Origin of the sequence: Nonomuraea sp. NPDC000554 (assembly GCF_040300065.1) — a bacterium.
In the GTDB taxonomy this organism is placed as follows: Bacteria; Actinomycetota; Actinomycetes; order Streptosporangiales; family Streptosporangiaceae; genus Nonomuraea.
Genome location: NZ_JBEPDC010000004.1, coordinates 56,950 through 171,027, shown reverse-complemented (window position 1 = coordinate 171,027; position 114,078 = coordinate 56,950). Strand labels below are relative to the sequence as shown.

Below are 114,078 nucleotides of genomic sequence, written 5' to 3'. Positions count from 1 at the left end.
AACGGCCCGTCAGCCGGCCGGGCTCGCGGCCGATCTGGCTGACCGACCTCGGCCGGTCCAGGCTCCCCGACCTGGCGGGGCTGGTGGGCCTGCGCAACAGGGCGGTGGCCGAGCTGGCCACGGCCGCGGCCGAGTCGGGGCTGCAGCACTTCGAGGGCCGGTCCTTCCAGGGCTGGCACCACCATGTCACGCTGGTGTCCGTCGCGCACGCCTACCGGCTGCTGCGCAGGATGGACGGGGAGAGCGCGGAGGAACTGTGCCTGCGCCGTCATGGGTGATCAGCCGTCTGTGCGGCATCGAGCTGTTCTCCGACCTCTCCCGCGAACAGCTCGACTGGCTGACCCAGGTCGGCCGGTTCCGCGAGCTCGCGGACGGCGACCCGCTCTTCCGCGAGGGCGAGCGGGCCGACGCCTTCTACGTCCTGCTGGACGGCGAGATCGTGATCTCCAAGTTGCTCCACGGCCGGCACCAGGTCCTCGCCAGGCACTTCGGCAACCGCCTCGACCAGCCGTTCACCGGCGAGCTGCCGCTGCTGGCCGGGAGTGAGTACCTGGCCAGCGCGGTGGCCGTCGGCCGGGCGCAGGTCATGGTCTACGACCGGGCCACCTTCTTCGACATGCTGGTGCGCTGCCCCCAGGTGTGCAGGGTGCTGCTGCCGGTGCTGGCCGAGCGCATCACCGCCATGGAACGCCAGGCCGGGCGCAGCCGCATGCTGCAGGGGCTGGGCCTGCTGGCGGCGGGGCTCGCGCACGAGCTGAACAACCCGGCCGCCGCGTCGGTGCGGGCGACGAGCGAGTTGCGCGCCATCCTGCCGGACCTCACGGCGGCCACGCTGCGCTGGGGACGCGCCTGCGACGAGCCGGAACGGCTGCTCGTCGACCAGGTCCGGGAGCGGCTCGCCCCGAGGCTGCCGCAGGACCCGCTCGACGCCGCGGACGCCGTCGACGCCGTCACCGACTGGCTGGACGAGCACGGCCTCGACCAGGCCGACGACCTCGGCGAGGTGCTCGCGGAACACGGCGCGGACCCCGCCCTGCTCGACGAGCTGGCCGCCGGGCTGCGCCAGGACACGCTGGCCCCGGCGGTGGACTACCTGGTCAGAGCGCTGCGCGCCGGAGCGCTGGCCGAGGACGCCGCCGAGGCGGGCAAGCGCGTCGTCGAGCTGGTCAAGCACACCTCCGCCTACACCAACCTGGACCGCGCCCCCGAACGCGACGTGGACCTGCGCGACGGGCTGGAAGCCACGCTCACCCTGATGGCGCCCAGGCTGCGCGGCGTCAGGGTGCGCCGCGACTACGCCGTCCTGCCGCCGGTCAAGGCGTTCCCGGGCGAGCTCAACCAGGTCTGGACGAACCTGATCGGCAACGCCGCCGACGCCATGGGCGGCGTGGGAGAGCTGGCGATCAGCACCAGGCGCGAGGGCGACCACGCGGTGGTGGAGTTCCGCGACAACGGCCCCGGCATCCCCGCCGACGTGCTGCCGATGGTGTTTCAGCCGTTCTTCACCACCAAGGACGTCGGCAAGGGCACCGGCCTCGGGCTGCACATCAGCATGGACATCGTGGCCGACAGGCACGGCGGCACCATGGAGGTGACGTCCGAGCCCGGCGACACCCGCTTCGTCGTCAGGCTGCCGCTCGCTCAGCTCTCCGAGCGGTAGCGGTGGATCATCGTGACCGCCATCGCGCCCTCGCCGACGCTGGAGGCGAGCCGTTTCACCGAGCCGGCCCGCGCGTCGCCGGCGGCGAACACGCCCGGCAGGCTGGTCTCCAGCAGCAGCGGCTCGCGCGGCAGGTCCCATGCGGGCAGGTCGGCGGCCGGGCCGAGGTCGGGGCCTGTCAGCAGGAAGCCGTTGCCGTCGCGGCGCACCACGCCGTCGAGCCACTCCGTGCGCGGCTCCGCGCCGATGAAGGTGAAGACGTGCTCGGCGTCCTCGGTGGTGAGCCTGCCGGTCGTGGCGTCGTGCAGGGTGATGCGCTTCAGCCGGTCGGAGCCGTCGGCGCCGACCAGCGTCGTGTACGGCCTGACAGTGATGTTCGGGGCGGCGGCGATCTCGTCCACCAGGTAGCCCGACATGCTCCGCGCCAGGCCGTCGGCGCGTACCAGCATGGTCACGTGGCTGGCGTGCCGGGAGAAGTGCAGCGCCGCCTGGCCGGCCGAGTTGGCGCCGCCGACGATCCACACGTGCCGGCCGACGCACGACTCGGTCTCGCCGATGGTCGCGCCGTAGTAGATGCCCGCGCCCTCGAAACGCTCGGCGCCCTCGGCGTCCAGGCTGCGGTAGGACAGGCCGGTCGAGAGCAGCACGGTGGCCGCGGTGATCTCCCTGCCGTCGGACAGGGCGAGCACGCACGCCCGGCCCGCCCGGCGCAGGCCGAGCGCCTCGACCGGGGCGAGCAGGTCGGCGCCGAACCTGCGGGCCTGGGTCACCGCCCTGCCGGTCAGGTCGACGCCGGAGATGCCGGACGGAAAGCCCAGGTAGTTCTCGATCCTGCTGGTGGTGCCCGCCTGCCCGCCCGGCACGTACGCCTCGACCAGCAGCGTGCTCATCCCCTCGGACGACGCGTAGACGGCGGCGGCCAGCCCGGACGGCCCGCCGCCGACGATCGCCACGTCGTAGTGCGGGTGGCTGATCTGCACGCTCAGGCCCAGCGCGTCGACCAGCTCCCCGTGGCTCGGACGCACCAGCCGGTGCCCCTCGGGCAGCAGCACCACGGGCAGCTCGCTCTCGCCCGCCTCCGCCTCCTGGAACCGGAACGGCAGCCGGTGGCGGGTGAGCAGGTCGCGCAGCCGGTGCGTGGCCGGCGCGAACGGATGCCCGATGACGCGGATGCCCTGGTAGGGCGGCTCGTAGCCGGACTCCCAGTCGGCGAGCAGCTCGTCGAGCACCGGGTAGAGCCGTTCCTCGGGCGGCTCCCACGGCTTGACCAGGTAGTGGTCCAGCCGGACGTCGTTGATCGCGGCGATGGCGACGCTGGTGTCGGCGTAGGCCGTCAGCAGCACCCGCCGGGCCGTGGGGAAGCGCTGGGAGACGCCGGCCAGGAACTCGATCCCGGTCAGCTCCGGCATCCGCTGGTCGGACAGGACCAGCGCGACCTCCTCCTCGCGTTCCACCAGCGAGTCGAGCAGGCGCGTGGCCTCGACCGGGGATCCCGACGCGAGCACCCGGTAGCGATCGCGGTAGTGGCGCGTGAGGTCGCGCCTGATCGCGCGCAGCACATGGTCGTCGTCGTCCACGGCCAGCAGGACCGGGCGGTGCGGCTCGGACATCGCGACCCTCTCAGATCGGCGCTGAATGGCGTGGCTGCTCCTTATTCTGGCGCGCATTTCCAGAACCGTGACCCGGCACCTGACGAAGTGCCGGACGATTTCACCGACTTGACGGAATGGGATCGGCGGCCTTGTCGGCGGACGACGGCACTTGTTTGAATCCTGACGTGTCTATCGACGGGAGAGCCCGATGGCGCGGAACATTCTCATTATTCTTTCGGAGTTCGGATATTGGGGCGAGGAACTCCTGGGGCCGTTGACGGCTTTCGACAGGCAGGGCTACCGGAGCGTCATCGCCACTCCGACCGGCAAGCGGCCGCAGGCGCTGCCGCCCAGCCTCGACCCCGGCTACGTCGACCCGCCGCTCGGCCGCTCGGTGACCACGCCCGAGGTCGCGGTCGCGGCCCGGCAGGTGGACGAGTCCGACCGGCTGGACCACCCGCTCAGCCTGGCCGACTGGATTCCGGAACGCCCCTACAACAGCGCCGACGGCTACCTCAGGAAGGTCGAGGCCTACTACCGGGAGCTCGGCCGGCTCGACGGCGACATCGCCACGTACGACGCCCTGGTCATCGTGGGCGGCAGCGGCCCGATCGTGGACCTCGCCAACAACGGCAGGGTGCACGACCTGATCCTCGCGTTCGTCCGCGCGGACAAGCCCGTCCTCGCCGAGTGCTACGGCATCGCCTGCCTGGCCTTCGCCCGCGACTGGGAGGACCGCGCCAGCATCATCTGGGGCAAGCACGTGACGGGCCACTGCAAGGAGTACGACTACAAGGACGGCACCGGCTTCGTCGGAGTGGACTTCAACATGGGGCCGCCGCCGTACCCGCTGGAGTACATCCTGCGCGACGCCACCGGGCCCGACGGCCGCTACCACGGCAACGTCGGCAAGGAGACCTCGGTGATCGTCGACTACCCGTTCGTCACCGGCCGCTCCACGCCCGACTCCTTCCTGTCGGGCGAGAAGCTGGTCGAGGTGCTCGAATCCGGCCTGCGGCGCTACGGCTGGTGACCATGTCCGCGCGCCCCGCCAAGAACGCGATCTTCGAGCAGTTCGCGGCCGACGGCATCTCGCTCATGTTCGGCAACCCCGGCACCGTGGAGCAGGGCTTCCTGGACGTCCTGGAGGACCAGCCGGGCTTCCGCTACGTCCTCGCCCTCCAGGAGGCCGTCGCGGTCGGCCTGGCGGACGGCTACGCCAGGGCGACCGGCGGCCCCGGGCTGGTCCAGCTGCACAGCGGCGTCGGCCTGGGCAACGGGATCGGCATGCTCTACCAGGCCAGGCGCGGCCACTCGCCGCTCGTGGTGATCGCGGGCGAGGCCGGCGTCCGCTACGACGCGATGGACGCCCAGATGGCCGCCGACCTGGTCGCGATGGCCCGCCCGGTGACCAAGTACGCGACCAGGGTGACCCACCCGGGCTCGGTGCTGCGGGTGCTGCGCCGCGCGGTCAAGACCGCGATGACGCCGCCGCGCGGGCCGGTGTTCGTGGCGCTGCCCATGGACGTCCTGGACGAGGAGACGTCCGAGCCGGCGGTGCCCAGCACGCTCCCCAGCCGGGCGACGCTGCCCGTGGCGGCGGACCTCGACCGCGCCGCGGCGGCGCTGCGCGGCGCGAAGCGGCCCGTCGTGCTGATGGGCGACGGCGTGTCGGTGTCGGGCGCGCAGGCGGAGCTGGCCAGGGTGGCCGAGGCGCTCGGCGCCCCCGTGTGGGGAGTCGACTCGTCCGAGCTGAACCTCGACACCACCCACCCGCTCTACCGCGGGCAGCTCGGCCACATGTTCGGCGAGCACAGCGCCGCCCAGCTCAAGGACGCCGACGCCGTGCTGATCGTCGGGACGTACGTCTTCCCCGAGGTGTTTCCGCTGCTGGACAGCCCCTTCCCGGCCGGCGCCCCGGTCATCCACATCGACCTGGACGACTACGAGATCGCCAAGAACTTCCCCGTGGACGTCGCCCTCGTCGCCGACCCCAAGCCGACCCTCGCCGCGCTGGCCGACCGGCTCGGCCCGGCGAAGCCCCTCCCGGAGCGTCCGCCGGGCGAGGCGTACGGCGACTCGATGATGGACCTGTTCGCGGCCGAGCTCGCCCGGCGCGCGCCGGACGGGCTGGTCGTCTTCGACGAGGCGCTGACCTCGTCACCCGCCCTGGTCAGGCAGCTCCCCCCGCGGCTGCCCGGCAGCTACTTCCTGACCAGGGGCGGCTCGCTCGGCGTCGGCATCCCCGGCGCGATCGGCATCAAGCTCGCCCGCCCGGAGGCAGAGGTGGTGGCCTTCACCGGCGACGGCGGGAGCATGTACACCTTCCAGGCGCTGTGGACCGCCGTCAGGTACGGGGTGGCCGCCCGGTTCGTGATCTGTGACAACCGCCGCTACCAACTGCTCGACGACAACCTCGAGCAGTACTGGCGGGAGCGCGGCATCGCCTCCCACCCACACCCGGAAGGCTTCGACCTGTCGCACCCCGAGATCGACTTCGTCAGGTTGGCCAGGGGACTCGGGGTCCCCGCCGTCAAGGTCGCCAAGCCCTCCCAGGTGGAGGCCGCGGTCCGGCGCATGCTGGCCGAGCCGGGGCCGTTCCTTGTCGATCTCGTGACGACGTGAGAGGTGCACCGTGAGTGAGAAGCGACTGGCCGGCCGTACGGTCGCCATCCTGATGGAGAGCGACTTCGTCGAGCCGGAGCTGCACTACTACCAGCGGCGCTTCACCGAGGAGGGGGCGCGGGTGGAGTTCCTCACCCGCCTCTGGGGGCAGGACTCGCTCACCTTCCACGGCCACGAGTTCCAGCAGCCGTTCACCGTGACCGGCGACCTGGAGAACGTGGACCTCGACCGGATCGACGTGCTGATCGTGCCGTCCGGCATGGTGTCGGACCGGCTGCGTTACACCGAGGACGTGCAGGAACCGGCCCCCGCGGTGCGGCTGCTGAAGGACGCCTTCGCCGACCCGCGCATCATCAAGGGCATCATCTGCCACGGCCTGTGGCTGGCCTCCCCGATCGCCGAGGTCGTCAAGGGACGCCGGGTGACCTGCCACAACAACCTGATCGGGGACGTGCGCAACATGGGCGCCGTCTACACCGACCAGGACGTCGTGGTGGACCGCGACCTGGTGACGGGACGCACCGCCGACCACTGCCACGAGTTCGCCCGGATGATCATCGACCTGCTGGCGGCGGGCACGCCCAACGCCGGCGCGCGGCCCGACTTCACCTTCTCCGACCTGGTGGCCGGCTACGTCACCGGGTTCGAGGCCGGGGTGATCGGCCTGCGGACCAACGACGGCCGGTCCGTCCAGGTGCGGCTCACCTCGACCACGTCCGCCGAGTTCGTGCGCAACCTGGCGGAGCCGTACATCGACGCGTCCGGGCACCTGGACCAGCTCCTCACGCCCGGCAGCTACCTGTTCGCGCACGGGATCTTCTATCCGGAGAACGGCGCGTACACCTTCGAGGCCAAGGCGCTGACCTTCCTCGGCAAGGCGCCCGGGGAGTACACCTTCGAGCAGCCCGACTGGTGGGTGCGGCAGATCCGCGAACTGGGCAGGTTCTACCGCAAGGCGCAGTTCGGGCAGGACGGCCCGATCGACTACGCGTCCTACCGGACCATGCTGCGGCTCGGCGGCGAGAAGAGCGACCAGCAGGTGCAGGAGACCGACACCATCTCCCGGATGGTGTACGGCATGTCCTCGGCCTACATGCTCACCGGAGAGGAGGACTTCCTGGAGGTGGCCCAGCAGGGCGCCGCCTACCTGCGCGAGCACATGCGCTTCGTCGACCGCGACGAGGACGTCGTCTACTGGTACCACGGCATCGAGGTGCGCGACGGGGCCGAGCGGAAGCTGTTCACGTCCGAGTTCGGCGACGACTACGACGCCATCCCGATGTACGAGCAGATCTACGCGCTGGCCGGGCCCACCCAGCTCTACCGGCTGACCGGCGACCCGCGCATCGCCGCCGACATCGACGGCACGCTGCGGCTGTTCCAGAGGTTCTTCCGCGACCCCGAGCTGGGCGGGTACTACTCGCACATCGACCCGATCCTGCTCAGCCCGCACCACGAGTCGCTGGGCCCCAACAGGTCGAGGAAGAACTGGAACTCGGTCGGCGACCACGCGCCCGCGTACCTCATCAACCTGTTCCTGGCCACCGGCGACGAGCGGCACGCCGCCATGCTGGAGGAGACGTTCGACCTGATCGTCAAGCACATGCCCAGGAACGACAGCCCGTACGTGCAGGAACGCTTCCACGCCGACTGGACGCCCGACACCTCCTGGCACTGGCAGCAGAACAGGGCCGTCGTCGGGCACAACCTGAAGATCGCCTGGAACCTGATGCGGATGATGTCCATCCGTCCCAAGGACCGCTACCGGGGGCTCGCCACCGAGATCGGCGAGAAGATGCCCGCCCTCGGCAGCGACCCGCAGCGCGGCGGCTGGTACGACGTGGTGGAGCGCACGCTCGCCCCCGGCCAGAGCATCCACCGCTTCGTCTGGCACGACAGGAAGGCGTGGTGGCAGCAGGAGCAGGCGATCCTCGCCTACCAGATCCTGGCCGGGCTCACCGGGGAGAACGAGTTCCTGCGCAGGGCCAGGGAGTCGGCCGCGTTCTACAACGCGTTCTTCCTGGACCACGACGAGGGCGGCGTCTACTTCAACGTGCTCGCCGACGGCCACCCGTACCTGCTCGGCACCGAGCGGTTCAAGGGCAGCCACTCGATGAGCATGTGCCACGCGGCCGAGCTGTGCTTCCTCGCCACCGTCTACCAGCGGCTGCTGATCGACAAGGAGCCGCTGACGCTGTGGTTCAAGCCCCGCCCCGACGGCTTCGTCGACCGGGTGCTGCGCGTCGCCCCCGACGCGCTGCCGCCCGGCCGGGTCCGGCTGGAGTGGGTGGAGGTGGACGGCTCGCCGTACCAGCTCTTCGACGCGGCCGCGATGACCGTGAAGCTGCCCGACTCCGCGGCACCGCTCACGGTGCGCGCGCACCTCGCGCCGGTGGAGGAATGAGGACATGGAAGTACGTAGAAGCGTCCGTGGCGGTGTCACCGTCATCGCCATGGGCGGCCGGCTGGACAGCGAGACCGCGCCGCGCGTCCAGCAGGAGCTGGAGGCGCTGTTCCCCGACGAGGGCCTGGTCGTGCTGGACCTCAGCGAGACCACCTACATGTCGAGCGCCGGGCTGCGGGTGCTGCTGCTGATCTACCGGCAGGCGCAACGCAGCGCGGCCCGCCTCGCGCTGACCGGGCTGCCGCCCGACGTGCGCGAGATCATGGACGCGACCGGCTTCCTCGGCTTCTTCACCGTGGTCGAGTCGGTCGAGGAAGCGGTGGAGGCGTTGACCGTATGAAGGCGCTGGAGCCGATCGACGCCTACCCCACCCAGCGGATCGCCGGGTTCCCGGTACGGGTGGGGCGGTCGCTGCCGTTCGGAGCCACCCAGGTGCCCGGCGGCGGCGTCAACTTCTCCGTCTACTCCAACCACGCCACCTCGATGACGCTCGTCCTCTACCAGACGGGCGAGCCCGAGCCGATGGTCGAGCTGCCGTTCCCCGAGTCGTTCAGGGTCGGCGGCGTCTACGCGATGACCGTGTTCGGCCTCGACGCCGAGGGCATCGAGTACGGCTACCGCGCCGACGGCCCCCACCAGCCCCGGCACGGGCACCGCTTCGACCGCTCCAAGGTCCTCGCCGACCCGTACGCCAGGCTGGTCACCGGCGTCGGCCCGTACCGTCACAGGTCGCGGGTCGCGCTCGACGACTTCGACTGGGAGGACGACCGCTCGCCGCGCGTCCCTCACGAGGACCTGGTGATCTACGAGGTGCACGTGCGGGGCTTCACCCGGCACCCCTCGTCGGGCGTGGCGGCCCCCGGCACCTACGCGGGGCTCGTGGAGAAGATCCCCTACCTGCGGGAGCTGGGCGTGAACTGCGTCGAGCTGATGCCGGTGTTCGAGTTCGACGAGACCGACAACACCTTCACGGGAGTCAACTACTGGGGCTACAACCCGACCGGGTTCTTCGCCCCCAAGGCGTCCTATGCCGCCACCGGCCGCCACCACATGCAGGTCGACGAGTTCAAGCACCTCGTCAAGGAGATGCACAGGGCGGGCATCGAGGTGCTGCTCGACGTGGTGTTCAACCACACGGGAGAAGGCGACGAGCGCGGGCCCTCGATCAGCTTCAAGGGCCTCGACAACGCCACCTACTACATGCTCACGCCCGACGGCCACTACTACAACTTCAGCGGCACCGGGAACACGCTGAACTGCAACCATCCGGTGGTGCGCGGGTTCGTCCTCGACTGCCTGCGCTACTGGGCCTCGGAGTTCCACGTCGACGGGTTCCGGTTCGACCTGGCGGCGATCCTCGGCAGGGGCGCCGACGGGGAGCTGCTGCACAACCCGCCGCTGCTCGAGTCACTCGCCTACGACCCGGTGCTGCGCGACTGCAAACTGATCGCGGAAGCCTGGGACGCCGCCGGCCTCTACCAGGTCGGCGCCTTCCCCGACTACTGCAGGTGGTCGGAGTGGAACGGCCGCTACCGCGACACCGTCCGCAGGTTCATCAAGGGGGACCTCGGCGTCACCGGCGACATGGCCACCCGCCTCGTCGGCTCGCCCGACATGTACAGCCACCGGGGCACCTCCGCCACGGTCAACTTCGTGACCTGCCATGACGGGTTCACGCTGCGCGACCTGGTCTCGTACGACCACAAGCACAACGACGCCAACGGCGAGCACAACAGGGACGGCGACGACAACAACCACTCCTGGAACTGCGGGCACGAGGGCGAGACGGACGACCCCGGCGTCCTGGCGACCCGCGACCGCCAGACCCGTAACGCGCTGCTCATCCTGCTGGCCAGCAGGGGAGTGCCGATGCTGCTGGCCGGCGACGAGGTCGGCCGCACCCAGTTCGGCAACAACAACGCCTACTGCCACGACAGCCCGTTGACCTGGTTCGACTGGGGGCTGCTCGACGAGAACGCGGACCTGTTCCGCTTCGTCAGCCGGGCGGTCGCGTTCAGGCAGGCGCACCCGGTGCTCAGGCGGGGCGGCCCCGGCGTCGTCAGCTGGCACGGCGTGCGCGCCTGGGAGCCCGACTGGTCGCCGCACTGCCGGCTGCTCGCCGCGATGTTCGACGGCGACGGCGACGACTGCGTCTACGTCGCCGCCAACTCCCACTGGGAGGGGCACCAGCTGGACCTGCCGGAGCCGCCGCGCGGCCTGACCTGGCACCGGTTCGCCGACACCGCCGCCGCGCCCCCCATGGACGCCCACGAACCGGGAGCCGAACCGTCGCTGGACGACCAGTCGCAGGCGTGGATCGGCCCGCGAAGCGTGCTGATCCTGGTCACCCACAGGAGGAAAGAGCGATGAGTTTCAAGGTGAAGATGAACGTCGAAGGGGACACCGCGACCATCAGGCTGGCGGGAGAGCTCGACGGGCGCTCGGCGCCCGAACTCAACGAGCTGGTCGGCGAGGCCGTCGAGCGCCGGGTGGACAAGCTGGTCCTGCTGCTGGACGAGCTGACCTACATGTCGTCCGCAGGGGTGCGCTGCCTGGTGTTCGCCCACCAGAAAATGCCGCGAGGCTCGGAGATCACCCTGGTGGGCACCCAGCCCGAGGTGGCGGAGACGATCCGGCTCACCGGTTTCGACCGCAGCATCGTGATGCAGTGATGCTCGCCTGCCGGCTACGCCTTGACGGTTCGCAGACGTCCCTGCCGGGTGTGGTGGCCGACTTCGTCGCGGCGCTGGCCGACGAAGCGGGCCTGACGTCCCGGCAGGCGTACTGGCTGCGACTCGCAACGGACGAGATCACCACGAACATCGCGCACCACGGCTACCGCGGTGGCGAGGGCGTCGTGGACATCGCGGGCGAGATCGAGTGCGACCGGCTGCGCGTCTGGATCGAGGACGACGCGCCGCCGTTCGACCCGACCGGCTACGACCCCGCGCCGCGGTTGTCCGTGCCGCCCTGCCAGCGCGAGGTGGGCGGCTACGGCCTGCTGCTGGCGCTGGGCAAGGTCGACGAGTTCAGTTACGAGTTCGTCGGCGGACGCAACCGCAACACGTTGATCATGTGGTTGCTGGGAAGTGATGGAGACGTCGATGCCGAATGCCCTGGTGGTCGCTGAGCCCAGCGGCGTGTCCGAAGCGGTGGTCGAGCTGGACGGGGCGCTGCGACAGGAGGGCTTCGACGTCCGGCACGCCGCCCCGGCCGACCTGGCCAGGCGGCCGGACGCGTGGCCGTACCCCGACCTGCTGCTGGTGTCGGCGTCGCTCGGCCTGCAACGGATGGCGCTGTTCACCCAGCGGTTCCTGATCGACGGGCGGACCCCCACGATCGTGGCGTTCCCCGACGACGACCTGGGCGCGCTGGAGGAGTGCGTGCGCGGCGGGTTCGACTACGTCACCAGGCCGTTCCTGCCCAGCCTGCTGCGGAGCAGGGTGAACTCCTGCTGGGAGCGGTGGCAGCTCAGCACCACCGTCGAGGAGATGGCGGCGCTGGCCAGCCTGCGCGAGTACGAGCGGGAGCTGAGCATCGCCCGCGAGATCCAGGCCGGGTTCCTGCCCGAGTCGATGCCCATCATGGAGGGGTGGGAGATCGCGGCCAGCTTCCGGCCCGCCAGGCAGGTGGCGGGCGACTTCTACGACATCTTCACCATCGTCAACGGGCGCAGGCTGGCGTTCGTCGTGGCCGACGTGTGCGACAAGGGCGTCGGGGCCGCGCTGTTCATGGCGCTGATCAGGACGCTGCTGCGGCACACGGCCGAGCACACCGGGTTCGCGCAGGTCGTCAGCGACGACCTGGCGGTCTCGGTGAACGGCAGGTCGAGCGAGATGGCGCTGCCGCTGCTGTCGCTGGGGGCGGGGCCGCTCATCCAGGCGGTCGTCGGCACCAACCAGTACATGGCGCGCAACCACCTCAAACAGGGGTACTTCGCGACGATGTTCTTCGGCGTGCTGGACCCGCAATCCGGGGACGTGCTCTACATCAACGGCGGCCACAACCCGCCCGTCGTCCTGCGGGCCGACGGCCGGCAGACGCTGCTACCGCCCACCGGCCCCGCCGTGGGGATCCTCGCCGACAGCTCCTACACGCTCGGGCACGTCCAGCTCGCCCCCGGCGACGCGCTGTTCGCGTACACCGACGGGGTGGTGGAGGCGAGGAACGGAGAGCACCGCCTGTACGGGACGCCCCGGCTCATGGAGATCCTGGCCCAACCGGGCGCGGGGGCGGACGTCCTGCTCAGCGCGGTCGACGTCGACGTCCGGCACTTCGTCGGCACCGCCGAGCAGTCGGACGACATCACCACCCTCGCCCTCCGCAGAACCCTCACTCCCTGACCCCGCCCGCCCCCAACCCGTCCCACGCCCTGAGAGCGTTGGGGCGGGCTGGGGGAAGCAAAGTCCTTCCGGGGATCAGGCGGCTTCCGGGGTTCTGGCGACCATGGAGACCGCGACCGCGACGTCCCAGCCCGAGGACGGTTCACCGCCGTGGAAGCCGGCCGCGAGCAGCGTGGCCTCGCCCGTACGGCCCGTCAGCAGCAGCGCGTCGATCAGGCACGCCGTCAGGTGCGGCGAGAGCCACGGCGGGCCGGGGTCCATGCCGCCGGCGATGAGGGCGAGCGCCCGCCGCAGGTGGAAGACCGCCTCGTCGGGACGGACCCGCAGCGTGGTCATCGCCTGCGCGGCGTGCACGAACAGCGCGGTCTCCCGGTCCTCCCGGTCGATCATGCCGAGGCCCTCGGCGGCACGGCCGGTCAGGGCCATGATCCAGGCGCGGTAGGCGAGGTAGCGCGGCTGCGGCCGAGCCCCGCCGAGCAGCGCGGCGTGCAGCAGGAACTCGGCCGCCGCGCCCGGCCTGCCCAGCCCGCAGGCCAGGTTGATCGCCTTGGCCAGCGCCAGGTGCGGGGTGGTCTCGACGACGCTCTCGGGCAGCGAGTCCAGGAAGCGCATGCTGTCGTGCGGACGTCCGCGCAGGAGCAGCAGGTGCGCGAGCGGCGCCGCCACCAGCTCGCCCTTCCCGCACCACGCGGCGGCCTTGCACAGCTCGTAGGCCCGGTCGAAGGCGAGGCCGGACCACGCCTCGTGGGTCGCGTCCACCAGGTGGCGCAGCGACGCGGCCTGCCCGCTCCGGGGCCGCCACTCGGTGACCGCCGCGAACTCCCACCCGGTCGCACCGCGCACCAGCCGGTCGGCCAGCCCGCGCGCCACCAGGAAGTCGTGCAACAGGGCGGCGTTGCCCCTGGACGCCGAGTGCAGGGCGAGGGCCGTCGCCTGGCGGACGTGCCCGCCGGCGAGCCGGGCCAGCAGCGCGGCCACCTCCGCGACCGTGAACGGCGGGAGGGTCAGGCTGCGCGCGTCCGGTTCGAAGCGCAGGCAGTCGGTCGGGTCGGGGCGCCGCGCCGACTCCCCGGTCAGGGTGGTGACCAGCACCGTGCCGAGCTTCCTGCGGCCCAGCTCGCGCAGACTGAGCAGGCTCGCGTGATCGCTCAGGTGCGCGTCGTCCACGACCAGGAGCAGATCCCTGCCGCCCCCGGCCGGTTGGACGCGGTCCGTGATGTCGCCCGTGATGTCGGCGGCGCGCAGGCGGACGACCTCGTACGGCGCCGCCTCCTGGCTCTCCAGGACCTGCTCGACCAGGGCGCTGCGTCCGGCGCCCGGTTCCCCCGCGATGACGATCGGCCCCGCGCAGGTGTCCCGCAGCGCGGCGCGAATCGTTTCAAGTTGCTGGCTCCGCCCCACGAAATGCCACTCCATCGAATCCCCCCTGTTGTTATGGAAGGGCGAATTCATGCTTTGGGACGGTTGACCCGCCGGTCAATCCCGAGATGACGGAATCAGGACACATTTCTCGGTGACAATCGTGTGCCGGGCTTCTAGACTCGGGGGATGACTTTGCACAGCACATGATGCGGTGGGGGTAATCAGGGGGCTCTGTGTCAGGCGACGACTGGAGCCGGCAGGAACTCGCCCGCTTCTTGCGAAGCCGCCGGGCGAGGGTGATGCCGGATCAGGTGGGGCTTCCGGCGGGCAACCGCAGGCGGACGAAGGGGCTGCGCAGGGAGGAGGTCGCGGTTCTCGCCGGTCTGAGCCCGACCTGGTACACCTACCTGGAGCAGGGGCGTGACATCCGTCCGTCGGTGCAGGTGCTCGACAGCCTGGCGCGGGTGCTCGACCTCAGCGAGGACGAGCGCCGTTACATGCACACCCTGGCGCACGGCCAGGTCGCCAACCCGCATCCGCTCGACGCGGAGGTGACCCCGGGCGGCGTGATGAAGGGCCTGGTAGGTCTGATGGGGCAGACCGCCTACCCGGTCTACGCGACGGACGTCTACTGCGACCTGATCGCGTGGAACGCCGCCGCCGCCGAGTGGTACGACGACTGGGCCGCGTGCCCGCCCGAAGAGCGCAACATCCTGCGCTGGATCCTGCTCTCACCGGTGGCCAGGCAACGCCTGCCCGACTGGGAGAGCGACACCCGCGACATCGTCGCCCGATGGCGGTCGGAGGTGGCCAAGTGGCCCAACGACGATCGGATGAACAAGCAGATCGCCGAGTTCTCCGGGCTGAGCCCGGTGTTCGCCCGGCTGTGGCGCGACCACGACGTGCAGGAGCACCGCAACGGCCTGCGCCGCTTCCGCCACCCACGGCTCGGCCTGCAGACGCTGCGGATCGCCATGATGCTCACCCCTGACGAGCCGATGGTCGGGCTCGTGATCCATTTTCCGTTGAACGTGTCAGATGTCTGACCGCGAAACAATTCGAAACACGGAGTTCGCATCCGGAATTTGATCGTCCTGGCGACGATCGGTATTTCGTCATCTGCTAATTGACAGCCGGGCCCGCCGCCCGAACCTTAGGTGATGTCGTGAACCATCATTACCGTTGCGCGGGCCGCCACGATTTCCCGGTGGCCCGCGCGCAGATGGGAATGGAAGTATGCACGTCAACCATGGGCGGGATCCCATCGCCATCGTCGGCGCCTCCTGCCGCCTGCCGGGCGCGCGGAACCTGACGGAGTTCTGGGATGTGCTCAGCCACGGGCGGGACGCGATCGGCACCATCCCGCGTGAGAGGTTCGACGTCGTGACCGAGCACGGCAGGCGCCCGGACGTCCTGACGGGCGCGGGGGGTTACCTGGACGACATCGCCGGCTTCGACGCCCGGTTCTTCGGGGTCTCGCCGTTCGAGGCGGTGCGGATGGACCCGCAGCAGCGCGTCCTGCTCGAGGTCACCTGGGAGGCGCTCGACGACGCGGGCATACCGGGGGAGAGCCTGGCGGGCAGCGACACCGGCGTCTACACGAGCCTGCTGTCGTCCGGCTACTGGGACGTGCTGCGCCGCGCGGGGATGTACGACATGCACGCCGCGCTCGGCGCGGCCGTGAACGGCATCTTCCCCGGACGGATCTCGACCCTGCTCGACCTGCGCGGGCCCAGCATGGGCGTGGAGGCGGCGTGCGCCACCTCGCTGCTCGCCGTGCACGTGGCCTGCCGGGCGCTGTGGTCGGGCGAGATCGGCCTGGCCATCGTCGGCGGCGCCAACCTGCAGATCGTCCCCGACCTGTACTTCGCGCTCGCCGACGCCGGCGTCCTGTCCAGCTCGGGCCGGTGCCTGTTCGGGGACGTCGCCGGCGACGGCTACGTGCGCAGCGAGGGCGTCGTCAGCATGGTGCTCAAGCCGCTGTCGCGCGCGCTGGACGACGGCGACCGCGTCTACGCCACGATCCTCGGCAGCTCCGTCACCCACGACGGCCGCACCGGCGGCTCGCTCGTCGCGCCCGGGCTGGAGGGGCACGAGACGATGCTGCGCAGCGCCTACCGCGACGCGGGCGTCTCGCCGTGCGACGTCGACTACGTCGAGGCGCACGGGCCCGGCACCCGCGTCGGCGACCCGACCGAGCTGGCGGCGCTCGACCTGGTCCTGCGGGAGGGGCGGCCCGCCGACCGGCCGTGCCTCATCGGGTCCGTCAAGTCCAACATCGGCCACACCGAGTTCGTGGCCGGGCTGGCGGGGCTGCTGAAGACCGCCCTCGCCGTCCGGAACCGCACCGTGCCGGCGACGCTGCACGTCACGGAGCCGCACGCGGTCCTGCGCGCCCAGGACCCGGCTGTGCAGCTCGCGCTGTGCACCCAGGACTGGCCGTCGCGCGGCACGCCCGCCCTGGCGGGCGTCAGCTCCTTCGGCATGTCGGGCACCAACATCCACCTCGTCCTCTCCGAGGCCCCCCGCCCGACCCCTCATACGGTCTCCCGCCTCGCCCCCGACACAGCCACCCGTCTCGCCCCTGACACGGCCACCCGCCCGGCCCCTGCTGCGGCCTTCCCCTCGACCCTCGGCCCGCTCTCCGACGCGGCTCCTGTCTCCCCCGTCGCCGCAGGTGTCCTCCCGTCGCCCTCTCTTCCCCTCCAAAGGAGGTCAGCGCACGTCGGAGGGGTGTTAGGGGTCGGTGGCGCGCACGGGGCGGAGAAGCCCGACGCCGAGGAGGCGCACGGGGCGGGGAAGCCCGACGCCAAGCCCGTCTACGTGTTGCCGGTGTCGGCTCGGGACCCGCAGGCGCTGCGGGAGCTGGCGGTCGCGTACGCCGACCGGCTCGACGCCGGGACCGACGTGGACGACCTGTGCTTCAGCGCCGGGGCCCGCACGTCGCAGCGCGACCGCAGGCTGGCGGCGATCGGCGCCGACGCCGCGTCCCTGGCAGCCGCGCTGCGCGCGTTCGGCGAGAGCGGACGGGACGACGGCCGGACCCTGGTCGCGGGGGAGCACCGCGTGACCAGGAAGCCGCGGGTGGTGTTCGTCTTCCCCGGCCAGGGCGCCCAGTGGGAGGGCATGGGCAGGGACCTGCTCGCCCGCGACCCCGCCTTCGCCCGCCGGCTGCGCGCCTGCGCGCGGGCGGTGAAGGCCGAACTGGGCTGGTCCCCGCTGGACGTCCTGCTCGGCAGGCGGAAGATGTCCCGGGTGGACGAGATCCAGCCGACCCTGTGGGCGATGCAGGTCGCCCTGGCCGCGGCCTGGCGCGAGCGGGGAATCGAACCCGACCTGCTCATCGGCCACAGCATGGGCGAGATCGCCGCCGCCGTCACGGCGGGCGCGCTGAGCGTCGAGGACGGCGCGGCGGTCGTCTGCAGGAGGAGCACCCTGCTCTGGGAGCCGCGGACGTCCGGCGCCATGTGGGCGGTCGGGCTCGGCGAGGACGACGCCCAGGAGGCCATCGGCGAGCACGCGGGCAGCGTCTGCGTGGGCGTGGTCAACAGCCGGCACGCCACCGTGCTCTCCGGCGACCCCGCGGCTTTGGGGCAGGTCGTCGAGCGGCTGCGGCTGCGCGGGGTGTTCTGCCGCCAGGTGAACGTGGACTACGCCTCGCACTCCCCGCAGGTGGAGCCGCTGCGTACGGCGCTGCTCGACGAGCTGCCCGAGCTGCGGCCCACGGCCGGCGACATCCCCATGCACTCCAGCGCGCTGGACCGGATCGTCGACGGCGGCGAGCTGGACGCCGGGTACTGGTTCGACAACCTGCGGCTGCCGGTCCGGTTCGCCGCCGCCGCGCAGGCCGCCCTCGCCGACGGTCCCGCCGTGTTCGTCGAGATCAGCCCGCACCCGCTGCTGCAGTCCGCGCTGGAGGACGAGATCGAGGCGAGCGGCGTGCGGGGCGCGGTCGTGCCGTCGCTCCAGCGCGACGAGCCGGAGGCCGAGGCCCTGGCCGCGGCCCTGGCCAGGGCCTACGTCCTGGGCTGCCGTCCCGGCTGGGAGCGGATGCACCCGGACGGCCGGTACGTCCCGCTGCCCGCCTACCCGTGGCAGCACAGGCGGTTCTGGCCGGACGCCGGGAAGAGCGTGCTGTCCGTCCAGGGTGTGCTCGGCGGGGAAGCCCCCGTCCCCGAGCCGGCGACCGGCGTGGCGCGTCTCGACCTGGCGAGCCTGTCCGAGACGGAGCTGGCCGGGTTCGTGGCGGGCATGGCGGCTCAGGTCCTGGCCGTCCCGGGCCACGAGATCGGCATCGACGTGCCGCTCACGCTGCTCGGCCTGGACTCCGTGCTGGCCACCAGGTTCAGGGACAGGATGCGCCGGGACATGGGCGTCGACGTGCCCATCCGCGACCTGCTCGGCCCGAGCACGCTCCTCGACCTCGCCACCGGCCTCCGCTCGGCCGCCGCCGTCTAGCGCCGGCCGTCCCCGGACGGGACTCTCACCGAGGGAGCCCGTCCCACGCGCCGGACGGGCCCTGTCAACCGGGCCCGTCCGGCGGGTCCGGCCACGCGTGCGCGGGTGGAAGTCGGACTACTAGCATCAACTGGCTCTTGGGCGGACGGGCAAGGCGCCGCAACATGGGCGCATGGTGCTTGCCGTGGTGAAAGCGGTGGCGGGCGGCACGATCGTGGTCGCGGTCTGGCTGAGCGTGCTGCTCACCGTCTTCACGCCGAGAGGCAGGCCGTCGCGGCTCGTTCGCGGCACGTTACGCGTGTTCGCCTACTCGATCCTGCCGATCGCCGGGCGGCTCAGGCACCGCGTCCGGGAGCCGCTCGCCGACCTGTGCGCCCCGCTGACCCTCTTCACGGTGGCGGCCGTCTGGCTCGGCGCGTCCTGGGCCGGGTTCGCGCTGCTCGCCGAGACCCCGTTGCGGGAGGCGGAGTGGGCGTCCAGGTTGCTGCTCCTCGCGGTGGTCACGACGTACCTGCTGCGTTTCGTGGACGCCTACGGCAGGCGGGAACGGCTGGTCGCCAGGCTGGCGGGCAGCGTCTGCAAGCCGCGCGACGCCGACGGCCTGCTCGCGGTGTTCCTCAGGACCGGCTCGCGGGACCACCTCGACACCCTGTTCGCCGAGTGGACGGGCTGGATGACCGAGGTGGAGAGCTCGCACGTGGCCCATCCGACGCTCACCTTCCGCAGACCGGCGGGCGACCTGGACTGGCTGAAGGCCGCCGTCATCGTCCTGGACGTGGCGGCGCTGACCGAGGCGCTGGCGCCGAGCTGGGCGCCCGCGCACACCCGCGCCCTGCTCGACACCGGGACGCGCTGCATGCAGCGGCTGACCGCCGGGCTGTGCATCCGCCTGCCGCCGATCACGGTCAGCCTCCAGGGACGGGAGGAGCGCAACTTCTCCGACACGCTGCGCCTCGCCAACGACGCGGGCCTGCCGGTCGAGCGCGACCAGCAGGCGGCCTGGGCCGTCTTCCAGGGGCTGCGCACCGGCTACGCGCCGCACGCGTACGCCATCGAGACGCGTCTGCACTACGAGCGCGACGAGGTGCCAGATGACTGACCTCCGGTTTTCCGCCGCCTGCTTCGTTAAGTACGGCTGCCCCGGGCGCGGAGGCCGAACCTATCGTGGGCATCCGAACCGCTGGCGAAGGAGGACAACGTGCGCGCAGCCGTGATCACGCGACTGAATTCACCATGGGAGTTCCAGGAGCTCGCCGATCCGGTGGCGGGGCCGGGGCAGGTCGTCGTCCGCATCCGCGCGTGCGGCATGTGCTTCAGCGACGTGCTGGTGCACCGCGGCCACTGGCCCGTCCAGCTCCCGATCGTGCCCGGCCACGAGCCGGTCGGCGAGGTCGTACAGCTCGGCCCCGGCGTCACCACCCTGCGGGTGGGCGACCGGGTGGGCGTCTCGTGGATGCAACGCGGCGAGGGACGCTGCGTCCAGTGCCAGAGCGGCAGGCCGGTGCGCTGCGAGCACACCCAGACCTGGATGGACCTCGGCGGCGGGTACGCCGACCTGATGCTGGCCTGGGAGACGGGCTGCTTCCTGCTGCCGGAGGGCCTGGCCTACTCCGACGCGGCCGTCGCGTTCTGCGCCGGCTACACGTCCATGAGCGGACTGCGCAACGCCGACCCGAAGCCGGGAGAGCGCGTGTGCGTGCTCGGGGTCGGCGGGCTCGGCCACATGGCGGTGCAGCTCGCCGCCGCGATCGGCCTGGAGACGGTGGTGCTCACCACCTCGCCCGACAAGGCCGAGTACGCCGAGGAACTGGGCGCGGTGCGGGGCATCGTGACCGGCGACGACCCGGGCAAGGCGCTGGCCGACGCGGGCGGCGCGGACATCGTCCTGGCGACGACCACGTCCGCGGAGCTGGTCTCGAAGGTGGTGTCGGGGCTGCGGCACTCGGGGCGGCTGGTCACCATGGGCGTCACCGGGCCGCTGCAGATCGACGACATGATGACGCTGCTGTTCAAGCAGTGCTCCATCAAGGGCAGCACCCACAACAACCGCGCGGACCTCGTCGAGGTGCTGCAGCTGATGGCGGCGGGCAAGGTCAAGCCGCGCGTCGAGCTGTTCCCGCGCGCCGAGATCAACGATGTCCTGAAGCGGGTCGAGGCAGGTCAGGTGCGCTACCGCGCCGTGCTCCAGGACGACTCAGCCTGACGAACGGGAGGATCATCCACATGGCCGAGCCCAGGATCGTGGTGGCGAACCGGGAACACCTGTGGTGGCTGCTCAACGAGGCCGCCCAGCTCGAGCACATGATCTTGTGCCAGTACCTCTTCGCGGAGTTCAGCCTGAAGGACGGTACGGACGAGGGACTGACCCACGAGCAGGCGGAGGCGATCAGCTCCTGGCGCAAGGTCCTGCACGACATCGCCGTCGAGGAGATGCTGCACATGGCGCTGGTCGCCAACCTCACGGCGGCCATCGGCGCGGCGCCGATCTTCGGCAGGCCCAACTTCCCGCAACGGTCCGGATACTTCCCCGCCGGGTTCCAGATGGACCTGGTGCCGTTCGGCGAGCAGGCGCTGAGGCACTTCCTCTACCTCGAACGCCCTGAGGGGATGGAGTTGCAGGACGCCGGCGAGTTCGTCCCGGGCGTGCCCGGCCGCGAACGGCTCGACCCTGAGGAGCTGATGCCCCGAGGGCAGGAGTACGGCACGATCGGGCACCTGTACCGCGGCCTGGAGGAGGGGCTGCGCGAGCTGTCCGCGCGGCTGGGCGAGCAGGCGGTGTTCGTCGGGTCGCCGCGCGCCCAGGCCACGCCCGAGCTGTTCCGCTGGCCGCAGCTGATCGCGGTCACCGACCTGGACTCGGCGCTCGCCGCCATCTCCATGATCATCGAGCAGGGTGAGGGGTCGCGCGGCGACTGGCAGAAAGCGCACTACGGGCGCTTCCTGGCGATCTGGCAGGAGTACGGCGAGCTGCGGCAGCGCGACCCCTCGTTCGAGCCCGCGCGGCCGACGATCGCGGGCTTCCTGCGGCAGCCGTACGACATCGCGGCCCCGCAGCCGGTACTCGGCGACCCCGTCGCCCGCCGGGTGGCCGAACTGGCGGTGCTGGCCTACGAGCTGGTCCTGCACCTGCTCACCCGGTTCTTCACGCACACCGACGAGAGCGAGCAGCAGCTCGGCCTGCTCGTCGGCATGGCGATCCGGCTGATGGCGGACGTGCTGCGGCCGCTGGCCACGTCCCTGACCAGGTTGCCTGCCGGGCCCGAGCATCCGGGCCGCACGGCGGGCTTCGCGTTCGAGATGTACTACGCCATGAGCAACTTCGTGCCCTGGCGCGAGCCCTCGTGGGCGTTGCTCCACGAGCGGATGCTGATGCTGGCGGAGCGCTGCGGAGAGGCGGAACGGGCGGGCGGGGCGCCCGCCGAGGTGACGGCGGCCGGGCAGCAGGCGGCCCGCTTCGCCGAGCAGCTCCGCGGGCACGTGCCCCCGGCGCTGCTGCCGCCCCGCTGACGGCCGGGCAACCGGCCCGCGTCGCGCAGGCGTCCTGACCGCCGACCCGGCAGGGCGCCCGCCACGCCTTCCATCGGCATGCCCTCGAATATCTCCGTCCGGCGACTTGCCAATGTACGTACCGGTGTTTTGACGCGGGCCGCGCGAGTCGTCAAGCATTTCACTTATGCGCCGGTTTCTCGACCAGGAGGCATTATGAGTGTCGGCACCGCCGATCCGGCCGTCAACGCGAATTTCACGGTCGGCGAACTCTCCGGCAGATGGCGCAGCCCGGTCGCCGCCGAAGTATTCCCCGGGATATTCGGCATCGATGACTTCTGGCTGCACAGCCCGTTCTGGGCCATTCATTTCAACTCGTACCAGGACCCGGACTGCGAGGGCAGGCTGTTCGAGCTGATCATCACCGGCATGTTCGAACTGCTCGACCCGAACCCGTCCGTCGAGGGGGCGCGCAACGCGGACTTCTCGCGCACCAAGGTCTGCCTGCGCCTGTTCGAAACCGGGCTGGTCGCGGCGGCCGACGAGGTCCGCGCCGGCAACGGCCACTGGCAGCCCGGCGAGTGGCAGGACGTCTCCCTCGGCGGCTGCTCCCCGCTGGACCTCCCCGGCGTGGACGAGTGCCCCCGCGAGTACGACATCCTCGGCCTGGCCCGCTCGGGAGCCCAGGACGGCAGCGACGACCGGCTGTACTTCGGCCAGCGGCACCACGACGAACTCGGCTCGATCTGGACGCGGCGCGCTCCCGGACTCCTCGACTACTACGTCGTCCGCGTCGTGGGCGCACCACCGAGCGTCGGGCACGGCGCGGAGTGGGGACCGTCGGAGTGGACCCACATCACCAGCTCCTACAGCCCGCGCCAGCCGTGAACAGCACCACCACGAAAGGAAGACAGCCGTGACCACCACCCAGGCCGCAGTAGTGGAGTCGCCGGGAGCGCCGTTCACGCTGCAGGACGTCGAGCTGGACTCGCCCCGTCAAGGAGAGGTCCTCGTCCGGATGGAGGCGGCGGGGATCTGCCACACCGACCTCACCGTGGCCGCCGGCCTCATCCCGTTCCCGCTGCCCGGGGTGCTCGGCCACGAGGGCGCCGGAGTGGTCGAGGAGGTCGGCCCCGGCGTGACGAAGGTGAGCCCGGGCGACCACGTGGTGCTCACCTTCACCTCCTGCGGGACCTGCGTCTCCTGCAAGCTCGGCCACCCGGCCTACTGCACCACGTGGATCCCGCAGAACCTGGTCGGCGGCAAGCGCCCCGACGGGACGTCGCCCATCACCAGGGACGGCAAGCCGCTCGGCGGCCGCTTCTTCGGCCAGTCGTCGTTCTCCAGGCACGCCATCGCCGACCAGCGCAGCGTCGTCAAGGTCGGCGACGACCTGCCGTTCGAGCTGCTCGCGCCGCTGGCCTGCAGCGTCCAGACGGGCACCGGCGCGGTGTGGAACACGCTGCGGCCCGAGCCCGGCAGCTCGATCGCCGTGGTCGGCACCGGCGCCGTCGGCCTGGCCGCGATCATGGGCGCGGCGCTCACCCCCGTCAGCGAGATCATCGCCGTCGGGCGGCGGCAGGACCAGCTCGAACTGGCCGCCAAGCTGGGCGCGACCCACACGGTCGACTCCACCCAAGCCGACCTGGCCACCGCGCTGCGTGAGATCACCGGCGGCGCCGGGGTGGACTACGTGGTCGAGGCCGTCGGCAACCCCGACGTGCTCCGCGCGGGCATCGACGCCCTGGCGCCGCGCGGCGCGGTCGCCGTCGTCGGCGCGCCCCCGTACGGAGTGGAGGTCTCGGTGGACGTGCACCGCCTGCTCCCCGGCCGCCGCATCCTCGGCGTGTGCGAGGGCGACAGCGACCCCGACCGGCTGATCCCGCTGCTGGCCAGGCTCGTCCGGGCCGGCCGCCTGCTGGTGCAGCCGCTCATCAGGGAGTACCCGTTCGCCGACATCGCGGCGGCGGTCGAGGCCTTCAAGTCCGGCCAGAACATCAAGACGGTACTGCGATTCGACACGTGAGTGAGCACGCGCGTCCCCGCGCTGCCAGAGATCGTTTGGAGAGCCAGAGATGAACCTGTTCGAGCTCGGCGACTTCCAGCTCGCCTCGGGCGCCACGCTTCCCGGCGCGCGGCTCGCGTACCAGACGTTCGGTGAGCTCAACGCGGCCAAGGACAACGTGGTCGTGTTCCCGACGTTCCTGGGCGCGCCCGCGGAGGTGCTCAACGGCTGGATCGGCGAGAACCGCCCGCTGGACCCGCGTAAGTACTTCATCGTGCTGCCCGGCCACTTCGGCCTGGCGCCGTCGTCCGCCCCGAGCAACACCCCGGCGCCGCTGGCCGGGCCGGACTTCCCCGCCGTGTCCATCGCCGACGACGTCGTCGCCCAGCAGCGGCTGCTCGCCGAGCGGTTCGACGTGCACGAGGTGCACCTCGTCCTCGGCTGGTCGATCGGCGCGATCCAGGTGTACGAGTGGGCGCTGCGGTTCGGCGACGTGGTGCGGCGCGTCGCGCCGATCGCCGGCGCGCCGACCCCGCCGCCGTGGACCAAGCTCTGGCTCAGGACGGTGGTGGAGGAACCGATCACCGCCGACCCGAACTGGAACGGCGGCACGTACGCGGAAGCCGCGGCCGTGAGCGGCGGGCTGACCCGCGTCGCGCACGGTTCCGCGCTGACGGCGCCGCCGCGCACGTTCTACTACGACAGCGCCGAGGTCTGGCGCAACCTCGGCTTCGACAGCGTCGACGGGTTCGTCGCCGGCTTCTGGGAGGGCTTCTGGCTCCCGCAGGACCCGAACGACGTCGTCGTCCAGGCTCGCAAGGCGCGTACCGCCTGGCCGGGAGCCGACGGCGAGTCGCTGCGGGACGTCCTGGGCCGGGTCAAGCCGAAGGCCACGGTCGCCGCGCTCACCGGCGACAACCTGTTCCCGCCCGACGAGTGCCGGCAGTACGCCGAGTGGATCCCCAGCGCCGAGTTCCGGCAGATCGACAGCATCTTCGGCCACCTGGCCACGTTCGGGCTCAGCGAGCAGGACGTGAAGGCCATCGACGACGTGATCCGTCACGCCCTCGAAGGCTAGGAGGGGTCCCGGTGTCACAGGCGGAGTTCGTCAGGTTCCTACAGGCCGCCAGGTCGAGCCCGGACCTGCTCGCCCGCTACGCGCCCATGAGCCTGCCCCAGCTGCTCTTCCACGCCCGCGACGACGGCTTCACCTTCACCGCCGCCGACGCGAGCAGCGTGGTGGGCAGGCTGGAGGCGGGCGTCATCCTCGACAAGGACCGTGAGCCGTTCGACGGCAGCAGCGGGCTGTGGCGGCACATGTGGGGCACGCGCTACCTCGACTACCTGGTCGACCACGTCGCCGCCCGCTTCACCGACGAGGAGCTGTCATGAGCGAAGCCGCGCTCGGCGCGTTCCTGCGAAGCCTGGCGGACCGGCCGGAGCTGTGCGACCAGCTCAAGGACAAACCCAAGGACGAGGTCGTCAAGGCCGCCGCGGAACTCGGCCACGAGTTCACGGAACAGGAATTCAACTCGCTCGTCTGGAAGATGGAGGAACGCCTCGCGGAACACCGCGGCGAGCAGTTCGACGAACATTTCTCGCTGTGGCAGCTGCTGTGGGGGAAATACTATCTCGAATTCCTGGTTTTCGATCTCTTTCCCAGTCTCGACAGGACCGGGTTGCTGGTCCGATCGGAGCCGAACCCATGACGGGAAACGCCCTGTACATCGGGCGCGAATGGAATGTCGAACACGACCGGCGCGCCCCGGTAGAAGGCGCCGAGCTGAGGTACACGGTGCTCGGCGAGGGCGAGCCGGTGCTGTGCATCCACGGCACCAGCATCGCCGACAGCCTCATCACGCCGCTGCGGTTCTACCCGCCGCTGCTCGACGACTACCAGCTCATCAGCTACTACCGGGCCGGCTACAACGGCAGCACCCTGGACAAGGGTGAGCTCAGCATCGAGGGCGGCGCCGACCACGTCCGGCAGCTGCTCGACCACCTGGGCATCGAGAAGGCGCACATCATGGCCTTCTCCTTCGGCGGGGTGATCGCCTTCCAGTTCCTGCTCTCCTACCCCGAGCGGGCGCACAGCGCGATCCTGCTGGAGCCGTACCTGCCGCGCGAGGAACCGCAGGCGGTGCAGGCGAACATCGACGCCTTCATGGGCGCCATGAAGCTCTACGAGACCGGCGACAAGCTGGGCGCCGCGCAGCGCTACATGGAGTCGGTGTGCGGGCCGAGCTTCCTGTCCGCCGTGGAGATGACCGGGCCGCTGGACGTGTGGAACCGGGTCGAGGAGTGCGTCGACACGACGTTCACCGTGGACTTCCCGGCGATCTCGCAGTGGGGCTTCAAGATGTCCGAGGCGGACCGGCTGGTCGAGCGCAAGCCCGCGATGCCGGTGCTCGCCGTGATGGGCCTCGACAGCGAGTCGGCGATGCCCGGCTTCCGCGAGACGCAGCGCTTCCTGATGGACTGGCTGCCGCAGGCGGAGCGGTGCGGCATTCCGAACGCCACGCACGGGTTGCAGAGCATGAACCCCGTCGCCGTCGGCGAGGCCGCGCACGAGTTCCTCCGCCGTCACCCGATGCCCTGACCGGCCGTTGAGCCGGGCCCATAGCTCCTTAGGAGTACACTCCTTAGGGATGTACTCCTAAGGAATGGGGCACAGTGCAACGTCGTACCCGCCTCGGCAAGCCACCCCACGTCTTCGACCGTCGCGCTGAATGGGACGGTCTCACGGCCTTCGTGAACCGGCCTCTGCCCCATGCCATGCTCGGGATCGTCAGCGGCAGGCGGCGTATGGGCAAGACCTATCTGCTGCGCGCCCTCGTCGAGGCCCATGGAGGCTTCTACTTCGGGGCCACGGCGGCGACGGAGACGGAGTCGCTGCGCCAGTTCGGCGCGGCCATCGCCGTTCACGTCGGGTCCCCGGCTCCGTTCTCCTTCGCCACGTGGGACGACGCGATCTCTTACTTGTTCGGCCTCGCCGCGCCCCCCGGGGACGAACCGCTGCTCGTGGTCATCGATGAGTTTCCGTATCTGGCGAAGGCCGCTCCAGAACTGCCGTCCCTGATCCAGCGGGAGATCGACCGCTTCCAAGGCGAGGAGAGCCGGATGAGGCTGCTCCTGTGTGGATCAGCGATGTCCGTCATGGGCGGTCTGCTCGCGAGCACCGCGCCCCTGCGGGGACGGGCACAGCTGGAACTTGTCGTGCGGCCCTTCGGGTACCAGGCGGCCGCTGATTTCTGGGGAGTGATTGACAGTCCCGCTCTCGCGGCCCGGCTCCATGCCGTGGTCGGTGGCACGCCTGCGTACCGGCGGCAGTTCCTGGCGGACGACGTTCCCGGCAGCCTGGAGGAATTCGACGACTGGATCTGTCGTACGGTCCTGTCCCCTTTGAGTCCGCTCTTCCGGGAGGCTCGGTATCTGCTCGCTGAGGAAGCTGACATCCGGGACACCGCCCTGTATCACTCGGTCCTGGCCGCCGTGGCTCAGGGCAACACCACCCGAGGGGGGATCGCAGGCTACATCGGCCGTAAGTCAGTGGACATCTCGCACCCCCTCAACGTGCTGGAGGACAGCCATCTGCTAGAGCGCGAAGCAGACATCTTCCGGGCCGGGAAGTCGCACTACCGCATCATCGAGCCGTTGATCAATTTCTACGAGGCCGTGATGCGACCTTCCTGGGGCAGGTTGGAGAGCGGCCAGGCGGCGGAGGTATGGGCGCAGTCGGCGGAGCGCTTCGCGGCGCAGGTGGCCGGGCCGCACTTCGAAGCGGTGTGCCGAGAGTACGTGCTGGGGCCGGGGCGATCCCTGCTCGGCTCGGCCTTGGGGCAGGTCGGCAGCGGCGTGGTGACCGACCAGGCGACGCGACGGCAGATTCAAGTCGACGTTGCCGTGGTCGAACCCGGATCGGGCGGGAGGAAGCCGGCGGTACACCTGCTCGGCGAGGCGAAGTGGGGCACGGTCATGGGGCTGAGCCATCTGGAGCGGCTCACTCAGGCGCGGGACCTGCTCGCCGGACGCGGCATGGATGTCGGCCAGTGCGCGCTCGCCTGTTTCAGCGCCGCGGGCTTCAGCGACGCTCTGCGCAGGGAAACAGCTCGCGGCAACGGCGTGCTGCTCATCGGTCTCGAAGAACTCTACGGAGCATGACCCCTCATCGCGGGGCCCGTCCTGTCGGGACGTGCCCCGCCTGCGGCGTTAGGGGAGTCTGATCGACTGGGTGTGCCGGAACACGTCGCGCGGGTCGTAGGTGGCCTTGATCTGCTGGAGCCTGGGGTAGTTGTCCTTGTAGTAGAGCGTGTACCAGGGCACGCCCGACCTGTTGAACGCCGGGTCGGTGATGTCCGGGTCCGGGTTGTTGATGTAGCAGCCGTCCGACTGGTCGTTGGGCACCGGGTACCCGCCGGTGGCCGCCCACACCGAGCCGTACAGGTCGCGCAGCCAGCCGATGTTGGCGGCGTCGGCCGCCGGGTCCTGCCACTGGGTCTCGAACAGCGTCCAGAAGGACGCGCCGCGGTGCGCCAGCGCGGTCTGGGTGGGCGAGACCGCGTTGATCGCGCCGCCGCTGAACCCGGCCAGCGTCACCGCGCCCGCCGGGTTGCTGAAGTCGGTACGGGTCAGCGCGTCGTACATGGCCCCCGCCTGCGCGGACGTGTACCCGCGCCGCAGGTAGGCCGACTTGGACGAGCCCCGCAGCGTCGGGTTGATGAACGACGGAATGCTGGCCGCGATCAGCCGCACCGCGTGCAGCCACGGCAGCTTCTGCGCCGGCTGCGCCGCGACCACCGCGTCGACGCCGACCCCGGCCGTGAGCGCCGCCAGGTAGTCGGCCAGGATCTGCTGCGCCCCGGGCACCGTGGCGTCCACCTGGGTCAGCAGGAAGACGTACTGGTTCGACTTGTGCGCCAGCGACGCGACACCCGACAGCGCCTTGGCCGGGGACGTCGGCGAGGCGTGCTGCTCGTACCAGGTGCCCCAGTTGGTGACCAGGGTGCTGAACTTGGCCTTGTCGAGCGCGCTCCACGGGATGCCGACGGAGCTGAGCAGGACGTCCTTCGGCGGGTTGACCAGCAGCTTGCCCGGGTCCCTGCCGGTGGCGCCGGGCGTCCGGAACCAGAACCGGGTGACGATCCCGAAGTTGCCGCCTCCGCCGCCCGCGCAGGCCCACCACAGATCGCGGTTCGGGTCGGACGCGTCACGGCTCGCCACCACCACCCGCGCCGTGCCCGAGCGGTCCACGACGACGACCTCCACCGCCTCCAGGTGGTCGATCACCGCGCCGAACTCCCTGGACAGGAAGCCGTACCCGCCGCCGGTGGTGTGCCCGCCGACCCCCACGGTGGGGCACATCCCGCCCGGGATGGTGACTCCCCACTTCTTGTACAGCGCCTCGTACACGCCCGACAGCCGGGCGCCGCCCTCGACGGCGAACGCGTTGCGCTGCGGGTCGTAGTACACGTTGTTCAGCCCTGACAGGTCGATGACGATCTTGACGTCCGCGTTGAACACGAACGGGGCCAGGCAGTGGCCGCCACAGACCACGGAGAGCCGCTTGCCGCCGTCCACCGCCTCCTGGACCGCCCGCACCACCTGGTCGGTCGAGCTGACCACCCGGACGTAGTCCGGCGCGCCCACCCACCGCTGGTTGTAGCCGACGGTCAGCTCCTGGTAGCGGGGGTCACCGGGGTACACGGTCACCGGGCCGGTCACCGGAGCGCAGCGCTGCGCGGCGTCAGCGCTGGTGTCGGCGCTGGTATCGGGGCTGGTGTCGGCCCACGCGGCCGACTGCATCGTGGCCGCGCCCGCGGCGACCGCTGCCCCGCCGAGTAACCCGCGCCTTGTCATGCCACTCATGAGCGTTCCTCCCTAGCGGAGTGAGCCTCGGATCCGCAACGCCATGATTTCCGAACGGCCTCCGGAAGGCGCGGTCCAGCTAACGGAGTAACCACGATTCGATCAGCAGACGTTCGCGTGCGGGCTTTCGGTTGCGGCTCAGTCGCGGCGGTCTGCGCGTAGTCTCGCGGCCAGGGCGGCGGCCTGGGTGCGGCGCTGCATGCTCAGCTTGGACAGCAGGTTCGACACGTAGTTCTTGACCGTCTTCTCCGCCAGGAACAGCCGCTCGCCGATCTGCCGGTTGGTCAGCCCCTCGCCGATCAGCTCCAGGATGTGCCGCTCCTGGTCCGACAGGGCCGCCAGCGGGTCCTGCCTGGCCGCCTGGTCGCGCAGCCGCTGCAACATCGCGGCGGTGGTCTGCGGGTCGAGCAGCGACTGCCCCGAGGCCACCGTGCGGACGGCTCCGACGAGGTCCGAGCCGTGTATCTGCTTGAGCACGTAGCCCGCGGCGCCGGCCATCACCGCGTCGAACAGCGCGTCGTCGTCGGCGTACGAGGTCAGCATCAGGCAGGCCAGCTCCGGCAGCCGGGAGCGGGCCTCGCGGCACACGTCCACGCCGTTGCCGTCGGGCAGCCGCACGTCCAGCACCGCCACGTCCGGCCGGAGCGCCGGGATGCGGGCGACCGCAGACTCCGCGGTTCCGGCCTCGCCGACCACCTCGATGTCGTCCTCGGACTCCAGCAACGCGGCCACCCCGCGCCGCACCACCTCGTGGTCGTCGACGAGGAACACACGAATCATGTTTTCGACGTTACCGACCCGCCGCGACACCTGGAAGGGACCAAAGACCCGAGTCGCCGTCCGGCCGGATCGTGCCGCTGTTCGGACGGCTGTCCCACCCGCCGCCGAGAACAGCCGTGGCGGCAGCGGGCGGAACCGCCGCTCGTGCGGGTGCTCCGCCGGCTGCGGCAGGCCGCGACCCCGCGCGTGGCGAACGACGGGAGGGCGGCTTCGGGCGGGTGAGCGGGTTGATCGCGGCGGTCGCGTTCCTGGGCGGGTGTCGAGGTCGGATGTGGGGGAACAGTGCGGTTGGCGCGTCTCTCGGTAGCGCGCGGACAGGCCGATCTTCTGGCGGGCGGGCTCCGAGGCTGCCTGCAGAAGCGGGCGGTCACGACGAACCGGGAGAGCTTCGCATGGGTACCAACCGCACGTTCTCGATCGCCGCCGCCGCGGGCTGCCTCACGCTGCTCGCCGCGTGCGGGGGCAACGGCGCCACCATGGCCAGCGCCGGCGAGCCCACCACCTTCAACGCGGCGGACGTCACGTTCGCGCAGATGATGATCCCGCACCACGAGCAGGCGGTCGAGATGGGAGACCTCGCGTCCACCCGGGCGAGCAGCCCCGACGTCAAGACCATCGCCGACAAGATCAACGCCGCCCAGGAAGCGGAGATCCAGACCATGAAGGACTGGCTGTCGCAGTGGGGCAAGTCCGCCCCAGCGGCCGACACCGTGGGGCACGCCATGCCCGGCGGCATGTCCCCGCAGGACATGGACAGGCTCCAGGCCGCCAACGGCAAGGCGTTCGACAAGCGGTACGTCCAGCTCATGATCGTTCACCACGAAGGCGCGATCAAGATGGCCAGGACCGAGCAGGCCGACGGCGCGAACCCCGCCGCCAAGAAGCTCGCCCGGAAGATCGAGAGCAGCCAGCAGGCCGAGGTGGCCGAGCTGCGGAAGATCCTCGCCCACCTCTGAGGCGCGCGACCCTCCGGGGGATCTCCGCGCTGATCAGTCGTCGGGACGGCTGATCAGGCGGAGATCCGGAGGGCAGGGCGCCGCGATGGGTCGGGAGCTCCCGGTGCGCGGGTCTTCCGGTCAGTCGGTGAAGCGGGTGAGGAGATTTTCGGCGGTGGCGAAGGCGGCGACCACGTCGGCGGCGGTGCGGCGCTCCCGGATCATGCCGACACCCTGGCCCGCGTAGACGTAGGCGGTGTCGTAGTCGGCGTCGCGGCGGGCGGCGTCGAGGGCGGCACGGGCGTCGTCGTCCGACGCCAGCTCCGCCTCGTGGCCCACCCACCGGTCGAAGAAGGCGTTGCGGATGGCCCGCCCGCCGTACTCCGGCGGCCAGCCGAGCCGCTGGGCGACGTCGAAGACCCGGCCGTAGGACGTGTCGGTCTCCCCGGCTTGCAGGACCCGCTCCGTGGCCTCCCGGGGAATCGTCGTCTCGGCGCAGCCCAGGAACGCCGTCCCGACCCACGCTCCGGCCGCGCCGGCGGCGAGGACCGCGGCCAGGCCGCGGGCCGTCGAGATGCCGCCCGCGGCGAGAACCGGGATCCGTACCGCGTCCAGGACGCTCTCCAGCAGCGGCAGGGTGCCCACGTCGTCGCGGCCGTGGCCGCCGGCCTCGGCTCCGCGGGCCACGACGGCGTCCACGCCCGCCTGCTCGGCGGCTCGGGCCTCGTCCGTGGTGCCCGCCTGGGTGACGACGGTGATGCCGGCCTGCCGCAACTCGTCCACGTAGCCCGCGTAGGGCCCGAAGCTCACCGAGACCAGCGGCGGCCGGGCGGCGAGGACGGCGTCCAGCTGGGCCGGGTTGCCGGGGAGCGCCCATGCCATGAGCCCGATCCCGTACGGGCGCCCGCCCTCGCCCGCGACGGCGGCCTGCTCGGCGATCCACGGCGCCGGCGCCGCGGCGAGAACGCCGACCACGCCCAGGGCTCCCGCCGCGGAGACGGCCGCCGCCAGACGTCCCGCCGCCACCCCCGCCATCGGGGCTCCTACCAGGGGAACCGCGAGACCGAAGCGGTCGGTGAGCCACGTGCGCATCAGGATCTCCTCGTCCCTGTGTCCAACGCCTCAGACTTTCACAGTGCCATGCCCGGCTCGACGACCTCGAGCCGGGTCGCGGGGCCGCCTACCGGCAGCATCGGGAGGCGGGCGGTGCGAGGGCAGATTCGGCGTCAGGACGCGGGAGCGGGCGTGATGACGGAGTTCGTGACCGTCGCGAAAGTCACGAGATAGCGGCTCTCGTCGGCAACGCGAGGTCATGCGCTCCTGACGCGGCTATTGTGCAATCAGGGGCCCTCTATCATTCCCTCATCACATCGATGGCGTCGACGGCTGATTCGGCTCGTGCTCGGGACGTGGGCGGCAGCAACTCGTCGGTCTCCCAGCGTTCGGTGTCCGTCAAGCGAACTGTCGGATGTAGAACCAACGCTCCAAATGATCTACACGGTACCAACCTGATCCCGTCATCTCATGATCACGCTGGTTTTGGGAGCCAGATCACGTTCGCGGCGCGACGACCCGCCCCGCACGACTCGGCTCCCAAGCGGAATGTGGGCTCTCAGGCGATCAGGTCCTGTCGCGGTGGGGCAGCGACGGCGTCGCGCGTGAGGTGAACGCCGACTGCGAGGACGACGCCGACTGCGATGACCGTCGCCCCCCGTGGCAGGGACGCGCGCGGTGATCACCAGCTGGTACGTGAGACGGACGTCGAAGCCGAGCGTGCTCGGAGCCTCCGCGTCCAGACCGGGCAGAATGGCCACCGCCTCGTAGTGCTGGCCGAGCCGACGTCAGCCCGGCGCCGCAGGTGGGCGCGCCGAGTTGCGCCGGTTGTCTCCCGCCGAAGCCGCCGTCGTGGTCGCCCGCGGCGCTCGGCTGGTGGACACCCGCCCGCACTTTCCAGCGGGCGGCCGACGGCGAGATCCCGGGCGTGATCGTCATCGAACGCTCACAAGTCACGAACGATGCGCAGCAGCCAGAGGTTCGTGGCGTGTGGTTGCCCGTGAGCACATCGGGATTGATCATCGCGACTTCGACGCCCCACCTGGCAGTTTGTACGGCTCACCGCAGAAGTAGCGGTTGAGTGCGTCAACAGCGGCCATCAGCATGCGCGCGACCGCCCGATCGTTGCGTTGCACGTTGACCGACAGCGTCATCCGGCGTTTGCCCGTGGCGTCGGAGAAACTGAAAGTCTGGTAGCCGGGGATCGAGCCGGTCGCGCCCCACATCTCGCCACAGGTGAGTCCCGCCGACTCCAGCCCGAGCCCGTACCGGGGGAAGATCGGGGCCTGGGGCGTGGTGGCGCCGGTACGCATCTGCGTCAGCAGTTTCTGGCTGACGAGCCGACCGCCGAAGAGCGCCTGGAAGAAGCGGTTCAGGTCGCGGGCGTCCGATACCACTCCGTACGCTGCCCAAGCGAAGGACGGGTTCAGCCGGGTGATGGGCCGCAGCGAACCCGGCCGGCTCGGGTCGGCGCCCGTGGGCAGGTGGTAGCCGGTGGCATGCGGGCCGCGGATGCCGTCCCAGGTCCGGGGCAGGTAGGAACGCGTCATCCCGGCCGGACGGAAGATCCGCCGGTCGAGCTCGGCGCTCAGCTCATGGCCCGTCACCTTCTCCACGAGCAGCCCGAGCAGGATGTAGCCGGTGTTGGAGTAGGCGAAACGGCCCCGCTCGGGCCGGGGCAGCCGCTCGGCCTCGTCGATGAGCTGCTGCGGCGTATACGTCCGCGTGCCGTACCGCTCGGGGTCGGCGAACTCGGCGCTGGCGTCGTAAGTAGCCAGGCCGCCGGTGTGGTTCAGCAGCTCGCGCACGGTGATCCGGTCGCCGCCGTCGATCTGGCCGGGCAGCCGCTTGCCGATCGGCTCGTCCAGGCTCAGCTCGCCCTCCTGGACCAGCTGCAGGACGACCGCGGCGACCATGCTCTTGGTCACGCTGGCGATGCGGAAGCGCGCCTCGCGCGGCACCGGCGCCCGGGTGTCCAGGTCGGCGGTCCCGCTGGTGCCGATCCAGGTCCCGCGGTCGTCGTCGATCCGGGCCAGGACGCCAGAGGCGCCGGCGGCTACGGTTGCCTCGAGCGCCTCCCGTATTCCGGCGGGTTCTTCGTGCCGCGCCTGCGCGCTGACCGGGACGGGCGACAACAGGCCCGCGGCGACGAGCGCGGCGACCGCCATGCGTTTACCGTTCATTGGCGACATACGTCTTTCTTTGGTGGATCGTGAAAACGATCTCCATGCTGGTGGCATCGGCAGTTGTCCTCGTCCACATTCGTGACGATCTCTGCCTGCGACCGCCGTCGCACCCCGGTACTACTCCAGGCTGACCAAGCCGGTGTACCGATTGACCGCCACGGCGTCGGCCATCGGGCACGTAACAGGCACGGGCCCGCCAGAACAGGCCCTAAAGGATCAAAGCCCAGGCCGTTGACCTGGACTTTGTGTGCGTGCTCGCTGGGTGCCGGCGAGGGCGGAGATGAGCGCATCCATGGCGACGCATCGTGGGGCAGCCACTCAAGGTCAGGTTTCCGCCGTAACGACGTAGAGCGTCACAGCGGCGAAGAACGGCTGCTGTGCGAGATGGTCGAGCCACCCGTCGGCCTGCCGACGAGTGAGATAGCCGGCGGCCACGGCACGCTCGGTGTTGCGCTGAAGGCCGAGAACCTGGTCGGCAGCGTGAGCGTCCCGAAAGACCGACGTGACCGGAACAACTGACGTGACTGCGAATCCTGCCTGCTCGGCAAGCCGAGCCAGTTGCCGCCCGACGATTGCGTTGCACACGATCCGGTCGGCAACATGGCGGGTGTACGCGCGGGCAATGTCCGGATCCGGGTAGTCCACGGCGAGTGAGTCCCAGTCCGGCTCGGCCATGACGAGGCGGCCGCCAGGGCGCAGGACCTGCCGTGCCTCCGCCAGGACTCGGGGAACGTCGGCAACGTGCTGGAGCAGGCGGTCAGTGCGGACCCGGTCCGCAGAGCATGCGGGAAGCGGCAGCGCATGAACGTCGGCCAGCAGCACGCCAGTCTGTGGAACGCCGGTGATTCGGGCAAGCGCCCGACAGGTCATCTGAGGATCGGAGTCGATGCCGAGGACCCTTCCAGCAGGCGCTGCCGCGCGGGCCAGCATGCTGAGGTCGGTGCCCTGGCCGCAGCCCAGATCCAGGACGACATGGCCTGGCTGGATGGCCAAAGCGTCGAGTACGGCCTGTTTGTACGCGTGCGCGAGGCCGGTGGCGGCGAGCCGATCCTGATAGCCGATCTTGTCGGGGACCACCGTCTCGAAGATGCGCCCCGTGACATACGCCAGAGATTCGATTTCGCCCTTGAGGGCTTCCTGGCCGGCCGGAGTCAGGCGCAGGGGACGTCGCCTGCCCTCTCCGTCCAGGTCCTCGATCAGTCCCTTGCCTCGCAGCCGGGCCAGCGCGCTGGACAGGCTGCCGCGGCCGAGCCTCGCGCCGGTCATCCGCTCGATCGCGGTGTTGACGGCGTATCCGTGCAGCGGGCCGTCCGCCAGCGCAGACAGGACAAGCATCTGGGCGTCGTTGGTACGCACTGGCGCTCCCGGCAGTGGACGGAGGGTTAGGGTCTTCGCAATAGCACGCGTCGCGTGCTATTGCTCCGTAGTATGCACGCCGTGGCGGACCAGCGACCGCCCGACCCTCCTCCCACCTCGAAAGGCTCCGACGTGCGCGTCACCGACCCCCTCTATGCCCTGTACACCCGTCGGCTTCGCCGACAGCTCCAAGGCGGAGAGCTTCCCAGGCACATCGGGCTGATCATGGATGGCAACCGCCGCTGGGCCCGCCAGCGGGGAATCGGGAACCCGAGCCTTGGCCACAGGTACGGTGCCGAGCATGTGGGGAACGCCCTCTCGTGGTGCGAGGCCCTCCAGATCCGGCACGTCACCGTGTTCGTTTGCTCTGCCGAAAACCTCCAACGACGCGGTGACGCCGAGGTCGCCTACCTGATGCAGGTGATCGAGGAAGTCCTGACCGCGCACCTCACCAGGCCGCGAGCGCGCTGGCAGGTACATATCGCCGGAGCGCTCGACACGCTGCCCGACACCACTGCTCGCGCCCTGAAAGAGGCGGTCGAGGTCACACGGGAGTGCGCCACCGGAGCGCACGTGACCCTCGCAGTCGGCTACGGCGGCCGCCAGGAACTCGTCGACGCCATGCGCGATCTGCTGTACGAGCAGGCGGAGACCGGAAGGTCGATGCGGGGGCTCGCGGACGACCTGACCGCGGACGACATCGCCCGTCACCTGTACACCGCTGGCCAGCCGGACCCCGACCTGGTCATCCGCACCAGCGGAGAGCAGCGCATGTCCAACTTCCTGCTGTGGCAGAGCGCCTACTCGGAGCTGTACTTCTGTGAGGCGTATTGGCCGGCGTTCCGCGAAGTCGACTTCCTGCGTGCCGTACGTGCGTACGCCGCCCGACAGCGCCGCTACGGCGCCTGAGAAGCGCCCTCATGCGGTGTCGGGGATCAATGGAACCGTGGTTGGCGCTGATATTGATCATGGACTTCCGGAAGTCGGTCACGTGCTCTGACGCCGCTTCCGACAGCGTCCGACATGGCTGGCATCAAGCCTCTGCCACGGCAGTTGAGTGCAATGGAACCGGGACAACTACGGCGGCACAGCCCTCAAAGGTTGTCTCGAATGGGTTATCGCCGACCTGGAGGCCCGGCTCGCCGAGCCGGCGGGCTGACCGGGGCGGCCTTGGCTTGTCCAAGCCGTGAGGTGGCAAGGCCCTCATTGTCACGCCGAGCGATGACGATGACCACAGTGGAGCGCGACACCACGATCGCGCACCTGCGGGCGGGTGCGGTGGGGTATCGGCTGGAGCGCCGAGACCAGGCTGCGATCATCATCTTCCACGGCGGGCACATGCGAGCCGGTCTCGCGCTGGGCAAGGAGGTCTTCAGCGCCGCGGGCTACACGGTGCTGGTGCCCTCGCGTCCCGGCTATGGCAAGACCCCGCTGCAGACTGGCACCTCTTCCGGGGAGCTTCAGGCTCGCCACGCCCCCCGTTAGAAGGGAATTTCTGTTTTGTTGGACGCAATTCATCGTGCGGTGCGGTGCGGCGCAAGGGCGGATGGGGCTTGTGGAGGGCGTGGGGGTCAGGTCTCGGTGTGCACCAGGCCGGCCTCGTAGGCGATGATCGCGGCCTGGACGCGGTTGCCCAGGGCGAGGCGTGCCAGGACGGCGCTGACGTGCGCCTTCACGCTGCCCTCCGAGAGGAACAGCTCCCGGGCGATGTCCTGGTTGGACATGCCGTGGCCGACCAGCGCCAGCACGTCCCGTTCCCGCGCGGTCAGCGACTCGATCCGGCGGCGCGCCTCGGCCGCTCTGGACAGCCTGCCGCCGTCCAGTTGGGCGATGACCTTGTGGGCGATGCGCGGCGACAGGTAGGCGGCGCCGTCGGCGGCCGCCCGTACGCCGGTGATCAGCTCGCGGGGGTCGGCGGCCTTGAGCAGGAATCCGGACGCGCCCCCGCCGAGTGCCCTGGAGACGTAGTCGTCCTCGTCGAAGGTGGTCAGCATGACGACCGCCACCTGTGGCACGGCGGCGCGCACCTCGGACGCGGCGGCCAGGCCGTCCAGGCGGGGCATGCGGATGTCCAGCAGCGCGACGTCGGGCCGGTGCGCGCGCACCAGCTCGACCGCCTCCCGCCCGTCGGCGGCCTCGGCCACCACCTCGATGCCCGGATCGGTGGCCAGGATCGACCGCACCCCAACCCGGATCATCGCCTCGTCGTCGGCCACCACCACCCGGATCACCTCCCGCCTCCTTCCTGGTCGAGCGGGAGCCGCGCTGTCACAGTGAAGCCGCCGTCGCGGGGGCCGGCCTGTAGCGTGCCACCGAGCAGCCGCACCCGCTCACGCAACCCGGCGATCCCGCTCCCGTTCCCCACCGGCACCCCCACCGGCTTCGGCACCTGCGTCGGCGGCGTTGGCGCGGAGTCGGTCACCGTGATCGTGAGCGTGCCGCCGATCTGCTCGAGGTGGACGAGGACGTCCGCGCCGGGGGCGTACCGGGCGGCGTTGGTCAGCGACTCCTGCACCACCCGGTGGGCGGCCCTGTCCACCAGCGGCGGCAGCGCCGCCCGCTCGCCCGCCTGACGGAGGTCGATCGTCATCCCGGCGGCGCGGGCCCGCTCCACCAGCGCCTGGATGGACTCCTCTGGAGGCCGCGTCGGAGCGGGCCCGCTCTCGCGCAGCATCGTGATGGTGCGGCGGAGCCGGTCGGTCGCCTCGACCGCGCTGGCCCGCAGCTGGGCCGCCGCCTCCCGGTTCGGCCCTGTCAGGTCGGCGGCCAGCTCCAGCGCTCCGGCGCGCAGCGCGATCAGTGCCAGGTCGTGCCCGAGCAGGTCGTGCATGTCGGACGCGATCCGGGCGCGTTCGCGGAGCGTGGCGCGTTCGGCGAGGTACTCCTGCTCCCGTTCGAGCCGGGCGACCCGTTCCCGTCCGGCCTCCAGCAGCTCGGCCTGCTGCCGCCGGAACCGTCCGGCCAGCCACGGCAGCGTGACGAACAGGCCCAGGGCGGTCAGCGCGCCGGCCCCGTCCCAGAAGTCCAGCACGGTGTGGACGGCTCCGGGGACGGCGGCGGCGCTCAGGAGCAGCCAGCCGCGCCGCCCGGACAGGTGGCGTCCGTGCAGGTAGGCGGCGACGGCCAGGGCGACGAAGGCGAACTGCCGCCACATCGGGATGCCGTCGAGGGACAGCCCGTTGAGCAGGGCGAGCCCCGCGATGACCAGCAGGGTCGCGCCGCTCTTCACCGGGGTGACACTACCGACAGCAGCCGCGTCGCAGCGGTGACGGCCCCCGCCACGGCCGCGACCACAAGGGTGATCGTCATCGGTGCGGCGAAGTAGGTGAGCTGCGCCCAGGTGACCGTCCGGTCGTTCATGAGGAAGGAGATCAGCTGCGGGTAGCAGGCGAGCAGCAGGACCGGGAGCAGCGACGGGACCAGGCGCAGCCCGATCCGCCAGCCGGGACGTCCGGCCCGCCTGCGCGCCCACCGGCGCGACCGCAGCGCGCCGAGCGCGCCCAGAGCCGCCGCGGCCAGCGCGATCAGGCCCAGGACCAGCTCGAACAGCTGCCGGTCGCCGCCCGGCACGTCGGGTGTCCTGCCCTGGCTCATCGCGACCAGGCCGGTGAGCACGTTGTAGGTGTCGTCGTGCAGGGCGGTGCCGTTGGCCATGACCGCGAAGCCGTAACCGGTGTCGGGGGAGACCGCTTCCACGGCGTTGTAGGTGAACAGGTTGCCGCTGTGCACCAGTAGCTTGGCGCCGCCCATGGTGTCCGAGCCCCAGCCCATCCCGTAGTCGCGCACCTTCGACGGGGTGTGCATGGCCTGGAGGCTCTTCGCGGTCACGAGCTGCCTGCCGCTGCCGGTCTGGCTGATCAGCCAGCTGCCCATGTCGGCGGCGTCGGTGATGACGCCTCCGCTGCCGCCGCCGTTGAGGAAGCCGGGCAGCTCGGGACGCGACACCCAGGCGCCGTAGATCGAGTTGAACCCGGCGGCGGGCTTGACGGCCTGGTCGCTGACGGCGCTGTGGGTCATGCCGAGCGGTCCGAAGACGCGCTGCTTCAGGTAGTCGCCGAAGCTGAGGCCGCCGGCCACCTCGACCAACCGGGCGGCCAGGTCGTAGTTGACGTTGCAGTACGCCCAGCGCGTGCCGGGATCGGCGGCGAGCCGGCCGGTGCGCAGCGTGGACACGTACCCGGCGAGCGAGGTGGCCGCCTCGGTGGCGCCGATGTCGACGGTGCTGTCGGACAGGCCGGACGTCTGGTTCAGCAGCTGCCGGACCGTGATCTGTGCTGCGCGCGGATCGGCCATCCGGAACTCCGGCAGCTGCCGGGCGACCGGTTCGTCCAGTGCGATCTTTCCGTCGTCCACCAGCGTCATGACGGCCATGGCGGTGAACGACTTGCTGACCGACGCCACGCGCATCGGGGTGTGCGCGGTGACCGGTTCGCCGTCGGAGTCGCGCCCGTACCCGGCCGCGTGCACGACCTTGTCCTTGTGGGTCACGACGATCGACATCCCCGGCAGGCCGGTGGACTCCATGGACTCGGCGAGGTAGGCGTCGATGGCGGCCGGGGTCAGCCCGGCGCCCGCCCGAACGGCTTGCGCGGCAGGCGCCACAGAGACGGACGTGACCAGGCCGATACCCGCCACCAGGCCGATGAGCTTGCGTTTCATGGAGAAGAACCTAGAAATCAGGCAGCCCGGAAGGGATCTGGCGATCGGCCAGAACCACCCCTGACGAAAGTCAGGTCTGTCGTCGCGTCCTGAGGGCGCCGGCCAGGGCCCGCAGAGCGGGGGCGGCGGCCGACAGGGCGGCTCGCTGCTCAGGGGAGAGGTCCTCCAGCGCCGCCCCGAAGAGCTCGGACCACGCCTGCTCGATGAGCGCCATCCCGTGCGCGGCGTGGACGGTGGGGGTGAGCCTCGCGGACCGGCGGTCGTGCGGGTCGGGTTCCCGGCGAATCAGGTCGCGGGCGACGAGCGCCCGCACGGTCGCGCTGACGTTGCTGGCGTGCAGGCCGAGCTCCCTGGCCAGGGTGGTCACGCCTACGCCCGGCTGGTGCATGACGTAACGCAGCACCTCGAACTCCGAGGGAGGCAGCCGGCTCAGCCCTGCCGCCTCGATCCCGCCGAACCGCAGGACCCTGCTGAGCTCGTACAGCGGGTCGGTCAGCGTCCTGGCCTGGCTCAGAAGATCGGCTCTCACGTCCCCATGCTACATTTTCTTATAGATATATAACTATAAGGAGTTGTCGTGACCTCCCCGCGTCTCGCACTGACCGCAACGCTCGCGCTGCTCTCGCTGATCGGCCCACTAGCCACCGACATGTATCTGCCGGCCTTCCCGCAGCTGGCCAGGGCGTTCGACGCCGACGCCGCCGCCGTGCAGCTCACGCTCACCTCGATGATGGCCGGGCTCGCGCTCGGTCAGCTGCTGCTGGGCCCGCTCTCCGACAGGTACGGCAGGCGCCGGCCGCTGCTGGCGGGCGCGGCGCTGGCGGCGGTCTCGTCCGCCCTGTGCGCGGTGATGCTGCTGGCCGTGCTGGTCGCCGTCCCGGAGAGCCTGCCGCGCGAGCGTCGCCACAGCGGCGGGCTCGGCGCGACGGCACGGGCGGCCCGCCGGATGCTCGCAGACCGCGGCTACCTCGGCTACACGCTGGCCTTCACCTGCGCTTTCGGCTCGTTGTTCTGCTACATCTCGGCCTCGCAGTTCCTCATGCAGAACGTGCTGGGCATGAACATCACGCACGCCTCGATCGCCTTCGCGGGCGGCGCCGTCGTCGTCACGCTGGCGACCGCGGTGAACGCCGCCCTGGTGAGCCGCGTCCCCGCCGCCCGCCTGCTGGCGGTCGGCCTGATCGGGCTGCTGGTCGTCACGCTGGCCCAGGCGGCGATCACAGTGGCCGGCGCGCTGACGGTGGCGGTCGCGCTGTCCCTGATGGCCGGCTTCTCGGTCGCTCTGGGGCTGGTGTTCGCCAACGCCACCGCGCTGGCCATCGCCCGGGTCCCGTACGCGGCCGGCACCGGTTCCGCCGTGCTCGGCACCCTGCAGAACGGCCTGGCCGCGCTGGTGGCCCCGCTGGTCGGCGTGGCAGGCGACCGCACCGGCGTGCCGATGGCCGTCGGCATGGCCGGGTTGTCGCTGCTCGCGCTGTTCGCGCTGCGGCTGGCGTCCCGTGCGCGGGACGGGGAGGGCACGCCGGAGACGGCGGCTCAGGCCCGCGCCGCGAACGGCTGAAAGAGCCGGTGCCGGGCCCAGGGGATTTAGGTGGTTACGTATGGTGATGTCATGACCACTCGACGCCGAGGGGGTGCGTGCGAGCTCTGGGCGGCCTTCCGGGCTTCGGCCGCCTACCCGGCGACCGTGCTGGTGTTCATTCTCGCCGTCGCCGCGGGGCTGTTCGCGGGGTCGTACACGTACGCGATGGCGAACCCCACGCCCCACAAGATCCCGATCGCCGTCGTCAGCGACGCGGCGTCGTCGCGCCAGGAGCCGGCGTTCGTCGCCGACATCCAGCGCACCCTCCACGCCTCGCTCGACCAGCGGCCCTTCGCGACCTACGACCAGGCGGTCAGCGCCGTGGAGGAGCAGCGCGTGTTCGCCGTCCTGGAACTGCGGGGAACGGAGGTCCGGCTGGACGTGGCGAGCGCCGCGGGGGCGTCGGTGGCGCAGCTGCTCGCGGGAGCGGCTCCGAAGGCGGCGGCCCAGGCCGGCGTGGTCGTGACCGTGCGGGACCTGAAGCCGCTGCAACCCGGCGACCCGCGCGGGCTCGCCCTCTTCTACATCTCGCTCGCCGCGGTCGTCGTCGGGTTCATCGGCGCCATCCAGCTCAGCGTGCACGCGCGGGAGCTCGAACCGCCGGAACGGATCGCGTTCACCGCTGCCTACAGCGTGCTCGGCGGGTTCTCCATCGCCGCGGTGGTCGACTGGCTGCTCGGGGCCGTCGATCTGCCGTTCGCGGAGTCCTGGGCGATCCTGGCGTTGACGATGTTCACGTCAGGGATGGTGTTCACCATGTTCAACACCTTCATGGGACGGTGGGCGATGCTCCCCACCTGGGGGTTGATGGTGCTGGTCGGCAACCCCTCGTCGGGAGGCGCGGTGTCGGCGCCGCTGCTGCCGTCGCCGTTCGGGGTGATCGGCCGCTGGCTGCCGCCGGGGGCGTCGGTGAGCGCTCAGCACGCCGCCGTGTACTTCCCCCACCACCAGCACGTGCTGCCCTTCCTCGTCCTGGCCGTCTGGGCGGTGGTGTCGAGTGCCGTCTTCTGGATCTGGCGCCACCGCCACCCCGGCGGCCGGGCGGAAGCCGCGAACCCGGAGGAAGCGGGCGGAGTGCATTAAGCAGGATGCAAGCGCCCCTTGTCACGGTGTCAGAGAATGTGACGAATCGGTGAACGGGGGGCGCAATGCGTGGACGGGTGGGATCGTCGTTGTTCGTGCTGGGGACGCTCGTCCTGGGCTTGGCCGCCGCTCTGCCCGCCATGGCCGGCGCCAGGCTCACCACGACGGACGAGCCGCGCTACACGTTGCCGAACACGGTCATAGCGGCCACGGTGCGCGGCGACGGCACAGTCAGCGTCGTCGAGGACCACACGTTCCAGTTCACGGACGAGGTGCACGGCGCGTACGTCGACGTTCCGATGGCCGAGGGAACGCGGATCTCCGACGTCACCGTCGCCGAGGGCGCCACCCGGTACCAGCGCGGTGGCGAGCCCGAACTCGGCGCCGAGGGTCCGGACGGCACCTACGCCGAGGCCGCGTGCACCGACGAGGGGCCGCACCGCGTCGTCTGGCACTTCACCGCCGCGCCTCGCACCTCGCGCACCTTCCGCCTGGCCTACACGCTGAACGGCGCGGTCACCGCCTACGATCGGCACGCCTTCCTGCATCTCCCCGTCTGGGGGCGGAACTGGCTGCGCGACCTGGACCGGCTCCAGGTCACCGTCCGCCTGGCCGGGGACGCGGGCGGCGTCCACGAGGCTTTCGGGCAGCCGGCGGGCCGTCTCAAGGCGTCCTTCACCGGGCCGGACGCCACCGCCACGGCCGTCGACGTCCCTCCTGGCCAGGCCGTCGCCCTCGACCTGGCCTTCCCGCGGGCCCGCCTCGACCTTCCCGGGAAGCCCGGCTCTGCCCAGTCCCCCGTCGTACGCAGGGACGGCACGGACGGCTCCGCGGACCTCGCCACCCTCCGCGCGGGCGGCAGTCTCAGGGCGCCGGCGCAGGACAACGGCTGCGACCCGGCGACGGCCTCCGCGGAGACGGACAACCCGCTGCTCAGCTTCGCGATCATCGGGATCATGGCCGTTCTGGTCCTCGGCATCATCACCCTCGCCATCCGCCACGACAGGCGCGCCGTCCCACGCCGTCGCCGTAAGGCGACAGGCTCCGACCACGGCAGCCAGAGCGGGTCGGACGCCGGGGGAGGCAGTGCGAGCAGCGATGGCAGCGGCGGAGGAGGCGGCGCCTGGTAGCGGCCCTGGCGCCAGGGCCGCCTCCGTGCGTGAGCGACCGCCGATGGTTCCCGTCAGGGGGTCACGACGGCGAGCTGCGAGACGTAGTCCTCGGTGACCCAGAGGTTGTCGTCGGGGCCGCTCGTGATGTCGAACGGCCCGGAGACGAGGGTCGGCAGCGCGTACTCGTTGATGATCCCGGACGTGGTGCTGTAGGCGACGTTGTTGGCGCTCTGCTCGACGAACCACAGGTTGTCGTCGGGCCCGACGGTGATGCCCCACGGGAAGCTGTTGGGGTCGGAGAGCGTGTACTCGGTGAAGTTGCCCGAGGTGTCGACGTTGCTGACCTTGCCGTTGGCGTCGGTGTACCACAGGTTGCCGTCAGGGCCTGTGGTGATGCCGATGGGCATCGCGCCGGAGGACGGGACGGCGAACTCGGTGATCGAGCCGCCCGTGGTGATCTGCCCGATGCTTCCGGTGAGCGGTTCCGTGAACCACAGGTTGTCGTCCGGGCCCGCGGTGATGCGCATCGGATAGGCGCCGCTGGTCGGCAGGGCGTACTCGGTGATGGTTCCTGAGGTGGTGATGCGTCCGATCTGGTTGGCGACCGTCTCGACGAACCAGAGGGCGCCGTCCGACCCGGTGGTGATGCCCCAGGGGTAGGCGTCGCTGGTGGGCAGGGTGTACTCGGTGATGGTTCCTGAGGTGGTGATGCGTCCGATCTTGTTGCCGATCGACTCGGTGAACCACAGCGCGCCGTCCGGCCCTGTGGTGAGGTGCGCCGGCTCGGAGTTGCTGGTGGGGATGGAGTACTCGGTGAACAGGCCGCCAGTCGTGACCTTCCCGATCTTGTTGGCGTAGTTCTCGGTGAACCACAGGTTGTCGTCGGGGCCGGTCGTGATCCCGACGGGAGTCGCGGGGTCGGTCGGTATCGACAGCTCGCTGATCGACGGCGTCTGACGGGCTTCGGCCCCGAGCCTGTTCGGCCGAGGGGCCCGGGGCGCGGGCGGGAAGTGGCACTTGATGCGCCGGTGCTGCGGCATCTGCTTGAGCTTGAGGCAGAGCTTCACCCAGGGGCGCGGCGGGGATGGCGGGTGAGGTGGCGAGGCGGACGCGGAAACGGCCGCGGGAGCGCTTGCCGCCATGGCCAGAGCCATGACCACGAGCGGGTACCCCAGGCGACGAGTCGAGAAGCGCATGACATCCCTTCCAGAAGGCGAAAAAGGAACGCGCGCCGGTCGCCGGGCGCAATTCAGCGAATGGACACCCGTGGCATCAGGCCGCCAGCGCGAATTCCCTGACGGCCCGGTCCGGGCGACGCTGTTCGCCCCGCGCCCGGCTCCGGCGATCTCACTATCTCCCGCGGGCGCCGGCCGCCTTCGGTCGTCCGTGTTCGTGGCTGGTCATGGAAACGCCAACTCATCGGCGGGCCGGCCGGAAACGCGCGAGCTTTCCCAAGGCCGGATTCGAGGCGGGCGGCGAAAACCGTCCCGTGCCGGAGAAAGACGCGACCCTCAGGCGACCGAATGCATGATGGTGCCGGTGTAGGTGCCCGCGACGGCGGAGGCGGGGATGGCGACCACGATCGTCGGTTGCCAGCTCGTGGACTGGGCACTCGTGGCCGTCTTGCGTCCGGAGAACGCGGTCGCCGATGTGGACAGGGCGACCTTCTGGGCCGCGGTGCTCTGCCCGGGGACGCGGGTGCCGGTACCCGATTGGGCGGTGACAGGGCCGGACCAGTACGAGACATTGCCCTTCGTAATGGTCGCGGAACCGTGGGTGAAATCGGTGGCCGACACGGTGGCCGTCCAGGGCGGGATCCCTGCCCGCGAGTCGACCACGGTCACCGTTCCCAGGGAGGCGGTGATCGAGGCCCCCTTGGCGCCGGTGCCGATGCTGGCCGAGGCGGGCACGGTGATCTCCAGCGGGTCGGCGCGCCAGGCGACGGTGGCGCTCGCCGCGATCCGGGAGGCCGAGGCGGTGGGAGCGCCGAGGGCGAGCAGCAGGACCGTCGACGCCGTCAGCGGCAAGAACGCCCGCGCGACGGGGTTGCCCATACAGCTCGTCCTCATTCCGTTTCCTCACAAGCGGTTCGTGCGTCAGGGCGCGCGGAAAATCGATCGCATTCTAGATTTCCGGTCGTCGGCTGCGTTCTACTCCTCCTGCTCGCGGCTGGTAAATCCGATGCAAAAGAAATGGCGGCGGCTTCGAGCAGTGCCGCGCCCGGATGAATGGCAGGCAGTCGCTCAGGGAGTTGCCGGGTAAGTCGGATGCTTTGTCCGTGTTGTGGCCAATTTCGGTGGACGGATGGCCGACCCGCTAATTTCTGGCACTCTCCATCTGATCGCCAAAAGTTGCCAGCTGCCCGCTGGGCCGGTTTGCGGAGTCTGCGCGCTGAGGAGAACGTCATACGAGAACGGCCCGGACCGGGCGGTGAATTCGACGAAGGAGGCCGGCAGTGTCCAAGTGCCGTCTGGGCATTTCCCTGGTAGGAGTCGCCGGGTTGGCTGTCGCCATGGCGGTCGCCGTGCCGGCGCAGGCCGTCACCTGCCCCGCGTCGACCACCTGCTCCACCACGGTGACCTTCACCGTCACCGGCGAGGACGGGCTGACGATCACCGTTCCGGCCGGCCCGGTCAACGTCGGCAACTCCGCGCCCGCAGGCCAGATCAGCGGGCAGCTCGGCACGGTCACGGTGACCGACCAGCGGGCCGCGCTCGCCGCCACCTGGGTGGCGTCGGTGATCGCCGCGACGGGCGGCTTCACCACAGGGGGCGGCACCGCCGCCGAGACCGTCCCCAACACGGCAGTCCTGTACTGGTCGGGCACGCAGACTGCCAACACCGGCGGCGGAACCCTGGTGCCCGGCCAGGCCAACGCGGCCGCCGCGCAGTCGCTCGACATCTCGCGCACCGCCTTCAGCAAGACGAGCGGCTCCGGTGACAACTCCGTCGCCTGGAACCCGACCATCGTGATCAACGTTCCCGCCCAAGCGGTGGCGGGCACCTACACCGGCACGGTGAACCACTCCGTCGCCTGACGCGCATGGCCATCTCACCGTTCACCCGGCTCGTCTCCGCGGCGCTGCTCGCGCTCCTCGCGCACGCGACGGCCGGCGCTCCAGCGGCCGCCGCGGACCCGGGCCGGGGCGAGGCGCGTCCCACCGGGAAGAACAGCATCGGCATCAGGTTGCTGGAGATTCCCGCCAACCGGACGGACGACCCGCGCTCGCACGTCTTCATCGTCGACCACGTCAACCCCGGCACCACCTTCAGCCGGCGCTTCGAGGTCCACAACGCCTCGAACAAGCCCCAGCACCTGCAGCTGTACGCGGCCGGAGCCGGCATCAGCCACGGCCGCTTCACCTTCGCGCCGGAACGGACCGGGAACGAGCTGAGCTCGTGGATCAGGCTCAACCGTTCCAGCATCGCCCTGCCCCCGCACGAGAGAGCGTCGGTGCGGGCCACCGTCACCGTGCCGACCTGGGCCTCCAGGGGTGAGCGGTACGCCGTCATCTGGGCGGAGGTTTCCGCCGCGGGGGCGGGGAAGCAAGAGGGCATCACCCTCGTCAACCGTGTCGGGATCCGCGCCTATCTCGACGTCGGCCCCGGCGGGGAGCCGCCCACGGACTTCCGGATCGGCGAGATCGTGCCCCAGCGGACAGAGGACGGGCAGCCGAGAATCCAGGCCACCGTCGCCAACACCGGCGAACGCGCCATCGACCTCGAAGGCGAGCTGTCACTGTCGGACGGGCCGAGCTCGCTGAGCGCGGGCCCGTTCCCGGTCGACCGCGGCACCACCCTGGCGCCCGGCGACCAGGGAACCGTCACCGTCCTGCTGGGGGACGAGCTCCCCGACGGGCCGTGGAAGTTCAGCCTCACCCTCAAGAGCGGTCGGGAGGACCGCACGCAGACCGGAACGCTGACCTTTCCGGAGAAGGTGGGAACGTGGGGGCTGGCTGCGTCGGTCGACTCCCCGCTGACGCTGGTCGTCGCGCTCGTCGCGCTGGTGACCCTGATCGTCGGGACGGTGCTCCTCGTCGGCTTCCGCCGGTTCCGCGCACGCCGGAAGAACGTCCCGGATCCGGCCTGACGCCCAGGCGGCGCCGCCCTTCCGGGGCCGCGCCGCCTCGCGCGTCAGTAATCCCTCGCCTTCCCGTACTCGGCGGCGCCGCCGGCGAAGTCGTACACGATGACCTGCTCGTTGCCCACCACCCAGGCGTCGTGTCCCGGCGGGCAGACGAAGACCTCGCCGGGGCCCACCTCGGCCTCGGTGCCGTCGTTCATCCGCAGGCGCAGCCGCCCCTTGACGACGAAGCCGTTGTGGTGGACCTGGCAGGACTCGGTGCCCACGATCGGTTTGATCGACGCCGACCAGCGCCATCCCGGCTCGAACGTGGCGACGCCGAAGGTCAGCCCGGTCAGGTGACACACCTCCAGGTGCCCCATCATGAAGTCCCGGCGTTCGTCCGGCTTGTCGATGCTCTTGACCTCGATCATGACAAGTCCCCCTCCCGTCAGCCTCAGTCTTCCACTGGGTAGGGAGGCCAACAAGGGAGAATGCCCAGGTCAGGAGCCGTCAGGCCGCCTCTGGACGTCGACGGACGCGGCCGCCTCGGCGGCGGGCGGGTCGGGGAGGTCGTCGAGGAAGCCGGCGCTGGGCACGAAGAACAGGCTGCCGGTCACGGCGGTCGAGAAGTCGAGGATCCGGTCGTGGTTTCCGGGCGGGTCGCCGAGGAACATCCGCTCCAGCATCGTCTCGGTGACCGCGGGCGTGCGGGCGTAGCCGATGAAGTAGGTGCCGAACTCGCCTCGGCCGACGTTGCCGAACGGCATGTTGTCGCGCAGGATCTGCCGCTCCGTGCCGTCGGGGTCGGTGATGCTGGTGAGGGCGATGTGCGCGTTCGAGGGCTTGGTCGCGTCGTCCAGCTCGATGTTCGACAGCTTGGCGCGGCCGACCGCCCGCTCCTGGGCGTCGACCGGCAGGGCGTTCCACGCGTCGAGGTCGTGCAGGTACTTCTGCACGATCACGTAGCTGCCTCCGCTGAATCCGGAGTCCTCGTCGCCGATGAGGACCGCGGCCGCGGCCTCGGGCCCGACCGGGTTCTCGGAGCCGTCGACGAAGCCGAGCAGGTCGCGCATGTCGAAGTACGTGAAGCCCTGCACCTCGTCGCGCACGGTGACGGCGCCGCGCAGGCGGTTCATGATCTGCGAGGCCAGCTCGAAGCACAGGTCGAGCTGCATGGCGCGGATGTGGAAGAGCAGGTCTCCAGGAGTGGACACCGCGTGGTGCACCGCTCCCGACAGCTCGCGGAACGGGTGCAGCTCCGCCGGGCGCGGGCCGCCGAACAGCCGGCCCCAGGCGTCGGAGCCGATGCCGGTGACGCAGCTCAGCCGCCCATCCGGCACCCGGAAGCCGACGGACCGCTCCAGCCCGGACAGGTCGGACAGCAGCTCTCGCGCCACGGGTTCGCCGCCCGGATCCACGGTCACGACCAGGAAGATCGCCGCGGTGGTCAGCGGGCTCAGCACCGGCTGGGGGATCGCCCCCCGGGCGGATTCCGTCATCGCCGCGCCCCCCTCGTCTCAGGTCTGCAGCGGTGCCCGATTCTAGCGAACCGGGCTTCGCCGCCACCTGTGGGCGGGTCAGCCGGTCGCGTTCTTCGGCAGCAGGCGCATGGCCAGCTCGTAGACGTCGCGCAGGTCGGCGGTCGGCAGCGGCGGGACGACCTGCCGCGCGCCGACCAGCACCAGGTAGAGCAGCCGGGCCAGCGCGTCGGCCTCGTCGGCTCCGGCCTCGCGGGCGAGCGTGCGCAGGTAGGCGATGCGCAGCCGGTCGACGCGCTCCTGGACGGCGCGGACCTCGTCGTCCTGCAGCGCCCAGGCCCGGATGGCGATCTCCAGGCCGGCGTGCTCGTCGGCCAGGACCAGGTCGAGCAGGCGGTTCAGTTTGGACCCGGACCCGCCCTGCCGCTCCACGCCGTCGATGTAGCGGCTGGTGTACTGGGCCTCGAAATGGTTCAGCAGGTCGGCCCGGTAGCCCGACATGCCGTTGAAGTGGTGGTAGAACGAGCCCTTGGTGAGGCCCAGGTCGCCGCTGAGCCGCTCGATCGTCAGCCCGGGCACGCCCGACTCGGTCAGGACCTTGAACCCGGCTTCCAGCCAGTCCCGCTTGCTCGCCATGTTCCGGACCGTACCATATGGCATGGTATGGCGGCCGCCGTCGCCGGACCCGCGCCGCGTATCGTGGGGCGTTTCGGCTGCTGCTGCGTTTGCTCCGATCGGTCCAGGTCGATTGGCAATAATGGGCAGTTGTGAAGATCGCGCGGCTTGTGGTGATCGTCGTGACGTGCCTGGGAGCGGCGGCCGGATGTTCGGGGCAACCCACCGTCCGATCGAGCCCCGCGGCCCCAACGACGGCGCCTCCCACGATGGCGAGCCCGGAGGCCACGCCCACGGCCGTCACCCGGTCCAAGCGGTGGAAGGTGGTCGAGGCGCCGAAACTCCTGGAGAGCGCGGGGCTGGTCGACGTGATCGCCGACGGGCCGCGCCGAGCGTGGGCAGTCGGCTACGAGGACGGCGCGGAAGACCGCGCAGGCCTCCCGTTCGTCGAGCGGTGGGACGGGTCGGTCTGGAAGAAGGTCACCCCGCGCGCCCGCGAGCAGTACGTGAACGGCTTCGACATGGACGGCCCCGACGACATCTGGCTCGTGGGGGACGAGGCCGCCCACTGGGACGGGCGGCGCTGGTCGTACTCCACACCGGCCGAGTCTACGGACAACTCCTGGTTGACCGACGTGTCGATCGACGGGGGACGGGCGGTGGTGGTCGGTACGGACTGGGCCGACGACACCTCCTTCGCCGTCGAGTGGACCGGTCGGAGGTTCGAGAAGCGGGCCGCCGTCCCGGGCGTGTTCGCCGCGGTGACGGCCCGGCGCGGTCAGGTGTGGGTGGTCGGCACCGACCTGCGCAACGGCTGCTCGGGCATCAGGCCCGCGGTCTGGCACGCGGCCCGGGGCGCGAAGTACACCCAGATGCCCCTCCCGGACGTGCCGGGAGGCTACCTCAACCAGGTGTTGCAGATCTCGCCGGACGACGTGTGGGCCGTCGGCGGGATCGGGGGCGAGCAGACGCGGTGGTTCGACTGCCGGACCGAGGACGTGGAGGTCGAGCAGCCGGAGGCCCTCGTCATGCACTGGGACGGGTCCTCATGGCAGCGGGTGGCCGTGCCCGGCGGTAACGGGCCGCTGGAGAGCGTCACCGCGTCCGGGGCCGACGACGTGTGGGCGGTGGGAGCCGATCAGGAGAGCGCCAGGGTGGCTCCCGACGACGAGGGAGCGGTGGGGGCCGATCAGGGGGGCGCCATGGTGGCCCTGCACTTCGACGGTCGGACCTGGACCCGGGAGTACGCCTACGAACGCCTGCTGGACCGGCCGGCGGTGACGGCGATCCCCGGCACGTCCGAGCTGTGGGTGGTGGGAACCGCCGGGCAGGAGACCGACTACGGCCAGGACGTCATCCTCCGGCGACGGTAGCTTCCGCCGAAGCCCCGGGCCCGGTGGCGCTGGCCGGCCTCCGGCGGCGGTAGTGCAGGCCCCACCCCAAGAAGCCGGACGGCATGACTGATCTTGGCGGCTGGAAAACCAAGGATGGGGACATCACCCCGAACACCAGGAGATGTCCCCATGATGAGTAAGTACCTCGCCGCCGCAGCCGCCGCCGTCGTCCTGCTCGGCGCCGCCTCCCCCGCCATGGCCGCCGCCGTCCCCGACCGGGGTGTCCAGGCGCAGGTGGACCGGCTGACCAAGCAGGACGGCCTGGCCGGGGCCGTCCTCTCGGTACGTGACAGGAACGGCCACACCACGACGTGGACCTCGGGCACCGCCCAGCGCGGCACCGGCAGGCCGATGGTCGGCGCCGACGGCCGGTTCAGAGCCGCCAGCGTCACCAAGTCCGTCATCGGAGTGACGGTGATGCGGCTGGCCGCCGAGGGCAAGGTGGACCTGGACGAGCGGGTCGAGCACTACGTGCCCGGGGCGCTGCACGGCGCGGACGTCACCGTCCGGCAGCTCCTCCAGCACACCAGCGGCCTGCCCGAGTACTTCGACCTGGTCGACTGGAGCAAGCCCGCCAACCCCGCCGACCACCTGGCGTTGGCCCTGTCCCGTCCGCCCGTCGGCAAGCCGGGCGAGCGGTGGTTCTACTCCAACACCAACTACCTGGTCGCGGGCGTGCTCATCGAGAAGGTGACCGGCAAGGACTTCCGCGCGGTCACCGAGGACGGCGTGCTGAAGGGGCTGCGCGGCACGTACTGGCCGAACAATGGCGAGCTGGGCATCCGTGGCAAGCACGCCCACACCTACGGCGTGAACCCGGTCAACCCGAAGGCCGGAGAGACGGACCAGACCGAACTGCCGGGCTACGCGTTCGGCGCGGGCGGCGGCCTGGTCTCCACCCCGGAGGACCTGAACCGCTTCTGGCAGTCCATCCCCGAGCGGACGCTGCGCACGATGCTCGCCGGGGCGGTCCCCGCCTCCGACCCCAAGGGCAGCCACTACGGTCTCGGCGTCTACTCCTACCCGCTGAGCTGCGGTGCCGCCTGGATGCACGACGGCGGCCTCCCGGGCGTGCGCGTCCTCAGCGGCCGCGACCGCGCCGGCAGGGCCGCGACCGTTTACGTCACGGGCACCCCGAAGAACGACCAGCACCTCTTCGCCGCGCTCGACGCCGCCCTCTGCACCTCGTCCAGCTGACTTTCCCAGGACCCCTGCCAGCCGACTCCGCAGCCTGCGGTCGCCGAGTAGGCGGACAACTCCTAGGCTCGCTGCCCAAAGGAGTCGCGTCCCGGGAGGCGATGTGGGGCAGTCCGGAGACGGGGGCGAGCAGCAGGCGCGGCGGCAGGGCAGGTGGCGCACCGGGATGCGGAGCCGTCAGCGCATCCTCGACGCGGCGCGGGCTCGCTTCACCGAGTTGGGCTACGACCGCACCACCGTGCGCGCCGTCGCCGCCGACGCGGGTGTCGAACCGGCCATGGTGCACTACTTCTTCGGCAGCAAGCAGGAGCTGCTCGCCGCCACCATGCGCCTGCCCGCCGGCCCGAAGGAGGCGATCGGCGCGCTCGTCGAGGCCGGCCTCGACGACCTGGGAGCCGGGCTCGTCCGGCATTTCCTGCGCATGTGGGACAGCTCAGACTTCGAGTCGTTCCTCACGCTGATCCGGTCAGGGCCGGTTCGTGATGACTCCACCACGGTGCTCCGCGACTTCCTCGCGCGGGAGGTGACCGGGCAGCTCGCGGGGGCGATCGGCGGCCCCGACGGGGAGTTGCGCGCCAGCCTGATCACCGGCCAGATCTTCGGCCTCGCCTCCGCCCGCTACCTGCTCGGGCTCGAACCTCTCGCCTCCGCCGACCACGAGACGGTCGCGGCCTGGCTGGGCCCCCTGATCCAGCAGCTCGTGACGGGTCCGGCGCCCGTCCGGTGACGAAACGCACTCTGATGGTGACTGTCGCGTGCGTTAGGGTTTGCTTGTGCGAGCAAAAATCAGCTCACATGAGCAACGAACGTTGACCGAGCAAGCCAGACGGGCCCAGATCGTCGAGGCCGCCGTCGAGGTGATCGCCGACGAGGGGCTGGCCAAGGCGTCGTTCGCCCGGATCGCCAGGAAGGCCGGGCTGAGCAGCACCGGGCTGATCACGTACCATTTCGCCAACCGGCAGGACCTCATCGACTCCCTCGTCGCGGAGGTCATGACCGCGTTCGCCGGCCACGTCGCCGAGCGCGTCGACGCCGAGCAGACCCCCGCCGCCCGGCTGGACGCCTTCATCGGCGCCAACCTCGGCTTCATCCGCACCCACCGCAAGCACCTGGTCGCCGTGCTGGACATCACCGCCGGCTCGCGCACCGCCGAGGGCGGGCCGTCCGCCCTGGCCAAGATCATGAGCGCCGACATCGACGCGCTGGAGGACCTTCTCGTCCAGGGGCAGCGGCTGGGAGAGTTCCGCGCGTTCCACCCGCGGTCCGTCGCGGTCGCCATCCGCTCCATGCGGGACGGGATCATCCGCGTGCTCAGCGTGGACCCCGACTTCGACCTCGGCAGCTACGAGCACGAACTGCGCGCGCTGGTCCGCCTCGCCACAGCCGCCACACCTCACGTACCGGGAGAAACGCCGTGACCTACCGGCCGGACAAAGCCTCGCTCGACACGCGGCCGATCCCCCGCTGGTACCAGGACGCGAAGCTGGGCGTCTTCATCCACTGGGGCCTGTACTCGGTTCCCGCCTACGCCGACCCCGAGGCGGGCGACTTCGAGAGCTTCATGAACGACCTCACGGCGATGAAGGACACCAGGGGCGACATCCCGTACGCGGAGTGGTACCTGAACGCCCTGCGCGTGCCCGGCTCGCCCACCGCCCGGCACCACGCGCGGACGTACGGCGAGGGCTTCCCCTACACCGGCTTCCGCCGGCAGTTCGACGAGGCCGCTGCCGGCGTCGACTTCGGCGACTGGGCGCGGTTCTTCGCCGGGGCGGGCGCCCAGTACGTCGTCATGGTCACCAGGCACCTGGACGGCTTCCCGCTCTGGCCCACCAGCGTGCCCAATCCCCACATGCCCGCCGACTACCGGGCCTCCCGCGACCTCGTCGGCGACCTCACCAAGGCCGTCAGGGCGGAGGGGCTGCGGATGGGGCTCTACTACGCGGGCGGCATCGACTGGACGTTCGTCGACAAGCCGGTCCGCACCATGCCCGACCTCATGGAGCAGCAGGCCCTCGGCCCGGAGTACGCGCGGTACGCCGCCGCGCAGTGGCGGGAGCTGATCGACCGGTACGAGCCGTCGATCCTCTGGAACGACATGGGCTGGCCCGCGGAGAGCGACCAGCACGAGATCTTCGCCCACTACTACGACACCGTCGCCGACGGCGTGGTCAACGACCGCTGGACCCAGCTCAGCATGCCGCGCAACCCGATCGGCCGCTTCCTCTACCTCCGCTTCATCGGCGCGACGCTCAAGGTGCTCGCCAAGAACGGGAAGAAGCCGCCGATCAAGCCCCCGGCGTTCCACTTCGACGTGGAGACGCACGAGTACAGCTGCCCCGAGGACGTGATCCCGCGCCCCTGGGAGCTGACGCGCGGCCTCGGCACGTCCTTCGGCTACAACGCCCAGGAGACCAGGGCCGACCTGCTCGGCGCCGCCGACCTCGTCCATCTGCTGGTGGACGTCGTGAGCAAGGGCGGCAACCTGCTCATCAACGTCGGCCCCGACGGTGAGGGGCGCATCCCCGAGATCCAGCAGGAGCCGCTGCGCGAGCTGGGCGGGTGGCTGGAGACGAACGGGGAGGCGATCTTCGGGACGCGCCCGTGGGAGCGCACGCGGGCGGTCACCGCCGACGCCCGCGAGGTCCGCTTCACCAGCAGGGACGAGCGCGTCTACGCCGTCGTGCTCGGCGACGTCGGCCCCGGCCCCGTCGTCGTCCGCGACCTGACGCTCCCGTCGGGCGCCCGCGTCGGGCTCCTCGGCGGGTCCGGCGACCTGGTGTGGACGCAGCGAGGCGCCGACGTGGAGATCGCGCTGCCGGGGCGGCCCGCGCCCGCCTACGCCCACACCCTGACGATCACCCGCTAGGCCGGGGCACCGAGCGGCTGAGAGCCAGCAACGCCGCCGGCAGCAGCACGCTCGCGAGCAGCGTGAGCGTCTGCGCGGCGGCGTCGCCCGGCGACAGGGCGTCCAGGTGGGTGGCGTGGAAGATCAGGTGGGGCAGCGCGAACGCCAGGTTGGCGAGCGGGGCGATCCGGACCAGCCACCGATCCATGGTGAGGGCCGCCGCGGCGAAGATCACCGCGGTCGTGAGGTGCATGCCTCCCTGGTCCCGCAGCAGATGCTCGTTGTACGGCGGGAGCGCGGCCACCCAGGCGTGCGCCGCCGCGGGGAAGCTGCCGAAGAAGTGCTCCGGCAGCAGCGTCTGCCAGAGGCCCACCAGGGTCTCGGCGACGGCGACCAGCGAGAGCCCGCCACGGAGCCAGGCCCGCGCGGTCATGACCGGGCCGCCGGGCGGCCGGCGAGGAACTCGGCGAAGGTCCGGCGGCCGACCCTCCGGTCCGGAGCCAGGTGGACCCCGCGCCGGAAGGCGTCCCCCGCTGGACCGGGCACGCGGACGGGCAGCACGGGACGGCGCAGGCCGTACGCCCGCAGGAAGGTCCGCGCCAGGCCGGTGAACGGCTGGACCTCCGGGCCGCCCAGGTCGGCCGCCCGCCCGGCCGGCTCCCCGAGGGCCAGCTCGGCCAGGCGGGCGGCCACCTCGGCGGAGTCGATCGGCTGGAAACCGGTTCCGGCGAGCACGGGAGCCACGGGCAGCCGGGTCAGCACCCGCAGCATGCGCACGATCTGCTCGTGGAACTGGGTGGCGCGGAGGATCGTGTGCGGCAGCCCGCAGCTCTCGATCAGCCGCTCGCAGGCGTACTTGGCGCGGTAGTAGCGCAAGGGGTGCCGGTCGACGCCGACGATGGAGACGTAGAGCAGGTGCGCGCCGGCGTCGGCCGCCGAGATGAGGGTGCGGGTGCGTGCGACGTCGTCGCCGCGCAGGCTGGAGGCGCAGTGGACGATCGTCCGCGCGCCGCGTGCCGCCACGGCCAGGCCGGCTCCCGTGTCCAGGTCGCCGACGAGCCGCCCGTTCCCCGGACGCCTGCTGAGGACCCGCACGTCGCGGGCGGCCAGCAGCGGCACGAGGTGACGTCCCAGGGCGCCGGTGCCGCCTGTGATGAGGATGGGATGGTTCATGCCCCTGATGACCGGACAGCCCACCCGGGACGTGACAGCTGCCTCGCCGCGAACGCCAGCTTGTCGGGATTGTGCACGCTCCGCACCGCCACGATCCGGCCGTGCGCGATCTCCAGCGTGGCGACGGCCCACAGCTCGCCGCCGCGGAACGCCACGACCGCGGCCTCGCCGTTCGCCTCTACCGCGGCGAGCCGTACGTCTGCGGCCCCGCCGTTCGCCTCCGTCGTGGCGAGCCACACGCCGGCGGCCTCGCCGTTCGCCTCCGTCGTGGCGGGCCACACGTCGGCGGGTTCATGGGTCGCCTCCGCGGTGACCAGCCGCACGTCCGGCGCCTTCGCCCGCAGGCCGAGGACGGCGCGCACCAGCTTCTCGCGGCCGACCAGGACCCGCCGGGCGGCGGTCGCCCTGCCCCCGCCGTCGGTCCACGTCACCACGTCTTCGGCCAGCACGCGGTGCAGGCCCTCCAGGTCGCCGTCGCGCACGGCGAGGAGGAAGCGCTCGACGATCGCGTGCTGACGTGCGGGGTCCACCTCGAACCGGCGGCGCGCGTCGCTCACCCGTCCTCTGGCCCTGCGGTGGAGCTGCCGGGAGTTCGCGACGGAGATGTCCATGATGTCGGCGATTGCCTGGTGGGAGTAGCCGAACGCCTCCCGGAGCACGAACACCGCCCGTTCGGCCGGCGTCAGCCGCTCCAGCAGGACGAGCAGGCCCATCGTGACGGACTCCCGCTGCTCGGCCGCCTCCAGCGGCCCGAGGAGGCCGCCGCTGTCGGTCAGCACCGGCTCGGGCAGCCACGGGCCCACGTACCTCTCGCGGCGCGCGCGGGCGGAGTCCAGCCGGTTCAGGCACAGGTTGGTCACCACCCTGCTCAGCCAGGCCCGGGGGACGGCCACGCCCTCGGCGTCCCGCCAGCGCAGGTACGCCTCCTGGACGACGTCCTCGGCCTCTCCCGCCTCTCCCATCAGCCGGTAGGCCAGACCGAACAGGGGCTGCCGGAACTGCTCGAACTCCTCGGCCGGGTCGCGTCCCACACCGTCAGAACTATCAGAGCGCGGGCCCTGCCACCGCCGCACCTCCAGCGGACCAGGGACGGCGCGCTCACCATCTGGTGATCACCCTGCTAGCCTCGCGTCGTACTTCTCGGCTCGACCTTCGGAGCTGCCGTGAGCGCAGAGGTGGACCCGCTCGTCACCGACCCGTCCAGCGACGCGATCCCGCCGGCGAGGACGCCCGCGGTCACCTTCCACAGCGGTGGCGCGACCCTGCTCGGCGTCCTGCACGTCCCGGCGGGACCGGGACCGCACCCGGTCGTCGTGCTGCTGCACGGCTTCCCCGGCAACGAGCGCAACTTCGACCTGGCGCAGGCGCTGCGCCGCGCCGGGTACGCGGCACTGGTGTTCCACTACCGCGGCTCGTGGGGAGTCGAGGGGGCGTGGTCGTGGGGCCACGTCCTTGAGGACGCCGCCGCCGTCGTGGCCGCCGTGCGGAGGCAGGGGTTCGTGGCGGCCCACCGGCTGGACCCGAGCCGGGTGGCCGTCGTCGGGCACAGCCTCGGCGGGTTCGCCGCGCTCATGACCGCCGCCGCCGACCCGTCGATCGTCGCGGTCGCCTCCGTGGCCGGGTTCGACATGGGGGCCGTCGCGGCCATCTGCCGGGCGGACCCGGACGTGCGCGCGTCCTACGTCGAGGCGTTCCAGGACGAGCTGCTCCCGCTCCGGGGCACCAGCGGCGAGCTGCTCGTCGCCGAGATGGAGGCGGGCGGGGAGGCGTGGCGGCTGGCGGGGCTCGCGCCTCGGCTCGCCGACCGTCCGGTGCTGCTGGTCGGCACCGGACGCGACGACGTCACCCCGGCGCCCGTGCACCACCAGCCGGTCGTCGACGCCTACCGGGCGCATCCGGTCCCGCTGCTCGAACAGCACGTCTTCCCGGCCGACCACGCCCTGTCCGACCACCGCGTAGCCCTCGCCCGCACACTCCTGGACTTCCTGGACCGGCACGTCCGCAAGGCGAACGGGTGAGTGCAGCCTGTCCGTGCTTCCTGGACGGCGCGGATGGTGGACGGGTGATGTGTGGCTTGTTCGTCCACCCCAAGGCCCTCGCCCGTACGGTGCTGGGCTTCCTGGACGGCGCGGATGGTGGACGGGTGATGTGTGGCTTGTGTAGCCTTTCAGGAGGTTTTCCTGGGGCTCGAGAGGCCAATGGACAGACTGCCTGACGAGGACTTGGCGCTGCTGCTGCTGATCCGATTCTTCGAGCGGAAGCTCCTCGCGCTCTTCGAGCGGGGCGAGCTCAACGGCACCACCCACACCTGCCTCGGGCAGGAGTACGTCCCCGTCTCTCTGCGCCCGCTGCTGCGCGACGGCGACTGGGTGTTCAGCAACCACCGGGGCCACGGCCACTACCTGGCCCGCTTCGAGGACCCCGAGGGGCTGCTCGCCGAGATCATGGGCAGGAAGGGCGCGGTCTGCGACGGCGTCGGCGGCAGCCAGCACCTGCGCCGCGAGCGCTACCTGTCGACCGGGGTGCAGGGACAGAGTCTGCCGGTGGCGGCCGGGGTCGCGTTACGCCTGAAGAGGCACGAACCGGGCGCGCTGGCCTGCGTCTACGTCGGCGACGGGACGTGGGGCGAGGGCGCGGTGTACGAGGCACTCAACCTGACGCAGCTCTGGCGGCTGCCGCTGCTGGTGGTGGTCGAGCACAACGGCATCGCCCAGTCCACGCCGACCGAGCTGCAGATGGCGGGGACGATCGAGGGCCGGGCGCGGGGGTTCGACATCCGGCACCACCGGCTGGACACGTCCGATATTTCGCGTATTCGGGCCGAGCTGGCGCCGCTGGTCGAGCGGACCCGCGCCGAGTCGTCGCCGCTGGTCGCCGAGTTCGCCACCCACCGGCTCGGCCCCCACAGCAAGGGCGACGACACACGGCCCCCCGACTTCCCTCGCCCCGACTGGTACGGCTCCTACCAGGCCGAACACCCCGAGCAGTCGGCCCGGCTGGAGGTGGAGGCCCGCGCCCGCGTCGACCGGATCGCCGACGAGGTGGCCGCCCGTCCCCCAGCGGTCTGGACGGCCGCGTGAGGGTAGCCGAGAACCTCAACCGGGCGCTGCACGGCCTCCTGGAAGACGACCAGGACGTGTACATCCTCGGCGAGGACCTTCTCGACCCGTACGGCGGCGCCTTCAAGATCACCAAAGGGCTGTCCACCCGCTTCCCTGACCGCGTCCTCACCACCCCGCTGAGCGAGGGCGCCATCGTCGGCGCCGCCTCGGGGCTCGCGCTGGCGGGCGACAAGGCGATCGTCGAGATCATGTTCGGCGACTTCGCCGCGCTCGCCTTCGACCAGATCGTGAACTTCGCCAGCAAGTCCGTGTCCATGTACGGCACCCGGGTGCCGATGCCGATGGTGATCCGCTGCCCGTCGGGCGGCAACCGCGGCTACGGCCCCACGCACAGCCAGAACCTGCAGAAGCACTTCATCGGCGTGCCCGGACTGTCGCTCTTCGAGATGTCGCCGTTCCACGACAACCGCGCCGTCCTCGACCGCATGCTGGCGCTCGGCGAGCCGTGCCTGCTCTTCGAGGACAAGGTCCTCTACACGCGCCAGATGTACCGCCCCGGCGAGGTGGACGACCTGTTCACCTGGCAGCTCGTCGACGACGTCGCCGTGGTGCGCCTCGACGGGACTGAAGGGCTGGACTACGCGCTGGTCGTCCCCGGCGGGCTGGCGCACCGCGCGATCGCCGCCATGCGGACGCTGCTGCTCGACCACGACCTGGCGGGCGTGCTGCTGGTCCCGTCGCGGCTGTACCCGTTCGACCCGGCCGCGCTGCTGCCCGCGCTCGGGCAGGCCCCCCTGGTCTGCGTGGCGGAGGACGGCAGCGCGGGCGGCACCTGGGGCGCCCACGTCGCCGCCGACCTGCACACCCGCCTGTGGGGGACGCTCCAGCGGCCGGTCAAGCTGGTCAGCGCGGCCGACAGCGTGATCCCGACGGCCGCCCACCTGGAGCGCGACGTGCTGGTGCAGGACAGCACGATCTGCCGGGCCGTACTGGAGGGCCTCGATGGCTGACGAGATCCGGGTGCCGAAGCTGAACAACAACGACGCGGCGTACACGCTGCTCGAATGGCTGGCGGCGGACGGCGCGCGGGTGCGCCGGGACGACGTGGTGGCGTCGCTGGAGACGTCCAAGGCGGTGGAGGAGCTGGTCAGCGAGCACGACGGCGTCCTCACGCACCTGCTGCCGGTGGGCGCCGAGTGCGTGCCGGGCGAGCTGATCGCCCGCGTCGGCCCCCGCCCCGAACCCGCGGACGCCCTCGCCCCCGACCCACCGGCCGACCCCCTCGCGCCGGGCACGCCCGCGCAGCTGATCACCGCTCCCGCCCAGGCGCTCATCGACGAGCTGGGCGTCGATCCCGCACGGGTGCGCGCCCTCGGCGTGAAGGTGGTGAGGCGCGCGGACGTCCTGCGGCTCGCCGCCCCCAGCCCGGACGTTCCCGCCCTGGGCTCGGACGGCCCCGCCACCGGGGAGAGGGCGCACCCGCTGGGCAACATGCAGCGGGCCGTCGGCAGGACGGTGACGCTGTCCCACCAGACCATCCCCGCCGGATACACCGCCATCAAGGTGGACGTCGGCCCGGCCATGGCGACGGCACGGGACCTGACCAGGCGGGTGCGCAAGCTCGTCGGCCTGCCCGACCTGCTCATCGCCGCCGTCGCCGGGCTGCACGAGAGCTTCCCCCTGTTCTTCGCCCGGCTCGTGGACGACAGGACCGCCGCCGTCCCCGACAGCCCGCACGTCGGCGTCACGATCGACCTCGGCACCGGGCTGTACGTCCCGGTCATCCGAGACGCCCGCGACAGGAGCGTGCCGGAGATCGCCGGACAGCTCGCCGAGTTCCGCAAGCTGGCCCAGCACGGCGGCTTCAGGGAGGAGCAGCTGGCGGGCGGCAACATCGTGGTCACCCTGCACCACGACGCCGACATCGTGATGGCCGTCCCGATCGTCTTCCCCGGCCAGGCGTGCGCGGTCGCGCTCACCTCGCCGCAGCCGGAGGGCGAGCGCACGGTGGCGGTCGTCGGGGTCGCCTACGACCACCGGCTGATCAACGGCAGGGACGCCGTCCTGTTCCTCCATGCGCTGAAGGAGTCCCTGGAGTCGCCGTCCGAGCTCCCGTAGGCGGGCGGGTCAGAGGCGTCGGCCGAGGGCCTGGAGGCCGACGAGGTCGTCGGGGGCGGCGTCGGCGCTGCCGTCCACCAGGGACGGCAGCCGCGACCGCAGCGCGACCAGCGCCAGCACGGCCATCGCCACCGCGAACAGCAGGTACATCAGCCCGACCCCGCGCCCGGCGCCGGTGCCGATGAGCGCGCCGACGGTCGGCGCGAGCGGGCCGTCCGGCGCGAGCAGCGGGTCGAAGACCGCCGCCCCGTACGGCGCCACCAGCCCGAACCCGAGCGGCAGCGTGGACCAGGCGATCAGCGTGTTCAGCGCGAACACCCGTCCGTGGAACCGCTGCGGCACCTTGACCTGCACGATCGTGGCGTAGACGCCGTTGAGCAGGGTCAGCCAGAGCGACATCCCGAAGGCGCCGATCCCGATCGTGACCAGGTCCGCGCGCACCCCGGTGACGAGGCAGAAGGCGGCCAGCGCGAGCGTGCACCAGAGCACCGCCCGCATCCGGCTCCTGGCGGGGCCGCCCCAGACCGTCATGGCCAGGCCGCCGAGCAGCACGCCGAGGCCCGACAGGAACGAGATCCGTCCGACGTCCGGGAGCGTGGCGAAGGACAGCACGAGCGGCGAGATCAGCAGGAACAGCGGCGACAGGAACACGTTCAGGACCGCGAAGAACAGCAGCATCCGCCGGAAGCCGAGGTTGCCCCACGAGTACCGGAACCCGGCGGCCATCTCCGCCAGGACCGGTTCCTTACGCCGCCACGCCATGGCCGCCGGGAACCGCACCAGCGACGTGACCGCGATCGCGAACACGTAGCTGGCGACGTCCAGCACCAGGATGCCCTCCAGCCCGATGACGGCCATCAGCCCGACGGCCGCCAGCGGGACGAGCAGCTGCGTCATCCCTCCGGCCATCTGCACGATCCCGTTGGCGTGCCCGAGGTACCGCTTGGGGACGAGCTGCGGCACCGCCGAACCGTACGCGAGCCGCTGGAAGGTGAGCGCGACGGACAGCAGGGCCAGCAGCGGGTAGATGTGCCACGTCTGCAGGTTGTGCGTCCACAGCAGCACGCCGAGCAGGAGCTGCGTGCCCAGGGCGGCGTAGTCGCCGGCGAGCATGACGGTCCGCCGGTCGCTCCGGTCGACCACGGCTCCCGCCAGCGGCGCGACCAGCATGCCCGGCACCAGCCCGACGACGGCGAGCAGGGCGAACTGGGCGAGCGACCCCGTGGTGAGGTAGATCCAGATCGGGATGGCGAACTCGGTCAGCGCCGAACCCGTGATCGACACGAGCTGGCCGCTCGCCACGGCCACGAACCGCCGCATACTCGGCCCCGCCCCCACGACCCCAGCCCGCCGCGCGCCCCGCCCTCCGGCCTGCCGCGCGCCCGGCCCTTCGGTCTGCTGCCCGTGCTCGGGCCGCTCTCCGGCCTGTTCGGCGCCCCTTGGCCCGCCCCCTTCTTCGGGACGCCGGACGGTCGGCTGGGCGGTCCCGTCGCGGGACACCTCTCTCAGGCGCCAGCTCGTCCCCCTGACCGCTGTGTCCGCGTCGAGGGAGAGGTGCGTCCGGGTGACGATCTCGGCCAGCTCCTCCGCCCGGTACTTCAGGAAGAAATGCCCGGCTTCGTCCAGCTCGACCACCGCAGCCCTGGGGCTGAGGAAGTGCCACTCCCGGTAGCGCTCCTCGAAGAACTCGGTCGCCGGATCGTGCTCGCCCGCCACGCTGATGATCGGCGCGCGCAGCGGCGCGACAGAGCTCTCGAACAGCCCGGTGAAGTACTCCTCGGCGGCCTCGCTGTCCCTGCGCATGTTCCTGATGATGTGCCGGGCCTGTCCGGGGTCGAGGTCGCTCATGTCGAGCCCCATCGACGTCAGCCAGTTGGCGTAGCTGCGGTCGCTCCGCAGGAACTCGCGCCTGGCCAGCCTGGACAGCGCCGCCAGCGCCCTGTTGCCCGGCCGGGCGAACGGGAAGATCGCCCCGATGTAGACGGCTTCGAGGTCCCGTCCCGCCTCCTCCAGCCGCCGGGCGATCTCCACGGTCAGCGCCGAGCCGACCCCGCAGTGCCCGTACAGCGCGACCGGCCCCGGCACCTTCTCCTGGATCTCGGCGACGCACCGGGCGGCGACCTCGTCCAGTGGCAGGCGGTCCTCGTCCATGCCGACGTCGTGCCCGGGAATGGCCACCGACCAGAGCGCGTGCGTCTCAGGCAGCCGGTCGGCCAGCGGCTGGTACACCACCGCCGACCCCCCGCCGTACGGGACGCACACGTACGTGAGCTCGGCGGGACGGGCACGGCGCGGCGTCAGCTCGTGCAGCAGACCACGGGACGCGGTGGCGGTGCCGTCGACCAGCGCGGCCAGCTCACGGATCGTCGGATGCTTGAACAGGTCGACCACCGCGATCGGCGAGGACCCCGGCGGCAGCTCCCTGCGCAACCTGGCCACCACCTTGATCGCGAGCAGCGAGTGCCCGCCGACGTCGAAGAAGTCGTCGTCGATCCCGAACCCGGCGCCGTCGAGCACGTCCGTCCAGACGGCGCTGACCACGCGCTCGGCCTCGGTGGCCGGCGGGACGCGCTCGGCGGCCGGCTCGGGCGTCGCGGTGGGGGCGGGGAGCCGGCGGCGGTCCACCTTGCCGTTGCCGGTCAGCGGCAGCCGGGGCAGGGCGACGAACCGGGTCGGGATCATGTACGCCGGGAGCGACTCGGCGAGGTGGGCGCGCAGCCGCACCGGGTCCGGCTCAGGCGTGACCACGTAGGCCACGAGCTGCGCCTGGTTGCCGGAGCCGTGGGTGGCCACCACGCACTCGGCCACGTCCGGGTGGCGGGAGAGGTGGGTCTCGATCTCGCCCAGCTCGATCCGGAAGCCGCGGATCTTGACCTGGGTGTCGGCCCGTCCGAGGAACTCGATGACGCCGTCAGGCGTGTAGCGGCCGAGGTCGCCCGTCCGGTAGAGGCGCTCGCCGGTGCTCGGGCGGACGACGAAGGCGGCGGACGTCCGCTCCGGGTCCCGCCAGTAGCCGGTGGCCACGCCCGCGCCGCCGATGTACAGCTCGCCGGGCACGCCGACCGGGACGTCGCACAGGGCGCGGTCCAGGACGTGGAAGGTCTGGTTGGCCAGCGGGCGTCCGTACGGGATGGACGTCCACGACGGGTCCACCTCGCCGATCGGGTACGAGATGGACCAGATCGAGCCCTCGGTGGCGCCGCCCAGGCTGATGACCTCGGCGTCGGGGGCCAGGGCGCGGATGCGGTCGGGGAGGGTGAGCGGGATCCAGTCGCCCGACAGCAGGACCAGGCGTAGCGAGCTCAGCTCGGCGCCCTCGTGCTCGGCGTGGTCCACCAGCAGCTCCATCAGAGCCGGGACGGAGTTCCACACCGTGATGCGCTCCTCGCCGACCAGGCGGGCCCAGGCGGCGGGGTCCTTGTCGCCCGCCGGTTCGCCGATGACGAGCGTGGCTCCGACGGCGAGCGCGCCGTAGACGTCGTACACGGACAGGTCGAAGCTGAGCGCCGACAGGGCGAGGAACCGGTCCGCGGGGCCGACCTGGAAGCGCTGGTTGAGGTCCCGCACGGTGTTCAGGGCGGCCCGATGCTCGATCATCACGCCCTTCGGGGTGCCGGTGGAGCCCGACGTGAAGATCACGTACGCCAGGTCATCGGGCGCCGCCGTGCGGTCAACAGCCGGAACTTCCGGTACGTCGTGCGCGACTTGACGGTCAGCCGCGGGCACCTCTGGCGCGTTGGGCGCGGCTGGGTGGTCAGCGGCGGGGATCTCTGGCGTGTCGGGTGCTTCGACTGCCAGCCGTGTCACGTCGTCCGGCCAGGACAGGTCCAGCCAGGGCTGCGTGACCGCGACCGCGCACCCGCCGCGTTCGATCAGCTCGAAGCGCCGCTGGTCGGGCAGGTCGGCGTCGATCGGCAGGTAGGCGGCGCCGGCCATGTTGATCCCCAGCACCGCGACGACCTGCTCCCACCCCCGCTCCATCACGACCGCGACCAGCTCCCCACGGCCTACTCCGGCCTCCACCAACTCGGCCGCCAACGCCCGCGCCCGCCGACCAAGCTCGGCGTAGCTGATCGCGCCACCGGGATGAACCACCGCGGCCGCACCCGCGCCGACGACGGCACTCGCGTCGGCCGCCTCGCCCGCGCTCGCTGTTCCAGCCGCGTCCGTTGGCCCGCCTGCGTTCGGTGTCCAGAGTTGGTCGTGCAGGAGGCCGGGGGTGCCCAGATCGGTGGTGGTGTCGTTCCAGCGTCGCCGGTCCGCCCGCTCGGACGGCGTCAGCAGGTCGAGGGCGGACACCGGTACCGATGGGTTCGCCGCCATGCCCTCCAGCAGCGTCCCCAGATGACCCGCCATGCGTTCGATCCGTGCGGCGGAGAACAGCGCCGTGTTGTAGACGAACAGGAACGACCCGTCGCCTTCGGTGTAGAGCTCCAGGTCGAAGCGGGTAGCCCAGACCCCCAGCTCGAACCCCTCAACCGTCAGCGCCGCCCGCTCCGGCTCGCCACCGTAGTTCTGCATCACGAACAGCACCTGGAACAGCGGCGACCGCGACACCTCCCGCGGCACGTTCAGCTCCGACACCAGCCGCTCGAACGGCAGTTCCTGGTGGGCGTAACCGTCCATGGCCGTGTCGCGCACCCGGCACAGCAACTCCGCGAACGACGGGTCGCCGGACAGGTCCACCCGCATCGCCAGCATGTTGACGAAGCACCCGACCAGGTTGTCCAGCTCGGGCAGCGACCGTCCGGCCACCGGGGAGCCCACCGCCACGTCGTCCTGGCCCGCGTAGCGCCCGAGCAGCACCGCGAAGGCCGCCAGCAGCACCATGTACGGTGTCGCGCCGTGCTCCCGTCCGAGCCGGTCGAGCCGCTCGACCAGCGCGGGGGCGATGGAGAAGGAGTGCGCCGCGCCCGCGTAGGTCAGCTCCGGCGGACGCGGCGCGTCGGTGGGCAACTCCAGCGGTTGCAACCCGGCCAGCCGCTCCCGCCAGTACGCCACGTCCCCGTCCACGCCGGGCCGGTCACGCTGCCAGGCGGCGAAGTCCCCGTATGTCACGGGCGACTCGGCCACCGGCTCCCCGGTCTCTTCGGTGCAGAACGCCAGCACCTCTCGCAGCAGCACGTTCGCGGACCAGCCGTCCGCCGCGATGTGGTGCACGGCGATGGCCAGAACGTGGTCGTCGGCCGCCAGCCGCACCAGCAGGGCCCTGATGACCGGGCCCGATGCCAGGTCGAACGGCTCGGCCAGGAACGGGTCGACCAGCGCGCGGGCCGCCTCCACCGTCTCCGCCTCGGCGGTGGTGAGCGGGACCGTGACCTCGTCCGCGACGAGCACGGACGGCTGGCCGTCCGCACCTGCCGGGAAGCGGGTGCGCAGCGGCTGGTGCCTGGCGGCGACCCGGTTGAGCGCGCCCGCGAGCGCCCCGGCCGCGAAGGGCCCGCGCAGCCGCCGCACGAACGGGATCGTGTACGCCACGTTCCCCGGCGCGTACTGCTCCATGAACCACAGCCGCTCCTGTGCGTACGACAGCGGCGGTGACTGGCCGGGAGGCAGCGCCGGGATCGTCGGCCTGCTGCTCCGGCGACGCAGCCGCTGGGTCAACAACGCCCGCTGGGCCTCGCTCAGGTCGGTCATGTGTCCTCCCCGTCCAGCAGGAGCATCGCCTGTTCGTCGGACAGCGCCGCCACCTCCGCCATCAGCGCCTGCTCGACGGCGAGCGCCAGCTCGGCGACCGTGCGGCGGGCGAACAGGGTGCGGATGGGCAGGTCCACCCCCGCGATGGCGCGCAGCCGGGCGGCCACCCTGATGGCGAGCAGGGAGTGCCCGCCGAGTGCGAAGAAGTCGTCGAACGCGCCGATCTTGTCGGCGTCGAGCACTTCGGCCCACACGTCGGCGACCAGTTCCTCCGCGTCGGAACGCGGCGGCGTGTCGTCCCTGCCGACGGCACGCCCCGGCGAGGGAAGCGCCGCCTTGTCGAGTTTGCCGTTCGGGGTGCGGGGCAGCGCGTCGAGCATCACCCAGTGGGTGGGAAGCAGGTACGGCGGCAGCACCCCGGCGACGTACTCGCCCAGGCTCGCGGGTGAGCCCGTCGGCTCCGCGGGGACGACGTAGGCCACCAGGTCGCCGTCCCGGACGAGTACGGCGGCTTGGCGGACGTCCGGGTGGGTGAGCAGGCAGTGCTCGACCTCGCCCGGCTCGACGCGGAAACCGCGCACCTTGACCTGGTCGTCGAGGCGGCCGAGGAACTCCAGTTGCCCGTCGGGACGGAGGCGGACCCGGTCGCCGGTCCGGAAGTGGCGGCCCGTCGGGAGGGTGACGAAGCGCTGCGCGGTCAGCTCCGGCAGGCCGAGGTAGCCGCGCGCCACGCCGGGGCCGCCGATGTGCAGCTCGCCGGGGGCGCCGGGAGGGGTGGGCGAGCCGTGCGCGTCCAGCACCTGGATCGTGGTGGCGGACACCGGGCGGCCGATGGGCGGGTGCGGGTCGGCGCCGGTCAGGTCGGCGGCGGTGGCGATGATCGTCGTCTCCGTGGGCCCGTACGTGTTGACCAGCCGGACCCGGCCACCGAACCGCTCCTGCCAGCGCGTCACCGCGGACGCCTGGACCTGCTCGCCCCCCAGGATCACCAGGCGGAGCCGCTCCGGCCAGGCGATCTCGTCGAGCAGGTCGACCAGGTGGTGGAAGTAGGCCGTCGGCAGGTCGAGGACGGTGATGTCGGGCCGGTGGGCGAGCAGGTCCGGCAGGGTGGCGCCGCCGTCGGGCAGCAGCACCACCGTGGCGCCCGCTGCCAGCGCCGGGTAGACCTCCTCGGCGTGGGTGTCGAAGCTGAGGGACGCGAGCTGGACGACCCGGTCACCGGGACGCAGGCCGTACTCGCGTCGCATCCATCGGACCCGCTCGGCGAGCCCGGCGTGCTCGATCGCGACCCCCTTCGGCGTGCCGGACGAGCCCGACGTGTAGATCACATACGCCAGCCCGCCGCCACCCGCCGTTGCCTGCCGGGTGTCGGTCTCGGCCTGGCGGATGGTGAGGTCGTCCGTGATGGTGAGGGAGGTGGCGGTGGCCATCAGGCGCAGCCGCTCCGGAGGGTAGGACGGGTCCAGGGGCAGGTAGGCGGCGCCGGTTCGCCAGATCGCCAGCATGGCCACGATCGCGTCGATCGAGCGGTTGACGCGCAGGCCGACGATGTCGCCGTCGCCCGCGCCGTGCCCGGCCAGCTCGCCCGCCAGCCGCGACACCCGCCGCTCCAGTTCGGCGTAGGTCACCGCCTGGTCGCCGCACGTCACGGCCGTCTCGCCTGGGTGGGCGGCCACCGCCTCCGCGATCAGGTCCGTGACGGTGCCGCCCGTGAAGCCGGCTGCGGGCTGGTCGGTCGGCGTGCGCTTCGGAGGGGCGGGCTGGTCGGTCGGTGTGCGGTTCGGCGCTGTGGGTTCGTCGGACGGTGGGTGGGTCGACCGTGCGAGGAGGGCCTCGTCGGACGGGGTGAGCACCGGCAGGGACGACAGGCGGGTGTGCTGGTTGGCCGGGTCGGACAGGCCCCGGAGGACGACCGCGTACCGGTCCGCCAGCCGGGCGATCGTCTCGGCGTCGAACAGCCCGGCGTCGTAGCCGAACGCCATCCGTAACCGCCCGGGCGACGCCCACGCCTCCACGACCAGGTCGAACTTGGCCTGGCGGTAGCCGTCGTCGAAGAACGACATCCGCAGCGGGCCCAGGTGGTCGCGTCCGCCGTCGGTGGCCTGGCCGTTCAGGGTGAGCATGGTCTGGAACATCGGCTTCCTGCTGATGTCCCGCTCGACGTCCAGCTCGGCCAGCAGCTGCTCGAACGGGACGTCCTGGTGCGCCATCGCGTCGAGCACGGTCCGGCGCGTCCTGGAGAGCAGCTCGTCCAGCGTCGGGTCGCCTGACAGGTCGCCGCGCAGCACCAGCGTGTTGCTCAGGTATCCGACGATCGGCTCCAGCTCCACCCGGTCGCGCCCGGCGGTGGGCGTGCCGACGAGCACGTCGTCCTGCCCGGTGTGCCTGGAGAGCAGGACCTGGTACGCCGCGAGCAGCACCATGAACGGCGTCACCCGCTGCCTGCGCGCGGTCGCCTCCAGCGCGGTCGCGAGGTCGTCGGGCACGTCCAGCAGGTGGAAGTCGCCCCGCGCCGGCCCGGGACGGTGCGGCCTGTCGGTACGCAGGTCCAGCGTGGGCGGGTCGGCGAGCCGGGCGCGCCAGTACTCCTGCGCGGCGCTCCGGTCCTGCTCCCGCTGCCACAGGGCGACGTCTCCGGGTTGGACGGGCAGCGGCGGCGGTTCCGCCGAGGTGTAGAGGGCGGCCAGGTCGTCCAGGAGGACGGTGATCGACCAGCCGTCCGCGACGATGTGGTGGAGCACCAGGCACAGCACGTGGTCGTCCGGGCCGAGCCGTATCAGCGTGATGCGCAGCGGCGGCGCGGCGCCGAGGTCGAGCGGCGCGTTGGTGCGGGCGGCGACGAGGGCGCGCGCCTCGGCCTCGTCGCGGGCGTCCAGCCGCTCGACCTCTGCGGGTGCGGGACGTTCGACGACGGCCACCGGCCGCCCGTCCACCTCGGGGAAGCGGGTGCGCAGCGACTCGTGCCTGGCGGTCAGCGCGGTGAGCGCCCGGTGCAGCGCCGCCACGTCGAGCGGGCCCTGAAGCCTGCGGACGACGTACATGTTGTACGAGGCGTCGTCCGGGTCGAGACGGTGCAGGAACCAGAGGCGTTCCTGCGCGGGGGAGAGCGGGGGAGGCGTCCCGGGGGGACGGGGGAGCAGGGGGCGGGCGGGCGCGACCGGCAGGTCCTCCAGCGTCGCGGCGAACCCGGCCACGGTCGGATGGCTGAAGAGCGTCCGCAGCGGCACCGACGTTCCCGCGGCCTCCAGCCTGGCGACGACCTGGGTGGCCAGCAGCGAGTGCCCGCCGAGCGCGAAGAAGTCGTCGTCCGCCCCGAGACCTCCGGCCCCGAGACTTCCGGACCCGAGGACGTCGGCGAAGATCCTCGCCACCTGGCGTTCCCTGGCGGTGCGCGGCGGACCTCCCCTGCCCGCCGCCGGGCGTTCGGGCGCGGGCAGCGACAGCCGGTCCACCTTGCCGTTCGGGGTCAGCGGCAGCGCGTCCAACGCCACCACCACCGAGGGCATCATGTACGCGGGCAGCCACCGGGCGGCCCGGTCGAGCAGGTCGGCGGGGTAGCCCGCAGGTCCGGACGCGCCTGGACGGGCGACCACGTAGGCCACCAGGTCGTCCCCGCGCACGACCACGGCGGCCCGCCGCACGTCGGGGTGGTCCTCCAGTGTGGCCTCGATCTCGCCCAGCTCGATGCGGTGGCCGCGCAGCTTGATCTGGCCGTCGCCGCGTCCCAGGAACTCGAGGGTGCCGTCGTGCAGCCAGCGGACCCGGTCGCCGGTCCGGTAGCCGTCGGCGAAGCGGTCCACGGGCCGTCCGGGCTCGCGCAGGTAGCCGAGCGCGACGCCCGCGCCGCCGATGACCAGCTCGCCCGGCACGCCGATCGGCGCGGGGGTGCCCCACCGGTCGAGGACGCGCAGGGTGGTGTTGGCGATCGGCCGCCCGATGCGGACGCGGTCCGGCGACTCGGGCACGTCCCAGGCGGTGGACCAGATCGTGGCCTCGGTCGGCCCGTACATGTTGAGCAGCCGGTCCGCCTGCCCGCGCAGCGTCCTGGCCAGCGTGAGCGGCAGCGCCTCACCACCGGCGAGGGCGACCAGCCCGGACGCGTCGAGGCCGCCGGACAGCAGCATGCTCCACCCCGACGGCGTGGCCTGGACGTGGGTGACGCCCGACCCGGAGATCAGCCTGGCCAGCGCGACCCCGTCCCGGACGGTCTCGTCGTCGGCCAGCACCAGCCGCCCGCCCGTCACCAGCGGCAGGTAGAGCTCCAGCCCGGCGATGTCGAACGAGAGCGACGTGCTGCCCAGCCAGACGTGCTCGGGGGACGAACCGAGCAGGTGCCCCATTCCGGCCAGCAGGTTGGCCAGCGCCGAGTGAGGCACCGCCACCCCCTTCGGCCTGCCGGTGGACCCGGAGGTGAACATCACGTACGCGGGCACCCCGGAAGCACCCGCGGGCTCCCCCGCCTGCGGGCAAGCGGCCTGCTCATCCCGTACGGGCGCGGTCCGCTCGACGCGTTCAGGGAGCGATGCGTCCCGCACAGGCGCGATGCCCGCGATGTGTTCGGGGAGCGGTGCGATCCGGTCGACGTGTTCGGGGAGCGGCGCGGACGCGGGCGCCAGCGCGACGTGCGCGCCCGCCTGCGCGAGCAGGACGGCGACACGGTCGGCGGGCAGCGACGGGTCTATCGGCACGTACGCGGCCCCGGCCAGCATGACGCCGAGTAGCGACGCAGGTAGTTCGGCCGAGCGGGGCAGGCACACCGCCACCACCGACCCGGCCGCGACGTCGCGGGCGCGCAGTTCCCCGGCGGTCCACCGCGCCCTCTCGGCCAGTTCGGCGTAGGACATCGCCCGACCGGCGCACTCCACCGCCACCGCGTCGGGCCGCAGCGCCGCCTGCCGCAGGAAGAGGTCCACGACGGTGCCGTCGGGCACGTCGAGCGCGGTCTCGTTCCACTTGCCGAGGACCAGCTCGCGCTCCTCGGACGGCAGCACGTCCAGCTCGGACAGCCGGGCGTCCGGGTTCGCGACGGCCGACGCCAGCAGCGTGCGGAACCGCGCCGCCAGCCGTTCCACGGTCGGCTGGTCGAACAGCTCGGCGCTGTAGAAGAAGGCCCCGTGCAGGCCGTCGCCGTCGGGCCACAGGTCCGCCCGCAGGTCCACCATCGCGGGCGGGGCGCCGTGCGGGAAGGGCCTGCTCTCCAGCCCGGCGAACGTCGCCGCCTCCCCGTACCCGACGGCGGCGTTGTGCAGCGCGAACATCGTCTGGAACAGCGGCGTCCGGCTCAGGTCGCGCTCGATGTCGAGCGCCGACAGCACCCGTTCGAGCGGCGCCTCCCCGTGCGCCATCGCCTCCAGCACGGTGCGGCGGGTCCGCCGCAGCAGCTCGGCGAACGGCGGGTCGCCGGACAGGTCGCCCCTGAGCACCAGCGTGGACGCGAACAGCCCGACCATCGGCTCCAGCTCCGGACGGTCGCGTCCGGCGGTGGGCACGCCGACCACGATGTCGTCCTGCTCGGTGTGCCGGGCGAGCAGGGCCTGGAAGGCGGCGAGCAGCACCATGAACAGGGTGCAGCGTTCCGCGCGGGTCAGCCTGCCCAGCTCGGCCACCAACGCGGCAGGGAGGTCGAAGCCGGCCTCGCCGCCGGTGCTGCCCCGCTGGGCCTGGCGCGGTCGGTCGGTCGGCAGGTCCAGCGGCGCGGCGCCGCCGAGCTTGCCCGTCCAGTAGCCGACGTCGGCCTCGGCGGCCCGCTGCGCGTCGGCGTGGTCGCCGTAGCGGGTGGTCAGCTCGGGCAGGTCGGGGGGCGTCCCGTCCCTGCGGGCGGCGTAGAACCTGGCCAGGTCGTCCATCAGGACGTTGAGCGACCAGCCGTCGGCGATGATGTGGTGCAGGACGACGCAGAGCACGTGGTCGTCGTCCGCCAGCCGCACGAGGGTCACCCGCAGCGGCGGCGCGGCGTCCAGTTCGAACGCGGTGTTGACACGCGCCTCCAGCAGCCGGGTCGCCGCCGCGAGCAGCCGCGAGCCGCCCTCCGGCACCCGCGCGGCGTCCTCGCGCGTGGGCGAGCCGCCTTCCGGCACCCGCGCGGCCTCCTCGCGCGTGGGCGAGTCGCCCTGCGGCCGCCGCGCCTCGTCCTCGGGCGGGCGCGGGGTGGCGTCCTGGGCGCTGAGGTCGATGTGTTCGATCGGCACGGGGCCCGGCGGGTCGATGACGGCGACGGGCCGCCCGTCGTGGTCGGGGAACCTGGTGCGCAGCGACTCGTGCCGCGCCACCACGTCCGCGAACGCGCCGGCCAGCGTCTCGGCGTCGAGCGGGCCGCGCAGCCGCCGCACCACGGCGACGCGGTAGGCCGGGTCGGCGGGGTCCAGCCTGTGCAGGAACCAGAGCCGCTCCTGGCCGAGGGAGATCATGCGCGCAGCTCGCTGATCGCCGCCGCCACCCCGGCGACCGTGGGATCGTCCAGGAACACGTCGAACGGCACCTCCACGCCGAGCCGTTTCCTGATCCTGGCGCTGATCTGGGTGATCGTCAGGGAGTGGCCGCCGAGGTCGTACAGGTCCTCGTCCGGCGCGAGGTCGTCGATCCGCAGGACCTCCATCCAGATCAGCCGGACCTGCTCGACCAGCTCCCCGTCGGCCTGGCCGGTTCCGGTTCTGGCGGGTTCGGGCGTCGCGGCCAGAGGCGCGGACGCGGCGGCGGGCAGCGGCAGGTCTTCGAGCCTGACGTCGGGGTCGGCGGCGACCGCGTCCAGGACGGTGCGCAGGTGCCGCCCGGTCAGCTCGACGTCCTCGCGGGCGATGATGTCGGGGTTGTGGTGCAGGGTGAGCCGGAGGCCGTCGTCACCGTCCACGGCCTGTAGGTGGAGGGCGCTCCTGACCATGTGGTTGGACATCGTCCACTCGGCCGACAGCTCCAGCCCGGGGAAGGTCAGGTCGGCCGCGCGCCGCCGGAAGCTGATCGACACCGGCGCGAGCGCCGCCCTCGGCCTGATGCCGCCCACGGCCCTGGCCACCGGCACCTCGCGGAAGCCGTTCAGTTCGCGCAGCTCGGCCCTGAGCCCGTGGGCCAGTTCGCGGAACGTGGTGCCGGGCGAGGGCGTCGAGTAGACGGGCAACTCGGTGGCGAACAGCCCGATGTGCTCGCTCGTCCCGGGCTGCCTGGTGGACATGGCCACGGCGACGGCGACCTCGGCGTTGCCGTACCGGAAGAGCAGGGCGTGCACGGCCGCCAGGAACAGCTCGAAACGCGTGAACTCGGACGTCGTGGCCGGTACGCCGGGCAGGTCGAGCGGCACGCTCTCGGCGCGTCCGGCCGACACCGGCGTCCGCGCCGCGCCGCCGATGACGACGGACGGCACCTCGCGCCAGCGCGCCCGCCAGTACGCCTCGGCCTGCGGCGGGACCTCGGTGGCGGCCCCGTACGGCATGGGCAGCGGCGGCAGCGGGCCGCCGGAGTAGGCGGACGCCAGGTCGCGCACCAGCAGGTCCTTCGACACGCCGTCGAACACCAGGTGGTGGCCCACGAACAGCAGCAGGTGCCGCGTCGGCGTCACCTCCGCCAGCGTGAACCTCGCCAGCGGGCCACGGCGCAGGTCGAAGGGGCGGGCTAGCTCCCGGCCGACGAGCGCCTCCGGGGCGGGCGCGGACACGGCCTCGACCGGTGGCCGGTCGGCGGCGGGCACCAGGTGCAGGTCGCCGTCGCGCTCCTCGAAGGCGCAGCCCAGCACCGGATGCCGGTCGACGACCGCCTCGCACGCCTTCAGCATCGCCTCCCGGTCCAGCGGGCCGTCGAACCACATGGCGAAGGGCATGTGGTAGGCCGTGCCGGTGTCGTACGTCGCCTCGGTGATCCACATCCCGTGCTGGGCCTGCGATGCCAGGACCATCTTCACTCCTCTGCCAGACGGCGCAGTTCCCGCTTGATGACTTTTCCGGCGGCGTTCCTCGGCAGGACGTCCAGGCTGAGCAGCGACGACGGCAGCTCGTGCGGCGCGAGCCGCGACCCGAGGAAGGCGCGCACGTCGGTGAGCGTCAGCGGCTCACGTGCCACCACCGCCGCCGCCACGGCCATGCCCATCACCGGGTGCGGCACGCCGAACACGGACGCGTCGGCCACGGCCGGGTGGTCGTGCAGCGCGGCCTCCACCTGGAGCGTCGAGACCTTGAAGGCGCCCGACTTGATCACGTCGCTCTCCCTGTCGACGAGGTACAGGTAGCCCTCGTCGTCGAGGTGGCCCAGGTCGCCCATGCGCACCCAGCCGTCCTGGAAGGCGTCCCCGGTGTGCTGCTCGCGGTAGTAGGCGCGGGGGTGGGCGGCGGCCCGCAGCCACACCTCGCCGGTCTGCCCCGGCTCGACCGGCTCGCCGTCGGCGTCCGCGATCCTGAGCCGGGAGCCTCCGGCCGCGCGGCCGAGCGAGCCGGGACGGTCCTGGTCGTAGAGCATGATGGTCTGGGCCGGGGCGGCCTCGGTCGAGGTGTAGTAGTTCGCCACCGTCGCGTTCGGGAACGCCGTCGACAGCTCGGCCGCGACAGCGGGCGGGAGCGCGGCGGCGGCCGAGCCGAGCAGCAGCACGCTCGACAGGTCGTGGCGGTCCTGGACCCGCGCGTTGAGCAGCTCGATGGCCATCGCGGGCACCACGAACACCGTGCCCGCCGCGTACGACTCGACGAGCGCGGCGAAGCGGGCCGGGGTGAACAGCGGCAGGGTGACGACGCTGGGGGCTGCGGTGAGCGCGTGCAGCAGCATCACCTGTCCGGCGTTCGTGCCGATGGGGAAGGCGTGCACCAGATGCCGGGAATGGGCGAACGGGCGGCGCTTGGGGTGCACGGGTGGGGAGGTCAGGTTGGCGTGCGTGGCGGCGACGCCCTTGTGGCGTCCCGTCGTGCCGGACGTGTAGAGGATCTGCGCGAGCGAGAGGGGATCCACCTCGGCAAGGGGGCCGACCTCGGACGCGGCCGGGGCCAGCTCCGGGAAGGCGACGGCGGTGGGTGGGGTCCGGAGCTGTCCGAGCGCCGTCGCGAGCGGCTCGTGGCCGCCGTGGACGACCGTCGCCGCCCCGCAGTGCTCGATCATGTACGCCAGCTCGGGCGGGGCCAGCCGGTCCGACAGCGGCACGGCCACGCCGCCCGCCTTGAGCACCGCCATCCAGCTCACCGCGTAGTCCAGCCAGTCGCGGCCGCCGAAGACCAGCGCCACCCGGTCGCCCCTGGCCGTCCCGCGCGCCAACAGGGCTTGGGCGGCGGTGGTCGAGCGCGCGTCCCAGTCGCCGAGTGTCAGGACGCCCGTTCCGGCGACGACGAGCGCCTCGTGGTCGGGGTCGGTGGCGGCTCGCGAGGTCAGGAGGTCGGGCACTGGAAGGGCCGACTGAACCACCCCCAGAATTATTTTCGGGATGCAGCAAGACCGTAGAAAAAAATGCGCAAATGCGTCAACCCCTTACCGATAGCCGCTTGCCGCAATCTGGCCCCGCATGACACACTCGCCCCGAAATTCCCTGACAAGGGAGGGTTCGCCAGGTGCTGATGGACGGGGAACTACGCGGACGGCTCGCCGACATGATCGCCAAGGCCACCGACGGCGCGGTCGATCCGGCCGAGGTGATGGCAGGGCAGGCCCGGTTGGGCGACCTCGGCGTCACCTCACTCGCCTACCTCAGGCTGATCGACTCGGTCGAGGCCGAGTTCGGGGTCGAGCTCGACCCGTCGGCGCTCGACAGCCTGGACGAGTTGGTGGACTACGTGCGACTCCATGGCTGACGCGCCGCTCACGTGGGGGCAGCAGGACATCTGGCGCGCGGTCGTGGCGGCCGAGCCGCAGGAGCGCTATCTCACCATCGGACGCGTCTTCGCCGCCCCCAAGCGGCCCGTCACCGTGGAGCGCGCCGTCCAGGCCCTCGACCGGCTCGTCGCCCGGCACGAGTCGCTCCGCACCCGGCTCACCGGCCCGCGTGACGCTCCCCGGCAGCGGGTCGCCGACGTCGCGCGGATCGAGGTCGAGGTGGTCGAGTCCGAGCCCGTCCAGCGGGTGTGCGACCGGCTGGCGGCCGAGCCGTTCGCCTACTGGGACGAGTGGCCGCTGCGGGTGGCCCTGGTGGTCGCCGGGGGATATGTCCGGCATATCGCCCTGGTCCTCTGTCATCTCGCCGCCGACGGGCACGCGGCCGACCTCATCGTCAAGGACTTCCGGCTGCTCCTGCTGAGGGACGCGCTGCCACCCGTCCAGAGCGACACCCCGCGACAGCTCGCCGCGTGGCAGCACTCGGCGGAGGGCAGGCGCGCGTCGAGCGACGCGATCGGCTTCTGGCTCGGCGAGTACGCCCGCATCGACCCCGTGCCGGACCCGTCGCTGCCGCCGCAGCGACCGCGTTTCCGCGAAGCCACGATGGGCTCCACCGCGCTCGCCGCCGCCACGCAGGCGGTCGCCACCCGCAACCGGGTCAGCTCCTCGACGGTGCTGCTGACCGCCGCGATCCGGCTGGCGGGCGGGCTCACCGGGCAGCGGACCTGCGGGATGCGGGTCATCGTCAACAACCGCTTCGCCGCCGGGCGACGGGACGTGGTGTCCACGATCTCCCAGGAAGGGCTGTTGGTCCTGGACCTCGGCGACGCCTCCACCGGCTTCGACGAGCTGGTGCGCCGGTGCTGGGGCGTGGCGATGCGCGCCTACCGGCAGGCGCAGTTCGACCCGTACGCGATGGAGGAGGCGGTCACCGCCGTGGGGCCCGGCATCAGGTCGTTCGGGTGCTTCAACGACCAGCGACTCGTGCAGGGTGACGGGCCGCCGGGCGCCGACGAGCACGACGTCCGGGCCGCGATGGACAAGACCGAGCTGGCCTGGACCGACGCCATGGACCGCAACATCTGCGACTTCCGCCTGCACATCGGCGGCGAGCCCGATCGCATGGACGTGTCGCTCTACGCCGACACCGCGCTGCTCGCCCCGCCGGACATCGAGCGCTACCTGATGGACCTGGAGTCGCTGGTCGTCGAGGCGGCCTTCCGGTGAGCCTGTACGCGGAGGCGACGTCGTGCGCGCAGGGCGAGGAGCTGCGCTTCCGGCTGCTCGGCGGTGCCGGCGGCCCGATCACGGTGGAGGACGTGCCGTCGGGCCGCGTCATCCTGGAGGACGTGGCCGACGGTCCCGTCTGGACGCTCAAGGTGGGCGAGGGCTGGCCCAGCTCCCTCTACCGGGCCATCTACAACAACGTTTCCGCATATTTCGTGGTACGTGGAAGCGTGCCCGGTTCGTCGGTGCTGGTGTCGATCCCGTTTCCCACGTGGGAGGCGTACAACCGGCCGGGCGTCCCCGGTGAGGGGCTCTACCAGTCGGAGCAGCCCGACCGCGCGGTCAAGGTCACCTTCGACCGTCCGGGGGCCGGGCCGCAGATCGAGGAGTGGGAGCTGGGCCTGCTGCGCTGGCTCGCCCCCGCCGGGTACACCGTCGACTACTGCTCGGGCCTGGACCTGCACGACGGCCTCGACCTCCTCAGCCGCTACCGTCTGCTGGTCGTCAACGGCCACGACGAGTACTGGTCGTGGGAGATGCGGGACGCGGTCGAGGAGTTCGCACGTCGCGGTGGGAACATCGCCATCTTCTCAGGCAACACCTGCTGGTGGCAGGTGCGGTTCGAGGACGACCTGCGCACCATGGTCTGCTACCGCGACGCCGTCTCCGACCCCCTCGCCGCCACCGACCCCGGCCGGGTCACCGTCGAATGGCCCAGCGAACCCGTCAACCGTCCCGAGAACACCCTCACCGGCGTCACCTTCAGGAACGGCGCGGGCTGCTGGGTCGACTCGCGGGTGATGGCGCACGAGTCCTACACCGCCCGCTTCGCCGACCACTGGGTGTTCGAAGGGACCGGGCTGGCCGACGGAGACACCTTCGGCAAGGGCGCGCTCGGCTACGAGACGGACGCCGCCGACCTCGAATGGGTCGACGGCGTTCCGAGGGCGACGGGCCGCGACGGCACACCGCCGTCGTTCGTCGTCCTCGCCACCGCCGACCTGAGCCACTGGCGCCGGTACGGCAGGGGCGGCGCGGCCACCATGGGCATCCACCGCCTCGGGGCGGGCACGGTCTTCAACGCGGCCACCATCAACTGGGGCAACACCCTCCACGACCCCGTCCTGGAGCGCATCACCCAAAACGTCCTCGACCGCCTCTCCCACCCGGCAGGCCCACACACCTGGGACCCCATCGGCCCCGCCCCCGCTGGAAGCGCCCCGCCTGCCCCAGGTATCGCCGCGTCCATCCATGGGGGTATCTCGCCCGTTTACGAGAGTGACGCGGCCGCTCACGGGCGCGTCCGGCCTGCCCACGGAGGCGCAGCGGGCGGTGTCGTCGCGCGCACCCTGGTCGCGTGCGACAACCGGCTCTTCGCCGCCTGCTCTGACGGGACGCTCGCCGTCCGCGACATCTGCGGGCAGAACCTGCCGTGGCGAGTGGTCGACGAGACCGACGTGATCGCTCTGGCCGCCCCCCGCGAGGCGCACGGCGGCCCGCCCGCCGGCCTGTACGGGGTCGCCCCCGACGGCGCCATCCGCTACCGCGACCCCGTCCTGGCCCAGTCCGCGTGGCAGGACGTCAGCCGGGCCCCCGACGGCGCCACCGGCCTGGCCGCCGTGGACGAGGGGCTGTTCGCCGTCACCTCGGCGGGCGAGCTGTGGCATCTCCCGATCCGACGGCTCGACGCCCACGACTGGGCCCGAGCCGGCTCGGCGGCGGGCGCGACGAGCCTGACGGCGATGAACGGACGCCTGTTCGCCGTCTCCGGCGACCGGATCCTGACCAGGTCGGCCGAGCGGTACGAGACCTGCTGGGAGGACCTGGGCCCCGCTGAGGGCCGCACCGTCCTCGCCGCCGCCGCCGGACGCCTGATCGGCGCCAGGCCGGGCGGCGGCCTCTCCTGGCGGCCGGTGACTTGACCTGCTCTCCGCCCTAAAGGACGGAGATTCCCGTGCCGCTTACGCGGCAGCTCATGCCGCTTGCTCGGCCCGTGCTGTGGAACGGGGTGCGTAAGACAACAGGGGCCCACCTCTCGACGCGAGCCTGACAAACGCGGGGAGCAGGCCGGCCGCGAGCGAGGTGCTACTCGCAGGTGTTCTTGTCCGGGGAGCAGAGCTTGACCTCCGGGTAGCGCGGCGACGGCTCGTCCAGCAGGGTTTGCGGCTTGTTGCGCAGGTGCTGGTCGAAGAACGCGCGGACATACCTGCGGGTGATCTCCAAGGAGCGGACCCCCGGCACCTTGGCTCCCGCGTCGATGCCGAGTTGGTCCGCCAGCGGAACGATGTCGGTGAAGGACTCGTGCACGGCGCCGGTCAGCAGCAGCCAGCGCTTCCATCCGGTCAGGAGCTTCCAGTCGCGCTCCCAGGTGGCGGCCGCCGGGTTGCCGGACCCGGGAGTGTAGGTGGCGGGCTTGCCCAGGAACATGAACGGCCGCGACAGCTCGCCGTCGAGGATCCCAGGGGGCGTGGTGCCGTCGATGTCGATCCCGGCGCGGAGCCGGGAGTCCTTGACCATCGCGGCGATAGTGCTCGCGCCGCCTGCGGAGTGGCCCGCCATCGCGATTCTGGACGGGTTGATCAGCGAAGCGTCCTTCCACGTCGCGTGGGGCCCGATCAGCTGGTCGAGTACGTAGGAGACGTCGGCTGCCCGGCTCTTCGACAGCTTGGTGAAGAGCGATGGGTCGTGGTCGCCCTCGCAGGGGACACAGGTGGTGACCCGCCCGTCGGGGAAGGTGGTGGCGACGCTCTCGTACGTGTGATCGATCGCGGCCACCACGTACCCCCTGCTCGCCAGGTCCTCGGCGAGGGCGGTCAGTGTGCTGCGGGGCTTGCTGAAGCCGGGCGAGAGCACCACGAGGGGCAGGCCGTGCTTGCGCCCTGCGGGTTTCGCGTCGCTGTAGGCGTTGGTGCGCGTCTTGCTGAGCACGTCCAACGGCACGCTGGTTATCTTCGCGTCCTTGAGGAGGAGTTCCGACTCCTTCTGTGTCATGTACCGCGCCCGCCGACGGCCCTCTGACTTCGCCGGATACCACAGGGAGACCATCAGCTCCCTGGCCTCCACCGTGGGCACCCAGGGGTCGGGGCGAGAGGTGTCCTTCAGATACAGGGCCGTGGTGCCGACCGGATGGGTACCGGTCGGCCTGGGCAGATACGGCGTGCCGCTCAGCACACCCAAACCGGCGGCCGCGTCGCCCGCGAGCCCGGCCGGCGCAGCCGTGTCGGCCGAAGACCCGGCGGCCGACGCAGGCGCGGCGGAGGCGGCGACAGGCGCGGACGCGTACGCCGTGGAGGCGGGTGCGACACAGGCGAGCAGTCCGGCGACGACAGCCAGCCCGCTGCGGAGGATGGGATTCCGCGCCGTCGTGAGGGCGGCCAGGCTGGTGCGAAGGATGGGATTCCGCGCCGCGGGTCTTCCGCTGCCGGAGAACCCCGTCATGGCGTCGGCCGCGCCTCGCCCGGCTGCACGCTTCGGCTGGCCGGGCGCCGACGCCTCCGCGCCGTCGTGCCACTGGGCTGCGCTTTCCGGCTCGGTCACATGACCCATGGAATATCCGTCCTTCCGGTGGGGACGGCCGTCTCGGCGGCGAACTCCCGCGCGGGCGGCCTGATGGCAGGGACGAAGCTAGGCGCGGTCGAAGGCCACGCACATCGGCCGCCGCACCGATCTCGGATACCTCTCAGGGAGGACCCGGCCGCAGCGTCATCCCTGAGATGTACTCCTCAGGGCGAGAGCCCTGGTCACTGAGGCGGATGCGAGCCGGATCGGCCAGCCCGGACAATGTCCTGGTGGCAGCGGATGAACGACGGCTCTGGCGGCAGTACGTGCGAGATGTGCTGCGCCCAGAGGAGGAACCCGTCAGCCCGTCGCGCGGGGCGATCGTCGCCGACTCGCTGCTCGCGATCGTCCTGACCGTCGCCGCGGTGGTCGCGGCGGCGAGGCTCCCGGGTGGTGACAGTCTCGTCGGCGCGCAGCCTCACCTGGTCGAACCCTTGCAGCTCCGGCCCTCCCCGGGCGTCGTCGCGCCGCCTGAGCCGCCGCCTGTGCCGGCCCTGCCCTCGCCGCCGACGCCACCGCCCGACGGGACCTCCTTGCCGGTCCCCGTCGGCGTGAGCACCTACGATCCGCCCATGGTCCTGGTGGCGCTGACAGCGTTGCCGCTGGCGGCCCGGCGCCGCTACCCGCTCATCACCTTCTGGGCGGTGCTGGCCGCGGCGCTGGCCACCCGCGAGGGCGCGACCTGGATCACCGTCCTGACCTGCGCCGTCGCTGCCTACGGCGCCGTCGCCCACAGCCGCAACCGGGTGCCGGCGGTGGCGGGCCTCGTGCTCGCGGCCGTGCTGGCGGGTGCCGCGTTCCGGGACGTCGCCCCAGACCTGCCGGGCTGGTCGGCGCCGTTCGTCGTGCTGCTGGGTGCGGGGGTCTTCGCGAGCTTCATCCGTTTCTGGCAGCAGCAGCTCAGGAGCAGCCGGCATCGGCTCGCCGAACTGCGGCACGCCCAGGAGGACGCCACGCGCAGGGCCGTCGAGGTGGAGCGCGCCCGGATCGCCGGCGAGCTCCACGACGTGGTGACGCACAACGTCAGCGTGATGGTGATCCAGGCCGGCGCGGCGCGCAAGGTGATGGACGCGGAACCGGAGCAGTCGAAGCAGGCCCTGCTCGCGATCGAGGCGAGCGGCCGGGCCGCCTTGGCCGAGCTGCGGCACGTCATGGGCCTGCTCGCCGGCCCCGACGGCGAGCGCCCCGACGTCCCGGCCGACGGGCTCGAACCGCAGCCCGGGCTCGACCAGCTCGGCAACCTGGTCGAGCGGGTCCGCGCGGCCGGCACGCCGGTGAGCCTCACGGTGTCACTGCCGCCCGGCCCACTGCCTACCGGGGTCGAGCTGGCCGCCTACCGCGTCGTCCAGGAGGCCCTGACCAACACGATCAAGCACGCGTCCGGCGCGGAGGCGTCCGTCGTGATCGGCCACGACGACGGCTGGCTGGAGATCGAGGTCACCGACACCGGCGGCGAGCGGGCAGCGCCGTCGCGGGCCGGCACCGGCCACGGGCTGATCGGACTGCGCGAGCGGCTCGCCCTCTATGGCGGAACCCTGGACGCCGGCCCGAGAGCCGGCGGCGGATACCAGATCAGGGCCCGGCTCCCGTGGCGATCCGCGTGAGCCGGCCGCTGCGCGCCGTCATCGCCGACGACCAGGCGCTGGTACGCACCGGATTCCGGATGATCCTGGCAGCCGACGGCATCGAGGTGGCGGCCGAGGCGGCCAACGGAGCCGAGGCGGTCGCCGCCGTCCGGCGCACCAGGCCCGACGTCGTCCTCATGGACATCCGGATGCCGGAAATGGACGGCCTCGAAGCCACCCGGCGGATCCTGACCGGCGGCACGGACGAGACCCGCGTCCTCATCCTGACCACCTACGATCTCGACCAGTACGTCTACGCCGCCCTCGCCGCCGGCGCCAGCGGCTTCCTGCTCAAGGACGTCACCCCCGAGCACCTGGTGGCCGCGGTACGGCTGGTGCGCTCCGGCGACGCCCTGCTCGCGCCGACCATCACCCGCCGCCTGGTCGAGCGCTTCGCCCGTCGCGACGACGTGCAGGCCACCGTCCACCGCGACCTGTCCGGGCTGACGCCGCGCGAGCTGGAGGTGCTGCGCCTGCTGGCCACCGGCCTGAGCAACGCCGAACTCGCCGACCGGTTGACGCTCAGCATGACGACGGTGAAGACGCACGTCACGCGCATCCTGTCCAAGCTCGGCCTCCGCGACCGCGTCCAGGCCGTCGTGGTCGCGTACGAGACCGGGCTGGTCTCCCCGGGTGAGGGCAGCGGTCAAGGGAGGTCGCTCTCGTAGGCCAGCCACTGCGCGCAGGTGTGGAGCCCGTAGTCCAGCGTCACGCTCTGCCGCCAGCCCAGCTCGGCGGCGGCCCGCTCGACGCTGACCAGCGGCTTCGGCGGGCCGTCGGACGTCTCGACGTCCACCGGTCGCACCGCTCCTGACACCGCCTCGGCCAGCTCGCGCGTGCCCAGCCGTGCCGGGTTGGCGACGTTGAACACCCGCGACGCCGGGTTGCCCGCAAGCGCCGCCAGCACCGCCCGCGCAACGTCCTGGACGTGCACCAGCTGCGCGGGAGAGCCCGCGACGGGCGCGGGACGGTTGAGCGACGACCGCAGCACCAGCTCCGCGACCGCGCCCCGCTGCGGCATCCAGGGCCCGTAGGGCTCGCCCAGCCGCAGTACCACGGCGTTGGCCGCCGCCTCCTCCACCTGGAGAATGGCCCGCGCCAGCGGCCCGCTGTCGGCTGGAGTCTCCTCGGTGTGCTCTCCGTGCGGGTAGACGTGGCACGAGCTGAGCAGGACGCCGCCGCGCCCGTCGGCGAAGGCCGCGCGCGCCAGGCGCAGCTCCTCCTCCGGGTCGGCGTCCTCGTCCCAGCCGAGCGCGCAGACGTGCACCGCCACGGCGGCTTCCTCTGCTGGGCCGGCCGTGCGGAAGCCGTGGTCGGTGAGCGCGCCTTCCAGGTGGTCGCGGACGAACGTGGCCGCGCCCGTCAGGGTCACCACGGGGCGGTCGGCGAGGGCCGGAGGGCGGTGTTTCGGCCGGTCGGCGAGGCCCGCCTCCAGGCCCGCGCGGGCCACCTCGTGCAGCTCGGGCCCGAGCCGGGCGAGGTCGCGGGCCCCGAGCTCGTGGCAGAGCCCGCCGGGCCCCATCGTGGCGAGCGCCCGATCCAGCACCCGCGGGTCGACGTCGTCCGGGGCGGTTTGGGCGTGGACGATGCCCATCGTGTAGGCCGTGAGCCAGAGCGGCCAGTGCCGGGTCGCCGCTCCCGCCCGCAGCGACTCGGCGTCGATGCCGCGCCCCGCCAGGTAGTCCTCGCAGCGGACGTCCCGCCACCGCCCGGTCCCGGGGACGCGGACCGCGCACTGGGCCACCCCCCGCTTGAAGAACGGGATCACCGGCAGCTCCCCGAGCAGGCTCTCCGAGCTCTGGTCCGCCAGCGGGTCGTCGGCGAAGAAGCACGGCGAGCGGCGTAGCCCCTGGAAGTCGTTGTCCACCAGGCTCGCCAGGTCCTCGTGCTCGGCCAGGCTCGGCACGGCCACGTACACGGGCACCCCGGCCTGGCGCAGGTAGCGTCCCATGAGCACGTCGTCGGGCCAGGTGTCGCCCCGGTCGCGGGCCCATTCGACGTACCCGCCGGCGACCTGGCGGGGCAGCAGCAGCGCCGCCACCGGCGTGTACTCGCCGGCCCCCGGCACCCACCGCGCCCCGGCGAGCGCGCCCTGCCGGACGGCGGCGCCGTTGCGCGAGTTCCAGAAGGCGAACAGGGCGAGCGCGGCGTGCGGCATGGCGCGGGCGGCGCACTCGGCGCGTTCGAAGAACGTGGACGAGAGCGCCATGTCGTCGTGCAGCAGCAGGTGGTGCGTGGAGTCCTCGGGGACGCTGGACCAGGCGAGCAGCGAGGTGCGGAACGCTGACGGACGCCCTGTCGGGGCGGGGTCGGTGACGACGTCGAGGACGCCGCCGGCCAGCCGGGTGGCCGCCTCCCTGCGCCGGGGGTGCGCCATCACGGCCCCGGTCAGCTTCACGTTCCCAGGCATGCGCCTACCGAGAGCTCACCCGACTCCAGCAGGTCGAGGGCGTCGCGCCGGTCGCCGCCGTCCCACTGGACCTCGCGGACGACCAGCAGCCCCGAGCCGCACGCGACCAGCACTCCGGCGACGCCGGTGGACCAGACGGGGGCGAGCACGGTGCCGGGGGGCTCCTGGCCGCCGTACTCGATCAGGTCGGCGCTGTGCACGAACAGCCTGCGCCCGTCGACGGAGGTGAAGGCCCCCGGGTACGGCGCGGCCAGCGCGCGGACCCAGTCGTAGAGGTCGACGGCCGGCCTGGACCAGTCGATCAACCCGTCCTCTGGCCGGCGCTTGTCCCACCACGAGCCGCCCGGGGGCTGCGGTCGTGCCACCACCTGTCCCGCCAGCAGCAGCGGCACGTACTTTGCGAGCAGCTCGATGTTGATCTCGGTGACCTTGCGGTACACCTCGGTGACGTCGTCGCGGCGGCTGATCGTGAAGCCCCGCTGCGCGATGAGGTCTCCGGTGTCGGCGCCCTCGTCGAGGAAGAACAGGCTGACCGCGCTCGTGGTCAGTCGCTTGATGATGGTCCACGGCAGCGCGGCGCGTCCCCGGCCTTCGGGCAGGCGGGTGGGGTGCAGGCCGATCGAGCCGAGCGGGCAGGCCGACAGCAGCGGCTCGCGGACGAGCTGCGACCACCCGGCGATCACGAACAGGTCCATCTCCTTGACCAGCTCGTACGCCTCGCCGTCGTTGATGTCGGCGGTTTCGAGCAGCGGGATGCCGTGCTTCTCGGACGCCTCCCGCAGGGGCGCGTACCCGGAGCGGTGCTGCAGCTGCGGCGGGTAGCCGATCAGCAGCGACGGGGGAGTGCCCTGCGCGGCCAGCACGTCCACGGCGGGGGCGGCGAACTCCATCCCGGTGGCGAACGCGTACGTCTTCACAGGACCTCCCTCAGCACCCCGAACGCCTCGGCGTGTGTGACACCGATCTCCGCGCCGCGCAACGTGGCCAGCGCCGTCACCGACTCCTCGCTCCTGATGTGCGGGGAGGGCCGGTGCTGGCTCTTGTAGCCGCGCAGCGCCTCCAGCTTCCTGTCCAGGTGGGCGCTGATGTCGCAGTAGGCGGCCGAGCGCGGCATCGGCTCCGACGCCCACTGGATCTTCGACATCTCGTACATGTACACGCTCGGCACCAGCCACTTGCCGAACTGCTGCGCGATCGGCCGGGCCGCGGCGAATCCGGCCGCGAAGACCGCGCAGTGGTCCTGGTCGTAGTCGGCGAAGCTCGGCAGCAGCAGCAGGTCGGGACGCCGTTCGTTGAGCGCGCGTTCGAACAGGTCCACCAGGTCCTTGCGCGGCAGTGTGTCGAGCTGCTCGATCAGGCCCCGGTCGCCGTAGGCGATCTCGTAGCTGAAGCCGAGGGTGGCCCGCACGTCCTCGATCTCGTCCAGGCGCTGCTGGTAGGTGGTGGCGCCGTCGAGGCCGTAGTGGCGCATCCCGTCCACCGCGAGATACAGGACGTGCACCTCGGCTCCGGCCTCGACCTGTGCCGCGATCAGCCCGCCGCAGCCCAGGACCTCGTCGTCGGCGTGAGGAGAGATCACCAGCACACGGTCAAAGCGGCGCATTCACTGCCCTTCGGTCCTCGCGGGCGCGGTAGTAGTCGGCGGTGCTCAGGATCAGGTCGTCGAGCGCGATCCGCGGTTCCCAGCCGAGGCCGGTCGCGGTCCTGAGCGCCGGGATCTTGTGGAACGACTCGGCCTCGGCGTAGTGCGGGCCGTGTACGCTCCTGCCGTCGACGCCGACGATCGGGGACGCGCTGCCGAGCAGCTCCTTCACCCGCTTGGCCAGCTCCATGACGGTGATCGCGTTGGCCGGGTTGCCGACGTTGATGATGATGTCGTCGCCGTCCAGGGCCGCGTCCATGTAGCCGAGCAGGAACCCGGTCAGGTCGCTGGCCGCGATGAACGCCCTGACCTGCTCGCCGCCCGCGAACACGGTGATCGGCCGCTCCGCGAGGGCCTGCTGGACGAAGGTCGGCATGACGAACCCGCCCGCCCGCGACTGCCGCGCCCCGGCCACGTTGAACGGCCGGATGACGATGCCGCGCAGGCCGTGCCGGCGGCTGTTGGAGACCATCGCCTCGGCCAGGGTCTTGGCGATCGCGTACTCGATCCGGGTGTTGTACTGCGTCGGGACGACGATGTCGTCCTTCTCGTCCAGGACGCCGCTGCGCCCGTAGACCTCGGCGGAGCTGAACATGCACAGGGGCACGCCGGCGCTGATGCACGCCTCGATGACCGGCGCGGTGCTGCCGATGATGTCGTGGCCGAGCCTGCCCGTCCGGGACAGGATGCTGGCGGGGCCGACGTAGGAGGCGGCGTGGATGACGCGGTTCACGCCCGTGAAGTCGCCGCCTGCCGAAAGGTAGTCCTCGACACGCTGCCGGATGACCGTGCAGCGCGGGTCCGCGTCGTAGTCCTCGCCGTCGATGACCGCGCCCGCGTTGGAGTCGATGATTCGTACGTGGTGGCCCGCTTCGAGGTAAGCGTCCACCAGATGTGAGCCGATGAAACCGAGACCGCCCGTGACGACTATTTCGTCACTTGGAGCTCCCACGGGCCTGCCTTTCCCACGAAGCCGTGATTTCGGCAAACGGTCACACAGGGCTATGTAGCCCCTTAAGTCACCTATCGCGGATTAAAACAGTTTTCGTCTCTCATGTCACCCATAGCGACAACTTTTCACAGGTATGATCACCTTGATCGCCCCCGCGAGGAAAGGGACCCCTGTGGCCGAGAAGCCGGATCAGTGGACGAGCGCCATCGACACGACCAGGCCCAGCATCGCCAGGTCCTATGACGTCGTCCTCAGGGGCAAGGACAACTTCGAGGTCGATCGCGCGTTCGTCGGCGAGATCGTGAAGGTCGTCCCCGAGATCTTCGACGTGGCGGCGTACAACCGGCAGATCCTGGGCCGCGGCGTGCGGTTCCTGGTCGAGCAGGGCATCACCCAGTTCATCGACCTCGGTTCCGGGCTGCCGACCGTGGAGAACACGCACCAGGTCGCGCAGCGCGCGAACCCGGAGTCGCGTGTCGTCTACGTCGACAACGACCCGATGGTGCTGGCCCACGGCAGGGCGCTGCTGGCGGAGAACGACCGCACCTCGGTCGTCACCTCCGACCTGCGCGACCCGGCGGCGATCCTCGCCGACCCGGCGGTCAAGAAGCAGATCGACCTCGGACGTCCGGTCGGCGTGATGCTGGTCGGCATCCTGCACCACCTGCACGACGACGAGGACCCCCGGGGGATCGTCGAGGCCTACATGGCCGCGGTCCCGTCCGGCAGCTACCTGTTCATCACCCACTTCTGCGCCTCCAGCCAGGACTCACGCGACGCCGAGAAGAAGTTCCTCGCCCTCCTCGGCACCGGCCGGTTCCGCACCGTCGAGGAGATCACCGGCTTCTTCGACGGGTTCGAGCTGGTCGAGCCGGGTGTCGTCCCGCTGCCGCTGTGGCGTCCGGAGGGGTCCGTCCCGTCGGAGCTGTCCGTCGGGCAGCGGCTCATGTACGGCGGGATCGCGCGCAAGCCGTAGGCTCGGGCGGGCACGTCAGTTGTTCAGCCTGCCGCGCCTGATCTCCGTCTCCTTCTTCCTCAGCCGCTCCTCGGCCGCCCAGTGGCGCTCGGCGTTCTTGAGGTCGCTCTCCATGATGGCGTCGTTACCCAGCTCTTTTTCCAGGTCCGCGTGCCGTTTGACGCCGTCCGCGCGCAGCTCGTTCCGGAGCGCGTCCGACGCCACGCGCTCCTCGGCCGCCTCCTTCGCCTTGCCGGACGCCCGGCCGGACCAGCCCTTCCCCGGTGACATCAGCGCGACTCCGGCGCCGGGCTTCCGCCCGATCGGGACACGGGGGCCGCCGGCTCCGGCCAGCGCGTGGCCGGGGCTCCGCAGCTCCTGGAGGATGCGCTGGAGCGGCTCGGTGACGCGGCGTCTGACAACCGGGGCCAGCAGCGCGGTGGTGCCCTCGCGCAGCTCGTGCCGGATCTTCCCCATCATGTGCCGGGCGAGGAGCAGCTCGGCGGAGGCCCTGCCGGCGCCGAGCGGGCCGCCTGCCAGGAACGCCCTGCCGGCCTTCCAGGCGGCGTGGGCCGCCTGCGAGATCAGCGCCGCCTGCGCGATCCGTACCACCTCGGCGGTCAGGTCGAGCGCCATCGGGGCGGGACGCAGCGCGTCGGCGGCCTTGCTCAGGTGCCCGCCCGCCCGCTTCCAGTGGCCCGTCAGGGCGGTCCCGGACTCGCCCTGGTAGGCCTGCTCGGTCAGGCGCATCGTGGCGTCCGCCTCGGCGGCGACCGGGGCGGTTCCGGCGAGCACGGTCCGCACCGCGGCGGCGTCCAGGTGCATCTCGGACGTCCTGATGTTGGGGTATCGGACGCCGACGAGCTCGAAGGCCGCTTTCACCCCCAAGGGAAGGATCAGGTCCGCTTCGGAACTCATGGCGCTGACCCTAGCGAGATTATGATCACTTGTACCCTGAACGGGCGTTAGGTGGCTCTAGATCGATTTTCCGGTGTTCACGGTAGAATGACCGATTCACCGTGCCGAACTCTGGAGTCTGACATGTCCCCGAATCCCCCGCCCAACGCCGACCACGAACTCGTGGAGCGGACCCTGCGAGAGGCGCAGGAGGCGATGCGGAGGCTTCAGGAGGCGCAGGAGGCCGTCCTCCGGGTCACCGGCTCGGGCGAGAGCGCGGACGGCCTGGTCCATGCCACCTCCGACGGACGCGGCGGCATCACGGGACTCTCCCTCGACCCGCGCGCGAAGCGGCTCGGCGGCCAGGACCTCGGCAAGGAGGTGGTGACCGCGCTCCAGGCCGCCCAGCAGGACGCGGAACGCCAGACGGCGGCGATCGTGGGCGAGGCCCTCGACGACACCGCGGCCATGCCGGAGCCGCTGGACGAGACCCACGTCCGCGACCGGATCGAACAGGCGGCTCGCGAGCTCCTGGAGGGCTGACCGTTGTACGGCTCTTTCACGGACCCGGACGGCCACCGCGACCAGGATCGCGACCAGGACCTCGGCCAGGCGGAGAAGACGCTGGCGTGGATCGAGCAGGCACAGGATGAGCTCGACCGGATCACCGGCGTGGGCGAGGCGGCGTCCGGTCAGATCAGGGCGGTGGTCGCGGCCGACGGGAAGGTGCTGGACGTGACGTTCGCCCCTCAGGCCCTCCGCCTCGACAGCGGGACGCTGGCCGAGGAGACGCTCTCCGCCGTGCGGCAGGCCCAGTTCGACGCCGAGCGGCAGACCCACGACCTGATGGGCGAGGCGCTGGACGGCTTCGACCCCGTCGAGGCCCAGGCCCGCTTCGACCACGTGCTGAAGGCCCGCTGGCGCTGACCGCCCCGCGAAACGGGCCGCACCCTCACGCGAACGGGCAGTCCCGGAACGCGGAAATGGGCGGCCCCGAGGGGCCGCCCGTTCGGTGCCGGGGCGCGCCTCACACGCCCGCCGCGGCCGCCGCGCCGACCCGGCGCGGGTCGTAGACGGGACGGGTGAGCAGCGCCTGGGCGAGGCTGGCCCTCATCAGGGCCGTGCCGCGCACGACCGGCGGGAGGGTCAGCGCGAACAGCACGCCGATCGCGGTGTTGAAGATCACGAAGGTGGCGGGGTCGTGGCCGATGCCGAGCAGGGCGGGGACCCCGCCGTCGGAGACACCGGGGACCGCGGCGAGGATCCACCCGTAGAGGGGGAAGGTCAGCCCGGCGATCGCGCCGGCCCACCAGACGGCCGTGACCGCGAAGGAGGCCACGGCGAGCGGGAAGGCCACGACGGCGTAGATCAGGTCGATCCAGGACTGCCCGTTGGCCAACGGGTTCATCATGCGGCGGAACCAGCCGGCCCCGGCCGGGGCCTGGGGGTAGGCGGGGCGGGCGAGGGGACGGCCGAGCACCTCGGAGATCGTCGCGAGCTCGGCGTCGGCGAAGTTCCGGGCCATGGCGGCGGTCGCGGCGAGGATCGGCAGGCCGACGAACGCGACCGTGCTGCCGATCCCGGCCGAAACACCGGCCACGACCAGGGAGAACGAGAGGACGGCCGTCGGGAATCCGGCCATGTTGTAGCGGGTGTCGGTGGCGATGCGGTGCCGGAGGGTCGTCATACGGGAAACGCTACGGACCCGCGACCTCCCGATCGACCCGGCTCACAGGTGTACGGGGGTAGGGCCTGCCCTACCCCCGCGCTCCACTTGACGAGTCCCCACCGGGGCCGTTGACACACAAACCAACCAAGCGCATGCTTCATGCTGTGGCGGGGGCCACACCGCCCCGCAGCTCTTCCGTAGCGACGCACCGGCGCCAGGTGCCACCCCGGTTCTTCCTCCGACCGCCGCCCGCGAGGCCGTCCGCCCGTCGCGGCGCACGCACGTTGAAGGGATCGATGCACCATGCCCGTTTCGCCGGGACTTCCCCCGCAGCGCCCTGAAACTGCCCTGACCGCGGAGGGCCCTACCCGCCGCGCCCTGCTGCGCGGAGCCGCCGTCGCCGGCGGGGCCCTCGTGACCGGCGCGGTGCTGGGCCGCGCTCCCGCGTACGCCGACGACGAGTACGACGTGGTGGTGGTCGGCTGCGGGGCCGCGGGGATGACCGCCGCGCTGACGGCGGCCAAGCGGGGGCTGCGTACGGTGGTGGTCGAGAAGGCGCCGACGTTCGGCGGTTCGGCGGCCAGGTCCGGCGCGGGGATCTGGATCCCGTGCAACGAGGTGATCCTCGCCGCCGGAGTGCCGGACACCCCGGCCAAGGCCGCTACCTACCTCGCCGCCGTCGTCGGCGACACCGTGCCCGCGGAGCGGCAGCGGGCCTTCCTGACCAACGGCCCCGCCATGATCTCGTTCGTGATGCGGAACAGCCCGCTGCGGTTCCGGTGGATGGAGGGCTACTCCGACTACTACCCCGAGCTGCCCGGCGGGATGCCGAACGGCCGCTCCATCGAGCCCGACCAACTGGACGGCCACATCCTCGGCGCGGAGCTCGCCAACCTGAACCCGGCCTACATCCCCACCCCGAACGGCCTGGTCGTCTTCAGCGCCGACTACAAGTGGCTGACCATCAGCGCGGTCAACCCGAAGGGCCTGGAGGTCAGCGCCGCCTGCCTGGCGAGGGGCACCGCGGCGGCGCTCCGCGGTGAGAAGCCGCTCACCATGGGCCAGTCCCTGGCGGCCGGGCTCCGCGCCGGGCTGCTCGCGGCCGGCGTGCCGGTGTGGCTGAACACCCCGCTGGCCGACCTGCTCATCGAAGGCGGCCGCGTCACCGGCGTGGTCGTGTCGAGAAACGGCCAGCAGGTGCGGGTCAGGGCCCGCCGCGGGGTCGTCGTCGGCTCCGGCGGGTTCGAGCACAGCGCCGCCATGCGCGCGGAGTTCCAGCGGCAGCCCATCGGCACCGCCTGGACGGTCGGCGCCAGGGAGAACACCGGCGACGGCATCGAGGCGGGCGAACGGGCCGGGGCCGCGCTCGACCTGATGGACGACGCCTGGTGGGGGCCGGCGATCCCGCTGCCCGGCGAGGCGTACTTCTGCCTGGCCGAGCGGACCCTGCCCGGATGCATCCTGGTCAACGGCGGCGGCGCCCGCTTCGTCAACGAGGGGGCGCCCTACAGCGACGTCGTCCACGTCATGTACGACCGCAACACGCCGGACTCGCCGCACATCCCCGCCTGGCTGATCGTCGACCAGCAGTACCGCAACCGCTACCTGTTCAAGGACGTGCCCCCGCTGCTACCGCTGCCGGACGCCTGGTACCGGAGCGGCGCCGTCTTCCAGGCGGCGACGGTCGAGCAGCTGGCGCAGAAGATCGGCGTCCCGCCGTCGGCGCTGCGCGCCACGGTCACCCGGTTCAACGGCTTCGCGCTGACCGGCAAGGACGCCGACTTCCATCGCGGTGACAGCGTCTACGACCGCTACTACGCCGATCCGTACGTCAAGCCCAACCCCTGCCTCGCGCCTCTGTGGCTGCCGCCGTTCTACGCGTTCAAGATCGTCCCCGGCGACCTCGGCACCAAGGGCGGGATGCGTACGGACGCGCGCGCACGGGTGCTCCGGGCGGACGGCTCGGTCATCCCCGGCCTGTACGCGGCCGGCAACGCCAGCGGCGCCGTCATGGGGCACAGCTACGCCGGGGCCGGCTCGACCATCGGACCGGCCATGACCTTCGGCTACGTGGCCGCCAACGACCTCGCAGACTCGCCCGGAGCCTGAGCCTCGGCTCACTCGGCGCCTCGGTAGGTGTAGAGGTCGTCGAGGAACTTCCGCTTCAGCGCGGGGACGCGGTCGGTCGCGGCGAAGTAGGCGCGGGTCATGGCCAGCATGATCCGGCCGATGACCGGCTTGTGCATGGGTCCTTCGCCGCCCATGCGGTCCAGCGAGTCCCGCACCCGGGCGAAGCCGTACGGGATCATCTCCCCTTCGTACGCGGCGACGGCGTCGAGCACCGGTTTGCCGCTGGTCAGCTGCCGGCACAGGAGCATGGCGTCGCGCAGTGCGGTGTTGGCGCCGACGCCCTGCCCGGGGGTCATCGTGTGGATGGCGTCGCCCAGCAGCGTGACGGTGCTGCTCTGCCACGGCTCGATCGGGACGGAGGTGCGGATGTTGATCGGGAAGCAGCTGCCGAGGTCCGACAGGGTGAACAGGTTGCGCAGGTCGGGGTGCCAGTCCTCGGTCATGCTCAGGGCGAGGTCCACGAGGTCCTGGCCGCGCATCCGCATGACGTCGGCGGGGAACTTGTCGGCCGCCGCCGAGAAGCCCCAGTTGATGTAGTCGCGGGTGTTGTCGTACAGCAGGCCCGGCCAGTTCTCGATCAGCTCGGCGTCGTTGCCGCCGATCCCGTGCTTGACCGCCCCCTCGCGGTCCCACTTGAACTCCATCACGTGCCAGATGCAGAACTTCCCCTGCGGGGCGAAGAGCAGCGAGATGCCGTGGAACATCTCGGGGGTCAGCAGCGCCCTGGTCTCGTCGGTGACGGGCACCTTGGCGGAGATGGCGATGATGCCGGAGTCCTTGATCTGCGCGTGCGGCAGGTACTGGCGGCGGACGCGGGAGTTGGTCCCGTCGGCGGCGACCAGCAGGTCACCCGTGGCGGACGTCCCGTCGGCGAAGTGCGCGGTGACCGTGCCGTCGCCGTGCTGTTCGTAGCGGGTGAACTCCTTGTCGAAGTGGACGACGTCCTCCATGCCGGTCAGCAGGACCTGGCGCAGGGTCATGCGGGAGACCGAGCGCTCGCTGTTGACGGGGTCGTCGTCGGGCCTGAGCGGGAACGACGCGGTGGTCGCGCGCTTCTCCGTCAGGACGTTGAAGAACCTCGGGGCGCGGGCGCAGGTGGTGACGAACGTGTCGAAGAGCTCCGGGGGCAGGCACTCCTTGAGGGCGCGGTTGCCGGTGGGGTCGATGCCGACCCGGTAGCCGTTCAGGCCGTCGGAGCGCGTACGGTCGCGCTCGTAGACCGCCACCGAGACGCCCGCCTTCCTGAGGCCGTGGGCCAGGCAGAGGCCGCCGGTACCGGCGCCGATGATGATCACGTGCATGGGGGACTCCTTGACGCTGTCGGGACCCTGGAAGTTGTCTCGACAACCATGTATCTTGGTCTTCAAGACGTCTTTATCTTGAATCTCAAGAGGCTTGAATGTCAAGAGAAAACTTGGACGGACTGCGGGGCGCCGTGTCGAGGGAGATGCAGGAGATGCAGTCGGCCGTCGACGCCTACGACGAGGCGGTCGCCGGCGTCCTCGGTGTGAACCGCACCGACCTGCGCTGCCTGGAGATCCTCAGCAGGCAGGAGCCGGTCACCCCCAGCGTCCTGGGCCCGGCGCTCGGCCTGACCACCGGCAGCGTCACCGCGATGCTCGACCGGCTGGAGAAACTGCGCTATCTCACCCGCTCGCCCGACCCCTCCGACCGGCGCAAGGTGGTGGTCCGCATCACCGAGGAGGCGGGCAGGAAGGTCTGGGCCCTCTACGAGCCGTTCGTCACCGAGGGCGGCGCCCTTCTCGACGGGTTCGGCGCCGAGGAGCTGGAGCGCATGGCCGCCTTCCTGCGGCGCTCCCGCGAGCTGTACGAGCGGCAACTGGAGCGCGTCCGCGAACTGCCGACGGCCAGACGCCGGACCGGCCGCCCATAGGGCCCGGCTGCGATGCGCCGACGACCTCGCCGACTCGCCCGGAGCCTGAACGTGAAGCAGCGCTGAGCGTCCTGCGGACGCTCAGCGCTGAAGGGATCTACGCGCGCTCGGCGCAGAACGGGGCTACGGGCGGTCGCCGAGCCGGTCGGTCCAGCCCGTCTTCTCCAGGGCCACCTGCAGTTGCGGCTGCCCACCCTGCACGACCTCGTACTGCAGCAGCTCGGCCGTCCCCGCGTCGACGATCATCCGGAAGTCGGGCCCGTTGGTCCCCGACGTCGACAGGGCGACCCCCGTGCGTCCCATCGCGTCCGTGACCTCGCCCTGGGAGGTGATCCCTGGCTGGTCGGCCAGCACCTGGAACAGGGCGGACCGGGTGCCCGGCTTGATCGGCGCGGTCATCAGGTCGACGCCCGTCTGCCACAGGTATCCGGCCCTGTCGGTCCGCGCGCTGTTCGGGCTCTGCTTGAACAGCGCGTCCAGGCGGCTCTTGAGCGCGTCCTTGCTGGTGGGCAGGTCAGACAGGTTCTGGATGGTCAGACTGGGGTTGTCGATCGACAGGATCCGCTCGCCGCCGTCGTCGTACGTCCTGGGCTGCTCGTCCACCAGCGCGGGCGAGCCCGCCGCCTTCCAGGCCGCCTCGTCCTGCGGGGAGCCGAAGCTGATCCGCGTGTCCTGGTTCCGGGTGACGCGGCCGGCCTCGCCCTTCTTCATGGCCCGCCAGGACTCCCCGGTGTCGGTCGCGAACGCCAGATACGGCAGTTCGGCCTCCTTCAGCTTGTCGATCTTCCGCTTGACCTCCTCGCGGTAGGCCGTGAGCTGCTTGGGGTCGTCTTTCAGCTCCTTCTCCTTCTTCTCCTGCTCCGTGAGCAGGGGCTTGATGGCGGCCATGTACTCGCTGGGCACGTTGTGCACCTTCTGCAAGGTGCGCTCGCGGACGTACCAGTACTGACCGGACGTGGCCGGCTCGCGCATCGCGGTCGCGGCGGCCGCCAGCAGGAACGAGCGGGCGCTCACCGGCTTGGCGGCAACCGCAGTGTGCGCCGCGGGGGACGTGCCGGGCTGGGAGTCGCCGGACGTGACGATCACAGCGGCGGCGGCCAGCCCGGCGGCGGCCGTACCGGCGATCAGCAGAAGCGAGCGGGGCATGGTGAACCTCCTGGAAGGGCGCGAGGCCTGAGGGGTCTGGAAGACGCGGGCGAGGTCGGACGAGCGGCGCCGGCTGTGCGCCTCTTCTGTCAGCTCGTCCAGCGCTTCGGGCTTGAGCTGGGCGAACATGCGGTCGTTCATGTCATCCCTCCGTATGGGTGCTGCGGACGTCAGGTCTCAAGGAACCGGCCGCGGGCCGTACGCGGTCGCGGGCGTGCGCCGCCCTGGTCCAGGCGCAGCGCGTTGCCCAGCCGTTTGCGTGCGCGGTGCAGCCTGACGTTGTACGTCCGGACCGAACAGCCCATGACGGCGGCGGCCTGCTCGGGTGGCAGGCCGTACCAGGTGGCGAACACCATCGCCTCCACGTCCTGCTCCGAAAGCGCCGACAGCGCGGCCAGCGCGGTCTCCCTGTCCACGACGTGCTCGGCGACGTCCCAGCTGACCTCGTCCCGGGAGGTGGTCAGCGCCGCTATGCGGTCGACCAGGGCCTGCCGGCGGTGGCGGGAGTCGCGCTGCTTGGCCAGCAGGTTGCGCGCCACGCCGAGCAGCCACGGCAGCGGCGGCTCGGGTAACTCGTCCAGCCGTCGCCAGGCGACGAGGAAGGTCTCGCTCGACACGTCCTCCGCCGCGTCGCGCTCGGTCCGCAGCAGGGCGTAGCCGAGGACGCTCCGGTAGTGCCGGTCGTAGAGGGCGGTGAATCGTTCTTGAGGATCGTCCACGCCCAGTAGTCCCTCCAGCCGCCCCCGGATTACCGTGCCACACCCGACAATCCGGAAATCGCTGGTAGGGGAGGCGGCCTCGGCTCAGTCGGCCGCGCTGACGACCACGACCCGATCCGCCGCTGCGACACGTCCGCCGCCTGCGAAGATCTGCCTCTCCTTGACGAACGGCAGAGCCTGCTGGCTGCCTGAGATGCCTATCTTGAGGGGATAGAGGGAGAGAAGGCGGATATGACGGCTGAAGACTCCCGGTACCTGCCGATCGGGGAGCACGGGCTCATCGGTGACCTGCGGACCGTCGCGCTCGTGGGCACCAACGGCACGATCGACTGGTACTGCTGCCCGCGTTTCGACGCGCCGAGCGTGTTCGCCTCGATCCTGGACGCCGACCAGGGCGGGTCGTTCGAGCTGGCCGCCGACACGCCGGCGCGGACCAAGCAGTTCTACTTCCCCGACACCAACGTCCTCATCACCCGGTTCTTCGCCGACGACGGGGTGGGCGAGGTCCAGGACTTCATGCCCGTCGCGGACGGGTCACGCGAGGCCGACCGACACCGGCTGATCCGCCGGGTGGCGTGCGTCCGTGGCACGCTGCCGTTCCGCGTCCGGGTGGCGCCGCGCTTCGACTACGCGAGACAGCCGCACACCGTGCACAGCCAAGGAGGGCAGACGCTGTTCGAGTCGCCCTCCATGTCCCTGGCCCTGACGTCCACCGTCCCGCTCGACGGTGACGGGCGGGACGTGTGGGGGCGCTTCAAGCTCCACGAAGGCGAGTACGCGGTGTTCGCCCTCGACCGGGTCGGCGAGGGCCTCGCCATGCGGGGCTGCCCGATCCAGGAGGCCGAGGAGGAGTTCGCCGCCACCGTGCGGTTCTGGCGGCGCTGGCTGTCGGCGTCCAAGTACCGGGGCCGGTGGCGGGAGGTGGTGCACCGCTCCGCGCTCACGCTGAAGCTGCTCACCTACGCGCCGACCGGAGGGATCGTCGCCGCTCCCACCACCAGCCTGCCCGAGCAGATCCACGGCGGGCGCAACTGGGACTACCGCTACGTGTGGATCCGCGACGCCGCGTTCTGCGTGTACGCCCTTCTGCGGCTCGGATTCACCGAGGAGGCCGAGTCCTTCATGGGGTTCCTGTCCACACACGTCCCGCTGTGCAGCGACTGCCACACCGGCCCGCTGCAAATCATGTACGGCATCGACGGGCGCAGAGAACTGCCGGAACAGGAGCTGCACCACCTGGAGGGCTACCGGGGGTCGGCGCCGGTGCGTGTCGGCAACGCCGCCGCCAACCAGCTGCAACTGGACATCTACGGGGCGCTCATCGACTCCATCTACCTCTACGACAAGTGGGGGCAGCCGATCTCCAGCGACCGCTGGGACGAGCTGTGCACGCTGGTGGACTGGGTCTGCCAGAACTGGGACCAGCCCGACGAGGGCATCTGGGAGACGCGCGGCGGGCGCAAGAACTTCGTGTACTCGCGGCTGATGTGCTGGGTGGCCATCGAGCGCGCCATGCGGATGGCCAGCCACCGGGGGCTGCCCGCCGACACCCCGAACTGGCGGCGGGCCCGCGACGCGATCTACCGCGAGATCATGCGGCGAGGCTGGTCGAGCACGCTGAAGGCGTTCATCCAGCACTTCGACGACGACGTCCTGGACGCCTCGGTGCTGATGATGCCGCTGGCCAAGTTCGTCTCGCCCACCGACCCGAAGTGGCTGTCGACCCTGGAGGCGCTCGGCAGGGAACTCGTCTCCGACTCGCTCGTCTACCGCTACGACCCCGAAGCCAGCCCCGACGGCCTCCAGGGCGTCGAGGGTACGTTCTCGATCTGCTCGTTCTGGTACGTCGAAGCGCTGGCCCGCGCCGGCCGCCTCGACGACGCCCGCCTGGCCTTCGAGAAGATGCTCACCTACGCCAACCACCTGGGGCTGTACGCGGAGGAGATCGGGCACACCGGCGAGCAGCTCGGCAACTTCCCGCAGGCCATCACGCACCTCGCGCTCATCAGCGCCGCCTTCAACCTCGACCACGCCCTCGGTTAGTGGCCGTGGTGGTACTGGTGCATGACCGCGTGCCCCTTGCCACGGGAGATCAGCCAGCGGTTGACCGGCGTCGTGAGCAGGAACGCCACCAGCAGCGACCCGGCCAGCGAGACCCAGAACAGCCAGCTGGTCAGCCCCGCGTCCATGGCCCCGGGCACGGCGACCATCACCACGTTGTCGAGCACCTCCATCACCGCGATGGAGACGGTGTCGGCGGCCAGGGCGACCTTCAGCGCGGCGCGGAAGCCCAGCCCGGCGCGGAGCACGCCGCGCATCGTCAACGCGTAGCCGAACTCGAACGCCAGCGCCACTGACAGCACCACGGTGCCGGCGTTGTGCAGCCCGGTCGCGGTTCCGATGACCATGCCGAGCACCTCGCCGATGGCGCAGCCGGTCAGGCAGTGCAGCGTCGCCTGCGCCGCCATCGCCCACGTGGCGGGCGCAGGCGCGGCGTGTTCGTGCCCGCCCATAGCGGACGGGGAAGGGGTGGCGTGATGGTGTCCGCCGTGGTCCATGTCAACTCCTCGGTAGGTGCCGTGCGTGACATTACCACGGGGGGGTATATGGGCAAGCGGCCAGCTCAGGCCCGGATGCGCGGCTCCAGGGTGATCCGCTCGGCCACCGTCGCGCGGAAGTGCGGGCAGGTGGTGAAGTCCTCGTGGTCGCAGTCGAGCGCGCAGTCGATGAGCTCCAAGGAGGTTCGCAGCTCCGCGATGCGCCGGGCGAGGTCGTCGCGGTGACGGCGGAGGACCGTCCGCCGCGCGTCCGCCTCGGGGGTGGCGATCATCTCGCGGATGTCGTCCAGGCTGAAACCGGCCTCCTTGGCGCGCATGATCACCGCGATGCGGTAGAGGTCGTCGGGGCCGTACCGGCGGCGTTCGCCGCCGACGCGCGCGGGTGCGAGCAGGCCCATCGCCTCCCAGTGCCGCAGGACGTGGGTCGCCAGGCCGAACCGTTCCGCGACGGCGCCGATGCTCATGGTCGCGCTTGACTTCATGTCGACATTAAGTCGCATGCTGGCGCGCATGTCCAAAACACACCACATAGAACCGCTCATCCGGCTGCTGGACGTCGCCGACGCCCTGCCCGGGGTCGCCGAGCTGCGCGCTCGATCGTACGAACTGCTCGACCTCGCTGACGGCGCGGCCGTCGTGGACGTCGGCTGCGGCGCCGGCCGCGCCGTGGGCGAGCTCGCGGAGCGGGGGATGCGGGCGATCGGCGTGGACGTCAGCGAAGAGATGCTCGCGGTCGCGCGTCACCGCCGGCCGGACGCCGACTTCCGGCTCGGCGACGCCCTCGACCTGCCCGTCCAGGACGGAGAAGTCGCCGGGTACCGGGCCGACAAGGTCTTCCACGAGATCGCCGACGCGGCCAGGGCGCTGGACGAGGCCCGCCGGGTGCTCGCCCCCCGGCGGGCGCGTCGTGCTGATCGGGCAGGACTGGGACACCCTCGTCATCGACTCCGACGACCCCGCGCTCACCCGTGCCATCGTGCACGCCCGCGCCGACCAGGTGACCAGCCCCCGGGCCGCCCGCCGCTACCGCAACCTGCTGCTCGACGCCGGATTCGCGGACGTCCACCTCGACGTCCGCACCGGCGTCTTCACCGACGGGACGATGCTGCCCATGCTCACCGGCATCGCCGAGGCCGCCCGTGCCGCCGGAGCCATCACCGCCGAGCAGGAGGCGTCCTGGGTGGCAGAGCAGGCCCGACGGGCCGAGGCCGGGCGCATGTTCCTGGCCCTGCCGCTGTTCGTGGCCGCGGGACGCCGCCCGGCCTGACCGCCCGGACTGACCGGCCGCTGCCGTATGGCCGGTTGCCCAATGGCCGGTTGCCAAATCTGTGCATAGTCCCGCACGCCGACCAGGTGGCTCGCAGGCTCACGAACCACACTGGCGGCATGAACGAGCGTGACACGGCCGCGGCGCCGGAGCGGGTCGAGTACGCGGGCGCCGTGTACGGCTCGCTGCTGGCCGCCTCCGTGGTCGCGGGCACCGCGGAAGGCGGGCCGCCCTCGCCGGGGGACCTCGTGACCCTGCTGATCTGCACGGGCGTGGTGTTCTGGATGGCCCACGTGTACGCCCGGCTCGTCAGCAGCGGTTATCCGGCGCGCCCTCTCGCCTGGGACCACGTCCGGGTGGTCGCCCGGCGGGAATGGCCGCTGGCCCAGGCGTCGTTTCCCCCGGCCGTGGTCACCGCCTTCGTCTCCTCGCTGGGCGGGTCCCCCCAGATGGCGGTCTGGGCGGCGCTGTGCGTCTCGGTCGCCAGCCAGGTCGCCTGGGCCGTCGCGGCCGCGGTCAAGACCCGCTCCTCCACGAAGGTCGTGGTCGTCTCCGGGGTCGCCAACCTGCTGCTCGGGCTGGCCATCGTCGCCCTCAAGACCGCGGTCGCCAAGCACTGAACCAGGCGGGCACTGAACCAGGCAGGCAGTGAACGAGGCGGGCGCTGAATTCAGGTGGGCACTGACTCAGGCGAGCGCGGGCTCCTCGACGAGGGCGACGCGGACCGCCGACGGATCGCCGCCTGTCAGCGGGACCGCGAAGACGGCCGTCCCTCCGCGTGCCGCGTAGACGACGAACCGCAGGCCGTCCTCGTCCCAGGTGTCCTGGACGTCCGAGGAGAGCCGTGCGGACGCCGAGCAGTACGCGGGGCTGAGGTAGAGCAGGCGCAGCGACACCTCCAGGGGGACGCCCTGCGGCGAGGTGACGGCGAGCGGGTCGCGCAGCCGTACGAGCAGGCTGCGCAGGGGGACCAGCCAGTGGCGTTCCAGCTCCGGGGAGAGGCCGAGCAGGGCGACGGCCTCCACCGCTGCCAGCGCGGCGACAGGCCAGGTCAGCGGCTGGGGGCGGGCCCAGATCGCGGTGACGCCCATGGCGAGCAGCAGCCCCGCCCGGGTGAAGGCGCGCCAGTTCACGGGGACGGAGTGCGCGCCCAGGCAGCCGCACGACGAAGCCGGCGCCGCCAGGTGGGAGTAGGTGAGGTAGCCGAGGAATCCGGCGGAGAGCGCGGCGGCGGCCACGCCGTCCAGGGGTGAAGCGGGCGGCAGCAGCAACGCGGCGGCCACCGCCAGCTCCACCAGCGCGACGAGCCGGAGCACAGGGACCGCGCGCGCCGAGCCGACCAGCCGGGCGAGAGCGGTCTGCCCGGCTTGCGACCTCATCCGTCGGCTGAGCAGTTTCATCAGGGCCGCCCAGACGAGGAAGAGGGCGATCACGTACGGCTGGGGCGCGGCGATCCCTTGCATGTGTCGCTCCTAGTGGGGGGAGAAGACGGTGGCGATGTCGACCTCGTTGGTGTCCGGACGCCAGGCGCCCAGGATCTGCACGTGCTGGCCCACCCGCAGCAGCGACAGGTCGGCGGACGCCGGCGCGTCGGACCTGATGGCCACGGACTTGCCGGCCACCACGTGGCACAGGACGTCCTGGCCGTTGTGGTCGAGGTGGACCTTCTCGCTGGAGATGTTCTTGATGTGTCCCTTGATGTTGACGATGTTGAGCCACACCGACTCGGCGGCGAGCACCCCGTCGGCCATCAGGACGCCGCGGGCGTAGAGCCCGTCGCCGGGCTTGGCCTCGTCGAAGGAGACGGGGCCGAGCTTCCACAGGCTCGTGCCGTCGACCACCCTGATCTGGTGGATCACCATGTTCGAGCCCAGGACGAGGAGCGTGTTGTCCTTGATGGAGCGGATCCGGCCCTCGGCGAAGTTGGGGTCGGGAGCGCCGGGCTCGACGTCGGGGGCGGCGGCGCCGAAGGCCGCCTCAGGGCCGAGCGAGCCGAGCGCGGTGGCCGCGACGACGCCGGCGCCTCCTCCGAGCACGGCGGACTTGAGCAGTTGCCTTCTGCTTGTCATCGTCAGCCCCTAGGGAGTCGAGATCTCACACGGCCGCAGGCCGGAGGACAGGCTGGCGATCTTGCTGTACGCCGCCGGGGTGAGGTCGATCAGCCGGTTGCTGGCGCAGGTCGCGCCGCAGCAACTCCGCTCGCCGCAGAACAGGTCCGTCTGCGGGCCGCAGTCGGCGATGGCGGTGACGACGCTGCTGCCGCTGCACAGCGCCGTGATGCGGTGCTGGAAACCGCAGGTCCTGCGCGACAGCGACACCCCGCAGGTGTCGGGGTGGGTGATCGCCCAGCAGGCGTCGGACGTGTTGGGCCAGGCGTGCTGCATGTTCCCCGAGTTGCAGGTGCCGCAGGCTCCCTTGCCGGTGCTGCTGCACGGACCCCATGCCGCGCCGCAGCAGAACCAGGAGACTTCACCTTGGACGGGGCCGAGTAAGTCGACGGGGTCAGTGGGCTGGCTGCGCACCATGTGCGTCCTCCTTGGGGTGGGTTCTTCCGGGTCCCCCGATGGATGGTGCAGCGGTACTGAAGCTTTCTGACTTGATCCATGAATAACATGTAAAAAACTTTCGTCAATGCCCAATTCTTGCGCCGCAGTTCAGCGGCTTTCCGGCGCGCTCCCGCACGTCGGCGCGACGCCCGTGTCGCGGACGCCAGCGCGTAGGGAGGGGCATGGCTCACCGCGACAGGGGTCGTGGTGGAGGCGCCGCCGTCCTCTCCGAGGTCAGTCGAGGAAGGCCAGGTGGAGCGAGTCCAGGCGGTCGACGTCGGCGATCATGTCGATCGCGACGATCCTCCCGTCCGCGATCGTGAAGGCGAGGACGACGCGCGGCTTCCCGCCCGGGGCCCACACTGCTCCGGCGGCTCCGTTGACGAGGACGGGGCGGGCCGCCCTGGCACGTCCCGAGAAGGTGCCGGCCACCGCCGCCGCACCGCGGACCAGCGCCGACGCGCCCGCGGCCACGGCCGTGCCGTCGGCGCGGACCACGACGTCCGGGTCGAGCAGCGTGAGCAGCGCGTCGAAGTCGCCGCCCCGCGAGGCGGCGAGGAAGGCCTGGACGACCTCGCGCCGGCGGGCCGGATCGGTCTCCGGGGCCGCGGTCGCCCCCTGAACCCGGCGGCGTGCCCGGCTGGCCAGTTGCCGCGTCGCGGCTGGGGTGCGCTCGACGATGGGGGCGATCTCGTCGAACGGGACGGCGAACAGGTCGTGCAGCACGAACGCCAGCCGCTCGGCCGGGGTGAGCGTCTCCAGCACGACGAGCAGCGCCAGCGCGACCGAGTCGGCCGTCAGCGCTTCCTGCTCCGGGTCGCTTCCGCCGCCGCCGGGCACGTCCACGCCCTGGAGGTCCTCGCGGCGGGAGGTGCGCGAGCGCAGCATGTTCAGTGACACGCGGGCCACGATCGTGGTCAGCCAGCCGCCCAGGTTGTCGACGCCGTCGGCGCCGGAGCGGCTCACCCTGAGCCAGGCCTCCTGGACGGCGTCGTCGGCCTCGCTCAGCGAGCCCAGCATCCGGTACGCGACCGCACGCAGGTGGGACCGGTGCTCCTCGAACCGGTCGGCCAGGAATTCGTCTTGGGTCATCGGTCACATTCCTCCGTCGCGGTCTGTCATTGCAGTGACGGATGGACCCCGTTGACCCTGACAAACAGTACAAAGCGACACAAGGAGTATCCCATGGCCCACTCATCTACCGGTGCGATACCTCGCGGCCATCAAGGCCCTCTACGCCCGGCTCCTCGGCGTCGAGCCCTACTGTGTCGGCTTCAACGTCCAGGGGCGGCCACCGCCAGGGGATGAGCATCCGAGGCCCGCCCGGTGGCGAAGGGGTTCGGGTCGTGTGAGCGCTGTCACATGCGGATGCTGTCACGGATCGGCGGGCTCGCCGGTTCAAGTGGTGACTCGATGGGAGGAACCATGACACATCGCATTGTGGTGCTGGGTGCGGGATACGCGGGACTGGGCGCGGCCAAGCGCGCCGCCCGGCGGCTGCGCGGCACCGGCGCCCAGGTGACGCTGGTCAACGCGGCGGACCGGTTCGTGGAGCGGATCCGCCTTCACCAGCTCGCGACCGGCCAGAAGCTGCTCGACCTGCCCTTGACGGGCCTGCTGGACGGCACCGGCGTAGACCTCGTGGTCGCCCGCGTGACCGGCCTCGACCTGCCCGCCAGGGAGGTGCGGGTGGACGCCGCCCCGTACACCCTGGGCTACGACACGCTCGTGTACGCGCTGGGCAGCGGAGCGGACCTGGACACCGTCCCGGGAGTGCGGGAGCACGCGTTCTCCGTCGCCGCGGCCGGGGAGGCGGCGCGGCTTCGGTCCCAGTTGCCCGGACTCTCCTCGCTCACCGTGGTCGGAGGCGGGTTGACGGGGATCGAGACCGCCGCCGAACTCGCCGCGGCCCGTCCGGGACTGCGGGTCGAGCTGGTCACGGGCGACCGGATCGGTGCCGGGCTGTCGGAACGCGCACGCCGCCACCTCCACAGCGCGCTCGGAAGGATGGGCGTCGCCGTCCGCGAGCACGCCGTCATCAGCAAGGTCGGCCCCGACTCCCTGCAATGGGACGACGGCGGCGAGCTGCCCGCCGAGGCCGTGGTGTGGACGGCGGGCTTCCGCGTGCCCGGCCTGGCGGCCGCGTCCGGGCTGGCCACCGACGAGAGCGGCCGCATCCTCGTCGACCGGACGCTGCGTTCGGTCTCCCATCCCGAGGTGCTCGGCATCGGCGACGCCGCGCAGGTTCCCGACGACCTGTCGCGCATGTCGTGCCAGACCGCGCTGCCGATGGGCATGCACGCCGGCGTCGTGCTCGCGGACCTGGCCACGGGGCGCCCGCCGCGCCCGGTCCGGATCCGCTACGTCTGGCAGAACATCAGCCTGGGCCGCCTCGACGGCGTCACCCAGTTCACCCGTGCCGACGACAGCCCGCTCGGCGACGCCGTGCTCACCGGCCGGGCCTCGGCCCGCTTCAAGGAAGCCGTCTCGCGCGGCACGGTGGCCCTGATGCGCTACTCGGGCCTCCCCTCCGCTGCCCGCCGCTGACCCTCAGCCCGCCCTCCACCAACAGCGTCACCGATGCCCGGGCCGGGAGCTCGCCTGCCTGGGACTGCCCGTCGCGTTCCCGGCCCCGCTCACCAGGCGTAACGGAATACAACATTCCATGCGCAGCCTGCATCTAACAGTCAGATGATCACAGCGCGGGGGAGGGGCATCATGGCGGGCACGAAGATCGCACTGGCCGCGACCGGAGCGGTGGCGGTGGCTTCACTCGCGCTGAGCGGGGTCGCGCTGGTCGGCATGCTCCGCGCCACCGACGTGACCGTGGTGAAGGAGGTGCGGAACCTCTCCGGGAGAGAAGTCATGAACACGAACGTGGTTTGTGAAGAGGGGCGACGGGCCGTGGGCGGCAGCCACGCCGTCGACGGCGCCGTCGACTGGCAGAAGCCGGTGACCTTCCCCATCAGCCGTCCCGAGTCGACGAGCTCCGACCCTGGCGCGGCCCAGAACGCGTGGTGGTACCGCATCGTGAACCCCATGAACGAGCCCATCAAGGTCGAACTCTCCGTCTCCTGTGCTCCGATCCCCTGGAAAATCGGCTTTTGAGCTTCTCTCCGACCTGAGGCCGGAAACGCCGGGCGGCCTGTGCCTCGCCTCCCGTGATGGGCCGCTCTTGACGTGCTTCGGAGACGGCCGCGTATGGTCGTCGTATGAAGACATCTTCAGATGTCCAGGTGATGTCGATCGAGAGCTGCGCCGCGAAGGCGGTCGACGCCGAGCGGGTCGCGGCGGTCTGCTCGCGGATGCCGGCCGAGGCCGACCTGGTGGACACCGCCGACATCTTCGGCCTGCTCGCCGACCCGGGCCGGTTGCGGCTGCTCCTGGCCCTGCTGGAGGGCGAGCTCTGCGTCTGCGACCTCGCCGTGGTGAGCGGGCTGAGCGAGTCGTCGACCTCGCACGCGCTGCGACTGCTGCGGGCGCATCGGGTGGTCTCGGTGCGCAGGGCCGGGCGGATGGCGTACTACCGGCTCGACGACGCCCACGTGCGCATGTTGCTGGACCTCGCGGTGGCGCACACCGAGCACACGCAGGCCGTCCATCCTGAGCGGGATTTGTCTGGATCTTGACGTCGGACGGCTTCGTACGCACACTCTTATATGAATAGTTGTTCAGGTGTTGCGGGAAAGGAGACCGTAGTGGGTGGCGGGTCCGGTCACGGCCATGGGCAAGGGCACGGCCATGGGCACAGCGTCGGGGTGGACACCGACAGGCGGTACCTGGTCGGGGCGCTCGGCCTGATCGTCGGCTTCATGGCGGTCGAGGTGGTCATCGGGTTCATCGCCCGGTCCCTCGCGCTGATCTCCGACGCCGGCCACATGCTGACAGACGCGATCGCGATCCTGTTCGCGCTGATCGCGATGCGCATCGCCGCCCGTCCGCCCAAGGGCGGCTTCACCTACGGCCTGAAGCGGGCCGAGATCGTCTCGGCGCAGATCAACGGCATCACCCTGCTCCTGCTGAGCGTCTACTTCGTCTACGAGGCGGTCCGGCGTCTGATCGAGCCGCCGCACGTCGAGGGCCTGTACGTGGTGGTGACCGGGCTGGCGGGCATCGCGGTCAACGTCGCGGCCACCTGGCTGCTGAGCAAGGCCAACCGTTCCAGCCTGAACGTCGAAGGCGCCTTCCAGCACGTGCTCAACGACCTGTACGCCTTCATCGCCACCACCGTCGCGGGCCTGGTCATCTGGCTGACGGGGTGGTTCCAGGCGGACGCGATCGCCGCCATGGTGGTCGCGGCCCTGATGCTCAAGGCCGGCTGGGGCCTGGTCCGCGACGCCGGACGGGTCTTCATGGAGGCCGCCCCCGTCGGCATGAACCCGGCGGAGATCGGCACCAGGGCCGCAGCTCTCGAGCACGTGGTCGAGGTGCACGATCTCCACATCTGGGAGGTGACTTCGGGGTACGCCGCGATGTCCGCGCACATCCTGGTCTCACCCGGAGCCGACTGCCATGCCGTCCGGCTGGCCGCCGAGCGGATGCTGCACGACGAGTACGGGATCGAGCACACCACCCTCCAGGTCGACCACGCCGCCCCCGAGGTGATCCCGCTCGGACGGGACGAGGCGCACTGCGCGGACCCGCACGGCCCGGTGCACAGGAGCACGCCCACCGGCACGTAGCCCCCCGCGATCAGAGCAACGTGCTCCAGTACGACCAGAACCGGACGACGATCAACGTGATGATCGCCAGGAACCAGACCGTGAGCACCACGCTGTGGTACTGGACGAGGCTCCGGCCCGAGGCGGGGAGAGGCAGGGTGCCCCGGGCCAGGTTGTGCAGCGTGACGTAGCCGAAGACGGGGATGGTCACCGTCCAGACGATCATGCAGTACGGGCAGAGCGCCCCGATGACGTAGAGGCTCTGGTAGATCAGCCAGTGCACGAACACCACCCCGGCGGTGACCCCGGCCTGCAGGCCGAGCCAGAACCAGCGCGGGAACCCGGCTCGGGCCAGCAGGGCCGCCCCGACCGTCGTCACCACGGCGAAGGCGGCGATGCCCAGCAAGGGGTTCGGGAAGCCGAACACCTCCGCCTGCGCAGTGGTCATCACGGAGCCGCACGACAGCACCGGGTTGATGCTGCAACTGGGCACGTAGCCGGGGTTCTTCAGCAGCGCGATCTTCTCGACCGCGAGGACGAACGCCGCCGCCAGCCCGATCAGGCTGCCGACCAGCATCAACCGTGGCAGCAGCCGGGGAAAGCCGCGCTCGTCGACCGGTTCGGCCGCCGGCGCGGCGCTGTCAGCCGGCGAGCGCAGCATCGATGGCCACCTTGATGTCGTCGGTGGAGCGGGGCTGGATCTTCTTGCCGTTGAGGAAGAAGGTGGGGGTGCCCTCGACGCCGAGCGCCTTGCCGTCGGCGACGTCCTTGTTGATGCGGGTCAGGGTGGCGGGCGCCTGGTAGGCCTTCTCCCACGCGGCCATGTCCAGGCCGAGGCTCTGGGCGAAGGACCGGAACAGCTCGTCGGCCGGCGTCTTCTTCTCCGCCCAGCGCTTCTGCGACTGGTACATCCGCTGGTACATGGCCTCGAACTTGCCCTGCTGGGCGGAGGCCTCGACCGCGCGGGCGGCCCGTTCGGCGTTGAAGTGGCTGGCGATGGGGAAGTAGCGCGCCACGAAGGTGACCTTGCCGGTGTACTGCTCGCGCAGCTGCTCGATCACGGGGAAGGCCGCGCCGCAGGCCTCGCACTCGAAGTCGAGGAACTCCACGAGGGTGACCTTCCCGTCGGCGGCCGTCTGGAGGCGGTGGCTGTCGGGACGGACGATCTGGGCGCCGCCTTCGTCGGCGGTCGAGCCGACCTTGGCGACGACGAGCACGGCGGCGAGCACGACGACGAACGCCCCGATCGCCGACAGCGACAGGGCGATGCCGCGCCTGCGCTTGTCCTGGGCTTGGTCCTGGGCCTGCAAGGCCTCGATCTTGGCACGCCGGGCCTGGGCGCGCTGCTGTTGTTCCGACACGACCTCTCCTCGGTAGGGCGGCCCAAATTCTACACAGCGTAGAAGTTGGGCGCGTGGTCCTGCCGGGATCGCTGTGAACCGCTGTCAGCCGGGCCAGACGAGGCCGCACACCAGCGGGGCCGTCAGCACGGCGACCGGCCCGCTCATCAGCAGCCCCGAGGTGGAGTAGGCGGCCGCGGGCACCCATCGGGACGCCGCGACCGGCGCGCCCAGGAGCCGCTCCACGCGTTGCACCACCCCGGAGTCGGCCAGCCCCGGCGTCGCCGCCGACGGGCCGGACGACGGTGTGATCATGCGTACGATGGCGCTCGCCAGCACGCGGTCACCGTGGTCGCGGCGGGCCCGGTCGTCGGCGAGCATCTCCAGCAGGACGGGCACGGCCTGCCTCGCCGCCCGCGCGACGGGCAGCCACGGGAAGGCCCGCGCGAGGGCGACGAACGGCAGCAGGAGCAGGTCGTGCCGCCCATGCGCGTGCGCGCGCTCGTGCGCGAGGACCGCCGCCAGCTCCCGCCCGCTCAGCAGGTCGAGGGTGCCGCGGCTCAGCACGATCCGGGCCGCGGGGCCGGGGACACAGTAGGCCACCGGCTCCCGGCTCGGCAGCACGTAGGCGTCGTGCTCCGCCGCATGGTCGGCGAGGACGTCCACCAGAAGCCGCTGGCGCCGCTGCTCGGAGACGGTCGTCGCCGCGGTGCGGACGGTGTGGACCAGCAGCCAGGCGATGAGGCCGACCGACCAGGCCAACGCGGCGACGTGGGCGGGGCCGAGCCCGGCCAGCCCGCGCCCGTCGACGACCTGGTGCCCGAGCGTGTGCATGCCGTGCGGGAACGCCGCCGCCAGCGGCGTCGCGGCCGCGACCAGGCCGACGCCTGCCGCTCCGAGCCCGCCGGCCAGCCCGATCGCCTGCCACAGCGCCAGCGCGGCACGCGGATGGCGGCGGACCCATCGGGCCTCGGCCAGCCTGGCGGCCACCCGCCCGCCCAGCGCGACCGGCACCAGCGCGACGCCCGCGGCGATCAGCCAGGGCGTCACGGGCCGTCACCGCCGGGCGGCCGGTTCTCCAGCGCCGCCCGGAGCGCCGCGTGCACCTCGGGTGAGACCGTGCCCACGAACCGGTTGACCACCGCCTCGAGATCGCTCGCCTCGTCCAGGGCGGCCTGCATGGTCTCGGCCACGAAGGCGTCCTTGCCGTCGGTCGCCTTGTAGAGGTGGGCCCGCCCGACGCGCTCCCGCGACACCAGCCCCTTGCGCGTGAGCCGTACCAGGACGGTCAGCACGGTCGTCACCGCAGGCTGGGACGGCAGGCTGTCGGCCAGATCCTGGGCGAGCATCCCCGTGGGACGCTCCCACAGGGCCTCCATGATCGAACGTTCCAGACTGCCGAGCCGCACCCGTACCTCCTCGTGGACCTCGCTCCAGCTTAGGGCGCTGGCGGAGCCGTCCCACGGGACGATGTCCGGCATTTACGATGATGGCCGTTCGATATCGACCAGTTTGAGGAGAGCCAGTGGCAGCCGAGATCCTCCGCTCGCGCGAGGAGAGCGCCAGGGTCGTCCCTGTCGAGCTCTTCTTCGACCTCGTCTACGTCTTCGCCGTCACCCAGCTGTCGCACCTGCTCCTCAGCCACCTCAACGCGGTGGGGGCGGCGGAGACCCTGCTGCTCACGCTGGCCGTGTGGTGGGCGTGGATGTACACCACGTGGACCACCAACTACCTCGACCCCGACCACCCGGTGCTGCGGCTCACGCTGACCGGGCTGATGCTGGCCGGCCTGGTCATGTCGGCGGCGCTGCCGCAGGCGTTCGGCGAGCGGGCGCTGTGGTTCGCGGGCGCGTACGTCGCCATCCAGGTCGGACGGACGCTCATGGTCTCGCTCGCGGCCAGGGCTCATCCGGTCGGCCACACCTTCAGGCTCGTCCTGGTGTGGCACGTCGCGAGCGCGGCACTGTGGATCACCGGAGCCGTCCTCGGCGGGGCGGCTCAACTGGCGCTCTGGGTCGTGGCCCTCGTGGTGGAGTACGCCGCTCCCTGGGTCAGCTACCGGACGCCGTTCCTCGGAAAGTCGACCACGACCGACTGGGGCATCGACGGCGGTCACATGGCCGAGCGCTGCGAGCTCTTCGTGATCATCGCTCTGGGTGAGTCGGTGCTGGTCACCGGGCTGACACTGGCCGAGAACGAGCACCTGACGGCGGCCACGGTCGCCGCGTTCGTGGTGGCCTTCCTCGGCAGCGTGGCGATGTGGTGGGTCTACTTCGACCGCACCGCCGACGCCGCGGCGGAGGCGATCGCCGGGTCCGACGACCCCGGGCGGCTCGGCAGGTCGGCCTATACCTACATGCACCTTCCCATGGTCGCCGGCGTCATCGTCGCCGCGGTCGGCGACGAGCTGGCGATCGCGCACCCCCTCGGGGAGGTCTCGCTCGGCACCGCGCTGACCGTGCTCGGCGGGCCCGCTCTCTTCCTCACCGGACACGCGCTGTTCAAGCGGGCCGTGTTCGGCTACGTGCCGGTCAACAGGGTCGTCGCGATCGGGGTGCTGGCGGCGGCGGGGGTGCTCGTGGTGCTCATGCCCTCGGTGATGCCGCCGCTCGTGCTCGCCGGGCTGGCCACGCTGGTCGTCGGGGGTGTCGCGGCGTGGGAATCCGTCCTGGCCCGCCGGCTGTCGCCCTCCGCCGTGGGCGCGTGACGGGTCGGGTGGACGGCGCCGTACCGTCCTGGCGCGGTCGCGAAGTGGGCTAACCGCCGAACAAATCAGCACTTATCCCGCTATGGTGCTGTAGATCCACTCCCATGTGCCTCAGGAGCCACTCCTTCGATGCCGCGCGGCGAACCACTTCGTGAAGGCGACCCGCTGGCGGTGGGGCCGTACCGGCTCGTCGGGCGGTTGGGCGAGGGCGGACAGGGCGTCGTCTACCTCGGCCAGGCCCAGGACGGCAGCCCGGTCGCGGTCAAGG

Annotated in this window: 101 protein-coding genes and 1 pseudogene (2 of these 102 cut by a window edge); 59 read left to right on the top strand and 43 right to left on the bottom strand. The window is 71.5% G+C overall.

Annotated features, from left to right (window positions below; genetic code table 11):
• On the top strand, positions 1-278 hold the 3' end of the coding sequence (locus tag ABT294_RS09650) for an IS701 family transposase (protein ID WP_502911998.1). 811 nt of this gene lie to the left of the window's left edge; 278 of the gene's 1,089 nt are visible here — the last part of the coding sequence; its start codon lies beyond the left edge, outside the window; it ends in the stop codon at positions 276-278.
• A complete protein-coding gene (locus tag ABT294_RS09645; RefSeq protein WP_350804758.1) occupies positions 257-1,660 on the top strand; it encodes a sensor histidine kinase in 1,404 nt (467 codons plus the stop codon). The genes ABT294_RS09650 and ABT294_RS09645 overlap by 22 nt, the downstream gene beginning before the upstream one ends.
• On the opposite strand, the gene ABT294_RS09640 is transcribed toward ABT294_RS09645, so the two are convergent.
• Positions 1,642-3,270: an NAD(P)/FAD-dependent oxidoreductase gene (locus ABT294_RS09640; RefSeq protein WP_350804756.1), complete on the bottom strand. Its 1,629-nt coding sequence runs from the start codon at positions 3,268-3,270 to the stop codon at positions 1,642-1,644. The genes ABT294_RS09645 and ABT294_RS09640 overlap by 19 nt on opposite strands.
• 190 nt (positions 3,271-3,460) lie before the next feature.
• On the opposite strand from ABT294_RS09640, the gene ABT294_RS09635 reads away from it, so the two are divergent.
• From ABT294_RS09635 to ABT294_RS09600, 8 genes are read left to right on the top strand one after another with little or no spacing between them, the layout of a single operon-like run.
• Positions 3,461-4,285, top strand: a complete 825-nt coding sequence (locus ABT294_RS09635; RefSeq protein WP_350804755.1) for a type 1 glutamine amidotransferase domain-containing protein — start codon at positions 3,461-3,463, stop codon at positions 4,283-4,285.
• Positions 4,286-4,287: 2 nt separating this feature from the next.
• Positions 4,288-5,877, top strand: a complete 1,590-nt coding sequence (locus ABT294_RS09630; RefSeq protein ID WP_350804754.1) for a thiamine pyrophosphate-binding protein — start codon at positions 4,288-4,290, stop codon at positions 5,875-5,877.
• A gap of 10 nt (positions 5,878-5,887) precedes the next feature.
• Complete coding sequence (locus ABT294_RS09625) at positions 5,888-8,281, top strand: AGE family epimerase/isomerase (protein WP_350804753.1); 2,394 nt, start codon at positions 5,888-5,890, stop codon at positions 8,279-8,281.
• A 4-nt stretch (positions 8,282-8,285) separates the two neighbouring features.
• Positions 8,286-8,621, top strand: coding sequence for an STAS domain-containing protein (locus ABT294_RS09620; protein WP_350804752.1), 336 nt, complete (start codon positions 8,286-8,288; stop codon positions 8,619-8,621).
• A complete protein-coding gene (locus ABT294_RS09615; protein WP_350804751.1) occupies positions 8,618-10,651 on the top strand; it encodes a glycogen debranching protein in 2,034 nt (677 codons plus the stop codon). Before ABT294_RS09620 ends, ABT294_RS09615 begins: the two co-directional genes overlap by 4 nt.
• Positions 10,648-10,953: an anti-sigma factor antagonist gene (locus tag ABT294_RS09610; RefSeq protein WP_350804750.1), complete on the top strand. Its 306-nt coding sequence runs from the start codon at positions 10,648-10,650 to the stop codon at positions 10,951-10,953. The genes ABT294_RS09615 and ABT294_RS09610 overlap by 4 nt, the downstream gene beginning before the upstream one ends.
• Positions 10,953-11,411: an ATP-binding protein gene (locus tag ABT294_RS09605; RefSeq protein ID WP_350805156.1), complete on the top strand. Its 459-nt coding sequence runs from the start codon at positions 10,953-10,955 to the stop codon at positions 11,409-11,411. The genes ABT294_RS09610 and ABT294_RS09605 overlap by 1 nt, the downstream gene beginning before the upstream one ends.
• Complete coding sequence (locus ABT294_RS09600; RefSeq protein WP_350804749.1) at positions 11,386-12,624, top strand: PP2C family protein-serine/threonine phosphatase; 1,239 nt, start codon at positions 11,386-11,388, stop codon at positions 12,622-12,624. Before ABT294_RS09605 ends, ABT294_RS09600 begins: the two co-directional genes overlap by 26 nt.
• Positions 12,625-12,699: 75 nt before the next feature.
• Here ABT294_RS09600 and ABT294_RS09595 read toward each other — a convergent pair whose 3' ends face one another.
• The gene (locus tag ABT294_RS09595; protein WP_350804748.1) at positions 12,700-14,040 is read right to left on the bottom strand and encodes an AAA family ATPase; all 1,341 of its coding nucleotides are present in this window, start codon (positions 14,038-14,040) and stop codon (positions 12,700-12,702) included.
• Between the two features lie 179 nt (positions 14,041-14,219).
• On the opposite strand from ABT294_RS09595, the gene ABT294_RS09590 reads away from it, so the two are divergent.
• The 12 genes from ABT294_RS09590 (at position 14,220) to ABT294_RS09535 (ending at position 28,096) form a co-directional block, all read left to right on the top strand.
• Positions 14,220-15,032, top strand: coding sequence for a helix-turn-helix transcriptional regulator (locus tag ABT294_RS09590; RefSeq protein WP_350804746.1), 813 nt, complete (start codon positions 14,220-14,222; stop codon positions 15,030-15,032).
• 190 nt (positions 15,033-15,222) lie between these two features.
• Positions 15,223-18,444: a type I polyketide synthase gene (locus ABT294_RS09585; RefSeq protein ID WP_350804745.1), complete on the top strand. Its 3,222-nt coding sequence runs from the start codon at positions 15,223-15,225 to the stop codon at positions 18,442-18,444.
• 172 nt (positions 18,445-18,616) lie between these two features.
• Positions 18,617-19,543, top strand: coding sequence for a hypothetical protein (locus ABT294_RS09580; protein ID WP_350804744.1), 927 nt, complete (start codon positions 18,617-18,619; stop codon positions 19,541-19,543).
• 99 nt (positions 19,544-19,642) lie between these two features.
• Complete coding sequence (locus ABT294_RS09575) at positions 19,643-20,647, top strand: alcohol dehydrogenase catalytic domain-containing protein (RefSeq protein ID WP_350804743.1); 1,005 nt, start codon at positions 19,643-19,645, stop codon at positions 20,645-20,647.
• Positions 20,648-20,667: 20 nt separating this feature from the next.
• Positions 20,668-21,951 (top strand): ferritin-like domain-containing protein, encoded by a 1,284-nt coding sequence (locus tag ABT294_RS09570; protein WP_350804742.1) that lies wholly within the window; start codon positions 20,668-20,670, stop codon positions 21,949-21,951.
• Positions 21,952-22,146: 195 nt separating this feature from the next.
• A complete protein-coding gene (locus ABT294_RS09565; RefSeq protein ID WP_350804741.1) occupies positions 22,147-22,818 on the top strand; it encodes a hypothetical protein in 672 nt (223 codons plus the stop codon).
• 28 nt (positions 22,819-22,846) lie between these two features.
• Complete coding sequence (locus ABT294_RS09560) at positions 22,847-23,956, top strand: NAD(P)-dependent alcohol dehydrogenase (RefSeq protein ID WP_350804740.1); 1,110 nt, start codon at positions 22,847-22,849, stop codon at positions 23,954-23,956.
• A 49-nt stretch (positions 23,957-24,005) separates the two neighbouring features.
• Complete coding sequence (locus ABT294_RS09555) at positions 24,006-25,013, top strand: alpha/beta fold hydrolase (RefSeq protein WP_350804739.1); 1,008 nt, start codon at positions 24,006-24,008, stop codon at positions 25,011-25,013.
• Between the two features lie 11 nt (positions 25,014-25,024).
• Positions 25,025-25,327 (top strand): Nif11-like leader peptide family natural product precursor, encoded by a 303-nt coding sequence (locus ABT294_RS09550; protein WP_350804738.1) that lies wholly within the window; start codon positions 25,025-25,027, stop codon positions 25,325-25,327.
• Positions 25,324-25,644: a Nif11-like leader peptide family natural product precursor gene (locus ABT294_RS09545; protein ID WP_350804737.1), complete on the top strand. Its 321-nt coding sequence runs from the start codon at positions 25,324-25,326 to the stop codon at positions 25,642-25,644. Before ABT294_RS09550 ends, ABT294_RS09545 begins: the two co-directional genes overlap by 4 nt.
• Positions 25,641-26,534, top strand: coding sequence for an alpha/beta fold hydrolase (locus tag ABT294_RS09540; protein WP_350804736.1), 894 nt, complete (start codon positions 25,641-25,643; stop codon positions 26,532-26,534). Before ABT294_RS09545 ends, ABT294_RS09540 begins: the two co-directional genes overlap by 4 nt.
• A 74-nt stretch (positions 26,535-26,608) precedes the next feature.
• Complete coding sequence (locus tag ABT294_RS09535; protein WP_350804735.1) at positions 26,609-28,096, top strand: AAA family ATPase; 1,488 nt, start codon at positions 26,609-26,611, stop codon at positions 28,094-28,096.
• Between the two features lie 48 nt (positions 28,097-28,144).
• Here the strand turns inward: ABT294_RS09535 and ABT294_RS09530 are convergent, their stop codons facing one another.
• Together ABT294_RS09530 and ABT294_RS09525 are read right to left on the bottom strand one after the other, a co-directional pair.
• On the bottom strand, positions 28,145-29,800 hold the full coding sequence (locus tag ABT294_RS09530; protein WP_350804734.1) for an FAD-binding oxidoreductase: 1,656 nt from the start codon (positions 29,798-29,800) through the stop codon (positions 28,145-28,147).
• Between the two features lie 138 nt (positions 29,801-29,938).
• Complete coding sequence (locus tag ABT294_RS09525; RefSeq protein WP_350804733.1) at positions 29,939-30,580, bottom strand: response regulator transcription factor; 642 nt, start codon at positions 30,578-30,580, stop codon at positions 29,939-29,941.
• A gap of 392 nt (positions 30,581-30,972) precedes the next feature.
• Between ABT294_RS09525 and ABT294_RS09520 the strand changes: the two genes are divergently transcribed.
• A complete protein-coding gene (locus ABT294_RS09520; protein WP_350804732.1) occupies positions 30,973-31,536 on the top strand; it encodes a DUF305 domain-containing protein in 564 nt (187 codons plus the stop codon).
• Between the two features lie 120 nt (positions 31,537-31,656).
• Here the strand turns inward: ABT294_RS09520 and ABT294_RS09515 are convergent, their stop codons facing one another.
• The 3 genes from ABT294_RS09515 to ABT294_RS09505 all read right to left on the bottom strand — a co-directional run bounded on the left by ABT294_RS09515 (position 31,657) and on the right by ABT294_RS09505 (position 36,110).
• Positions 31,657-32,607, bottom strand: coding sequence for an NAD(P)H-dependent flavin oxidoreductase (locus ABT294_RS09515; protein WP_350804731.1), 951 nt, complete (start codon positions 32,605-32,607; stop codon positions 31,657-31,659).
• 980 nt (positions 32,608-33,587) lie between these two features.
• Positions 33,588-34,751 (bottom strand): serine hydrolase domain-containing protein, encoded by a 1,164-nt coding sequence (locus ABT294_RS09510; protein ID WP_350804730.1) that lies wholly within the window; start codon positions 34,749-34,751, stop codon positions 33,588-33,590.
• A gap of 327 nt (positions 34,752-35,078) precedes the next feature.
• On the bottom strand, positions 35,079-36,110 hold the full coding sequence (locus tag ABT294_RS09505) for a methyltransferase domain-containing protein (RefSeq protein ID WP_350804729.1): 1,032 nt from the start codon (positions 36,108-36,110) through the stop codon (positions 35,079-35,081).
• Positions 36,111-36,242: 132 nt separating this feature from the next.
• On the opposite strand from ABT294_RS09505, the gene uppS reads away from it, so the two are divergent.
• The gene (gene uppS / locus ABT294_RS09500; protein ID WP_350805153.1) at positions 36,243-37,019 is read left to right on the top strand and encodes a polyprenyl diphosphate synthase; all 777 of its coding nucleotides are present in this window, start codon (positions 36,243-36,245) and stop codon (positions 37,017-37,019) included.
• 312 nt (positions 37,020-37,331) lie between these two features.
• Positions 37,332-37,595: an alpha/beta fold hydrolase gene (locus ABT294_RS09495; RefSeq protein WP_350804728.1), complete on the top strand. Its 264-nt coding sequence runs from the start codon at positions 37,332-37,334 to the stop codon at positions 37,593-37,595.
• Positions 37,596-37,681: 86 nt separating this feature from the next.
• Here ABT294_RS09495 and ABT294_RS09490 read toward each other — a convergent pair whose 3' ends face one another.
• The 4 genes from ABT294_RS09490 to ABT294_RS09475 form a co-directional block, all read right to left on the bottom strand.
• Entirely contained in the window at positions 37,682-38,341 is a 660-nt protein-coding gene (locus ABT294_RS09490; RefSeq protein ID WP_350804727.1) for a response regulator, read from the bottom strand.
• Positions 38,338-39,339, bottom strand: a complete 1,002-nt coding sequence (locus tag ABT294_RS09485) for a sensor histidine kinase (protein ID WP_350804726.1) — start codon at positions 39,337-39,339, stop codon at positions 38,338-38,340. Before ABT294_RS09485 ends, ABT294_RS09490 begins: the two co-directional genes overlap by 4 nt.
• Positions 39,336-40,769, bottom strand: a complete 1,434-nt coding sequence (locus ABT294_RS09480) for a serine hydrolase domain-containing protein (protein WP_350804725.1) — start codon at positions 40,767-40,769, stop codon at positions 39,336-39,338. The genes ABT294_RS09485 and ABT294_RS09480 overlap by 4 nt, the downstream gene beginning before the upstream one ends.
• Before the next feature lie 70 nt (positions 40,770-40,839).
• Positions 40,840-41,298, bottom strand: a complete 459-nt coding sequence (locus ABT294_RS09475) for a MarR family winged helix-turn-helix transcriptional regulator (RefSeq protein ID WP_350804723.1) — start codon at positions 41,296-41,298, stop codon at positions 40,840-40,842.
• Between the two features lie 48 nt (positions 41,299-41,346).
• On the opposite strand from ABT294_RS09475, the gene ABT294_RS09470 reads away from it, so the two are divergent.
• The 3 genes from ABT294_RS09470 (at position 41,347) to ABT294_RS09460 (ending at position 44,564) form a co-directional block, all read left to right on the top strand.
• A complete protein-coding gene (locus ABT294_RS09470; RefSeq protein ID WP_350804722.1) occupies positions 41,347-42,330 on the top strand; it encodes an MFS transporter in 984 nt (327 codons plus the stop codon).
• Between the two features lie 51 nt (positions 42,331-42,381).
• A complete protein-coding gene (locus tag ABT294_RS09465) occupies positions 42,382-43,434 on the top strand; it encodes an ABC-2 transporter permease (RefSeq protein WP_350804721.1) in 1,053 nt (350 codons plus the stop codon).
• 65 nt (positions 43,435-43,499) lie between these two features.
• The gene (locus ABT294_RS09460; RefSeq protein WP_350804720.1) at positions 43,500-44,564 is read left to right on the top strand and encodes a DUF2207 domain-containing protein; all 1,065 of its coding nucleotides are present in this window, start codon (positions 43,500-43,502) and stop codon (positions 44,562-44,564) included.
• 53 nt (positions 44,565-44,617) lie between these two features.
• On the opposite strand, the gene ABT294_RS09455 is transcribed toward ABT294_RS09460, so the two are convergent.
• Together ABT294_RS09455 and ABT294_RS09450 are read right to left on the bottom strand one after the other, a co-directional pair.
• Entirely contained in the window at positions 44,618-45,586 is a 969-nt protein-coding gene (locus ABT294_RS09455; RefSeq protein WP_350804719.1) for a Vgb family protein, read from the bottom strand.
• Between the two features lie 471 nt (positions 45,587-46,057).
• Positions 46,058-46,600 carry a hypothetical protein gene (locus ABT294_RS09450; protein WP_350804718.1) on the bottom strand — a complete coding sequence of 181 codons (543 nt, stop codon included), beginning with the start codon at positions 46,598-46,600 and terminating at the stop codon, positions 46,058-46,060.
• Positions 46,601-47,001: 401 nt separating this feature from the next.
• On the opposite strand from ABT294_RS09450, the gene ABT294_RS09445 reads away from it, so the two are divergent.
• Entirely contained in the window at positions 47,002-47,583 is a 582-nt protein-coding gene (locus tag ABT294_RS09445) for a hypothetical protein (protein ID WP_350804717.1), read from the top strand.
• Between the two features lie 5 nt (positions 47,584-47,588).
• Positions 47,589-48,635, top strand: coding sequence for a COG1361 family protein (locus tag ABT294_RS09440; RefSeq protein WP_350804716.1), 1,047 nt, complete (start codon positions 47,589-47,591; stop codon positions 48,633-48,635).
• Positions 48,636-48,679: 44 nt separating this feature from the next.
• On the opposite strand, the gene ABT294_RS09435 is transcribed toward ABT294_RS09440, so the two are convergent.
• From ABT294_RS09435 to ABT294_RS09425, 3 genes are all read right to left on the bottom strand, one after another.
• Complete coding sequence (locus ABT294_RS09435) at positions 48,680-49,042, bottom strand: cupin domain-containing protein (RefSeq protein WP_350804715.1); 363 nt, start codon at positions 49,040-49,042, stop codon at positions 48,680-48,682.
• A 69-nt stretch (positions 49,043-49,111) separates the two neighbouring features.
• Entirely contained in the window at positions 49,112-50,110 is a 999-nt protein-coding gene (locus tag ABT294_RS09430) for a Dyp-type peroxidase (protein WP_350804714.1), read from the bottom strand.
• A 78-nt stretch (positions 50,111-50,188) separates the two neighbouring features.
• Complete coding sequence (locus tag ABT294_RS09425; protein WP_350804713.1) at positions 50,189-50,725, bottom strand: TetR/AcrR family transcriptional regulator; 537 nt, start codon at positions 50,723-50,725, stop codon at positions 50,189-50,191.
• Between the two features lie 248 nt (positions 50,726-50,973).
• Here ABT294_RS09425 and ABT294_RS09420 point away from each other — a divergent pair, with 248 nt between their 5' ends.
• From ABT294_RS09420 to ABT294_RS09400, 5 genes are all read left to right on the top strand, one after another.
• Positions 50,974-52,077 carry a hypothetical protein gene (locus tag ABT294_RS09420; protein WP_350804712.1) on the top strand — a complete coding sequence of 368 codons (1,104 nt, stop codon included), beginning with the start codon at positions 50,974-50,976 and terminating at the stop codon, positions 52,075-52,077.
• Between the two features lie 150 nt (positions 52,078-52,227).
• On the top strand, positions 52,228-53,295 hold the full coding sequence (locus tag ABT294_RS09415) for a serine hydrolase domain-containing protein (protein WP_350804711.1): 1,068 nt from the start codon (positions 52,228-52,230) through the stop codon (positions 53,293-53,295).
• A gap of 103 nt (positions 53,296-53,398) precedes the next feature.
• Positions 53,399-54,022, top strand: coding sequence for a TetR/AcrR family transcriptional regulator (locus tag ABT294_RS09410; RefSeq protein WP_350804710.1), 624 nt, complete (start codon positions 53,399-53,401; stop codon positions 54,020-54,022).
• An 82-nt stretch (positions 54,023-54,104) separates the two neighbouring features.
• Positions 54,105-54,713: a TetR/AcrR family transcriptional regulator gene (locus ABT294_RS09405; protein ID WP_350804709.1), complete on the top strand. Its 609-nt coding sequence runs from the start codon at positions 54,105-54,107 to the stop codon at positions 54,711-54,713.
• Positions 54,710-56,164 (top strand): alpha-L-fucosidase, encoded by a 1,455-nt coding sequence (locus tag ABT294_RS09400; protein WP_350804708.1) that lies wholly within the window; start codon positions 54,710-54,712, stop codon positions 56,162-56,164. Before ABT294_RS09405 ends, ABT294_RS09400 begins: the two co-directional genes overlap by 4 nt.
• Here ABT294_RS09400 and ABT294_RS09395 read toward each other — a convergent pair.
• Genes ABT294_RS09395 through sigJ form a run of 3 tightly spaced genes read right to left on the bottom strand, consistent with a single transcriptional unit; the run spans position 56,154 to position 58,347 of the window.
• Entirely contained in the window at positions 56,154-56,576 is a 423-nt protein-coding gene (locus ABT294_RS09395) for a hypothetical protein (RefSeq protein WP_350804707.1), read from the bottom strand. The genes ABT294_RS09400 and ABT294_RS09395 overlap by 11 nt on opposite strands.
• Positions 56,573-57,316 (bottom strand): SDR family oxidoreductase, encoded by a 744-nt coding sequence (locus ABT294_RS09390; protein ID WP_350804706.1) that lies wholly within the window; start codon positions 57,314-57,316, stop codon positions 56,573-56,575. The genes ABT294_RS09395 and ABT294_RS09390 overlap by 4 nt, the downstream gene beginning before the upstream one ends.
• Positions 57,313-58,347 carry an RNA polymerase sigma factor SigJ gene (sigJ, locus tag ABT294_RS09385; protein ID WP_350804705.1) on the bottom strand — a complete coding sequence of 345 codons (1,035 nt, stop codon included), beginning with the start codon at positions 58,345-58,347 and terminating at the stop codon, positions 57,313-57,315. Before sigJ ends, ABT294_RS09390 begins: the two co-directional genes overlap by 4 nt.
• 132 nt (positions 58,348-58,479) lie before the next feature.
• Between sigJ and ABT294_RS09380 the strand changes: the two genes are divergently transcribed.
• The 4 genes from ABT294_RS09380 to ABT294_RS09365 all read left to right on the top strand — a co-directional run bounded on the left by ABT294_RS09380 (position 58,480) and on the right by ABT294_RS09365 (position 62,496).
• Positions 58,480-59,334 carry an alpha/beta hydrolase family protein gene (locus tag ABT294_RS09380; protein WP_350804704.1) on the top strand — a complete coding sequence of 285 codons (855 nt, stop codon included), beginning with the start codon at positions 58,480-58,482 and terminating at the stop codon, positions 59,332-59,334.
• 180 nt (positions 59,335-59,514) lie between these two features.
• A complete protein-coding gene (locus tag ABT294_RS09375) occupies positions 59,515-60,396 on the top strand; it encodes a thiamine pyrophosphate-dependent dehydrogenase E1 component subunit alpha (RefSeq protein WP_350804703.1) in 882 nt (293 codons plus the stop codon).
• The gene (locus tag ABT294_RS09370) at positions 60,393-61,388 is read left to right on the top strand and encodes an alpha-ketoacid dehydrogenase subunit beta (protein ID WP_350804702.1); all 996 of its coding nucleotides are present in this window, start codon (positions 60,393-60,395) and stop codon (positions 61,386-61,388) included. Before ABT294_RS09375 ends, ABT294_RS09370 begins: the two co-directional genes overlap by 4 nt.
• Positions 61,381-62,496 (top strand): 2-oxo acid dehydrogenase subunit E2, encoded by a 1,116-nt coding sequence (locus tag ABT294_RS09365; protein WP_350804701.1) that lies wholly within the window; start codon positions 61,381-61,383, stop codon positions 62,494-62,496. Before ABT294_RS09370 ends, ABT294_RS09365 begins: the two co-directional genes overlap by 8 nt.
• 9 nt (positions 62,497-62,505) lie before the next feature.
• Here the strand turns inward: ABT294_RS09365 and ABT294_RS09360 are convergent, their stop codons facing one another.
• From ABT294_RS09360 to ABT294_RS09345, 4 genes are read right to left on the bottom strand one after another with little or no spacing between them, the layout of a single operon-like run.
• On the bottom strand, positions 62,506-68,133 hold the full coding sequence (locus ABT294_RS09360) for a non-ribosomal peptide synthetase/MFS transporter (RefSeq protein WP_350804700.1): 5,628 nt from the start codon (positions 68,131-68,133) through the stop codon (positions 62,506-62,508).
• Complete coding sequence (locus tag ABT294_RS09355; protein ID WP_350804699.1) at positions 68,130-74,540, bottom strand: non-ribosomal peptide synthetase; 6,411 nt, start codon at positions 74,538-74,540, stop codon at positions 68,130-68,132. The genes ABT294_RS09360 and ABT294_RS09355 overlap by 4 nt, the downstream gene beginning before the upstream one ends.
• Entirely contained in the window at positions 74,537-76,015 is a 1,479-nt protein-coding gene (locus tag ABT294_RS09350) for a condensation domain-containing protein (protein ID WP_350804697.1), read from the bottom strand. Before ABT294_RS09350 ends, ABT294_RS09355 begins: the two co-directional genes overlap by 4 nt.
• Before the next feature lie 2 nt (positions 76,016-76,017).
• Complete coding sequence (locus ABT294_RS09345) at positions 76,018-77,502, bottom strand: class I adenylate-forming enzyme family protein (protein WP_350804696.1); 1,485 nt, start codon at positions 77,500-77,502, stop codon at positions 76,018-76,020.
• Positions 77,503-77,651: 149 nt separating this feature from the next.
• Between ABT294_RS09345 and ABT294_RS09340 the strand changes: the two genes are divergently transcribed.
• Genes ABT294_RS09340 through ABT294_RS09330 form a run of 3 tightly spaced genes read left to right on the top strand, consistent with a single transcriptional unit; the run spans position 77,652 to position 81,056 of the window.
• Positions 77,652-77,885, top strand: coding sequence for an acyl carrier protein (locus tag ABT294_RS09340; protein ID WP_350805152.1), 234 nt, complete (start codon positions 77,652-77,654; stop codon positions 77,883-77,885).
• On the top strand, positions 77,878-79,134 hold the full coding sequence (locus ABT294_RS09335) for a condensation domain-containing protein (protein WP_350804695.1): 1,257 nt from the start codon (positions 77,878-77,880) through the stop codon (positions 79,132-79,134). The genes ABT294_RS09340 and ABT294_RS09335 overlap by 8 nt, the downstream gene beginning before the upstream one ends.
• Positions 79,131-81,056: a N,N-dimethylformamidase beta subunit family domain-containing protein gene (locus tag ABT294_RS09330; protein WP_350804694.1), complete on the top strand. Its 1,926-nt coding sequence runs from the start codon at positions 79,131-79,133 to the stop codon at positions 81,054-81,056. The genes ABT294_RS09335 and ABT294_RS09330 overlap by 4 nt, the downstream gene beginning before the upstream one ends.
• A 163-nt stretch (positions 81,057-81,219) precedes the next feature.
• On the opposite strand, the gene ABT294_RS09325 is transcribed toward ABT294_RS09330, so the two are convergent.
• Positions 81,220-82,671: an alpha/beta hydrolase family protein gene (locus tag ABT294_RS09325; protein ID WP_350804693.1), complete on the bottom strand. Its 1,452-nt coding sequence runs from the start codon at positions 82,669-82,671 to the stop codon at positions 81,220-81,222.
• A gap of 251 nt (positions 82,672-82,922) precedes the next feature.
• Here ABT294_RS09325 and ABT294_RS09320 point away from each other — a divergent pair, with 251 nt between their 5' ends.
• Together ABT294_RS09320 and ABT294_RS09315 are read left to right on the top strand one after the other, a co-directional pair.
• Positions 82,923-84,296 (top strand): sensor histidine kinase, encoded by a 1,374-nt coding sequence (locus ABT294_RS09320; protein WP_350804691.1) that lies wholly within the window; start codon positions 82,923-82,925, stop codon positions 84,294-84,296.
• A complete protein-coding gene (locus tag ABT294_RS09315; protein ID WP_350804690.1) occupies positions 84,293-84,985 on the top strand; it encodes a response regulator in 693 nt (230 codons plus the stop codon). Before ABT294_RS09320 ends, ABT294_RS09315 begins: the two co-directional genes overlap by 4 nt.
• On the opposite strand, the gene ABT294_RS09310 is transcribed toward ABT294_RS09315, so the two are convergent.
• The 4 genes from ABT294_RS09310 to ABT294_RS09295 are packed head-to-tail and all read right to left on the bottom strand — an operon-like array spanning position 84,964 to position 89,321.
• A complete protein-coding gene (locus ABT294_RS09310; RefSeq protein ID WP_350804689.1) occupies positions 84,964-86,727 on the bottom strand; it encodes an NAD-dependent epimerase/dehydratase family protein in 1,764 nt (587 codons plus the stop codon). The two genes, ABT294_RS09315 and ABT294_RS09310, sit on opposite strands and share 22 nt — an antisense overlap.
• Positions 86,712-87,644 carry a methionyl-tRNA formyltransferase gene (locus tag ABT294_RS09305; RefSeq protein ID WP_350804688.1) on the bottom strand — a complete coding sequence of 311 codons (933 nt, stop codon included), beginning with the start codon at positions 87,642-87,644 and terminating at the stop codon, positions 86,712-86,714. Before ABT294_RS09305 ends, ABT294_RS09310 begins: the two co-directional genes overlap by 16 nt.
• Positions 87,641-88,306 (bottom strand): PIG-L deacetylase family protein, encoded by a 666-nt coding sequence (locus tag ABT294_RS09300; RefSeq protein ID WP_350804687.1) that lies wholly within the window; start codon positions 88,304-88,306, stop codon positions 87,641-87,643. Before ABT294_RS09300 ends, ABT294_RS09305 begins: the two co-directional genes overlap by 4 nt.
• 10 nt (positions 88,307-88,316) lie before the next feature.
• Positions 88,317-89,321 (bottom strand): NAD-dependent epimerase/dehydratase family protein, encoded by a 1,005-nt coding sequence (locus ABT294_RS09295; protein ID WP_350804685.1) that lies wholly within the window; start codon positions 89,319-89,321, stop codon positions 88,317-88,319.
• 172 nt (positions 89,322-89,493) lie between these two features.
• Between ABT294_RS09295 and ABT294_RS09290 the strand changes: the two genes are divergently transcribed.
• Positions 89,494-90,297, top strand: a complete 804-nt coding sequence (locus ABT294_RS09290; RefSeq protein ID WP_350804683.1) for an SAM-dependent methyltransferase — start codon at positions 89,494-89,496, stop codon at positions 90,295-90,297.
• A 15-nt stretch (positions 90,298-90,312) separates the two neighbouring features.
• Here ABT294_RS09290 and ABT294_RS09285 read toward each other — a convergent pair whose 3' ends face one another.
• A complete protein-coding gene (locus ABT294_RS09285; protein ID WP_350804681.1) occupies positions 90,313-91,194 on the bottom strand; it encodes a hypothetical protein in 882 nt (293 codons plus the stop codon).
• Positions 91,195-91,317: 123 nt separating this feature from the next.
• On the opposite strand from ABT294_RS09285, the gene ABT294_RS09280 reads away from it, so the two are divergent.
• Both ABT294_RS09280 and ABT294_RS09275 read left to right on the top strand, forming a co-directional pair.
• Positions 91,318-91,716 carry a YbaB/EbfC family nucleoid-associated protein gene (locus ABT294_RS09280; RefSeq protein WP_350804680.1) on the top strand — a complete coding sequence of 133 codons (399 nt, stop codon included), beginning with the start codon at positions 91,318-91,320 and terminating at the stop codon, positions 91,714-91,716.
• 3 nt (positions 91,717-91,719) lie between these two features.
• Positions 91,720-92,100, top strand: coding sequence for a YbaB/EbfC family nucleoid-associated protein (locus ABT294_RS09275; protein ID WP_350804679.1), 381 nt, complete (start codon positions 91,720-91,722; stop codon positions 92,098-92,100).
• 100 nt (positions 92,101-92,200) lie between these two features.
• Here ABT294_RS09275 and ABT294_RS09270 read toward each other — a convergent pair whose 3' ends face one another.
• The gene (locus ABT294_RS09270) at positions 92,201-92,860 is read right to left on the bottom strand and encodes a sensor domain-containing protein (RefSeq protein WP_350804678.1); all 660 of its coding nucleotides are present in this window, start codon (positions 92,858-92,860) and stop codon (positions 92,201-92,203) included.
• A gap of 285 nt (positions 92,861-93,145) precedes the next feature.
• Between ABT294_RS09270 and kstD the strand changes: the two genes are divergently transcribed.
• The gene (gene kstD / locus ABT294_RS09265; RefSeq protein ID WP_350804677.1) at positions 93,146-94,951 is read left to right on the top strand and encodes a 3-oxosteroid 1-dehydrogenase; all 1,806 of its coding nucleotides are present in this window, start codon (positions 93,146-93,148) and stop codon (positions 94,949-94,951) included.
• Between the two features lie 8 nt (positions 94,952-94,959).
• Here the strand turns inward: kstD and ABT294_RS09260 are convergent, their stop codons facing one another.
• Positions 94,960-96,273, bottom strand: a complete 1,314-nt coding sequence (locus tag ABT294_RS09260) for an FAD-dependent oxidoreductase (RefSeq protein WP_350804676.1) — start codon at positions 96,271-96,273, stop codon at positions 94,960-94,962.
• Between the two features lie 113 nt (positions 96,274-96,386).
• On the opposite strand from ABT294_RS09260, the gene ABT294_RS09255 reads away from it, so the two are divergent.
• Positions 96,387-96,866, top strand: a complete 480-nt coding sequence (locus ABT294_RS09255) for a MarR family transcriptional regulator (protein ID WP_350804675.1) — start codon at positions 96,387-96,389, stop codon at positions 96,864-96,866.
• A gap of 123 nt (positions 96,867-96,989) precedes the next feature.
• Here ABT294_RS09255 and ABT294_RS09250 read toward each other — a convergent pair whose 3' ends face one another.
• Together ABT294_RS09250 and ABT294_RS09245 are read right to left on the bottom strand one after the other, a co-directional pair.
• Positions 96,990-98,153, bottom strand: coding sequence for a CU044_5270 family protein (locus tag ABT294_RS09250; protein WP_350804674.1), 1,164 nt, complete (start codon positions 98,151-98,153; stop codon positions 96,990-96,992).
• A gap of 29 nt (positions 98,154-98,182) precedes the next feature.
• Positions 98,183-98,731, bottom strand: a complete 549-nt coding sequence (locus ABT294_RS09245) for an RNA polymerase sigma factor (protein ID WP_350804672.1) — start codon at positions 98,729-98,731, stop codon at positions 98,183-98,185.
• A gap of 231 nt (positions 98,732-98,962) precedes the next feature.
• On the opposite strand from ABT294_RS09245, the gene ABT294_RS09240 reads away from it, so the two are divergent.
• Positions 98,963-100,774 carry a glycoside hydrolase family 15 protein gene (locus ABT294_RS09240; protein WP_350804671.1) on the top strand — a complete coding sequence of 604 codons (1,812 nt, stop codon included), beginning with the start codon at positions 98,963-98,965 and terminating at the stop codon, positions 100,772-100,774.
• On the opposite strand, the gene ABT294_RS09235 is transcribed toward ABT294_RS09240, so the two are convergent.
• Together ABT294_RS09235 and ABT294_RS09230 are read right to left on the bottom strand one after the other, a co-directional pair.
• Entirely contained in the window at positions 100,771-101,289 is a 519-nt protein-coding gene (locus tag ABT294_RS09235) for a DUF4396 domain-containing protein (protein WP_350804670.1), read from the bottom strand. The two genes, ABT294_RS09240 and ABT294_RS09235, sit on opposite strands and share 4 nt — an antisense overlap.
• Before the next feature lie 65 nt (positions 101,290-101,354).
• Entirely contained in the window at positions 101,355-101,771 is a 417-nt protein-coding gene (locus ABT294_RS09230) for a MerR family transcriptional regulator (protein ID WP_350804669.1), read from the bottom strand.
• On the opposite strand from ABT294_RS09230, the pseudogene ABT294_RS09225 reads away from it, so the two are divergent.
• From ABT294_RS09225 to ABT294_RS09215, 3 genes and pseudogenes are all read left to right on the top strand, one after another.
• Positions 101,746-102,126 (top strand): annotated as a pseudogene (locus ABT294_RS09225) (methyltransferase domain-containing protein); the annotation flags it as partial. The gene ABT294_RS09230 and the pseudogene ABT294_RS09225 overlap by 26 nt on opposite strands.
• A 70-nt stretch (positions 102,127-102,196) precedes the next feature.
• Positions 102,197-102,556, top strand: a complete 360-nt coding sequence (locus ABT294_RS09220; RefSeq protein WP_350805171.1) for a methyltransferase domain-containing protein — start codon at positions 102,197-102,199, stop codon at positions 102,554-102,556.
• Positions 102,557-102,675: 119 nt separating this feature from the next.
• Positions 102,676-103,176: a hypothetical protein gene (locus ABT294_RS09215; protein WP_350805170.1), complete on the top strand. Its 501-nt coding sequence runs from the start codon at positions 102,676-102,678 to the stop codon at positions 103,174-103,176.
• Positions 103,177-103,242: 66 nt separating this feature from the next.
• Here ABT294_RS09215 and ABT294_RS09210 read toward each other — a convergent pair whose 3' ends face one another.
• The 4 genes from ABT294_RS09210 to ABT294_RS09195 form a co-directional block, all read right to left on the bottom strand.
• A complete protein-coding gene (locus ABT294_RS09210) occupies positions 103,243-104,019 on the bottom strand; it encodes a MauE/DoxX family redox-associated membrane protein (RefSeq protein WP_350804668.1) in 777 nt (258 codons plus the stop codon).
• A 9-nt stretch (positions 104,020-104,028) separates the two neighbouring features.
• Complete coding sequence (locus ABT294_RS09205; RefSeq protein WP_350804667.1) at positions 104,029-104,625, bottom strand: cell wall protein; 597 nt, start codon at positions 104,623-104,625, stop codon at positions 104,029-104,031.
• A 9-nt stretch (positions 104,626-104,634) separates the two neighbouring features.
• Positions 104,635-105,081, bottom strand: a complete 447-nt coding sequence (locus tag ABT294_RS09200) for an RlpA-like double-psi beta-barrel domain-containing protein (protein WP_350804665.1) — start codon at positions 105,079-105,081, stop codon at positions 104,635-104,637.
• Between the two features lie 255 nt (positions 105,082-105,336).
• Positions 105,337-106,194, bottom strand: coding sequence for a sigma-70 family RNA polymerase sigma factor (locus ABT294_RS09195; protein ID WP_350804664.1), 858 nt, complete (start codon positions 106,192-106,194; stop codon positions 105,337-105,339).
• A gap of 333 nt (positions 106,195-106,527) precedes the next feature.
• Between ABT294_RS09195 and ABT294_RS09190 the strand changes: the two genes are divergently transcribed.
• The 4 genes from ABT294_RS09190 (at position 106,528) to ABT294_RS09175 (ending at position 109,784) form a co-directional block, all read left to right on the top strand.
• Positions 106,528-107,649 carry an NAD(P)/FAD-dependent oxidoreductase gene (locus tag ABT294_RS09190; RefSeq protein WP_350804663.1) on the top strand — a complete coding sequence of 374 codons (1,122 nt, stop codon included), beginning with the start codon at positions 106,528-106,530 and terminating at the stop codon, positions 107,647-107,649.
• 171 nt (positions 107,650-107,820) lie between these two features.
• The gene (locus tag ABT294_RS09185; protein ID WP_350804662.1) at positions 107,821-108,210 is read left to right on the top strand and encodes a hypothetical protein; all 390 of its coding nucleotides are present in this window, start codon (positions 107,821-107,823) and stop codon (positions 108,208-108,210) included.
• Between the two features lie 104 nt (positions 108,211-108,314).
• Complete coding sequence (locus ABT294_RS09180) at positions 108,315-108,731, top strand: ArsR/SmtB family transcription factor (protein ID WP_350804661.1); 417 nt, start codon at positions 108,315-108,317, stop codon at positions 108,729-108,731.
• A 129-nt stretch (positions 108,732-108,860) separates the two neighbouring features.
• On the top strand, positions 108,861-109,784 hold the full coding sequence (locus tag ABT294_RS09175; protein WP_350804660.1) for a cation diffusion facilitator family transporter: 924 nt from the start codon (positions 108,861-108,863) through the stop codon (positions 109,782-109,784).
• A 10-nt stretch (positions 109,785-109,794) separates the two neighbouring features.
• On the opposite strand, the gene ABT294_RS09170 is transcribed toward ABT294_RS09175, so the two are convergent.
• The 4 genes from ABT294_RS09170 to ABT294_RS09155 form a co-directional block, all read right to left on the bottom strand.
• Positions 109,795-110,424 carry a vitamin K epoxide reductase family protein gene (locus ABT294_RS09170; RefSeq protein ID WP_350804659.1) on the bottom strand — a complete coding sequence of 210 codons (630 nt, stop codon included), beginning with the start codon at positions 110,422-110,424 and terminating at the stop codon, positions 109,795-109,797.
• On the bottom strand, positions 110,405-111,124 hold the full coding sequence (locus ABT294_RS09165; RefSeq protein ID WP_350804658.1) for a DsbA family protein: 720 nt from the start codon (positions 111,122-111,124) through the stop codon (positions 110,405-110,407). Before ABT294_RS09165 ends, ABT294_RS09170 begins: the two co-directional genes overlap by 20 nt.
• Positions 111,125-111,208: 84 nt before the next feature.
• Positions 111,209-112,153 carry a M56 family metallopeptidase gene (locus ABT294_RS09160; protein WP_350804657.1) on the bottom strand — a complete coding sequence of 315 codons (945 nt, stop codon included), beginning with the start codon at positions 112,151-112,153 and terminating at the stop codon, positions 111,209-111,211.
• The gene (locus ABT294_RS09155) at positions 112,150-112,584 is read right to left on the bottom strand and encodes a BlaI/MecI/CopY family transcriptional regulator (protein WP_350804656.1); all 435 of its coding nucleotides are present in this window, start codon (positions 112,582-112,584) and stop codon (positions 112,150-112,152) included. The genes ABT294_RS09160 and ABT294_RS09155 overlap by 4 nt, the downstream gene beginning before the upstream one ends.
• A 44-nt stretch (positions 112,585-112,628) precedes the next feature.
• Here ABT294_RS09155 and ABT294_RS09150 point away from each other — a divergent pair, with 44 nt between their 5' ends.
• Positions 112,629-113,810, top strand: coding sequence for a low temperature requirement protein A (locus ABT294_RS09150; RefSeq protein ID WP_350804654.1), 1,182 nt, complete (start codon positions 112,629-112,631; stop codon positions 113,808-113,810).
• A 129-nt stretch (positions 113,811-113,939) separates the two neighbouring features.
• Positions 113,940-114,078, top strand: partial view of a serine/threonine protein kinase gene (locus ABT294_RS09145; RefSeq protein WP_350804653.1) — the 5' portion only. The gene runs 1,487 nt beyond the window's last position; 139 of the gene's 1,626 nt are visible here — the first part of the coding sequence; the start codon lies at positions 113,940-113,942; its stop codon lies beyond the right edge, outside the window.

Bases quoted from the DNA above. Each gene is read 5' to 3' on its own strand.
- ABT294_RS09430 (WP_350804714.1), bottom strand. From the start codon at position 50,110: ATGACGGAATCCGCCCGGGGGGCGATCCCCCAGCCGGTGCTGAGCCCG.
- ABT294_RS09540 (WP_350804736.1), top strand. From the start codon at position 25,641: ATGACGGGAAACGCCCTGTACATCGGGCGCGAATGGAATGTCGAACAC.
- ABT294_RS09285 (WP_350804681.1), bottom strand. From the start codon at position 91,194: ATGAGTTCCGAAGCGGACCTGATCCTTCCCTTGGGGGTGAAAGCGGCC.
- ABT294_RS09545 (WP_350804737.1), top strand. From the start codon at position 25,324: ATGAGCGAAGCCGCGCTCGGCGCGTTCCTGCGAAGCCTGGCGGACCGG.
- ABT294_RS09460 (WP_350804720.1), top strand. From the start codon at position 43,500: ATGCGTGGACGGGTGGGATCGTCGTTGTTCGTGCTGGGGACGCTCGTC.
- ABT294_RS09170 (WP_350804659.1), bottom strand. From the start codon at position 110,424: ATGCTGCGCTCGCCGGCTGACAGCGCCGCGCCGGCGGCCGAACCGGTC.
- ABT294_RS09215 (WP_350805170.1), top strand. From the start codon at position 102,676: ATGAACGAGCGTGACACGGCCGCGGCGCCGGAGCGGGTCGAGTACGCG.
- ABT294_RS09395 (WP_350804707.1), bottom strand. From the start codon at position 56,576: ATGACCGCGCGGGCCTGGCTCCGTGGCGGGCTCTCGCTGGTCGCCGTC.
- ABT294_RS09555 (WP_350804739.1), top strand. From the start codon at position 24,006: ATGAACCTGTTCGAGCTCGGCGACTTCCAGCTCGCCTCGGGCGCCACG.
- ABT294_RS09620 (WP_350804752.1), top strand. From the start codon at position 8,286: ATGGAAGTACGTAGAAGCGTCCGTGGCGGTGTCACCGTCATCGCCATG.
- ABT294_RS09250 (WP_350804674.1), bottom strand. From the start codon at position 98,153: ATGAACGACCGCATGTTCGCCCAGCTCAAGCCCGAAGCGCTGGACGAG.
- ABT294_RS09605 (WP_350805156.1), top strand. From the start codon at position 10,953: ATGCTCGCCTGCCGGCTACGCCTTGACGGTTCGCAGACGTCCCTGCCG.
- ABT294_RS09440 (WP_350804716.1), top strand. From the start codon at position 47,589: ATGGCCATCTCACCGTTCACCCGGCTCGTCTCCGCGGCGCTGCTCGCG.
- ABT294_RS09230 (WP_350804669.1), bottom strand. From the start codon at position 101,771: ATGAAGTCAAGCGCGACCATGAGCATCGGCGCCGTCGCGGAACGGTTC.
- ABT294_RS09390 (WP_350804706.1), bottom strand. From the start codon at position 57,316: ATGAACCATCCCATCCTCATCACAGGCGGCACCGGCGCCCTGGGACGT.
- ABT294_RS09570 (WP_350804742.1), top strand. From the start codon at position 20,668: ATGGCCGAGCCCAGGATCGTGGTGGCGAACCGGGAACACCTGTGGTGG.
- ABT294_RS09355 (WP_350804699.1), bottom strand. From the start codon at position 74,540: ATGATCTCCCTCGGCCAGGAGCGGCTCTGGTTCCTGCACAGGCTGGAC.
- ABT294_RS09510 (WP_350804730.1), bottom strand. From the start codon at position 34,751: ATGAACGGTAAACGCATGGCGGTCGCCGCGCTCGTCGCCGCGGGCCTG.
- ABT294_RS09200 (WP_350804665.1), bottom strand. From the start codon at position 105,081: ATGGTGCGCAGCCAGCCCACTGACCCCGTCGACTTACTCGGCCCCGTC.
- ABT294_RS09465 (WP_350804721.1), top strand. From the start codon at position 42,382: ATGACCACTCGACGCCGAGGGGGTGCGTGCGAGCTCTGGGCGGCCTTC.
- ABT294_RS09280 (WP_350804680.1), top strand. From the start codon at position 91,318: ATGTCCCCGAATCCCCCGCCCAACGCCGACCACGAACTCGTGGAGCGG.
- ABT294_RS09310 (WP_350804689.1), bottom strand. From the start codon at position 86,727: ATGCCTGGGAACGTGAAGCTGACCGGGGCCGTGATGGCGCACCCCCGG.
- ABT294_RS09210 (WP_350804668.1), bottom strand. From the start codon at position 104,019: ATGCAAGGGATCGCCGCGCCCCAGCCGTACGTGATCGCCCTCTTCCTC.
- ABT294_RS09195 (WP_350804664.1), bottom strand. From the start codon at position 106,194: ATGACCCAAGACGAATTCCTGGCCGACCGGTTCGAGGAGCACCGGTCC.
- ABT294_RS09240 (WP_350804671.1), top strand. From the start codon at position 98,963: ATGACGGCTGAAGACTCCCGGTACCTGCCGATCGGGGAGCACGGGCTC.
- ABT294_RS09270 (WP_350804678.1), bottom strand. From the start codon at position 92,860: ATGACGACCCTCCGGCACCGCATCGCCACCGACACCCGCTACAACATG.
- ABT294_RS09420 (WP_350804712.1), top strand. From the start codon at position 50,974: ATGGCGAGCCCGGAGGCCACGCCCACGGCCGTCACCCGGTCCAAGCGG.
- ABT294_RS09580 (WP_350804744.1), top strand. From the start codon at position 18,617: ATGGTGCTTGCCGTGGTGAAAGCGGTGGCGGGCGGCACGATCGTGGTC.
- ABT294_RS09515 (WP_350804731.1), bottom strand. From the start codon at position 32,607: ATGCGCACGTGGCTCACCGACCGCTTCGGTCTCGCGGTTCCCCTGGTA.
- ABT294_RS09360 (WP_350804700.1), bottom strand. From the start codon at position 68,133: ATGACCGACCTGAGCGAGGCCCAGCGGGCGTTGTTGACCCAGCGGCTG.
- ABT294_RS09435 (WP_350804715.1), bottom strand. From the start codon at position 49,042: ATGATCGAGGTCAAGAGCATCGACAAGCCGGACGAACGCCGGGACTTC.
- ABT294_RS09600 (WP_350804749.1), top strand. From the start codon at position 11,386: ATGCCGAATGCCCTGGTGGTCGCTGAGCCCAGCGGCGTGTCCGAAGCG.
- ABT294_RS09615 (WP_350804751.1), top strand. From the start codon at position 8,618: ATGAAGGCGCTGGAGCCGATCGACGCCTACCCCACCCAGCGGATCGCC.
- ABT294_RS09415 (WP_350804711.1), top strand. From the start codon at position 52,228: ATGATGAGTAAGTACCTCGCCGCCGCAGCCGCCGCCGTCGTCCTGCTC.
- ABT294_RS09585 (WP_350804745.1), top strand. From the start codon at position 15,223: ATGCACGTCAACCATGGGCGGGATCCCATCGCCATCGTCGGCGCCTCC.
- ABT294_RS09455 (WP_350804719.1), bottom strand. From the start codon at position 45,586: ATGCCGCAGCACCGGCGCATCAAGTGCCACTTCCCGCCCGCGCCCCGG.
- ABT294_RS09525 (WP_350804733.1), bottom strand. From the start codon at position 30,580: ATGATTCGTGTGTTCCTCGTCGACGACCACGAGGTGGTGCGGCGCGGG.
- ABT294_RS09520 (WP_350804732.1), top strand. From the start codon at position 30,973: ATGGGTACCAACCGCACGTTCTCGATCGCCGCCGCCGCGGGCTGCCTC.
- ABT294_RS09185 (WP_350804662.1), top strand. From the start codon at position 107,821: ATGGCGGGCACGAAGATCGCACTGGCCGCGACCGGAGCGGTGGCGGTG.
- ABT294_RS09365 (WP_350804701.1), top strand. From the start codon at position 61,381: ATGGCTGACGAGATCCGGGTGCCGAAGCTGAACAACAACGACGCGGCG.
- ABT294_RS09595 (WP_350804748.1), bottom strand. From the start codon at position 14,040: ATGGAGTGGCATTTCGTGGGGCGGAGCCAGCAACTTGAAACGATTCGC.
- ABT294_RS09565 (WP_350804741.1), top strand. From the start codon at position 22,147: ATGAGTGTCGGCACCGCCGATCCGGCCGTCAACGCGAATTTCACGGTC.
- ABT294_RS09335 (WP_350804695.1), top strand. From the start codon at position 77,878: ATGGCTGACGCGCCGCTCACGTGGGGGCAGCAGGACATCTGGCGCGCG.
- ABT294_RS09155 (WP_350804656.1), bottom strand. From the start codon at position 112,584: ATGCCGGACATCGTCCCGTGGGACGGCTCCGCCAGCGCCCTAAGCTGG.
- ABT294_RS09640 (WP_350804756.1), bottom strand. From the start codon at position 3,270: ATGTCCGAGCCGCACCGCCCGGTCCTGCTGGCCGTGGACGACGACGAC.
- ABT294_RS09260 (WP_350804676.1), bottom strand. From the start codon at position 96,273: ATGCACGTGATCATCATCGGCGCCGGTACCGGCGGCCTCTGCCTGGCC.
- ABT294_RS09235 (WP_350804670.1), bottom strand. From the start codon at position 101,289: ATGGACCACGGCGGACACCATCACGCCACCCCTTCCCCGTCCGCTATG.
- ABT294_RS09635 (WP_350804755.1), top strand. From the start codon at position 3,461: ATGGCGCGGAACATTCTCATTATTCTTTCGGAGTTCGGATATTGGGGC.
- ABT294_RS09425 (WP_350804713.1), bottom strand. From the start codon at position 50,725: ATGGCGAGCAAGCGGGACTGGCTGGAAGCCGGGTTCAAGGTCCTGACC.
- ABT294_RS09530 (WP_350804734.1), bottom strand. From the start codon at position 29,800: ATGAGTGGCATGACAAGGCGCGGGTTACTCGGCGGGGCAGCGGTCGCC.
- ABT294_RS09480 (WP_350804725.1), bottom strand. From the start codon at position 40,769: ATGAAACGCAAGCTCATCGGCCTGGTGGCGGGTATCGGCCTGGTCACG.
- ABT294_RS09180 (WP_350804661.1), top strand. From the start codon at position 108,315: ATGAAGACATCTTCAGATGTCCAGGTGATGTCGATCGAGAGCTGCGCC.
- ABT294_RS09350 (WP_350804697.1), bottom strand. From the start codon at position 76,015: ATGGTCCTGGCATCGCAGGCCCAGCACGGGATGTGGATCACCGAGGCG.
- ABT294_RS09610 (WP_350804750.1), top strand. From the start codon at position 10,648: ATGAGTTTCAAGGTGAAGATGAACGTCGAAGGGGACACCGCGACCATC.
- ABT294_RS09495 (WP_350804728.1), top strand. From the start codon at position 37,332: ATGACGATGACCACAGTGGAGCGCGACACCACGATCGCGCACCTGCGG.
- ABT294_RS09630 (WP_350804754.1), top strand. From the start codon at position 4,288: ATGTCCGCGCGCCCCGCCAAGAACGCGATCTTCGAGCAGTTCGCGGCC.
- ABT294_RS09340 (WP_350805152.1), top strand. From the start codon at position 77,652: ATGGACGGGGAACTACGCGGACGGCTCGCCGACATGATCGCCAAGGCC.
- kstD (WP_350804677.1), top strand. From the start codon at position 93,146: ATGCCCGTTTCGCCGGGACTTCCCCCGCAGCGCCCTGAAACTGCCCTG.
- ABT294_RS09375 (WP_350804703.1), top strand. From the start codon at position 59,515: ATGGACAGACTGCCTGACGAGGACTTGGCGCTGCTGCTGCTGATCCGA.
- ABT294_RS09450 (WP_350804718.1), bottom strand. From the start codon at position 46,600: ATGGGCAACCCCGTCGCGCGGGCGTTCTTGCCGCTGACGGCGTCGACG.
- ABT294_RS09205 (WP_350804667.1), bottom strand. From the start codon at position 104,625: ATGACAAGCAGAAGGCAACTGCTCAAGTCCGCCGTGCTCGGAGGAGGC.
- ABT294_RS09190 (WP_350804663.1), top strand. From the start codon at position 106,528: ATGACACATCGCATTGTGGTGCTGGGTGCGGGATACGCGGGACTGGGC.